This window comes from Pelagibacterium limicola (assembly GCF_015694405.1).
In the GTDB taxonomy this organism is placed as follows: Bacteria; Pseudomonadota; Alphaproteobacteria; order Rhizobiales; family Devosiaceae; genus Pelagibacterium; species Pelagibacterium limicola.
The window spans coordinates 343,146-451,277 of record NZ_JADQDB010000002.1; the positions used below are offsets into that span (position 1 = coordinate 343,146).

At 61.3% G+C, this 108,132-nt stretch carries 139 protein-coding genes and 1 tRNA gene (2 of these 140 running past the window's edge); 45 read left to right on the plus strand and 95 right to left on the minus strand.

Features of this window, described 5'->3' with window-relative positions:
* The 3 genes in view from I2G20_RS04610 to I2G20_RS04620 are tightly spaced (at most 13 nt apart) and all read right to left on the minus strand, a layout consistent with a single transcriptional unit that may run on beyond the window.
* Positions 1–2,156 carry the 5' portion of an RNA degradosome polyphosphate kinase gene (locus I2G20_RS04610; RefSeq protein WP_246472889.1) on the minus strand. 22 nt of this gene lie to the left of the window's left edge, so only the first 2,156 of its 2,178 coding nucleotides appear in the window; the start codon lies at positions 2,154–2,156; its stop codon lies beyond the left edge, outside the window.
* A 13-nt stretch (positions 2,157–2,169) separates the two neighbouring features.
* Positions 2,170–2,913 carry a P-loop NTPase family protein gene (locus I2G20_RS04615; protein WP_196258506.1) on the minus strand — a complete coding sequence of 248 codons (744 nt, stop codon included), beginning with the start codon at positions 2,911–2,913 and terminating at the stop codon, positions 2,170–2,172.
* The gene (locus I2G20_RS04620) at positions 2,888–4,015 is read right to left on the minus strand and encodes an AI-2E family transporter (protein WP_196258507.1); all 1,128 of its coding nucleotides are present in this window, start codon (positions 4,013–4,015) and stop codon (positions 2,888–2,890) included. The genes I2G20_RS04615 and I2G20_RS04620 overlap by 26 nt, the downstream gene beginning before the upstream one ends.
* 132 nt (positions 4,016–4,147) lie before the next feature.
* Here I2G20_RS04620 and purM point away from each other — a divergent pair, with 132 nt between their 5' ends.
* The 3 genes from purM to I2G20_RS04635 all read left to right on the plus strand — a co-directional run bounded on the left by purM (position 4,148) and on the right by I2G20_RS04635 (position 6,806).
* Positions 4,148–5,224: a phosphoribosylformylglycinamidine cyclo-ligase gene (gene purM, locus I2G20_RS04625; protein WP_196258508.1), complete on the plus strand. Its 1,077-nt coding sequence runs from the start codon at positions 4,148–4,150 to the stop codon at positions 5,222–5,224.
* Positions 5,221–5,802 (plus strand): phosphoribosylglycinamide formyltransferase, encoded by a 582-nt coding sequence (gene purN, locus I2G20_RS04630; RefSeq protein ID WP_196258509.1) that lies wholly within the window; start codon positions 5,221–5,223, stop codon positions 5,800–5,802. The genes purM and purN overlap by 4 nt, the downstream gene beginning before the upstream one ends.
* A 110-nt stretch (positions 5,803–5,912) precedes the next feature.
* Positions 5,913–6,806 (plus strand): DMT family transporter, encoded by an 894-nt coding sequence (locus tag I2G20_RS04635; protein WP_196258510.1) that lies wholly within the window; start codon positions 5,913–5,915, stop codon positions 6,804–6,806.
* Between the two features lie 285 nt (positions 6,807–7,091).
* Here the strand turns inward: I2G20_RS04635 and I2G20_RS04640 are convergent, their stop codons facing one another.
* The 8 genes from I2G20_RS04640 to I2G20_RS04675 form a co-directional block, all read right to left on the minus strand.
* Positions 7,092–7,472, minus strand: coding sequence for a VOC family protein (locus I2G20_RS04640; protein ID WP_196258511.1), 381 nt, complete (start codon positions 7,470–7,472; stop codon positions 7,092–7,094).
* Positions 7,472–8,956, minus strand: coding sequence for an Asp-tRNA(Asn)/Glu-tRNA(Gln) amidotransferase subunit GatB (gene gatB / locus I2G20_RS04645; protein WP_196258512.1), 1,485 nt, complete (start codon positions 8,954–8,956; stop codon positions 7,472–7,474). The genes I2G20_RS04640 and gatB overlap by 1 nt, the downstream gene beginning before the upstream one ends.
* A gap of 85 nt (positions 8,957–9,041) precedes the next feature.
* On the minus strand, positions 9,042–9,449 hold the full coding sequence (locus tag I2G20_RS04650) for a DUF1801 domain-containing protein (RefSeq protein ID WP_196258513.1): 408 nt from the start codon (positions 9,447–9,449) through the stop codon (positions 9,042–9,044).
* Positions 9,450–9,452: 3 nt separating this feature from the next.
* Positions 9,453–9,674 carry a hypothetical protein gene (locus tag I2G20_RS04655; RefSeq protein WP_196258514.1) on the minus strand — a complete coding sequence of 74 codons (222 nt, stop codon included), beginning with the start codon at positions 9,672–9,674 and terminating at the stop codon, positions 9,453–9,455.
* 24 nt (positions 9,675–9,698) lie between these two features.
* A complete protein-coding gene (locus I2G20_RS04660) occupies positions 9,699–10,127 on the minus strand; it encodes an SRPBCC family protein (protein WP_196258515.1) in 429 nt (142 codons plus the stop codon).
* Positions 10,124–10,444 (minus strand): ArsR/SmtB family transcription factor, encoded by a 321-nt coding sequence (locus I2G20_RS04665; RefSeq protein WP_196258807.1) that lies wholly within the window; start codon positions 10,442–10,444, stop codon positions 10,124–10,126. Before I2G20_RS04665 ends, I2G20_RS04660 begins: the two co-directional genes overlap by 4 nt.
* Before the next feature lie 207 nt (positions 10,445–10,651).
* Positions 10,652–11,167: a GNAT family N-acetyltransferase gene (locus I2G20_RS04670; protein ID WP_196258516.1), complete on the minus strand. Its 516-nt coding sequence runs from the start codon at positions 11,165–11,167 to the stop codon at positions 10,652–10,654.
* A 10-nt stretch (positions 11,168–11,177) separates the two neighbouring features.
* Positions 11,178–11,633: a chorismate mutase gene (locus I2G20_RS04675; RefSeq protein WP_246472837.1), complete on the minus strand. Its 456-nt coding sequence runs from the start codon at positions 11,631–11,633 to the stop codon at positions 11,178–11,180.
* Between I2G20_RS04675 and I2G20_RS17460 the strand changes: the two genes are divergently transcribed.
* Both I2G20_RS17460 and I2G20_RS04685 read left to right on the plus strand, forming a co-directional pair.
* Positions 11,626–12,144: a putative immunity protein gene (locus I2G20_RS17460; protein ID WP_196258517.1), complete on the plus strand. Its 519-nt coding sequence runs from the start codon at positions 11,626–11,628 to the stop codon at positions 12,142–12,144. The two genes, I2G20_RS04675 and I2G20_RS17460, sit on opposite strands and share 8 nt — an antisense overlap.
* 188 nt (positions 12,145–12,332) lie before the next feature.
* Positions 12,333–12,590 carry a YjhX family toxin gene (locus I2G20_RS04685; RefSeq protein WP_196258518.1) on the plus strand — a complete coding sequence of 86 codons (258 nt, stop codon included), beginning with the start codon at positions 12,333–12,335 and terminating at the stop codon, positions 12,588–12,590.
* Between the two features lie 144 nt (positions 12,591–12,734).
* Here the strand turns inward: I2G20_RS04685 and I2G20_RS04690 are convergent, their stop codons facing one another.
* The 6 genes from I2G20_RS04690 to I2G20_RS04715 form a co-directional block, all read right to left on the minus strand.
* Positions 12,735–13,049, minus strand: coding sequence for a hypothetical protein (locus I2G20_RS04690; protein WP_246472839.1), 315 nt, complete (start codon positions 13,047–13,049; stop codon positions 12,735–12,737).
* Positions 13,050–13,123: 74 nt separating this feature from the next.
* Positions 13,124–13,885 carry a pentapeptide repeat-containing protein gene (locus I2G20_RS04695; RefSeq protein ID WP_196258519.1) on the minus strand — a complete coding sequence of 254 codons (762 nt, stop codon included), beginning with the start codon at positions 13,883–13,885 and terminating at the stop codon, positions 13,124–13,126.
* The gene (gene gatA / locus I2G20_RS04700) at positions 13,879–15,363 is read right to left on the minus strand and encodes an Asp-tRNA(Asn)/Glu-tRNA(Gln) amidotransferase subunit GatA (RefSeq protein WP_196258520.1); all 1,485 of its coding nucleotides are present in this window, start codon (positions 15,361–15,363) and stop codon (positions 13,879–13,881) included. The genes I2G20_RS04695 and gatA overlap by 7 nt, the downstream gene beginning before the upstream one ends.
* Before the next feature lie 12 nt (positions 15,364–15,375).
* Positions 15,376–15,843 (minus strand): GNAT family N-acetyltransferase, encoded by a 468-nt coding sequence (locus tag I2G20_RS04705; RefSeq protein ID WP_196258521.1) that lies wholly within the window; start codon positions 15,841–15,843, stop codon positions 15,376–15,378.
* A gap of 3 nt (positions 15,844–15,846) precedes the next feature.
* Positions 15,847–16,134, minus strand: coding sequence for an Asp-tRNA(Asn)/Glu-tRNA(Gln) amidotransferase subunit GatC (gene gatC / locus I2G20_RS04710; protein WP_196258522.1), 288 nt, complete (start codon positions 16,132–16,134; stop codon positions 15,847–15,849).
* Between the two features lie 118 nt (positions 16,135–16,252).
* Complete coding sequence (locus I2G20_RS04715) at positions 16,253–16,789, minus strand: hypothetical protein (protein WP_196258523.1); 537 nt, start codon at positions 16,787–16,789, stop codon at positions 16,253–16,255.
* 71 nt (positions 16,790–16,860) lie between these two features.
* Between I2G20_RS04715 and ruvX the strand changes: the two genes are divergently transcribed.
* The 9 genes from ruvX (at position 16,861) to rpmG (ending at position 27,093) form a co-directional block, all read left to right on the plus strand.
* The gene (gene ruvX, locus I2G20_RS04720) at positions 16,861–17,319 is read left to right on the plus strand and encodes a Holliday junction resolvase RuvX (protein ID WP_196258524.1); all 459 of its coding nucleotides are present in this window, start codon (positions 16,861–16,863) and stop codon (positions 17,317–17,319) included.
* A gap of 78 nt (positions 17,320–17,397) precedes the next feature.
* The gene (locus I2G20_RS04725) at positions 17,398–18,384 is read left to right on the plus strand and encodes an aspartate carbamoyltransferase catalytic subunit (protein ID WP_207747538.1); all 987 of its coding nucleotides are present in this window, start codon (positions 17,398–17,400) and stop codon (positions 18,382–18,384) included.
* Positions 18,377–19,675 carry a dihydroorotase gene (gene pyrC, locus I2G20_RS04730; protein ID WP_196258525.1) on the plus strand — a complete coding sequence of 433 codons (1,299 nt, stop codon included), beginning with the start codon at positions 18,377–18,379 and terminating at the stop codon, positions 19,673–19,675. Before I2G20_RS04725 ends, pyrC begins: the two co-directional genes overlap by 8 nt.
* On the plus strand, positions 19,672–20,271 hold the full coding sequence (gene plsY / locus I2G20_RS04735) for a glycerol-3-phosphate 1-O-acyltransferase PlsY (protein WP_196258526.1): 600 nt from the start codon (positions 19,672–19,674) through the stop codon (positions 20,269–20,271). Before pyrC ends, plsY begins: the two co-directional genes overlap by 4 nt.
* A gap of 8 nt (positions 20,272–20,279) precedes the next feature.
* Entirely contained in the window at positions 20,280–21,392 is a 1,113-nt protein-coding gene (gene dprA, locus I2G20_RS04740; protein WP_196258527.1) for a DNA-processing protein DprA, read from the plus strand.
* A gap of 141 nt (positions 21,393–21,533) precedes the next feature.
* On the plus strand, positions 21,534–24,092 hold the full coding sequence (gene topA / locus I2G20_RS04745) for a type I DNA topoisomerase (protein ID WP_196258528.1): 2,559 nt from the start codon (positions 21,534–21,536) through the stop codon (positions 24,090–24,092).
* Positions 24,093–24,095: 3 nt separating this feature from the next.
* Positions 24,096–26,384 carry a ribonuclease R gene (gene rnr / locus I2G20_RS04750; protein ID WP_196258529.1) on the plus strand — a complete coding sequence of 763 codons (2,289 nt, stop codon included), beginning with the start codon at positions 24,096–24,098 and terminating at the stop codon, positions 26,382–26,384.
* 4 nt (positions 26,385–26,388) lie between these two features.
* On the plus strand, positions 26,389–26,811 hold the full coding sequence (locus I2G20_RS04755) for a DUF983 domain-containing protein (protein WP_196258530.1): 423 nt from the start codon (positions 26,389–26,391) through the stop codon (positions 26,809–26,811).
* A gap of 114 nt (positions 26,812–26,925) precedes the next feature.
* Positions 26,926–27,093, plus strand: a complete 168-nt coding sequence (rpmG, locus tag I2G20_RS04760) for a 50S ribosomal protein L33 (protein WP_116654165.1) — start codon at positions 26,926–26,928, stop codon at positions 27,091–27,093.
* A gap of 325 nt (positions 27,094–27,418) precedes the next feature.
* On the opposite strand, the gene I2G20_RS04765 is transcribed toward rpmG, so the two are convergent.
* Both I2G20_RS04765 and I2G20_RS04770 read right to left on the minus strand, forming a co-directional pair.
* Positions 27,419–28,789 carry a PleD family two-component system response regulator gene (locus tag I2G20_RS04765; RefSeq protein WP_196258531.1) on the minus strand — a complete coding sequence of 457 codons (1,371 nt, stop codon included), beginning with the start codon at positions 28,787–28,789 and terminating at the stop codon, positions 27,419–27,421.
* Between the two features lie 39 nt (positions 28,790–28,828).
* A complete protein-coding gene (locus I2G20_RS04770; protein WP_196258532.1) occupies positions 28,829–29,203 on the minus strand; it encodes a response regulator in 375 nt (124 codons plus the stop codon).
* Between the two features lie 110 nt (positions 29,204–29,313).
* Here I2G20_RS04770 and I2G20_RS04775 point away from each other — a divergent pair, with 110 nt between their 5' ends.
* From I2G20_RS04775 to I2G20_RS04800, 6 genes are read left to right on the plus strand one after another with little or no spacing between them, the layout of a single operon-like run.
* Positions 29,314–29,577 (plus strand): DUF3572 family protein, encoded by a 264-nt coding sequence (locus tag I2G20_RS04775; protein WP_196258533.1) that lies wholly within the window; start codon positions 29,314–29,316, stop codon positions 29,575–29,577.
* 2 nt (positions 29,578–29,579) lie between these two features.
* Entirely contained in the window at positions 29,580–30,893 is a 1,314-nt protein-coding gene (locus I2G20_RS04780) for a DNA polymerase IV (protein ID WP_196258534.1), read from the plus strand.
* Entirely contained in the window at positions 30,883–31,338 is a 456-nt protein-coding gene (locus I2G20_RS04785) for a RidA family protein (RefSeq protein WP_196258535.1), read from the plus strand. The genes I2G20_RS04780 and I2G20_RS04785 overlap by 11 nt, the downstream gene beginning before the upstream one ends.
* On the plus strand, positions 31,339–32,094 hold the full coding sequence (locus I2G20_RS04790; RefSeq protein ID WP_196258536.1) for a glycerophosphodiester phosphodiesterase family protein: 756 nt from the start codon (positions 31,339–31,341) through the stop codon (positions 32,092–32,094). It abuts the gene before it with no gap.
* A complete protein-coding gene (locus I2G20_RS04795) occupies positions 32,091–33,254 on the plus strand; it encodes a GNAT family N-acetyltransferase (RefSeq protein WP_196258537.1) in 1,164 nt (387 codons plus the stop codon). The genes I2G20_RS04790 and I2G20_RS04795 overlap by 4 nt, the downstream gene beginning before the upstream one ends.
* 22 nt (positions 33,255–33,276) lie before the next feature.
* Complete coding sequence (locus tag I2G20_RS04800; RefSeq protein WP_196258538.1) at positions 33,277–33,696, plus strand: HIT family protein; 420 nt, start codon at positions 33,277–33,279, stop codon at positions 33,694–33,696.
* Between the two features lie 107 nt (positions 33,697–33,803).
* Here the strand turns inward: I2G20_RS04800 and clpA are convergent, their stop codons facing one another.
* On the minus strand, positions 33,804–36,185 hold the full coding sequence (clpA, locus tag I2G20_RS04805) for an ATP-dependent Clp protease ATP-binding subunit ClpA (protein ID WP_196258539.1): 2,382 nt from the start codon (positions 36,183–36,185) through the stop codon (positions 33,804–33,806).
* A gap of 9 nt (positions 36,186–36,194) precedes the next feature.
* On the minus strand, positions 36,195–36,629 hold the full coding sequence (gene clpS, locus I2G20_RS04810) for an ATP-dependent Clp protease adapter ClpS (protein WP_246472841.1): 435 nt from the start codon (positions 36,627–36,629) through the stop codon (positions 36,195–36,197).
* A 259-nt stretch (positions 36,630–36,888) separates the two neighbouring features.
* On the opposite strand from clpS, the gene I2G20_RS04815 reads away from it, so the two are divergent.
* The 3 genes from I2G20_RS04815 (at position 36,889) to I2G20_RS04825 (ending at position 39,656) form a co-directional block, all read left to right on the plus strand.
* Positions 36,889–38,460 (plus strand): serine hydrolase, encoded by a 1,572-nt coding sequence (locus tag I2G20_RS04815; protein ID WP_343070306.1) that lies wholly within the window; start codon positions 36,889–36,891, stop codon positions 38,458–38,460.
* A gap of 45 nt (positions 38,461–38,505) precedes the next feature.
* Positions 38,506–38,787: a hypothetical protein gene (locus I2G20_RS04820; RefSeq protein ID WP_196258541.1), complete on the plus strand. Its 282-nt coding sequence runs from the start codon at positions 38,506–38,508 to the stop codon at positions 38,785–38,787.
* 89 nt (positions 38,788–38,876) lie between these two features.
* Positions 38,877–39,656, plus strand: a complete 780-nt coding sequence (locus tag I2G20_RS04825) for a 3-oxoacyl-ACP reductase FabG (RefSeq protein ID WP_196258542.1) — start codon at positions 38,877–38,879, stop codon at positions 39,654–39,656.
* A gap of 11 nt (positions 39,657–39,667) precedes the next feature.
* Here the strand turns inward: I2G20_RS04825 and I2G20_RS04830 are convergent, their stop codons facing one another.
* The 3 genes from I2G20_RS04830 to I2G20_RS04840 form a co-directional block, all read right to left on the minus strand.
* A complete protein-coding gene (locus I2G20_RS04830) occupies positions 39,668–40,561 on the minus strand; it encodes a division plane positioning ATPase MipZ (RefSeq protein ID WP_196258543.1) in 894 nt (297 codons plus the stop codon).
* Between the two features lie 159 nt (positions 40,562–40,720).
* Positions 40,721–41,122: a PRC-barrel domain-containing protein gene (locus I2G20_RS04835; protein WP_196258544.1), complete on the minus strand. Its 402-nt coding sequence runs from the start codon at positions 41,120–41,122 to the stop codon at positions 40,721–40,723.
* A 97-nt stretch (positions 41,123–41,219) separates the two neighbouring features.
* Positions 41,220–41,642, minus strand: a complete 423-nt coding sequence (locus I2G20_RS04840) for a DUF1489 family protein (protein ID WP_196258545.1) — start codon at positions 41,640–41,642, stop codon at positions 41,220–41,222.
* Between the two features lie 494 nt (positions 41,643–42,136).
* On the opposite strand from I2G20_RS04840, the gene I2G20_RS04845 reads away from it, so the two are divergent.
* Positions 42,137–42,688, plus strand: a complete 552-nt coding sequence (locus I2G20_RS04845) for a DNA-3-methyladenine glycosylase (protein WP_196258546.1) — start codon at positions 42,137–42,139, stop codon at positions 42,686–42,688.
* Positions 42,689–42,731: 43 nt separating this feature from the next.
* Here the strand turns inward: I2G20_RS04845 and I2G20_RS04850 are convergent, their stop codons facing one another.
* On the minus strand, positions 42,732–43,352 hold the full coding sequence (locus tag I2G20_RS04850) for a L,D-transpeptidase (RefSeq protein WP_196258547.1): 621 nt from the start codon (positions 43,350–43,352) through the stop codon (positions 42,732–42,734).
* Positions 43,353–43,725: 373 nt separating this feature from the next.
* Here I2G20_RS04850 and I2G20_RS04855 point away from each other — a divergent pair, with 373 nt between their 5' ends.
* Positions 43,726–44,406: an outer membrane protein gene (locus I2G20_RS04855; protein WP_196258548.1), complete on the plus strand. Its 681-nt coding sequence runs from the start codon at positions 43,726–43,728 to the stop codon at positions 44,404–44,406.
* Positions 44,407–44,782: 376 nt separating this feature from the next.
* Here the strand turns inward: I2G20_RS04855 and I2G20_RS04860 are convergent, their stop codons facing one another.
* From I2G20_RS04860 to I2G20_RS04935, 16 genes are all read right to left on the minus strand, one after another.
* Positions 44,783–45,034, minus strand: coding sequence for a hypothetical protein (locus tag I2G20_RS04860; RefSeq protein ID WP_196258549.1), 252 nt, complete (start codon positions 45,032–45,034; stop codon positions 44,783–44,785).
* Between the two features lie 93 nt (positions 45,035–45,127).
* Positions 45,128–45,466, minus strand: coding sequence for a hypothetical protein (locus I2G20_RS04865; RefSeq protein WP_196258550.1), 339 nt, complete (start codon positions 45,464–45,466; stop codon positions 45,128–45,130).
* Positions 45,467–45,501: 35 nt separating this feature from the next.
* A complete protein-coding gene (locus I2G20_RS04870; protein ID WP_196258551.1) occupies positions 45,502–45,762 on the minus strand; it encodes a hypothetical protein in 261 nt (86 codons plus the stop codon).
* Positions 45,722–46,120 (minus strand): hypothetical protein, encoded by a 399-nt coding sequence (locus I2G20_RS04875; RefSeq protein WP_196258552.1) that lies wholly within the window; start codon positions 46,118–46,120, stop codon positions 45,722–45,724. Before I2G20_RS04875 ends, I2G20_RS04870 begins: the two co-directional genes overlap by 41 nt.
* Positions 46,110–46,352 (minus strand): hypothetical protein, encoded by a 243-nt coding sequence (locus tag I2G20_RS04880; protein WP_196258553.1) that lies wholly within the window; start codon positions 46,350–46,352, stop codon positions 46,110–46,112. The genes I2G20_RS04875 and I2G20_RS04880 overlap by 11 nt, the downstream gene beginning before the upstream one ends.
* 9 nt (positions 46,353–46,361) lie before the next feature.
* Positions 46,362–47,126: an N-acetylmuramoyl-L-alanine amidase gene (locus tag I2G20_RS04885; RefSeq protein WP_196258554.1), complete on the minus strand. Its 765-nt coding sequence runs from the start codon at positions 47,124–47,126 to the stop codon at positions 46,362–46,364.
* A gap of 81 nt (positions 47,127–47,207) precedes the next feature.
* Positions 47,208–47,600: a hypothetical protein gene (locus I2G20_RS04890; protein WP_196258555.1), complete on the minus strand. Its 393-nt coding sequence runs from the start codon at positions 47,598–47,600 to the stop codon at positions 47,208–47,210.
* Entirely contained in the window at positions 47,597–50,542 is a 2,946-nt protein-coding gene (locus I2G20_RS04895; protein WP_196258556.1) for a glycine-rich domain-containing protein, read from the minus strand. Before I2G20_RS04895 ends, I2G20_RS04890 begins: the two co-directional genes overlap by 4 nt.
* Positions 50,543–50,605: 63 nt before the next feature.
* Entirely contained in the window at positions 50,606–51,085 is a 480-nt protein-coding gene (locus I2G20_RS04900) for a hypothetical protein (protein WP_196258557.1), read from the minus strand.
* Between the two features lie 3 nt (positions 51,086–51,088).
* Positions 51,089–51,553 (minus strand): hypothetical protein, encoded by a 465-nt coding sequence (locus I2G20_RS04905; protein WP_196258558.1) that lies wholly within the window; start codon positions 51,551–51,553, stop codon positions 51,089–51,091.
* Complete coding sequence (locus I2G20_RS04910; RefSeq protein ID WP_196258559.1) at positions 51,554–51,910, minus strand: hypothetical protein; 357 nt, start codon at positions 51,908–51,910, stop codon at positions 51,554–51,556.
* Complete coding sequence (locus I2G20_RS04915; protein ID WP_196258560.1) at positions 51,910–54,534, minus strand: phage tail protein; 2,625 nt, start codon at positions 54,532–54,534, stop codon at positions 51,910–51,912. The genes I2G20_RS04910 and I2G20_RS04915 overlap by 1 nt, the downstream gene beginning before the upstream one ends.
* Before the next feature lie 12 nt (positions 54,535–54,546).
* Positions 54,547–54,996 (minus strand): GNAT family N-acetyltransferase, encoded by a 450-nt coding sequence (locus I2G20_RS04920; protein ID WP_196258561.1) that lies wholly within the window; start codon positions 54,994–54,996, stop codon positions 54,547–54,549.
* Positions 54,983–55,669, minus strand: a complete 687-nt coding sequence (locus I2G20_RS04925; protein WP_196258562.1) for a hypothetical protein — start codon at positions 55,667–55,669, stop codon at positions 54,983–54,985. The genes I2G20_RS04920 and I2G20_RS04925 overlap by 14 nt, the downstream gene beginning before the upstream one ends.
* A 5-nt stretch (positions 55,670–55,674) precedes the next feature.
* Positions 55,675–56,283, minus strand: coding sequence for a hypothetical protein (locus I2G20_RS04930; RefSeq protein WP_196258563.1), 609 nt, complete (start codon positions 56,281–56,283; stop codon positions 55,675–55,677).
* Positions 56,284–58,287 (minus strand): phage tail tape measure protein, encoded by a 2,004-nt coding sequence (locus I2G20_RS04935; protein ID WP_196258564.1) that lies wholly within the window; start codon positions 58,285–58,287, stop codon positions 56,284–56,286.
* 23 nt (positions 58,288–58,310) lie between these two features.
* Here I2G20_RS04935 and I2G20_RS04940 point away from each other — a divergent pair, with 23 nt between their 5' ends.
* Entirely contained in the window at positions 58,311–58,646 is a 336-nt protein-coding gene (locus I2G20_RS04940) for a hypothetical protein (protein ID WP_196258565.1), read from the plus strand.
* Here the strand turns inward: I2G20_RS04940 and I2G20_RS04945 are convergent.
* The 19 genes from I2G20_RS04945 to I2G20_RS05035 form a co-directional block, all read right to left on the minus strand.
* Positions 58,643–58,879 carry a hypothetical protein gene (locus I2G20_RS04945; RefSeq protein ID WP_196258566.1) on the minus strand — a complete coding sequence of 79 codons (237 nt, stop codon included), beginning with the start codon at positions 58,877–58,879 and terminating at the stop codon, positions 58,643–58,645. The genes I2G20_RS04940 and I2G20_RS04945 overlap by 4 nt on opposite strands.
* 23 nt (positions 58,880–58,902) lie before the next feature.
* Positions 58,903–59,289 (minus strand): gene transfer agent family protein, encoded by a 387-nt coding sequence (locus tag I2G20_RS04950; RefSeq protein WP_196258567.1) that lies wholly within the window; start codon positions 59,287–59,289, stop codon positions 58,903–58,905.
* Complete coding sequence (locus I2G20_RS04955; RefSeq protein ID WP_196258568.1) at positions 59,289–59,738, minus strand: phage tail tube protein; 450 nt, start codon at positions 59,736–59,738, stop codon at positions 59,289–59,291. The genes I2G20_RS04950 and I2G20_RS04955 overlap by 1 nt, the downstream gene beginning before the upstream one ends.
* A gap of 51 nt (positions 59,739–59,789) precedes the next feature.
* On the minus strand, positions 59,790–60,233 hold the full coding sequence (locus tag I2G20_RS04960) for a DUF3168 domain-containing protein (protein ID WP_196258569.1): 444 nt from the start codon (positions 60,231–60,233) through the stop codon (positions 59,790–59,792).
* Positions 60,234–60,671 carry an HK97-gp10 family putative phage morphogenesis protein gene (locus tag I2G20_RS04965; protein ID WP_196258570.1) on the minus strand — a complete coding sequence of 146 codons (438 nt, stop codon included), beginning with the start codon at positions 60,669–60,671 and terminating at the stop codon, positions 60,234–60,236.
* Positions 60,671–61,042: a head-tail adaptor protein gene (locus I2G20_RS04970; RefSeq protein ID WP_196258571.1), complete on the minus strand. Its 372-nt coding sequence runs from the start codon at positions 61,040–61,042 to the stop codon at positions 60,671–60,673. Before I2G20_RS04970 ends, I2G20_RS04965 begins: the two co-directional genes overlap by 1 nt.
* Positions 61,026–61,214: a hypothetical protein gene (locus tag I2G20_RS04975; protein ID WP_196258572.1), complete on the minus strand. Its 189-nt coding sequence runs from the start codon at positions 61,212–61,214 to the stop codon at positions 61,026–61,028. Before I2G20_RS04975 ends, I2G20_RS04970 begins: the two co-directional genes overlap by 17 nt.
* Complete coding sequence (locus I2G20_RS04980; protein ID WP_196258573.1) at positions 61,214–61,816, minus strand: head-tail connector protein; 603 nt, start codon at positions 61,814–61,816, stop codon at positions 61,214–61,216. Before I2G20_RS04980 ends, I2G20_RS04975 begins: the two co-directional genes overlap by 1 nt.
* Positions 61,813–62,550 carry a glycosyltransferase family protein gene (locus I2G20_RS04985; protein WP_196258574.1) on the minus strand — a complete coding sequence of 246 codons (738 nt, stop codon included), beginning with the start codon at positions 62,548–62,550 and terminating at the stop codon, positions 61,813–61,815. Before I2G20_RS04985 ends, I2G20_RS04980 begins: the two co-directional genes overlap by 4 nt.
* Entirely contained in the window at positions 62,547–63,071 is a 525-nt protein-coding gene (locus I2G20_RS04990; protein WP_196258575.1) for an O-methyltransferase, read from the minus strand. The genes I2G20_RS04985 and I2G20_RS04990 overlap by 4 nt, the downstream gene beginning before the upstream one ends.
* 66 nt (positions 63,072–63,137) lie before the next feature.
* The gene (locus tag I2G20_RS04995) at positions 63,138–64,370 is read right to left on the minus strand and encodes a phage major capsid protein (RefSeq protein ID WP_425502623.1); all 1,233 of its coding nucleotides are present in this window, start codon (positions 64,368–64,370) and stop codon (positions 63,138–63,140) included.
* A gap of 118 nt (positions 64,371–64,488) precedes the next feature.
* The gene (locus I2G20_RS05000; protein ID WP_196258577.1) at positions 64,489–65,181 is read right to left on the minus strand and encodes an HK97 family phage prohead protease; all 693 of its coding nucleotides are present in this window, start codon (positions 65,179–65,181) and stop codon (positions 64,489–64,491) included.
* A 5-nt stretch (positions 65,182–65,186) separates the two neighbouring features.
* Positions 65,187–66,344 carry a phage portal protein gene (locus I2G20_RS05005; RefSeq protein ID WP_343070307.1) on the minus strand — a complete coding sequence of 386 codons (1,158 nt, stop codon included), beginning with the start codon at positions 66,342–66,344 and terminating at the stop codon, positions 65,187–65,189.
* A gap of 95 nt (positions 66,345–66,439) precedes the next feature.
* A complete protein-coding gene (locus tag I2G20_RS05010; protein WP_196258579.1) occupies positions 66,440–68,128 on the minus strand; it encodes a terminase large subunit in 1,689 nt (562 codons plus the stop codon).
* A 1-nt stretch (position 68,129) separates the two neighbouring features.
* A complete protein-coding gene (locus tag I2G20_RS05015; protein ID WP_196258580.1) occupies positions 68,130–68,606 on the minus strand; it encodes a sigma-70 region 4 domain-containing protein in 477 nt (158 codons plus the stop codon).
* 80 nt (positions 68,607–68,686) lie between these two features.
* Complete coding sequence (locus tag I2G20_RS05020) at positions 68,687–69,046, minus strand: HNH endonuclease (RefSeq protein ID WP_343070308.1); 360 nt, start codon at positions 69,044–69,046, stop codon at positions 68,687–68,689.
* A gap of 99 nt (positions 69,047–69,145) precedes the next feature.
* On the minus strand, positions 69,146–69,820 hold the full coding sequence (locus tag I2G20_RS05025) for a hypothetical protein (RefSeq protein WP_196258581.1): 675 nt from the start codon (positions 69,818–69,820) through the stop codon (positions 69,146–69,148).
* A 395-nt stretch (positions 69,821–70,215) separates the two neighbouring features.
* Entirely contained in the window at positions 70,216–71,952 is a 1,737-nt protein-coding gene (locus I2G20_RS05030) for a phage/plasmid primase, P4 family (RefSeq protein ID WP_196258582.1), read from the minus strand.
* Positions 71,949–73,118: a DUF7146 domain-containing protein gene (locus I2G20_RS05035; protein ID WP_196258583.1), complete on the minus strand. Its 1,170-nt coding sequence runs from the start codon at positions 73,116–73,118 to the stop codon at positions 71,949–71,951. The genes I2G20_RS05030 and I2G20_RS05035 overlap by 4 nt, the downstream gene beginning before the upstream one ends.
* Before the next feature lie 101 nt (positions 73,119–73,219).
* Here I2G20_RS05035 and I2G20_RS05040 point away from each other — a divergent pair, with 101 nt between their 5' ends.
* Both I2G20_RS05040 and I2G20_RS05045 read left to right on the plus strand, forming a co-directional pair.
* Complete coding sequence (locus I2G20_RS05040) at positions 73,220–73,423, plus strand: hypothetical protein (RefSeq protein ID WP_196258584.1); 204 nt, start codon at positions 73,220–73,222, stop codon at positions 73,421–73,423.
* A gap of 42 nt (positions 73,424–73,465) precedes the next feature.
* Complete coding sequence (locus I2G20_RS05045; RefSeq protein WP_196258585.1) at positions 73,466–73,891, plus strand: type II toxin-antitoxin system HicB family antitoxin; 426 nt, start codon at positions 73,466–73,468, stop codon at positions 73,889–73,891.
* 26 nt (positions 73,892–73,917) lie between these two features.
* Here the strand turns inward: I2G20_RS05045 and I2G20_RS05050 are convergent, their stop codons facing one another.
* From I2G20_RS05050 to I2G20_RS05080, 7 genes are all read right to left on the minus strand, one after another.
* A complete protein-coding gene (locus tag I2G20_RS05050) occupies positions 73,918–74,082 on the minus strand; it encodes a hypothetical protein (protein WP_196258586.1) in 165 nt (54 codons plus the stop codon).
* A complete protein-coding gene (locus tag I2G20_RS05055; RefSeq protein ID WP_196258587.1) occupies positions 74,079–76,718 on the minus strand; it encodes a DNA methyltransferase in 2,640 nt (879 codons plus the stop codon). The genes I2G20_RS05050 and I2G20_RS05055 overlap by 4 nt, the downstream gene beginning before the upstream one ends.
* Positions 76,715–78,622: a DNA cytosine methyltransferase gene (locus I2G20_RS05060; protein WP_196258588.1), complete on the minus strand. Its 1,908-nt coding sequence runs from the start codon at positions 78,620–78,622 to the stop codon at positions 76,715–76,717. Before I2G20_RS05060 ends, I2G20_RS05055 begins: the two co-directional genes overlap by 4 nt.
* Positions 78,619–79,125, minus strand: a complete 507-nt coding sequence (locus I2G20_RS05065) for a GcrA family cell cycle regulator (RefSeq protein ID WP_207747539.1) — start codon at positions 79,123–79,125, stop codon at positions 78,619–78,621. Before I2G20_RS05065 ends, I2G20_RS05060 begins: the two co-directional genes overlap by 4 nt.
* 115 nt (positions 79,126–79,240) lie before the next feature.
* Positions 79,241–79,645 (minus strand): winged helix-turn-helix domain-containing protein, encoded by a 405-nt coding sequence (locus tag I2G20_RS05070; protein ID WP_196258590.1) that lies wholly within the window; start codon positions 79,643–79,645, stop codon positions 79,241–79,243.
* 2 nt (positions 79,646–79,647) lie between these two features.
* Entirely contained in the window at positions 79,648–79,887 is a 240-nt protein-coding gene (locus tag I2G20_RS05075) for a hypothetical protein (protein ID WP_196258591.1), read from the minus strand.
* A 126-nt stretch (positions 79,888–80,013) separates the two neighbouring features.
* On the minus strand, positions 80,014–80,253 hold the full coding sequence (locus I2G20_RS05080) for a helix-turn-helix domain-containing protein (RefSeq protein ID WP_196258592.1): 240 nt from the start codon (positions 80,251–80,253) through the stop codon (positions 80,014–80,016).
* 94 nt (positions 80,254–80,347) lie between these two features.
* Here I2G20_RS05080 and I2G20_RS05085 point away from each other — a divergent pair, with 94 nt between their 5' ends.
* From I2G20_RS05085 to I2G20_RS05125, 9 genes are all read left to right on the plus strand, one after another.
* On the plus strand, positions 80,348–80,980 hold the full coding sequence (locus tag I2G20_RS05085) for a LexA family protein (RefSeq protein WP_196258593.1): 633 nt from the start codon (positions 80,348–80,350) through the stop codon (positions 80,978–80,980).
* 97 nt (positions 80,981–81,077) lie between these two features.
* Positions 81,078–81,488: a hypothetical protein gene (locus I2G20_RS05090; protein ID WP_196258594.1), complete on the plus strand. Its 411-nt coding sequence runs from the start codon at positions 81,078–81,080 to the stop codon at positions 81,486–81,488.
* A gap of 101 nt (positions 81,489–81,589) precedes the next feature.
* The gene (locus I2G20_RS05095) at positions 81,590–82,192 is read left to right on the plus strand and encodes a hypothetical protein (RefSeq protein WP_196258595.1); all 603 of its coding nucleotides are present in this window, start codon (positions 81,590–81,592) and stop codon (positions 82,190–82,192) included.
* Entirely contained in the window at positions 82,192–82,500 is a 309-nt protein-coding gene (locus tag I2G20_RS05100) for a hypothetical protein (RefSeq protein ID WP_207747540.1), read from the plus strand. Before I2G20_RS05095 ends, I2G20_RS05100 begins: the two co-directional genes overlap by 1 nt.
* Positions 82,500–82,910, plus strand: coding sequence for a Lar family restriction alleviation protein (locus I2G20_RS05105; protein WP_196258597.1), 411 nt, complete (start codon positions 82,500–82,502; stop codon positions 82,908–82,910). Before I2G20_RS05100 ends, I2G20_RS05105 begins: the two co-directional genes overlap by 1 nt.
* On the plus strand, positions 82,910–83,149 hold the full coding sequence (locus I2G20_RS05110) for a hypothetical protein (protein WP_196258598.1): 240 nt from the start codon (positions 82,910–82,912) through the stop codon (positions 83,147–83,149). The genes I2G20_RS05105 and I2G20_RS05110 overlap by 1 nt, the downstream gene beginning before the upstream one ends.
* Entirely contained in the window at positions 83,150–83,536 is a 387-nt protein-coding gene (locus I2G20_RS05115) for a DUF7831 domain-containing protein (protein WP_196258599.1), read from the plus strand.
* Positions 83,537–83,538: 2 nt separating this feature from the next.
* Complete coding sequence (locus I2G20_RS05120; RefSeq protein ID WP_196258600.1) at positions 83,539–84,672, plus strand: DUF7666 domain-containing protein; 1,134 nt, start codon at positions 83,539–83,541, stop codon at positions 84,670–84,672.
* Between the two features lie 4 nt (positions 84,673–84,676).
* Positions 84,677–84,910, plus strand: coding sequence for a hypothetical protein (locus I2G20_RS05125; RefSeq protein WP_196258601.1), 234 nt, complete (start codon positions 84,677–84,679; stop codon positions 84,908–84,910).
* Here the strand turns inward: I2G20_RS05125 and I2G20_RS05130 are convergent.
* The 3 genes from I2G20_RS05130 to I2G20_RS05140 form a co-directional block, all read right to left on the minus strand.
* Positions 84,870–86,231 (minus strand): DUF6538 domain-containing protein, encoded by a 1,362-nt coding sequence (locus tag I2G20_RS05130; RefSeq protein ID WP_196258602.1) that lies wholly within the window; start codon positions 86,229–86,231, stop codon positions 84,870–84,872. The genes I2G20_RS05125 and I2G20_RS05130 overlap by 41 nt on opposite strands.
* 150 nt (positions 86,232–86,381) lie before the next feature.
* Positions 86,382–86,468: transfer RNA gene (locus I2G20_RS05135), tRNA-Leu, on the minus strand.
* 115 nt (positions 86,469–86,583) lie between these two features.
* Positions 86,584–86,817: a FliM/FliN family flagellar motor switch protein gene (locus I2G20_RS05140; RefSeq protein ID WP_196258603.1), complete on the minus strand. Its 234-nt coding sequence runs from the start codon at positions 86,815–86,817 to the stop codon at positions 86,584–86,586.
* Between the two features lie 76 nt (positions 86,818–86,893).
* Here I2G20_RS05140 and lipB point away from each other — a divergent pair, with 76 nt between their 5' ends.
* The 6 genes from lipB to folK all read left to right on the plus strand — a co-directional run bounded on the left by lipB (position 86,894) and on the right by folK (position 91,341).
* Positions 86,894–87,628 carry a lipoyl(octanoyl) transferase LipB gene (gene lipB / locus I2G20_RS05145; RefSeq protein WP_196258604.1) on the plus strand — a complete coding sequence of 245 codons (735 nt, stop codon included), beginning with the start codon at positions 86,894–86,896 and terminating at the stop codon, positions 87,626–87,628.
* 58 nt (positions 87,629–87,686) lie between these two features.
* Entirely contained in the window at positions 87,687–88,208 is a 522-nt protein-coding gene (locus I2G20_RS05150) for a DUF4282 domain-containing protein (RefSeq protein WP_196258605.1), read from the plus strand.
* A 103-nt stretch (positions 88,209–88,311) separates the two neighbouring features.
* Positions 88,312–89,658 (plus strand): 30S ribosomal protein S12 methylthiotransferase RimO, encoded by a 1,347-nt coding sequence (rimO, locus tag I2G20_RS05155; protein WP_196258606.1) that lies wholly within the window; start codon positions 88,312–88,314, stop codon positions 89,656–89,658.
* Positions 89,659–89,681: 23 nt separating this feature from the next.
* Complete coding sequence (gene folP, locus I2G20_RS05160) at positions 89,682–90,506, plus strand: dihydropteroate synthase (RefSeq protein WP_196258607.1); 825 nt, start codon at positions 89,682–89,684, stop codon at positions 90,504–90,506.
* Between the two features lie 2 nt (positions 90,507–90,508).
* A complete protein-coding gene (gene folB / locus I2G20_RS05165) occupies positions 90,509–90,895 on the plus strand; it encodes a dihydroneopterin aldolase (RefSeq protein WP_196258608.1) in 387 nt (128 codons plus the stop codon).
* Complete coding sequence (gene folK / locus I2G20_RS05170) at positions 90,895–91,341, plus strand: 2-amino-4-hydroxy-6-hydroxymethyldihydropteridine diphosphokinase (protein ID WP_196258609.1); 447 nt, start codon at positions 90,895–90,897, stop codon at positions 91,339–91,341. Before folB ends, folK begins: the two co-directional genes overlap by 1 nt.
* Here folK and I2G20_RS05175 read toward each other — a convergent pair.
* From I2G20_RS05175 to I2G20_RS05200, 6 genes are all read right to left on the minus strand, one after another.
* Positions 91,313–92,089: an ATP12 family chaperone protein gene (locus I2G20_RS05175; protein WP_196258610.1), complete on the minus strand. Its 777-nt coding sequence runs from the start codon at positions 92,087–92,089 to the stop codon at positions 91,313–91,315. The two genes, folK and I2G20_RS05175, sit on opposite strands and share 29 nt — an antisense overlap.
* A complete protein-coding gene (locus tag I2G20_RS05180; protein WP_196258611.1) occupies positions 92,089–92,757 on the minus strand; it encodes an HAD-IA family hydrolase in 669 nt (222 codons plus the stop codon). The genes I2G20_RS05175 and I2G20_RS05180 overlap by 1 nt, the downstream gene beginning before the upstream one ends.
* Entirely contained in the window at positions 92,757–93,755 is a 999-nt protein-coding gene (locus I2G20_RS05185) for an RluA family pseudouridine synthase (RefSeq protein WP_196258612.1), read from the minus strand. The genes I2G20_RS05180 and I2G20_RS05185 overlap by 1 nt, the downstream gene beginning before the upstream one ends.
* The gene (crcB, locus tag I2G20_RS05190; RefSeq protein WP_196258613.1) at positions 93,756–94,127 is read right to left on the minus strand and encodes a fluoride efflux transporter CrcB; all 372 of its coding nucleotides are present in this window, start codon (positions 94,125–94,127) and stop codon (positions 93,756–93,758) included. It abuts the gene before it with no gap.
* Positions 94,128–94,188: 61 nt separating this feature from the next.
* Positions 94,189–95,517, minus strand: a complete 1,329-nt coding sequence (locus I2G20_RS05195; protein ID WP_196258614.1) for a replication-associated recombination protein A — start codon at positions 95,515–95,517, stop codon at positions 94,189–94,191.
* Between the two features lie 8 nt (positions 95,518–95,525).
* Positions 95,526–96,920 carry a Do family serine endopeptidase gene (locus I2G20_RS05200; protein WP_196258615.1) on the minus strand — a complete coding sequence of 465 codons (1,395 nt, stop codon included), beginning with the start codon at positions 96,918–96,920 and terminating at the stop codon, positions 95,526–95,528.
* 203 nt (positions 96,921–97,123) lie between these two features.
* Between I2G20_RS05200 and I2G20_RS05205 the strand changes: the two genes are divergently transcribed.
* Positions 97,124–98,275, plus strand: a complete 1,152-nt coding sequence (locus I2G20_RS05205) for a type III PLP-dependent enzyme domain-containing protein (protein ID WP_196258616.1) — start codon at positions 97,124–97,126, stop codon at positions 98,273–98,275.
* A gap of 60 nt (positions 98,276–98,335) precedes the next feature.
* Positions 98,336–98,698: a sunset domain-containing protein gene (locus tag I2G20_RS05210; RefSeq protein ID WP_246472848.1), complete on the plus strand. Its 363-nt coding sequence runs from the start codon at positions 98,336–98,338 to the stop codon at positions 98,696–98,698.
* Positions 98,699–98,756: 58 nt separating this feature from the next.
* Here I2G20_RS05210 and rplQ read toward each other — a convergent pair whose 3' ends face one another.
* The 19 genes from rplQ to rplP all read right to left on the minus strand — a co-directional run.
* Entirely contained in the window at positions 98,757–99,191 is a 435-nt protein-coding gene (gene rplQ / locus I2G20_RS05215; protein ID WP_196258617.1) for a 50S ribosomal protein L17, read from the minus strand.
* 34 nt (positions 99,192–99,225) lie between these two features.
* Positions 99,226–100,254 carry a DNA-directed RNA polymerase subunit alpha gene (locus I2G20_RS05220; RefSeq protein ID WP_207747541.1) on the minus strand — a complete coding sequence of 343 codons (1,029 nt, stop codon included), beginning with the start codon at positions 100,252–100,254 and terminating at the stop codon, positions 99,226–99,228.
* A gap of 83 nt (positions 100,255–100,337) precedes the next feature.
* The gene (gene rpsK, locus I2G20_RS05225) at positions 100,338–100,730 is read right to left on the minus strand and encodes a 30S ribosomal protein S11 (RefSeq protein ID WP_014130813.1); all 393 of its coding nucleotides are present in this window, start codon (positions 100,728–100,730) and stop codon (positions 100,338–100,340) included.
* An 89-nt stretch (positions 100,731–100,819) separates the two neighbouring features.
* Complete coding sequence (rpsM, locus tag I2G20_RS05230) at positions 100,820–101,188, minus strand: 30S ribosomal protein S13 (RefSeq protein ID WP_196258618.1); 369 nt, start codon at positions 101,186–101,188, stop codon at positions 100,820–100,822.
* 182 nt (positions 101,189–101,370) lie between these two features.
* Positions 101,371–101,937, minus strand: coding sequence for an adenylate kinase (locus tag I2G20_RS05235; protein WP_196258619.1), 567 nt, complete (start codon positions 101,935–101,937; stop codon positions 101,371–101,373).
* Positions 101,934–103,268: a preprotein translocase subunit SecY gene (gene secY, locus I2G20_RS05240; RefSeq protein ID WP_196258620.1), complete on the minus strand. Its 1,335-nt coding sequence runs from the start codon at positions 103,266–103,268 to the stop codon at positions 101,934–101,936. The genes I2G20_RS05235 and secY overlap by 4 nt, the downstream gene beginning before the upstream one ends.
* Before the next feature lie 146 nt (positions 103,269–103,414).
* On the minus strand, positions 103,415–103,894 hold the full coding sequence (gene rplO, locus I2G20_RS05245; RefSeq protein ID WP_196258621.1) for a 50S ribosomal protein L15: 480 nt from the start codon (positions 103,892–103,894) through the stop codon (positions 103,415–103,417).
* A gap of 16 nt (positions 103,895–103,910) precedes the next feature.
* The gene (gene rpmD, locus I2G20_RS05250) at positions 103,911–104,102 is read right to left on the minus strand and encodes a 50S ribosomal protein L30 (RefSeq protein ID WP_196258622.1); all 192 of its coding nucleotides are present in this window, start codon (positions 104,100–104,102) and stop codon (positions 103,911–103,913) included.
* Positions 104,103–104,125: 23 nt separating this feature from the next.
* Positions 104,126–104,659 (minus strand): 30S ribosomal protein S5, encoded by a 534-nt coding sequence (gene rpsE, locus I2G20_RS05255; RefSeq protein WP_196258623.1) that lies wholly within the window; start codon positions 104,657–104,659, stop codon positions 104,126–104,128.
* Positions 104,660–104,680: 21 nt separating this feature from the next.
* Positions 104,681–105,034 (minus strand): 50S ribosomal protein L18, encoded by a 354-nt coding sequence (gene rplR, locus I2G20_RS05260; protein WP_196258624.1) that lies wholly within the window; start codon positions 105,032–105,034, stop codon positions 104,681–104,683.
* A 12-nt stretch (positions 105,035–105,046) separates the two neighbouring features.
* Positions 105,047–105,580 carry a 50S ribosomal protein L6 gene (rplF, locus tag I2G20_RS05265; protein ID WP_196258625.1) on the minus strand — a complete coding sequence of 178 codons (534 nt, stop codon included), beginning with the start codon at positions 105,578–105,580 and terminating at the stop codon, positions 105,047–105,049.
* A 45-nt stretch (positions 105,581–105,625) separates the two neighbouring features.
* Positions 105,626–106,024 (minus strand): 30S ribosomal protein S8, encoded by a 399-nt coding sequence (rpsH, locus tag I2G20_RS05270; protein ID WP_196258626.1) that lies wholly within the window; start codon positions 106,022–106,024, stop codon positions 105,626–105,628.
* Between the two features lie 12 nt (positions 106,025–106,036).
* Complete coding sequence (gene rpsN / locus I2G20_RS05275) at positions 106,037–106,342, minus strand: 30S ribosomal protein S14 (protein WP_196258627.1); 306 nt, start codon at positions 106,340–106,342, stop codon at positions 106,037–106,039.
* A gap of 35 nt (positions 106,343–106,377) precedes the next feature.
* Positions 106,378–106,932, minus strand: a complete 555-nt coding sequence (gene rplE / locus I2G20_RS05280) for a 50S ribosomal protein L5 (protein ID WP_196258628.1) — start codon at positions 106,930–106,932, stop codon at positions 106,378–106,380.
* Positions 106,925–107,239 (minus strand): 50S ribosomal protein L24, encoded by a 315-nt coding sequence (rplX, locus tag I2G20_RS05285; protein WP_196258629.1) that lies wholly within the window; start codon positions 107,237–107,239, stop codon positions 106,925–106,927. The genes rplE and rplX overlap by 8 nt, the downstream gene beginning before the upstream one ends.
* Positions 107,239–107,607 (minus strand): 50S ribosomal protein L14, encoded by a 369-nt coding sequence (gene rplN / locus I2G20_RS05290; protein WP_114644921.1) that lies wholly within the window; start codon positions 107,605–107,607, stop codon positions 107,239–107,241. Before rplN ends, rplX begins: the two co-directional genes overlap by 1 nt.
* 41 nt (positions 107,608–107,648) lie before the next feature.
* Positions 107,649–107,882, minus strand: a complete 234-nt coding sequence (gene rpsQ / locus I2G20_RS05295; RefSeq protein ID WP_196258630.1) for a 30S ribosomal protein S17 — start codon at positions 107,880–107,882, stop codon at positions 107,649–107,651.
* A gap of 10 nt (positions 107,883–107,892) precedes the next feature.
* Complete coding sequence (rpmC, locus tag I2G20_RS05300) at positions 107,893–108,093, minus strand: 50S ribosomal protein L29 (protein ID WP_196258631.1); 201 nt, start codon at positions 108,091–108,093, stop codon at positions 107,893–107,895.
* 12 nt (positions 108,094–108,105) lie between these two features.
* Positions 108,106–108,132 carry the final stretch of a 50S ribosomal protein L16 gene (gene rplP, locus I2G20_RS05305; RefSeq protein WP_196258632.1) on the minus strand. The gene runs 387 nt beyond the window's last position, so only the last 27 of its 414 coding nucleotides appear in the window; the start codon falls outside the window, past its right edge; the stop codon is at positions 108,106–108,108.

The following is a 108,132-nucleotide window of genomic DNA, read 5'->3' on the forward strand; positions in this document are numbered from 1 at the left end:
TCATCCTCCTGCCCATGCAGGGCGCTGCCGCGCCCCGAGAGGGAAGGATTGGTCATGAAGTAGTCGTGCGCGTTGAAAGGTTCATCGCCATCGGCGGGCACGATCCGCTGGGCGGTGCCGTCCGGCAGCACCTCCCAACTCTGCTGGTTGTCTCGCAGATTGGCGACCATAATTCTATCCAGAATCTGCTTGTGCACAGTCTTGTTCTTGATCGGCACCAGCGTCTCGACGCGCCAGTCGAGGTTGCGCGGCATCAGGTCGGCCGAAGAGATATAGACCGCTGCATCCCGCGATGGCAGCTCGCGCCCGTTCCCGAAACAGTAGATCCGTGAGTGCTCAAGGAAGCGTCCGACGATCGATTTGACGCGGATATTGTCCGAGAAGCCGGGTATTCCGGGCCGCAAACAGCAGATGCCGCGCACGACGAGGTCGATCTTCACCCCCGCTTGGCTCGCATCATAAAGCGCGTCGATGATTTCCGGATCGACCAGCGAGTTGCATTTGAGCCAGATCGAAGCCGGCTCGCCGCGGCGTGCGAGTTCCGCTTCCATCGCGATATGATCCATCAGCCGCTGCCGCAGCGTGATGGGCGAAATCGCAATGGCTTCGAGCTCGCTCGGCCGCGCATAGCCGGTGATAAAATTGAATATCCGCGCCACGTCGCGCGTGATCACCGGATCGGCAGTGAAATAGGATAGGTCGGTATAGATCTTGGCCGTGATCGGGTGGTAATTGCCCGTCCCCACATGGCAATAGGACACCAGCTTGCCCTTCTCGCGCCGGACCACCTGGCTGAGCTTGGCGTGGGTCTTGAGTTCGATGAAGCCGAACACTACCTGCACGCCCGCTCGTTCGAGGTCGCGCGCCCAGCGGATATTGGCCTCTTCATCGAACCGTGCCTTCAATTCGACCAGCGCGGTCACTGACTTGCCCGCCTCGGCCGCCGCGATAAGCGCCTTGACGACGGGGGAGTCCTTGGAGGTGCGGTAAAGCGTCTGCTTGATGGCCACGACCTCGGGATCGCGCGCCGCCTGGGCAATGAACTGCGCCACGACGTCGAAGCTCTCATAGGGATGATGAACGACGATGTCCTTCTCGCGGATCGCCGCGAAACAATCCCCGTGATGGTCGCGGATGCGTTCGGGAAAGCGCGCATGATAGCGCGGGAACTTGAGTTCGGGCCTGTCCAGCTCGCAAATCTTGCCAGCGTCGGCAAGCCCCAGGAACCCGTCAACTTCGAACGTATCCTCGGCCGCGATGCCGAGCTCGTCGGCAATCAGCCGCTTGAGGCTGCGCGGCGTCGAGCGTTCGATTTCGAGCCGGATCACCTGTCCCCGCCGCCGTTGGCGCAGGGCCGATTCGAATTCGACCACGAGATCGGCCGCTTCGTCGTCGATTTCGATTTCGCTGTCGCGCACGATGCGGAAGGCGCCGGACCCTATGATGGTGAACCCGGGAAACATCTTGTGAAAGAACAGCTTGATCATCGTTTCGATGGTGACCATCTCGACCTGCCGGTCCGAGATCGCCTTGGTCGGCAGCTTGACGAAGCGGTCGAGATTGGCCGGCACGCGTACAAGTGCCGTCATTTGCGTGTTATCCGCCGCCCGCTCGAGATGAAAGGCAAGCGAGAATCCTAGATTGGGAATGAAGGGGAACGGATGCGCAGGATCGATGGCAATAGGGGTCAACACCGGGAAGATATCCTCGCGGAATATCTTTTGCAGAAACTCTATCTGCTCGGGCGTCAAATCCTGCGCTTCGTGAATGACGATATTCTGTTCGAACAGCTCCTCGCGGATCGTCTGCCATTGGTCCTGCTGTTCGAGGTGCAGGTGCTGGGCAAGCGTCGTGATCTCCTCGATCTGCTCGGTCGGCGTCATCCCGTCGGCGCTTTCGCGCGGCAGTCCGGCCCGCAACTGGCCCTTGAGGCCCGCCACCCGCACCATGAAGAACTCGTCGAGATTGTTCGCCGAAATCGAAACGAAGCGCAGCCGTTCGAGCAGCGGATGGTGGGGATTGGCGGCTTCTTCGAGCACGCGCATGTTGAATTGCAGCCAACTGACCTCGCGGTTGACGAACCTCGCCGGACTCTCGCGCAATGTCTCGATATCGGGGGCGATGTCTGCGGCAGCCTCATCCTCGTAGTGCACCATTTCGTCCATAGCTCTATTCGCCTTCATCGGTGTGTCGGCCGGCACGCAATGCAAGCGCCTCGGCAGCAATGGCCCGCGTGATGGCCCTCCCGCGCGACAGCGCCAGCCTGTCGGCGATGGATACGAGGGCAACGACCTCTTCAGATGAGCGTTCCATGCGCGCCACCAGGTAGGAAATCACTTTCGGGTCCACCGACAACTGCCGGTCGGCAAACAGTTTTACGAACATCTGCGACAACAAGATGTCATCGGGGGCCGCGATGGGAAAGTGCGCCGCCAGTCGTGCCCGCGATTTGACGTCGTTGGTCGCGTAGGGCCAGGTCGCCACGGGCGTACGCGCCGTCATCAGGACCGGCCGTTCGTCGCGCATTGACTGGTTAAGCAGATGAAACAGCCCCTGCTCGTCATAGCCAGCTCTGTCGACGTCCTCGATCAGCACCGGCCTCCTCCCACCCTCAGCCGCTAGGCCATCCAGCTCATCCGGCAATGCGGCAATCGCCCCGGCTCGGCCAGCCCAGATTCGCGCGACATGCGATTTGCCCGATTTGGCAGACCCTTCGATCAAGGTCATGGGCGACGTCCAGGCCGGGAAGGCCATCACGTGTTCGAAGGCAAGCCTGTTGCCTTCGCAGACCATGAAGTCGTCTGCGCTCTGGGCCTCGATATGGCCCAGGTCGAGCACGAGCTGACCCTCGGCTGCCACCATCTCGGCAGGATCGTCCTCGCTCGTCTCAACTCTTTTCGCCGGTGCCTGCATCGTCTTCCTTAGGGGGCGCGGCGAGCGCCGAAGTTACGATTACCGGATCGGACCGGTAGAGCGGGCTAAGCCGATACTTCGCTACAGCCCAGCGCATCAACACCCCGCTGATCGCCGCCAGGGGCACCGCCATGAGCACCCCGACGAGGCCGAACAGCACGGCAAATGCGAAGATGGCAAACATCATCCACACCGGGTGCAGGCGGATCGAGGACCCCACGAGCTTGGGATAAAGGAAATAACTCTCGAACAGCTGACCGAACATGTAGATCGCGGCGATCAACGATATCATCAGCGGATCCGGCCAGAACTGGACCAGCCCAACGCCGATGGAAAGAAGGAACCCGAGGAATGACCCGAGATAGGGAATAAAGCTGAAAAGCCCGGTGATGATCCCGATGGCCAGCCCGAAATGCAGACCCGCCAGCGATAGCGCTACGCCGTAATAGACCGCGAGGATAAGCAGAACCGCACCCTGCCCGCGCAGAAACCCCCCAAGCGCGACGTCCATTTCGTCGAGCACGCTCCGGATTTCGCCCTTGTATTTGGGCGGCAGAAGCCCATTGACGCCCGCAACCATGCGCTGCCAGTCGATGAGCATGTAAACGGCGACGACCGGCGTCACGATCACCACGCTCAAGGTGCCGATCAGGTTGACACCTGACTGCATCACCTGCCCTGTCAAGTTGGTGACCACCCCGATTACATCGGAGAACATCTGGTCGAGCCCGCGCTGGAGCTCTTCCATGCGCTGCGGCCCCAGCCACTGTTCGAGCCGCGGAATCTGGGTCTCCACGAAACCCTGCAATTGCTCGAAATAGCCCGGCAGGTTTCGCGCCAGACCAATTCCCTGCTGCACGAGCACGGGCACGACGAGCAATATGGCGACGATGACGAGGAGCAGGAACATTGCCATCACGGCCAGCGTGGCCAGTCCCCGGTGGATATTCCGCTCGGCTAGCCACGTGACGGGTGGATTGAGGAGGTACGCAAGTCCTATCCCGAGGACGAAGGGGAGCAGGATGCCGCGAAAGATCCAAAGAAACAGGCCGATGACCAGCAGCAGCGAGACCCACGCGATAATCTGATACTTGAGCGACATGAATGTCCCTGCCTTGCGCGAAGCGCCGTGAGCCGCTATCAGCCAATCGAATTATAGCCCATCGGCGGGGCAATCAATGTCAATCTGCTGCCCGTTCAGCGCTTGTGGGCAGCCAAGTGGATAAACCGGTCAATGTCCTCTGGGTCGAAACTGCCATCGAACGGCCTCTCCTACAAGCAGGCGGGGGTCGATATCGACGCCGGCAACGCCTTGGTGGAGGCCATTAAGCCCGCCGTCAAGTCTACCCGCCGTTCCGGTGCCGATGGCGAAATCGGCGGTTTCGGAGGTCTGTTCGATCTCAAGGCCGCCGGCTTTACCGATCCGATACTGGTCGCCGCCAATGACGGTGTCGGCACGAAGCTGCGAATTGCCATAGACGCTGGAGTGCATAACACCGTCGGCATCGATCTGGTTGCCATGTGTGTCAACGATATTGTCGTGCAGGGTGCGGAGCCGCTGTTCTTCCTCGATTATTTCGCGACCGGCGCGCTCGATGTGGCCCAGGGCACTGCAATCGTCGAAGGTATTGCCGAAGGCTGCCGTCAAGCCGGGTGCGCGCTGCTCGGGGGCGAGACGGCCGAAATGCCCGGCATGTATCATGGCGACGATTACGACCTCGCCGGTTTTGCAGTGGGCGCGGCCGAACGCAGCGCCCTCCTGCCCCGCCCCGATATCGCAGCGGGCGACACTCTCGTTGCCATCGCGTCCTCGGGCATCCATTCCAATGGTTACTCGCTGGTGCGCAAGATCGTTTCGATGTCGGGCCTCGATTGGTCCGCACCCGCACCTTTCGCCCCCGAAACCAGCCTCGGCGAAGCCCTGCTGGTGCCGACCAAAATTTACGTCAAACCAATCCTGGCCGCGCTCAAATCCGGCATCGGCATCAAGGCCCTTGCTCACATCACCGGTGGTGGCTTTCAGGAAAACATCCCGCGCGTTCTGCCAAAACACCTTGCCGCCAGCGTCGATCTCGACGCGATCACCCCGCCCAGGGTTTTCGGGTGGTTGGCTAAACAGAGCGGTATTGCAGAGCGCGAAATGCTTCGCACCTTCAATTGCGGCGTCGGAATGCTCGTCGCGGTCGCCAGCGAAGATGCCCAACGCCTTATTGCCCTTCTCGAAGAACACGGTGAAACCGGCACCATTGTCGGGACGCTGACCGAACGCACTGGCGAGGCCGTCACGTTCTCGGGCACCCTCACCCTATGAACGCTAAGAAGCGTGTCGCCATCCTCATCTCGGGCCGCGGCTCGAACATGACGGCGCTGATTGAGGCCGCCAAGGCTCCCGACTACCCGGCAGAGATCGTTGGCGTGTTTTCCAACCGAGCGGCCGCCCCTGGCCTCGAAACCGCCCGCGCCGAAGGCATTGAAACCGCAACGCTTGCGCAATCCAGTTTTCCCTCCCGCCTCGATTTCGAGAACAGGCTGACAGAAATCCTGGAAGGCTGGCGCGCCGATATCGTGTGCCTTGCCGGGTTCATGCGCATCCTTACCCCCGAATTCACCGCGCATTGGCAGGGGCGGCTTCTCAACATCCACCCCTCGCTTCTCCCCGATTTCCCCGGCCTCGATACTCATGCCCGCGCGCTCGCGGGGAACGTTGCCGAGCACGGCTGCACCGTCCACTTCGTTACCCCCGGCCTTGATGAAGGCCCCGCCATACTGCAGGCCCGCGTCCCCGTGCTCCCCGGTGACACGCCCGAAACACTCGCGGCTCGTGTACTGGTCGAGGAACACAAGCTCTACCCCGAAGCTCTCCGGATGGTTGCCCTGGGTGAAGCGTAAAAACCGGGTCGCATACATCACGCAAATTGATGACCCTCATCGCCATTAATGTTTCGACTTTGTTCTCCCTGCCGCGTAGCCTCGCGCTCTGATTGGATAAGGCTGATATCATGGCGACCCGCGATTGGTTCTGGATTGTTCTGTTGGGAGCAATCTGGGGAAGCTCCTTCGTTTTCAACGCGGTTTTGATCCGCGAACTCGGCCCGCTCTGGGTGTCGGGGCTACGCGTTGGCATCGCGGCGCTCGGTTGCTGGGCGGTGATGGCGGTCTTGCGCAAGCCCGTCCCACGCGATCCAAAGCTCTGGTTGCAACTGGGCCTGCTTGGCGTACTTTCCTATGCGATTCCCTTCTCGCTCTTTCCGCTTGCCCAGGCCCACGTGGCCAGCGGCGTCGCAGCCATCGTCAACGCCCTGACGCCCATCATGACGGTCATCGTCTCCCATTTCTGGGCCGGCGGGGAACGCGCCACGCGCACCAAAAGCCTCGGCGTGCTTGCCGGCTTCCTGGGGGTTGCCATACTTTCGTCTCCTGCTCTGGCGGCAGGTGGGAACTCCCAGTTGTGGGCGATCGGTGCGTGTCTTCTGGCGACGCTTTGCTATGCGACCTCACTCAACATCACCCGCAGTTTCAGGCACATCGAGCCAACGGCCTTCGCAGCCATTGCACTGACAGGCGCGGCCATGGCTTCGATACCTGTGGCATTTCTCGCCGAAGGCGCGCCGATTATCACCCGGCTGGAAACGCTGGGCGCAGCGCTTGGCCTCGGGTTGATCGCGACGACGCTCACCTTCCAGATCATGTACCGCATCCTGCCTCGGGTCGGCGCCACCAACTTCTCGGCCACCACCTTCGTCGCGCCGGTGTCCACCATCATACTTGGCTTGATGTTCCTTGGAGAAACCGTTCAGCCCATCCACATCCTCGGCATGGCTGCAATCTTCGCCGGGCTCCTGCTCATTGACGGTCGCTTGCCCCGCTGGCTGGGACACCGCAAGCCGGCGTAACACCTACCCCCTTCACAGACCTGTAGTTCTAAGGGTTTAGGTCCGGTCGGGAATCCGGCTTCGCGGGATCTGGCAGGATCTCGGGATCGGGCCTTTGAGGCTGGGGATCGGCTGGAATGGGAACGGGCGAATCGGGGATCGGGGGCATCGGATCCCGTCCAGGTTCCGGAATCGGCGAAATCGGATCGGGGTTCGGAATGTCGGGTTGTGGCGTAGTCGGCTGCGGATCGGTCATCTGGCTTCTCCTTTGGGAAGCCAACGGTTCGGAACGCTGCGTGTTCCCGGTCAGGACGGCGTCGAGATATCCACCACCACCCCGTTGGGGTCGCGCAGCACCATCTGGGTCTGCCCGTAATCCATTGCCGTGGGCGGGCTGACGATGTCGACGCCCATTTCCCGCGCCTTCTCGTAGGCCGCGTGCACGTCTTCCACCACGAGCATCAGGTATCCGCCGGCGAACAGGCCCCGTGCCGCGCCGGGCACGTACTGGCTCACCTCATCGATGATGCCGAGTTCATAGGCCCGGTCGCCACCCGGCGTCAGAACGATATACCAGTCGCTGGTGTAGATGCGCTCGAGCCCGCACAACGTCGCATAGAACTGGGCCGTCTCCTCAATGTCCTTTGCGAGGATATTGAAGATGATCCGGTTCGTTTGCTGTGCCATCAGTCCAGTCCGAGTTTCGCCTTGAGGATTTCGTTGACCGCCTGTGGGTTGGCCTTGCCGCCGGTCTGTTTCATGACCTGACCGACGAACCAGCCCAACAAGCCGGGCTTGGTCTTAACGGCTTCGACCTGACCGGGGTTCCCCGCGATGATCTCGTCCACGATCTTTTCGATCGCCCCGGTGTCGGAGACCTGCTTCATCCCGCGCGCCTCGACGATTTCCGCCGGATCCCCGCCCTCGGACCAGACGATCTCAAAGAGATCCTTGGCGATCTTGCCGGAAATCTCGCCCGAGCCGATCAGGTCGATAATAGCCCCCAGCTGATCCGCCGACATCGGGCTGTCGTCGATGTCGAGGCCCTCCTTGTTCAGGCGCCCGAATAGCTCGTTGATGACCCAGTTGGCAGCAAGCTTGCCGTCGCGGCCCTTGGCAACCGCCTCGTAGAAATCGGCAAACCGACGGCTCGAAACCAGTACGCTCGCGTCGTAATGCGAAATCCCGTAGCTCTCGATGAAGCGCGCGCTCTTTTCGTCCGGCAACTCAGGCAGGTTCTTGGCCAGCGCCTCGACGAACGCATCGTCGAATTCGAGCGGCAGGAGATCGGGATCGGGGAAGTATCGGTAGTCGTGCGCCTCTTCCTTGCTTCGCATGGCGCGGGTCGTCCCGGTCTTGGGGTCGAACAGCCGCGTTTCCTGGTCGATGGTGCCGCCATCTTCCAGAATGTCGATCTGCCGACGTGCCTCGTATTCGATGGCCTGGCCCGCGAAGCGAACCGAATTGACGTTCTTGATCTCGCAGCGCGTACCGAATTCACCGCCGGGTCGCCGCACCGAAACGTTGATGTCGGCGCGCATCGAGCCCTGCTCCATGTTCCCGTCACACGTGCCGAGATAGCGGAGGATTGTCCGCAGCTTGGAAAGATAGGCCCTGGCCTCGTCCGATGACCGCAGGTCCGGCTTGGACACGATCTCCATCAACGCTACGCCCGAGCGGTTGAGGTCGACAAAGCTCATGTTCGGGTGCTGATCGTGGATCGACTTGCCCGCATCCTGCTCGAGATGCAGCCGCTCGATGCCGATTTCCACTTCTCCATCCTCGCCCAGATCGAGCAGAACCTTGCCCTCGCCCACGATCGGGTCCTTGAACTGGGAAATCTGGTAGCCTTGCGGGAGATCGGGATAGAAATAATTCTTGCGATCGAACACCGAACGCTTGTTGATCTTAGCCTTGAGCCCCAGCCCCGTCCGCACCGCCTGGCGCACGCATTCTTCGTTGATGACCGGCAGCATCCCGGGCATCGCCGCATCGACGAAACTCACATTGGCGTTGGGCGGGTTGCCGAACTCCGTGGACGAACCGGAAAACAGCTTGGATTCGGACGTCACCTGCGCATGGACTTCCATCCCGATGACCATTTCCCAATCTCCGGTCGCGCCGGAAATGAAATATTTCGGGTTCGGAGTGCGCGTATCGACAATGCTCATGAATAGCTCGGAAATGGCTGGGGATTTCGACGTTTCGATAGCCCAAATGGGCGAGCGAGGCTAGCCCAAATACGTCCCGGTCGAGCTACATCTTCTCGCCTGGCAAGGCACTCGCCTGCCTTACCCAATCGGCAAATTGCGCCTCGTCGAACGCGTCCTCAAACAGGTGAAGATACCGCACATCCTTCTGCTTGGAGGCAACCGGCGGCACCGGGTCGAGCGACGCCCCACGGTGGAAGGCAATCTTTATGTATTTGTCGAAGCAATGAAGGCTGAGGAAATAGTGGTCCCTTTCCATGCCATACAGAGGCGAGTTCCACTTCACCGCCTTCAACACCCCCGGCACGACTTCGGAAATGATGTCGTCGATCCTGCGGCCCACTGCGCTTTTCCAGCCCGGCATGGCCGCGATATAGGCATCGATGGGCTCCTGCCCGTAACCCTTGGGAATCTGAGGGTTTCCGCCTGACAATAACACCGGCTTGTCTGGCATGATCTAGGCCCCGGACGTCCGGCCGAGCCAACGCGCCACATAGGGGCGTATGAACAGATAAAGGCCCGTTGCCATCAGCAAGAAAAGGGGCGGCAGCGGCAGGTAAAAGAGCATGCTGGTCTGGTCCTGCCCCGATATCGCGGCATAGGTCGCAAAGCCGACGGTAATCAGAAACACAAAAGACACCCAGCGATGCGTCTGGCGGAAAATCACGTTCCAATTCATTGGAATTACTCCCTTGCTTGAAACTCAATCGAGCTTGGCCACGGCCTTCTCGAGATTTTCGAGATGCTGCTCCCAGCCGTATTTGGCACCGCCCAAAGCCTGCTTCTGATCCGACCGGAAGCCTTGTTGCTCCATGCGGATCAGCGTACCCCGATCCGTCTCGCTGAGCGTGAAGGTCACCACGCTTCTGAGATCAAACGCTGCCTCCTCGTGAGAATGGTCCCATCGATAGGAGAGCCTCGAATGCGGTTCGATGGCGAGAAATTCGCAATCCACCCCACCCCAATCCCCTTGGAGTCGGAATTTTTCGCCCGGTCCGAGGGCAAAATCGGTCTTCATCAGCCATTCCGAGATCAGGTGCGGCTGGGTCAGCGCCCGCCAGATCTTTTCCGGCGGATACGGCATCTCGCGTTCGACGACGACGGTGCGGATTTCGGGTGCAGTATCGGTCATTGGTCCATCCTTTTTAGCAAATCTTCGAGGTCGTCGAACCGGCCTGACCAGAATTCGGTCATCTGGTGCGTCCAGTCGACAAGGGGAGCGAGCGCGCGGTACCGCGCGCTGTAATGGGTTTGCCGTCCTTCCGGGCGATCGAAAACGAGCCCAGCTTCCTTGAGCACACGCAGGTGCTTGGACACGGCCGGCTGCGAAATTCCCGCCCTTGCGGTAATCGCCCCTACGGTCTGCGATCCCTCCAGGCACAACCGTTCAAAAATGCCCCGCCGGGTCGGGTCGGCAAGTGCGGCAAACAGGGCGTCGGCGGATTGCATCGTCACGATTGATAACTCTCTGGCTATGATTTTGACTCATAACCAGCGAGCTATAGGTTTGTCAACCCCTCGTCGTTTTTCTCAGACGAAAGGATTCTCGAACGAACCATGTGTCTTGAGCAAAGCCGTACCGACCCGGCACAAGGCCGGGAAAGCAAACTTAGCAAACTGGGGAAATCGCCAGAGGATGAGAAAGGCGCTGCCCGCCTACCGAGCCTCGACCACGAGCCGTTTTTCCATGCGCACCTTTTCGATACGCTGACCGAGCATCCGGGAGAACTTCACCCCGCGCCATACGACCGTATATCCTTCGCGGATGTAGAACCGGATCGCCCCGCCGTTCTCCGCGTGGGTTTCGAGCACGCTCACATCGTATCCAGCCCGGAAAATGTCCTGCTCGATTCGGCCCAGCAACAACTGGCCCACGCCCTTGCGCTGGAACTGCGGTGCGACCCAGAGATCCGAGATATAGGCGCTCATCGGTTCGCACACCGACCATCCCATGAGCGTCCCGTTCTTTTCCGCCACAGTGATCGCCGGCGAGGCATTTATGCAGAAAAGCTGGAAACTGAGCAGAAGTGCTTCGCGCTCGCTCTCGAGCGTCGCATCGGCCTCAGGCCGTAAAATCTGCCGCATGCTCGAATCCCAGGCCGCAAAAGCCAGCCGCCCAAGCTTGTCGGCTTCGGCGATGGAGGCTCTGCGCAGCGTCAGGTTTTCGAGCATGGCACGGGTCCTAGCCCTTGCGGGTCCTGGCGATGATGATGCCCTTTTCGTAATTTATATTCCAGCCAATAAGTGTGCGCCAGATCAACTCGGCCTGGTCCTCGTCGAGATTGAGCCCCGCAGCACGGTCCCGCACCCTGGCAATGACCGCCTCGATTCGCACGGGATCGTTCGCCTCATGCGGGTCCGTCTTGATCTCCGCCATCCGCGTCACATAGCTATGCCGCTCTGCGAAAAGCTCGATCAGCGCCTTGTCGATCCGGTCGATTTCGGCACGAACATCGTCCTTGGTCTCACAGGCGGCGGGGGGATTGATGGCAGTCATGGGCATCCTCAATTCACGGTCGAACAAGGTGTGCCCCGCCTTCCCCTCTTTTTCAACCCGGCACAGGACCAGGATTGAACCATTACCCGTCTTGGCATAGGTAACCCTGGGCCAATCTAGAAGGTCACCACGAATGGTCATTCTCCCTTCAAAGCGCGATCCGCGATTCATTACCATTCGTCGGGGCGGTACACTGACGGACGAGCATCACAGATTGCTTGCCCTTTGGGCTGCACAATGCGCCGAGCACGTCCTCCATCTGTTTGAAAGAGCGAAGCCCGGCGACTCCCGGCCCCGTCACGCTATCGAGGTCGGGCGCGCATGGACGCGCGGCGAGGTCACAATGAAGGAGGCCCACAAGACGGCCTTTGTCGCCAACGCTGCGGGGCGCGACCTGACAGGGGCCCCGAAGTTCGCAGCGCTCGCCGCCGGACAGGCCGTCGCGGTCGCTCACGTCGCCGCACACGAACTTGGCGCAGCCGCCTACGCGATCCGGGCCGCCCGCGCAGCCGTGCCCGAAGCCGAAGGCGATGCCGCCGCAGGCAGCGAATGCCTTTGGCAACGCGAACAGCTACACCCGGAAATCCGTGAACTTGTGCTGGACGACCAGATACGGCGCAACGATATCTGTTGGGGCGTCTTTGCCGTCTGACGGGGCTTGCCCTCGCGCGTTCCAGCGGCGTATTACTGGATGATGTTTACTCTGTCTGAGCTCTGCTGAGGCCTCATCCCGAGGGGATGAGGCTGATAGATCGAACCTTCCGGCTGCCCTGCGGTTGCGGGCAGCATGGATTTGTTTGACCGGCGGCGAGCCGCCATCAGCAGACAGACATTTCATCAATGGACATCTCAAGAGAAGAACAGCGGGTGCTGCATGCACTCGCGCAGGGTGGATATATCCATCCGATCAAGGACGAACGCGGCAAAATCCTCGATATCGAATGCTATAATCGCGATGGCTGGCTCTTGACCCAGTGCGACATGGCGCTGTTCAAAAAGCTTCGCCGCCGCAAAACAATCGCCTCGCAGAACGGCGGCCCGTACCGCATCACGCGGCGCGGGGTCGAACTGGTCCGCAGCCAGGTCGATAACCGCTAAACCGCCGACAATATAAATCCCCGCCTCTCAAAACAGACCGAAACTGAACGGTCGGTCTGTTGGAAGAGGCGGGGATAATTGCCGGATATCAAAATTTTAGCTGTACGAATTGAACGAAATTCGTTCAATTCGTCTGATTATATTTCACTGGCGCGTCGTTTCGGACAGCGCCAGCGCCATATGTTCCCATTCCAGCGAGACTGAAGGTGCTGTCCGGCGCTTGCCCGCGCGGCGGTACCAGTAGTCGGCATTGCCCATGTCGGCCTCGATCCAGTGCAGCAGTGCATGCACCCAATCGAACGCTTGCACGCCCTCCATCTGCTGCACGATCCGGTGGGCCTCCTCCCACTCGGGCCCCATGCGGAACTCGCCCTTCCTGATCCACCATAGCGCCTGCAAGGGCATGCTCATGTCCTTGGGCGGTGCAGACCAGTCGAGCGTGGTGAAGATATCGGACATATGAAAAGTCACCGGAAAAGCTGAGATGAAGTCCAGTTAGCGCCAATGCAGCGGCGAAGCAATACTGCGAAGGGTCAGGGGAAAACCTTGATCCCGATTGCGCGGACGATGTCGGAAAGCTGATCGGAGGATACCTTGATGCCCTCGAAGCTGGTGAGCCGCGTCACGTCGATTCCGAATAGAATAGCCTCGCGCAGATCGGCGTTGTCGAGGATCACACCGTCAAGGTTGGCCTCGCTCAGATCGGACCCGCGCAAATCCGCGCTTGAGAGCACGGCCTGGGTAAAATCGGTCTGGCGGAGGCTGCATTCGGTCAGTATGCAATCGGCGAGTCCGGCCTTCTCGAAATTGGCCAAATCGAGCATGCTACCGATAAAGGTTGCCCGCGAAACGCCGGCCTTGCCGCCAATGGGCTTGCCGAACCGGGCATTGCCGAAATCAGCACCTGCGGCCTTGCAATTCCTAATCGTCACATCGAAAAGTTCGGCGAACTCAAAGCTGCAGGTGGCGAGATTGCAGTTCTCGAAACTGGCGCCATTGAGATCGGCCCTTGAAAAGCTGCAGCCTGTCCGTGTTTCGCTGTCAAAGAACGCGCAGCGCAGGAAAACGGCATCGGTAAGATTGGTGCCGGCAAATCGGCAGCGCGAGAACGTGCAATCCTCGAATCGCGCGCCCGCCAGTTCAGCATCGCCCATCAGAGCATCGGCAAGGACGCAAAGACGCGCAACAAGCCCGCCTTCGGCGAGGTCCGACCAGTCGATTGCAGAAAGGTCGGCATGTTCAACGGGCTTGCCCGCAACCAGCAGAGCTTCGAACTGCCCCTGCCCGATCACCACCACTTGGCCGGCGCAAGATCGAGATTTGCGCTCTTTTCGATCACCCGACCCGCGGCGAACAGCGTTTCCTCGTCGAACGGCTTTCCGATAAGCTGCAACCCGAGCGGCAGCCCCGCGGAATCCTTGCCCGCCGGCACCGCGATGCCCGGCAGCCCGGCCATGTTGACGGTGACCGTGAAGATATCGTTGAGGTACATCTTGACCGGATCGGCATTCATCTCCTGGTCGGCAATCCCGAAGGCCGCCGATGGCGTCGCGGGCGTCAGGATCGCATCGACCCCGGCATTGAAGGCATCCTCGAAATCCTTCTTGATCAGCGTCCTGACCTTCTGTGCCCGCACATAATAGGCGTCGTAATAGCCCGCAGAGAGCACATAGGTCCCGATCATTACCCGGCGCTTGACCTCGCGGCCGAACCCGGCGGCGCGGGTCAGCTCGTAAAGGTCCGTAATGTCCTTGCCGGTCACGCGCAGCCCGTATTTGACCCCGTCATAGCGCGCGAGGTTCGAGGACGCCTCGGCGGGGGCGACGATATAGTAAGCCGGCAGAGCATATTTGGTGTGCGGCAGGGAAATATCCTTGACCGTCGCCCCCTCTGCCTTGAGCCATTCGAGGCCCTCCTGCCAGAGCTTTTCGATCTCCTCCGGCATCCCGTCCATCCGGTATTCCTTGGGAACGCCGATGGTCAGCCCCTTGACACCCCGCTCCACCGCCGCCGCGAAATCGGGCACGGCGATATCGGCAGAAGTGGAATCCTTGGCGTCGAACCCGGACATCGATTGCAGGAGAATCGCACTGTCCTCGACCGTACGTGCAATCGGTCCCGCCTGATCCAGCGAAGATGCGAACGCCACGATCCCCCAGCGCGAGCAACGCCCATAGGTCGGCTTGATCCCGACCGTGCCGGTGAAGGCCGCAGGCTGGCGGATCGAGCCGCCGGTATCGGTCGCAGTCGCCCCGGCGCACAGCCACGCGGCCACCGCAGCGGCCGAGCCACCCGACGAACCGCCTGGCACCAGATCCTTGTTCCCACTCTCGGCACGCCAAGGGTTCATAACCGGACCGTAATACGAGGACTCGTTGGATGAGCCCATTGCGAACTCGTCCATGTTGAGCTTGCCCAGCATCACCGCGCCATCTCGCCAGAGATTGCTGGTGACCGTCGATTCGTACTCGGGCTTGAACCCGTCGAGAATATGGCTGGCCGCCTGCGTGTGGATGCCCTTTGTCGCAAAGAGATCCTTGATCCCCAGCGGCACGCCTTCCAGCGCTCCGCTCTCGCCCTTGGCGAGCTTCGCATCCGACGCCTTGGCCATCTCGCGCGCCTGCTCCGCGGTGACGGCAATATAGGCATTGAGTTTCTCATTGGCCGCCTCGATAGAGGCAAGATAGGCGTTCGTCGCCTCGAGCGCGGTGAAATCCTTCTTGGCGAGCCCGTCGCGAAGGGACTTGAGGCTCAAACGAGTAAGATCGGTCACTGGATAACGTCCTTAAACCAACGCCTTCTCGAAGAAGGCTGAGTATTCGCTGTCGGGATAATCGAGGAAAGGGCCGCACTTGGTGAAACCGCGGCGCTGATAAAGCCGCCAGGCGGGTTCGAACCCTTCGGCGTCGCCAGTTTCAAGCTTCAAAGTCTTGATGCCTTTGTCGCGCGCCAGTGCCTCGATGGCATCGAGAATGAGTACCCCCACGCGCCGGCCCCTGACTTCGGGCAGGGTGTACATGCGCTTGACCTCTCCCAACTCTCCATCGATGACTTTGAGCGCACCCATGCCGACAGCCCTGCCCGCCTCGTCCCGGGCGACGAAAACGGTTGTATCGGCTCCTGCCATCTGCTCGACCGTCATCTTGAACTGAAACTCTTCGGGTGAAAGCGGCAGCAGGTGCGCATTGAGCGCAGCGACCAGCGCGCGCACATCATCCTGCAACGGCGTCTCGACGGCGACGGTAACGGCCAATTTTTACTCCACCACCTTGGGAACCATGAAGAAATTGTCTTCCGAAATCGGCGCATTGGCGACGATCTTCTCGGCGTACCCGCCATCCGTCACCTTGTCCTCGCGACGGCGAAGCTGCATCGGGGTCACCGACGTCATCGGCTCGACGCCCGAAACGTCGACCTCGCCAAGCTGCTCGACAAAGCCAAGGATGGCGTTGAGCTCGCCTTCATAGGCGGCAACTTCTTCCTCGGTGATCCTGATACGGGCCAAGCGCCCGATGCGTCTCACGGTATCGGCATCGACCGACATCAAACGTCTCCTGCTAGCGATGCGAACTGGATTATCGGGCCTTTTAGCAATGGCAGCCAGCCAAAGGCAATCGCCAAATCCCGCCATTGGCGGCCTTTATGGCATTCATAGAATTGCCTCATGCCTCCACGGCCAATCCCCGTTCAAGGACGATCAGACTGGCATCGGCAAGCTGCGGCACCAGGGCTTCGAACGCCGCTTCGATCTCGCCGTCGGTCACAGCCAGAGCAACCAGCTTGGGCCGCGCGGCGTCCAGAAGGGACATGCCTTGTTCGATGCATGCCGCGCCCGGCCCGTTCAGGACAACCACGGCATTGTCTGCCCAGCGGCCCCATTTCGCCTCCACACTCCCCTCTGCGATCACCAGCACGCCCTCATCTCGCGAATCGGCGAAAAGGCCGAGTGCGCCCAACCTGAAAAGGTCCAGGCGTTCGTCACCATCCTCGTCGTCAATCAGCCGCAACCGCCTATGGGGGCGCCACGCTGTGGGATCAAAGACGGGAAGATCGCTGCTTGTAGCCGACACAACCGCCTGCGCGCCCGCCGTCAGTTCCACAGGATCGATTCCTTCGGGCGCCCCTTCCGGATCGACAACCACGATCCGGCCCGCGATATGGATGCGGAATGTCGTGGCGGCGAACCATGTGATCTTCATCTCGTTCATACCTTGCCAGTACAGCCGAAACTGCTGATAAGCCGACAAAGGCATCACCGCAAGGAACCCCGATGACCGAAAGTGAACACCCGCTCGGCGGCCTCGCCGAAAAAGGCAAGCTTATGGGCCTCGACCTCGGCACCAAGACCATTGGTGTCGCGATCTCGGACGCCCTGCGGATGACCGCTTCGCCGGTCGAGACCATCAAGCGCATAAAGTTCACTCAGGACGCTGAAAGGCTTGCCAAGCTCATTGCCGACAACAACGTTACCGGCATCGTCGTCGGCCTGCCGCTCAATATGGACGGCACGGAAGGACCCCGCGCCCAATCGGTCCGCGCCTTTGTACGCAATCTCAGGCAGAAGATCGATGTCCCAATGGTCTTCTGGGACGAGCGGTTCTCCACGATGGCGGTCACCCGCACCATGATCGAAGCCGACCTCTCCCGCGCCCGGCGGGCCGAAGTGGTCGACAAGCTGGCGGCGAGCTACATCCTTCAGGGCGCGCTGGACCGGCTACGGCGAGGATAATCGCGGAAATCTCGCACCTCACCCTTGCCGCACCCGCCTCCATGGGATAGGGACCGGCAGTCGCAAGCGGGACATCAAATGGCAGGACGACAGCCAGAACCTTCCGACACCCGGACCGGCACCCCCGGTTCCTTCCTTCCTTTCCGTCATCGGCATCTTCTCGGCATTGCCCAGCTCGACCCGGTCGAGATCGTCGATCTGCTCGACCGCGCCGAGGCGATGATCCCGATTTCGCGCCAGCGCAAGGCTCTGCCCACGCTCTTGGGCAAGACCCAGATCAACCTCTTTTTCGAGAACTCCACCCGCACGCAGGCAAGTTTCGAGATTGCGGGCAAGCGGCTTGGCGCGACCGTCATGAACATGGCGGTCAGGACTTCATCGCTCGCCAAGGGTGAAACCCTGATCGATACCGCAGCAACGCTCAACGCCATGCAGCCCGACGCCATCGTCGTGCGTCACGGCTCGTCGGGCGCCGTGGAACTTCTGAGCCAGAAGGTCGAATGCGCGGTTATCAATGCGGGTGACGGCGCCCATGAGCACCCCACCCAAGCCCTGCTCGATGCGCTCACCATCCGCCGCCATTTCGGCAGGCTCAACGGGCTGACGGTAGCCATCTGCGGTGACATCGCCAATTCGCGCGTTGCGCGCTCAAATCTCATCCTGCTCGGCGCCATGCAGGCCCGTACGCGCGTCATCGCACCAAAATCGCTTCTGCCGCGCGGCGTGGAGCAGATGGCAAGCGAAGTCTTCACCGACATGCGCGAGGGTCTCGAGGGCGTCGACGTCGTCATGATGCTGCGCCTCCAGAACGAACGCGCCAGCGGCAAGCTGATCCCCTCTGTACGAGAATTCTACCGCTTCTACGGACTCGACGCCGAAAAGCTTTCCCATGCCAACAAGGACGCGTTGGTCATGCATCCGGGCCCGATGAATCGCGGCGTCGAAATCGACCCCGCCATCGCAGACGGCCCGCAATCGGTCATCACCGAACAGGTGGAAATGGGTGTCGCAGTCCGCATGGCCGTCCTCGATGCGCTGCTGGGCGGGGAGACGCGCGATGAATAAGCCGATCCTTATCCAGAACGCCCGCGTCGTCGATCCGGCATCCAACGCAGACTTCAGCGGCGCGATCCTGATCGAAAAGGGCGTAATAGCCGACATCGCCAAAGGCAACGCGCCGGGCGCGCCGGAGCAGTCCGAAATCATCGACGCCAAGGGACTGGTTGCGGCGCCGGGGCTGATCGACATGCGCGTGTTCACGGGCGAGCCGGGCCACGAATACCGCGAGACGATCAAAAGCGCTGGCGAGGCGGCGGCAGCGGGAGGCGTCACCACTATCCTCGTCATGCCGGACACCCAGCCTGTCATCGACGATGGCGCGCTTGTTGAGTTCATCGCCCGCAACGCCGAGGCCAATACCCCAATTACGGTCCTGCCCTCCGCCGCCATCACCAAAGGCACCGAAGGCAGAGAGCTGACCGAATTCGGCCTTCTGCTCGAGGCGGGTGCGGCGTGCTTTGCCGAAGGGCGCAAGTCGATCCAAAGCGCCGCCGTCATGCGCGCCGCCATGACCTATGCGTCCAATTTCGACGCCCTGATCGTCCATCAGCCGTCCGAGGCAAGCCTCGTTTCCGACGGCGTAATGAATGCTGGTCCGTTCGCGACGTTCCGGGGCCTCAAGGGAATCCCGCTGGAGGCCGAAACCATCCCGCTCGACCGCGACCTGCAGCTGGCCCTCCTCACAGGCGCTCGCTACCACGCCGCGCAAATCTCCACCGCACGCGCTGCCGAACTGGCGGCATTCTACAAGGCGCGCAGCGCCAACATCTCGGTCGGCGCATCGATAAACAACTTGTGCCTCAACGAAAACGACATCGGCTCGTACCGCACCTACTTCAAGCTCTCCCCACCCCTGCGTCACGAGGACGACAGGCAGGCAATGGTCGAAGCGCTCAGGAATGGTGTCATTGATGTCATCCATTCCGATCACGACCCGCAGGACACCGAAGGCAAGCGGCAACCCTTCGCCGACGCTGCAACGGGAGCCATCGGGCTCGAAACGCTCCTTGCCGCTGCCTTGCGGCTCGTCCATTCCAGCGATGCAAACCTTATGACCGTTTTGCGCGCCATGACGGCGCGACCTGCGGAAATCCTCGGGCTCGAAAGCGGCAGGATCGCCAAGGGTGCGCCCGCCGATATCTGCCTTTTCGATATGGACTATCCCTGGGTCGTGGAGGAAGCTACGATCCGCTCCCGCTCGCGCAACACCACATTCGAGAACGCGCGCATGACCGGCAAGGTTACGACGACGATCGCCAAGGGCAAGGTCGCGTTCAGGGAGGGCCACGCGCGATGATCGAATATGCACTTGCGCTTATATTGGGTTACGGGCTCGGCTCTATACCCTTCGGGCTGGTCGCGACACGCTTCGCCGGGCTGGGCGACGTGCGGGCTATCGGCTCGGGAAATATCGGCGCAACCAATGTATTGCGGACCGGCCGCAAGGACCTGGCGGCCCTGACGCTTGTCGGTGACGCTGGAAAGGGCGTAGCGGCCGTGCTGATCGCGGCATGGTTGTGGTTCCCCGAAGCAGCGATGGTGGCTGGCGTCGCCGCGTTTTTCGGCCACGTCTTTCCCGTCTGGCTCCGCTTCAAGGGCGGCAAGGGCGTTGCCACCTATATCGGCATCCTGATCGCGCTCAGCTGGCCCGTGGGACTGGGCTTCTGCGCCATTTGGCTGCTGGTGGCCGTAACCTCTCGCTATTCCTCGCTCTCGGCCCTGACCGCCGCTGCAGCGGCGCCCGTGCTCGCCTTTTTGTTTGCTGGCTGGCCGCTGGCTATCACGAGTCTTTTGCTGACGATGGTGCTCTATTACACCCATCGGCAGAATATTGCGCGACTTCGGGACCGCACTGAGACAAAGATCGGCGCCAAGAAGGCCGAGCTGGGATAGGTTCGGCGATGACGCGTGAAAGGCTCACACCTACCCAGCGCGTCGATTGGCTCCGCCTGATCCGGACCGACAACGTCGGCCCGCAAACCTTCCTCCAGCTCATCAGCCGTTTCGGCTCGGCAGGAACTGCGCTCGAAGCCTTGCCCGGCCTTATAAGGCGAAATGGGACTTCCCCATCCGCCATTCCTGCGGCAGCCGAAGCCGAGGACGAAATCGCACGAGCCGAGCGGATCGGTGCCAGGTTTGTTGCTCTCGGCGAGCCCGACTATCCGCCGCACCTTGAGCATATACACGCCCCTCCCCCGCTGATCGCCGTAAAAGGTAGCCACATCGTTTCGGCGCAAAAGACCATCGGAATTGTCGGCGCCCGAAACGCATCTGCCGCCGGACGGCGCATGGCACAACTTCTGGCAAGCGACCTTGGAAATGCCGGCTATGCCGTCGTCTCGGGCCTTGCCCGCGGGATCGACGCTGCCGCGCACGACGCGTCGCTCCGTACGGGAACGATTGCGGTCCTGGCGGGTGGGCTCGACCGGCTCTACCCGCAGGAAAACATCCCGCTCGCCGAAGCCATTGTCGATCAGGGCGGCGCGCTGGTGAGCGAGATGCCGTTCGGCTGGGAGGCCCGCGCCCGTGACTTCCCGCGCCGCAACCGGCTGGTCGCGGGCATTTCGCTCGGCGTCGTTATCGTCGAGGCAGCGAAACGGTCGGGGTCGCTGATCACCGCGCGGCTGGCGCTCGAGCAGAACCGCGAGGTCTTTGCCGTCCCCGGCTCGCCACTCGATCCGCGCGCAGAGGGCGGCAACGCATTGATCCGGCAGGGCGCCATACTCATAACCTCGGCGGAAGACATCATCAACGACCTCGCCCAGTCCAGACCGCCCCAGGCCGACCTCTTCCAAGAGGACGATCAGGACCAGCCGCTCGGTGCCGTGCCCGATCCCACGTCCGATGAACGCACGCAATTGCTCGATGCACTCAGCCCCGCACCGGTTTCGATAGACACACTGGTGGAGGTGACAGGACTTCCAGCCGGAACGGTTCAGATCCTGCTTCTCGAACTCGATCTCGCAGGCCGGATCGAACGCTCGGGCGGGCAATTGGTGGCACTGCGCATCTGATCGCCATACATACCGAGAAATGACCCGCAATTGACACGGGGCCACGCTTTCACCATGTTGCGCTCGCCTTGGGGTCGCGATCCTGACCCGGTATTTCCCGAAATCAGGGCAAATCACTTTAGTTGCGGAGCCGCATAAGGCATGAAAGTCGTCATCGTCGAGAGCCCGGCCAAGGCCAAGACCATCAACAAATATCTGGGCAAGGACTTCGAGGTTCTGGCCAGCTTTGGCCATGTGCGCGATCTGCCCTCCAAGGACGGATCGGTGCGTCCCGACGAAGATTTCGCGATGAGCTGGGAGGTCGATACGGCCTCGAAAAAGCGGCTCTCCGATATCGCAAAAGCAGTAAAGGGCGCTGACGAGTTGATTCTCGCGACCGACCCTGATCGTGAGGGCGAGGCGATCTCCTGGCACATTCTCGACGTGCTCAAGGAAAAAAAGGTCATCAAGAAGGACATGCCGGTCAAGCGCGTGGTGTTCAACGCGATCACCAAGGACGCCGTGACCGAGGCAATGAAGAAGCCGCGCGATATCGATGCGCCGCTTGTCGACGCCTATCTCGCACGCCGGGCGCTCGATTATCTGGTGGGCTTCACCCTTTCCCCGATCCTCTGGCGCAAGCTGCCGGGCTCGCGTTCGGCGGGCCGCGTGCAATCGGTGGCTCTCCGGCTTGTGACTGAGCGCGAGGAGGAAATCGAGAGATTCAAGCCCCAGGAATACTGGTCGGTTCTCTCGACGATGGCGCAAGCCGGAAAAAGCTTCCAGGCCCGGCTTTATTCGGTCGATGGCGACAAGACCGACAAGCTGGACATCAAGAACGGCGAGGATGCTGCGGCGCTGAAAAAGGCTATCGAAGCCGGGACGTTTCGGGTCGTCTCGGTCGAGAAGAAACCGACCAAGCGCAACCCCTATGCGCCGTTCACCACCTCGACGCTACAGCAGGACGCTTCCTCTCGGCTCGGTCTCTCCCCCTCGCGGACAATGCAAATTGCTCAGCGCTTATATGAGGACGGACTTATAACCTATATGCGGACCGATGCCGTGCAGATGGCCCCTGAAGCCATCGAGGCGGCGCGCCGGGTTATCGGCAAGGAGTTCGGCCCCGAATACGTGCCGGAAAAGCCGCGCCTCTACCAGACCAAAGCAAAGAACGCGCAGGAAGCCCACGAGGCGATCCGCCCGACCGAGCTCGGCAAGCATCCAGACACGCTGCGCAATCTCGATCCGGACCAGGACAAGCTCTATCAGCTCATCTGGCGCCGCGCGCTGGCCAGCCAGATGCGTTCCGCCGAAATCGAACGCACCACCGCCGATATCGCCGTTGCCACATCTGGCCGCAACATCGTGCTGCGCGCAACCGGATCGGTCGTTACATTCCCGGGGTTCCTCGGCGTCTATGGCGTAGAAAAGACCGACGAGGACGACGAAGACAGCCGCGAGCTGCCCGCACTCAATGAAGGCGACACGCCCGCACTCGAAAAGGTCTATATCGAACAGCACTTCACCCAGCCCCCTGCCCGCTATACCGAAGCAAGCCTCATCAAGAAGATGGAAGAACTGGGGATCGGCCGGCCTTCGACCTATGCGGCGACGCTCGGCACCCTCAAGGACCGCGACTACATCCGGCTCGATAAGCGCGCCCTTTTTCCCGAGGATCGAGGGCGGTTGGTAACAGCCTTCCTCCAGAGCTTCTTCACCAAATACGTCGAATACGGCTTCACGGCCGGACTCGAAGAGGAACTCGACGAGATTTCGGCAGGCGAGATCGACTACAAGGAGGTGCTGCGCCGCTTCTGGAAGGATTTTTCGCATCACACCGAGGAGATAAAGGACCTCAGGGTTTCGGAGGTCCTCGACGCGCTCAACGACCTTCTCGGCAACCACATCTTCCCGCCCCGCGAAAACGGGGCCGACCCGCGCCTGTGTCCCACCTGCGGTACTGGCCAGCTTTCCTTGAAGCTCGGCAAGTTCGGCGCCTTTATCGGCTGCTCGAACTATCCTGAATGCCGCCACACGCAACAGCTTTCCGAAAGCGCCACGGGCCAGTCCAACGAATCTCAGAACGGAGATGGCGTTCTCGGCACCGATCCCGAAACCGGGCTGGACGTCTTTTTGAAGTCTGGACGCTTCGGGCCGTATGTCCAGCTCGGCGACGACAAGGAGGCCAAGCGCTCCAGCCTGCCTAAAGGCTGGTCTGCCGGTACGATGGATCTCGACAAGGCCCTCAAGCTCCTGACCCTGCCGCGGGAAGTGGGCATCCACCCGGAAACCGGCAAGCCGATCAGTGCCGGCATCGGGCGCTACGGCCCATTTGTTCTGCACGACGGCACATATGCCAATCTGCCTGACGTTGAGGAAGTGTTCACGGTCGGCCTCAACCGCGCCGTGACGCTGATCGCTGAAAAGCAGAATGGCGGCGGGCGTGGCGGTCGCGGTGCATTACAAGCCGCAATCCAGACCTTCGAGCACGCCGATGGCCCGATCACGGTACGCGCGGGCCGCTACGGACCATACGTCAACCAGGGCAAGACAAATGCTACCCTCCCCCGCGACCTGGCACCCGAATCGGTGACGCTCGAAAAAGCGCTGGAACTGATCGCGGCAAAAGGGGGTTCGGGAGGCAAGAAGAAGGCACCGGCGAAAAAAGCCAGCGGCACAAAGAAGACAGCCGCAAAAAAGAAGACCGAGGCTCAAGGATAAAAAATGGCCAAGCGCGCAGCACCATCCGGCAAGGCTCCTGCTTCCGGCAAGAGCCGCCGCAATCCTGCGTGGCAGCCGGGCGAGCTTCCTACGCGCGAGGCTATCCTTGAAGCGATAGCGCAGTTCCCCGAGATCGATTCCAAGCGTGAGATCGCGCGGCATTTCGGTATCAAGGGCGATGACCGCGTGGCGCTCAAGATGCTGCTCCGTGACATGGAGAACGAAGGCCTGCTCGCCCGCAAGCGCAAGGCGATCCGCGCGACGAGCGAATTGCCGGCCGTGACCGTCCTCGATATTCCCGCCGACGCCGATCCAGAGAACCTTCACGCCTTCCCCGCCAAATGGGACGAGGAAGAAGGCGAAAAGCCGCGGGTCGTAGTAACCATCGGCAAGGACGCCCGCGTGGTCCCCGCCCCCGGCGACCGGATTCTGGCGCGCATCCAGCGCGGCGAAGGTCTCGCACCTACCTACACCGCCCGCCCCATGAAAGTGCTCGATAAACCGCGCAAGGCCGATATCGGCATCGTCCGCATGGACAATGAGGGCGCGCGGCTGGTGCCCATAGAGCGCAAGGCGCGCGAAATGCGTATCCCGGCCGGCGACCTCGGCGGCGCAAAAGACGGCGATCTCGTCGAAGTCGAGGTGGCTGTTTCAGGCCGCCTGATGATCCCACGCGCCAAGGTTGTTTCTGTTGTCGGCAACCCGCAATCGGAAGGCGCGGTGAGCCTGATTGCACTCCATTCACTCGACATCCCCTACCGTTTCCCAGCTTCGGTGATCGCGGAAGCCGATGCGGCCGAGGAAGCGACGCTCAAGGGGCGCGAAGACTGGCGCGATATCCCGCTCATTACCATCGACCCTCACGACGCCAAGGATCACGACGACGCCGTGCACGCCGAGCCCGATACCGATCCGGGTAATCCCGGCGGGCATATCCTCCATGTCGGCATCGCGGACGTCGCCCATTATGTGCGAGCCGGTTCGGCGCTCGACCGCGAGGCCTATCTGCGTGGCAATTCGGTTTACTTCCCCGACCGCGTGGTGCCGATGCTGCCCGAGCGGATTTCCAACGATCTCTGTTCGCTGCGCGAGGGCGAAAACCGCGCCGCGATGGCGCTGCGCATCGTCATCGACGCCGAAGGCAACAAGAAGCGGCATTCGTTCCACCGCGTGACGATGCGCTCGGCGGCCAGGCTCTCCTACCAACAGGCTCAAGCCGCGATCGACGGCGAGCCGGACGACAAGACCGGACCACTCCTCGAACCGATCCTGAAGCCCCTATGGGCCGCATACGCTTCGCTTGCCAAGGCGCGGGACCGCCGCGGCCCGCTGGCGCTCGACCTGCCTGAGCGGCGGATCAGGCTCGATGAAACCGGGATGGTGACGGACGTGTACGTCCCCGAACGACTCGATGCGCACAAGCTCATCGAGGAAATCATGATCCTCTCCAATGTCTGCGCCGCTGAGACCCTGGAAAAGCACCGGACCGGCCTGCTCTACCGCGTCCACGATGCGCCGAGCCGGGAGAAGGTAACCTCTCTGGGTGAGTTCCTGAAATCGCTCGACCTGCCCGTCCCGCGTTCGGAAAGCCTGCGGCCCAAGGACTTCAACCAGATCCTTTTCCGCGCCGAAAAAGCCGGCAAGTCCGAGCAGGTCAACGAGATGGTGCTGCGCTCCCAGGCGCAGGCCGAATATGCGCCAGGCAACTATGGGCACTATGGCCTCAACCTCGACCGCTATGCGCATTTCACCTCGCCCATCCGGCGCTATGCCGATCTGATCGTCCACCGCTCGCTCATCAAGGTGCTCGGCCTCGGTGACGATGGGCTGACCGAGGCCGAGGAAAGCCGCCTCGCCACTGTTGGCCAGCACATCTCGGCCACCGAGCGCCGCGCAATGGCTGCCGAACGCGAAACGGCAGACCGGCTGCTCGCACAGTTTCTCGCCAACCATATCGGCGCGCGTTTCACGGGCAAGATCGCAGGTGTCGTCGGCGCCGGGCTGTTCGTTCGGCTCGATGAAACCGGAGCGGACGGGTTCGTGCCCGCCTCCTCGCTCGGTACCGATTATTTCCGCTATTTCGAGGACCAGCAGGCCTTGATCGGGGAAAGGACTGGCGAACGGTTCCGGATCGGCGACCGGGTCGAAGTGCGACTGCTTGAAGCGGCACCGATGGCTGGCGCTTTGCGGTTTGAAGTCTTATCTGAAGGGGAGCGCATAAAACCCCCGGGGCCAGGACGTACCCAGCGCGGCAAGCGCGCTCCGTTCAAGGGAAAACGTCCAAGGAGATGAACGGTTGACCTTTCTCGAGACGACAGACCGGCCCGAACGCCCGCTGTGGCCGGCGGTGCGCCGCGGGCTGGCCGGCAAATGTCCCTCATGCGGCGAAGGCCGGCTGTTCGGAAAATATCTCAAGGTCAATGAAACCTGCCCGTCCTGCGGGGAGGAACTGCATCACCATCGCGCCGACGACGCCCCGCCCTACCTGGTCATTGTTATCGTCGGGCATTTGCTCGTCGCGATCATCCTGCATGTCGAGATGGTCTACCGGGTACCGGCCAGTATCTATCTTTGGACCATGATTCCCCTCGCCATCGGGCTTTCGCTTTGGCTCCTGCCCATCGTCAAGGGCGCGGTCGTAGCGATGCAATGGGCCAAATACATGCACGGATTCGATCCCCGCGGCCCTGATGACGATATCGAGGACGAGCGCGGCTAACGGGAAAGCCGCCGCTTGACATTTGGCGCAAAATCCATAGGTTGCGCCCAACTAATTTCGGACGCCGTGCGCAGGACCTGCCGCGCGGCCTCTCTTTTTAAAAGGCTACCCGCGATGGCAAAGTCCAACACGATCAAGATCAAGCTGGTTTCGACCGCCGATACCGGCTTCTACTACGTCACCAAGAAGAACACCCGCACCGCGACCGAGAAGCTCTCGTTCCGCAAGTACGACCCGGTGGTCCGCAAGCACGTGGAATTCAAGGAAGCCAAGATCAAATAGATCGCGCTTCATCGAGAACGAAGAAAAACCCCGCCTCGGCGGGGTTTTTTATTTGGACGTAAAGAGCTCGAAAAAATAGTGGCTGGCCCAGCCCGGCTGTCGAAGAGGCCACTCTTGTACCGGTGCCGGGCCAGCCGCCCTACGGGACAGGAGTTGCGGCGGACCTGAATTCCGTAGGGACAACTGAACGGTATGCAGTCTGCATCCGTCTCAGTACCCATAGGTTACGCTCTGGTCCGCCCCACGCCAAGTATAACGTGAGCCGGGGACCGGCGTTTTACTATTCATAATAAAAAGTTAACCTTAACTGTCGTTCTGGGGCAGTTCACGCCGCTTCGGAAACAACCCGATTACGGCCTGCGCGTTTGGCCGCGTACAACGCCAGATCCGCGCGCTTGATCAAGGATTCGGGGGTGTCTGTCTCGAACTCGTTGAAGGCAAGGCCAACGCTGACAGTAATGTCGAGCGGTTTTTCGATACCCACCTTGAATCCGTATTGGGCCATTGCGAGCCGGACGCGCTCGGCAACATGGAGTGCTTGTCGCGTATCGGTATCGGGCATGAGCACGACGAATTCCTCGCCCCCGAAGCGGCAGGCCAGATCGACGCCCCGTATGTTGCGCTGCAGGCGGAGCGCAAATTCCTTGAGAACGACATCACCCACGTCGTGGCCATATGTGTCGTTGACCGATTTGAAGTAGTCGATATCGAGCAACATGACCGCCATTTCGCGATCCTGTTCCTTGGCCTTGGTCAGGCTGATCGAAAGATGGCGCTCGAAATAGCGGCGGTTATAAAGCCCGGTCAGTTCATCGATCACAGCCATCTGCATGGTGGACGAAAGGCTTTCGCGCAATTCCACCGTGTAGCGGTACCGCCTGATCTGGGTCTTGACCCGGGCTGAGAGTTCGTAGCGCTCCAGGGGGCGCATGATGAAGTCGTTGACCCCAAGGTCGAGTCCCCGCACGATCTGGGGGCGGTCTTTCTCGTCGGCGATGAGAATGATCGGGAGCGAACGGGTCTGGTCGGCAGTCCTGATCTGCGAGCAGACCCGCAAGGGATCGAAGCCGTCGAGATCCATGCTGACCAGCACGACTTCGTAATCTCCACCTGAAATCTGGAAAACGGCATCCGATGGGGTGGTCAGCACATCGACGTTGTGTTTCCCCTGAAGGTAGGACCGCAGCCGCTCGGCACGAACCGCCTCCCCTTCGATGACGAGTATGCGGCCCTGTTCCGAGTCGGTTTCCTCGACTGAACGCGCGGCGTGCTCAAGAGCAAGCTGATGGCTGGTCTTTGCGCGGGCGCGCAATTCGTCTGTCAGAACCTTGAGCCGGATGAGGCTTTTAACCCGCGCGAGAAGCTGCATGTCGTCGACGGGCTTGGTGAGAAAATCGTCGGCACCGGATTCGAGCCCCCTGACCTTGTCGGAGGGCTGATCGAGCGCCGTGATCATGACGACGGGGATATGCGACGTGCGGGCGCTGCCCTTGAGAATGCGGCAGCATTCGAAGCCGTCCATGTCGGGCATCATCACGTCGAGCAGGACGATATCGATGTCCTGGGTCCGGCAAATCTCGATGGCTTGAGGACCGGAGGCAGCGGTGACCACCTCGAAATATTCCGCCATTAGCCGCGCTTCGAGCAGCTTTACGTTGGTTGGAATATCGTCAACAATCAGCACCCGTGCTGTCACGGCGCTTCCCTCTCGGCTGATTTTCGGTGTGCGAGCCCGCTACCCGGCTTTGCCAATGTAGCTTTCAATCGTTTCCAAAAAGTGAGGCACCGAGATGGGTTTAGAGATGTATCCCTCGCAGCCGCCCTGCAATATCCGCTCCTCGTCGCCTTTCATGGCGAAAGCGGTGACGGCGATGACCGGGATCGGCGCAAGTTCGTCGTCTTCCTTGAGCCATTTGGTCACGACGAGGCCGGAGACCTCGGGGAGCTGAATGTCCATCAGAATGAGATCGGGCTTGTGCTCGCGCGCAAGATCGAGCGCTTCCATTCCATTGCGGGTCTGGATGGTCCGATAGCCGCGGGATTCGAGGAGATCGTGAAAGAGCTTCATATTGAGCTCATTATCCTCGACAATCATCACCGTCTTGGCCATGCGTCCCGTTCCGCCGACTCACGCCGACGCTTCCTGTTCTGGTTATGATCCGGTATCATCAATCTGTTACGAAACAAGAAATAAGGCGAGTCTCTCGCCCGGTCGATACCATGACGGACACCGAACTCGCGGAAATCTCCGATGCCTGCCTGACCTGGCTTGCAGGGGACGTGGCCGAACTCGAGCGATTCATGTCGCTTGCCGGCTATTCCCCGCAAACACTTCGCCAGGCCTTGGGCACAACGGGGTTGGCGCAGGGACTAATCGACCATTTCGGACGCAACGAGCCGCTTTTGCTGGCGATGTGCGCCAATACCGGGCTGGACGTCAACCGCGTCATGCGGCTTTGGAACCGCCTCAACGCCCACGCGTGACGATGACGACAACGCCCTTCATGTGCCGCGATTGCCTGGGGCGCGGCGAGGCCGTGCGTCCCCCTGCCCGCTGCCCATCCTGCGGTTCACCGCGGGTCTTTGCTCATGCCGAACTGTTCGACCTCGTAATCGCCCACGTCGATTGCGACGCGTTTTATGCGTCAGTCGAAAAACGGGATGACCCGAGCCTTATCGACAAGCCCCTCATTGTCGGTGGCGGACAACGCGGCGTGGTCTCGACCTGCTGTTACATTGCCCGGATGAGCGGCGTGCGCTCGGCCATGCCGATGTTCCAGGCCAAACGCCTTTGCCCGCAAGCGGTTATCATCAAGCCCGACATGAAGAAATATGTGGGTGTAAGTCGCGAAATCCGCATGCTTATGGACGAACTTACCCCTCTGGTGCAGCCGCTCTCGATCGATGAGGCGTTCCTTGACCTCTCGGGCACCCAGGCCGTCCACAGGGCCCCTCCGGCCGTTGCGCTGGCGCGCTTCGCAAAGCGTGTGGAAACGGAGATCGGCGTGACGGTGTCGGTCGGACTTTCGCACAACAAGTTTCTCGCCAAGATCGCCTCGGACCTCGACAAGCCCCGCGGTTTCGCCACCATCGGCAAGGCCGAAACCATCCCTTTCCTTGCCGAAAAACCGATCTCCTTCATCTACGGTGTCGGAAAGGCAATGACCGAGACTCTCAAGAAGGATGGCCTGACCACAATCGGGCAGTTGCAAAATCGTGCGCCGGAAGACCTCATGCGTCGCTATGGCGAGATGGGGGCAAGACTGGCACGTCTTTCCCGCGGTGAGGACTACCGGCGGGTTTCCACGGCGCGCGAGACAAAGTCGGTGAGCACCGAAACCACGTTCTTTTCCGATCTTTCGGGTTTCGAGGAGCTTTCGACCGCCCTGCTCTCGCTTTGCGAGCGATTGTCGGAAAGGTTGAAGAAACAAAAATTTGTCGGCGATACCGTAACGCTTAAATTAAAGACGGCGGGCTTCAGGACGCGCACGCGTGCCCAACACCTGATGATGCCGACGCAGCTGGCAACTACGCTCTATGAGGCCGGCATGAAGCTGCTCGCGCGCGAAGTGGACGGCACCGCCTTTCGCCTGCTCGGTATCGGTGTTAGTGGTCTGGAGGCGGCTGACGGAGCCGATCCGGTCGACCTCATCGAACCCCAGATCGCCCGCAGGGCCGCCGCCGAACGCGCGCTGGACAAGGTGCGCGACAAATTCGGGCGTGAGGCGCTAGTGCGCGGCAAGCTCTACAAGAAGCCCAAACCCAAAGTCAGCCAGGTGGAGACGGAAGATGACGATTGAACAAAAGCTCGCAAGCTTGGGATACGCGCTGCCCAAGCCCGTCGCGCCGTTGGCCGCCTATGTCCCGGTCACCCGCTCGGGCAATCTCCTGTTTGTCTCGGGTCAGCTCTCTATAGGTCCAGATGGGCTGGTGACGGGCCATCTAGGCAAAGATCTGGACGTTGCCGCAGGCCAGAAGGCGGCCGAACTCTGCGCGGTCAATATCCTTGGGCAGATCGCATCCGTCACCCCGCTCGAAAAGGTTGCCTCGATCCTCAAGCTCACCGTGCTCGTGGCATCTGCACCGGACTTTTCCGATCAGCATCTGGTCGGCAACGGGGCATCGGAATTGTTCATCAAAGTGTTGGGCGACGCGGCTAAACACGCGCGCGCTGCCTTCGGCGTCGCGGCCCTACCCCTTGGTGCCGCCGTCGAGATCGACGCCATTGTGGAGATAAAGGACTAAATGATGACTACCCCCTTCGACCGCCCCATTGCCCACCGCGGACTGCACGACCGATCAAGGGGAATCATCGAAAACTCGGCCTCGGCCTTCGAAGCCGCTATCGCGCGTGGTTTTGCCATCGAGTGCGACCTGCAATTGTCCGGCGACGGCGCAATCTTGGTGTTCCACGACCACGATCTTCAGCGTCTGACAGGACGGGACGGTAACATTCACGAACTTGCCGGAAACGAAATCTGCGCTATGCCGCTGCTCGACAGCGCATCCGGCGACACGCCGCAACTTTTTGCACAATTTCTCGAGCAAATTGCCGGCCGGGTCCCATTGGTGGTCGAGATCAAGCAGCAGCCCACGGCCGCGGGGAACGCTGAAATCGCGGAAAAGTCGGTCGAAATCGCTCGCGATTACAGAGGACCGCTGGTTTTCAAGTCGTTCGACCCGACAGTGCTCAAAGCGGTGCGGAAAGCGGGTTATTCCGGCCAACTCGGTATCATCACCTATGGCTACAGGACGCCTGAATGGGACGGGCACATTCCCGCCCACCGCAGATTCATGCTCCGGCACCTCTTGCACTGGCCCCTGTCGCGCTTCACATTCATATCCTGCGAGCGCACCGCGCTTGATCTCCCCGCCGTCCGGTTCTTCCGCACTTTCGGAATGAACGTCATGAGCTGGACAGTGAGAGAAAAGGCGCATGTACCCGGCGTACGCGCGCAGGCCGACCAGATCGTATTTGAAGGATTCGATCCCGAAGCGTGACTTCCGCTGCCGAACTGACGATTTCGGTTCACCCCGACGCCGTATCGATTTCCGCCGCCGACTGGAACCGGCTGGCGTCGAATGGCGCCGGAGTCGCCAACCCGTTTCTCGATCACGCCTTTTTCCTTGCGCTGGAACAATCGGGCTGTGCCACCGGACGAACTGGATGGCAGCCCCAGCACATCGTTATCAGGCGCGGCGATTGCCCTGTCGGCTTGATGCCGATGTTCCTGAAATCACATTCGATGGGCGAATATGTCTTCGACCACGCCTGGGCTGACGCCTTCGAGCGCGCGGGCGGGCGGTATTACCCCAAGCTGCAAAGCTCTGTGCCCTTCACACCCGCGACGGCGCCCAAGCTGCTGGCGGCCGATGGCAGCATTGAAACGCGCATGGCCCTGCTTGGCGCCGCGGAAGCGCTCGCCGACAGGCTGGGCGCATCCTCGGTCCACGCCACATTCGTTCCCGGCGAGGAGGAAACACTGGCCCGGGAGGCGGGATGGCTGGTGCGGCACGACACGCAGTTTCACTGGACCAACGAGGAATTCGGGACGTTTGAGGATTTTCTCGGCACGCTGCAATCGCGCAAGCGCAAGGCCATCCGCCGCGAGCGGCGCGATGCGCTGATCGAGGGCATCGAGGTCGAGTGGGTGACAGGAAGCGACCTGACCGAGACGCACTGGGACGCGTTCTTCGACTTCTACATGGATACCGGCTCGCGCAAATGGGGCCGCCCCTATCTCAACCGCGAATTCTTCTCGCGCATATCCGAAACGATGGCCGACCGCATTCTGCTGGTGATGGCCAAGGACGGGACGGACTATATCGCGGGGGCGTTGAATTTTATCGGCAACGACACGCTCTATGGCCGGAACTGGGGCGCGATCCGCGACGTTCCGTTCCTGCATTTCGAACTCTGCTACTACCAGGCCATCGACTTCGCGATTGCAAGAGGCCTGAAGCGCGTCGAGGCCGGGGCGCAGGGCGAACATAAGCTGGCGCGGGGCTATGCGCCGGCCAAGACACGTTCGATCCACCATATCGCGCACCCTGGACTGCGGCGGGCGGTTGCCGATTATCTCGAGGAAGAGCGACGTGCAGTGGCACGGCACAGCGAAGCCCTTGAAACCTATACCCCATTCCGCAAGAGTGGCGACTGACCATCAATCGCGGGAGATCCAGATGACCGCCTACGATCCGGACAATATCTTCGTAAAGATCATCAAGGGCGAAATCCCCTGTCACAAGGTCTATGAGGACGATACCACCCTCGCCTTCATGGATATCATGCCCCAGTCGAGGGGTCACACGCTGGTGATTCCGAAAACCGGATCGCGCAACCTGCTCGACGCCCAACCGGAAGTCCTCGCGGACTTGATTGGAAAAACGCAAAAGGTGGCAGCGGCGGTGATGAGAGCGACTGGCGCCGACGGCTTCCGCATCATGCAGTTCAACGAGGCACAAGCCGGGCAGACGGTGTTCCACCTCCATTTCCACATCGTCCCCATGTATGAGGGTATCCCCCTCAGACCGCATACCGGCGAAACGGCGGATCACGAGGCGCTTGGCGCGCTCGCGGAAAAGATTCGCTCGGCGTTTTAGGAGCGTCTTGCACAGAGTAAAGCAGATTTGGCTCGATATCCGGGCGCGAACAGCGCCCCAATTAGCGAGCGAGAACAAAAAGGCCGGTGTCTCCACCGGCCTATTTCTTAGGTCTTGGACTCGGCGTCCTTTGCCTTGGATTTGCTCGTCGGCTTTTTCCCGCCCTTCGGACCGGTGATGGCCTTGGGCCGTGCAGGTCGCGGGGGGATGGAGACGAGTTCGAGGCGGGCTTCGCTGCCCTCGCCAACCACCGTTACCTTGACCGAACCGCCCTTCTGCAGCAGCCCGAACAGAACCTCTTCGGCGAGCGGCTTCTTGACATATTCCTGGATCACGCGGCCGAGCGGCCGCGCGCCCATCTTTTCGTCGTAACCACGTTCGGCAAGCCAAGTGGCGGCCTCGGGTGTCAGCTCGATGGTGATACCGCGCTCGGCAAGCTGGCCTTCGAGCTGGAGGATAAACTTCTCGACCACACGATGCACCGTTTCCGGCGGCAGCGGCGCGAACGAAATGATGGCGTCCAGCCGGTTACGGAACTCGGGGCTGAAGGTGCGGTTGATGGCATCCTCGTCATCGCCTTCCTGCCGTACGCGGCCAAACCCGATGGGCGATTTCGCAAGTTCGCTGGCCCCGACATTCGACGTCATGATCAGGATGACATTGCGGAAGTCGACCTGCTTGCCCGAGTGGTCAGTGAGCTTACCGTGATCCATAACCTGCAACAGGATATTGTAGAGGTCCGGATGGGCCTTCTCGATTTCATCGAGCAGGAGCACGCAGTGGGGGTGCTGATCCACGCCGTCGGTCATCAGACCGCCCTGGTCGAACCCGACATAGCCTGGAGGCGCGCCGATCAGCCGCGAAACGGTGTGACGCTCCATATATTCGGACATGTCGAAACGCAGCAATTCCACCCCGAGCGTGTCGGCCAATTGCTTGGCGACTTCGGTCTTGCCGACGCCTGTGGGGCCCGTAAAGAGGTAAGAACCGATAGGCTTTTCGGGCTCGCGCAGACCTGCACGGGCCAGTTTGATCGCTGCGGAGAGCGATTCGATTGCCTTATCCTGCCCGAAAACGACGCGCTTGAGATTGGTCTCAAGGTTCGCCAGCAGTTCAGTATCGGATTTCGATACCGATTTCGGCGGGATGCGTGCGATGGTCGCGACCGTCGCCTCGATGTCGGGTACATCGATCAACTTCTTGCGCTTGTCCTCAGTCACCAGCATCTGCCGGGCGCCGGTTTCATCGACCACGTCGATGGCCTTGTCGGGCAGCTTGCGGTCGTTGATGTAGCGCGCCGATAGCTCGACCGCCGCCTTGAGGGCGTCATCGGTGTATTTGAGCTTGTGATAATCCTCGAAATACGGCCGCAACCCCTTCATGATCTCGATGGCGTCGGGGATTGTCGGCTCGTTGACGTCGATCTTCTGGAAACGGCGGACAAGTGCCCGGTCCTTCTCGAAGAACTGCCTATACTCCTTGTATGTCGTCGAACCGATGCACCGGATCGCGCCTGAGGCCAGCGCGGGCTTCAAGAGGTTTGAGGCGTCGAGCGCGCCGCCTGAAGTCGCTCCTGCACCGATTACGGTGTGAATCTCGTCGATGAAGAGGATAACGTTCTCCTTCTTCTCGAGCTCCTTCATGATCGCCTTGAGCCGCTCCTCGAAATCGCCCCGGTAGCGCGTACCCGCGAGCAGCGCACCCATATCGAGCGCGTAGATCACCGAGTCCTTGAGGACCTCGGGCACATCGTTCTCAACGATTCGGCGTGCAAGTCCCTCGGCGATTGCCGTCTTGCCGACACCGGGATCGCCCACATAAAGCGGATTGTTCTTGGAGCGCCGGCAGAGCACCTGGATGGTGCGTTCCAGTTCAGCCGCGCGCCCAATCAAGGGATCGATCTTACCTTTGCGGGCCTTGTCGTTGAGATTGATGCAGAAGTCGGCAAGCGCAGAGCTCTGCTGACTGGCGGCGCCGGCGCGCGCACCTTCTTCCGTGAATCCCGCACCGCCCTCCTCAGCGCCGCGCACAGCGCGATCCGCGTTTCGACCAGACTTCGCAATGCCATGGGAGATGAAATTGACCGCGTCGAGCCTGCTCATGTCCTGCTGTTCGAGGAAGTAGGCAGCATGGCTTTCGCGCTCGGCGAAAATGGCCACGAGGACATTTGCGCCGGTGACCTCCTCACGGCCTGACGACTGAACGTGGATTACGGCGCGCTGGATCACGCGCTGGAATGCCGCAGTCGGGCGCGCATCCTGCCCGTTGGAAACGACGAGGCTGTCGAGTTCCTCGTCGATAAACTCTTCGAGATCGGCGCGCAGGGACTCGATATCAACATCGCAGCCCTTGAGTACCGCGATGGTGTCGCGGTCATCGGTCAGGGCCAGCAAGAGGTGTTCGAGCGTAGCGAACTCATGGGCACGCTCGCGCGCCAGGTTCATCGCCTGATGAAGTGCCTTTTCAAGTCCGCGGGAGAATGAGGGCATTTGATGATCCTACTGCTTTTCCATCACGCATTGAAGCGGGTGCTGATTTCTGCGCGCGGCATCCATCACTTGGGTAACCTTGCTTTCGGCCACCTCATAGGGATAGATTCCACACTCCCCCACACCTTGATTATGCACGTGCCACATTATCGTTGTGGCCTCTTCGCGGGACTTGTTGAAGACCTGCTCGACAATCAGAATCACGAACTCCATGGGCGTGTAGTCGTCGTTGAGCAACAACACGCGATAAAGGCTCGGCTTTCTGGTTTTGGGACGCGTCTTCGTAGCAACGCCGACATTACCCTCGCCGTCGTTCTCGTGGTCTCGTTCGCCACCGGGTCCCGCCCGGAGCGCAGCAATAGCCCTCCGATCACGGGGATTGGCAATGAGGGGCACAGGAGAGAACTCAGGCAAGTCGGGTCGTCCCATATACAGATACGGCATAGACGGCCCCATTATGTAGGCAAAACTTCGGCCATGTTAAGGGGCGATCTCGCCATCCGCCAAAAGTGAACGGTGGCGCAGGAAAGTCGCATCAAATTTTACGCACTTTACGGATTTGTAACCGCGTCCGCCTAATCTCCTCGCCACAATGACGTTGACAGGTTCCTCTTGCCGCGGGGGTAGGCAAACGAGGCATCTGACGAACCAGGTGTACGGCGCGCGTGTTCTGCGCCGATTGAGTAAAGAGTTGGAGTACCGGGTGCCGACCCTTCTGCGTAATGATTCTGCGCGTTCTGTTGTTGCGCGCGCCATCCTCGTTCTTCTCGTTGCACTCGCGGCTTTTGGGCTTGTCCTGCAGCCCGCCGCTGCCCAAAACGTGCCACGCGCCTATGCCGGTATCGTTGTCGATGCGAAAACCGGGCAGGTTCTATACCAGGATAAGGCGAACGACCTGCGCTACCCGGCGTCCCTGACAAAGGTGATGACGCTTTACATCCTGTTTCAGGAACTCGAAGCGGGGCGGATGACGCTCAACACCAAGCTCTCGGTCTCCGCGCATGCGGCGGCCGCCGTTCCGACCAAGCTCTATGTGCAGCGCGGCTCGACCATAACGGTCGAAAACGCTATCAAAGCACTGGTGACGCTGTCGGCCAACGACGTCGCCCGTGTGGTCGCGGAAAATATCGGTGGCACCGAAAGCCGGTTCGCCGAACGCATGACCCAAACAGCCCGCGCGCTAGGTATGAGCAAGACGACCTACAAGAATGCCTCCGGCCTGCCCGATCGCGGACAGGTGACGACGGCTGCCGACCAGGCAGTTCTCGCCCGCGCCGTATTCCAGCACTTCCCCCATTACTACCAGTACTTCCAGACCCGCAGCTTTACCTATGGCGGCAGGACATATGGCAATCACAATGCCCTGCTCGGCCAGAATGGCGTCGATGGCATCAAGACAGGTTACATCAATGCGTCGGGCTACAACCTGATGACCGCAGCGCGGGCGAACAACCGCCATATCGTGGTCGTTGCGCTCGGCTTCAACACCGGCGCCGCGCGGAACGCCAAGGTCGCCGAACTTGTCCGCACCTATATGCCGAATGCCCGGCAAGGCGATTACTGGCGCGAAGCAATGATCGCCCGGCCGGCCCTGGGCACCGGTAGCAGCGTGCAGGTTGCCGCAGCGCCGGGACAGGTTCGTCCTCTCAACGGGCTGCCGCCCATACGCCCCGCAACGCTCGTGGCCAGCACCGTGCAGGTGGCCGCAATTCCGGAACCCACCGGCCCGGCCCAACCGCAGGTGGTCCCCTTCCAGGTTATTTCTGCCGCCGATATTCCCGCCCGGCCAGGCGAAACTGCACTCGATCAGGCCACCTACGTCGCGACCGGCGTCATGCCCGAGTCCGTTCAATACCCAACGGATGATCCCATCGGCGCCTGGATTGCCGAGACGATGCGCCTGAGCGCCTCGCCTGCCGACGTCGGCACGCTTCAGCCCGGACAGGTGCTCGTACCGCCGGCCCCGATCGCCCGCCCCGAAGGGCTCGCACTCGACATGACAACAACTCAAAGTAGCAATGCCGTTCCGGCAGGCGGTTGGGTGGTCCAGGTGGGCGCCGCCCAGACCCCCGAAGGTGCCGACGCGCTGCTTGCCGAAGCCACCGGTGCCGTCTCCAACTTCCGGGATCTTCGCGGCTATGTCGAAACCGTGGAACGCAACGGGCAAACGCTCTATCGCGCCCGATTTGCTGGCTTTGCCGACCGTGGACAGGCACGCGCAGCATGTGACGCCTTGAGCGAAGCCTCGGTGAACTGCCTGACCGTACAAGGATAGGACCTAGACGTTTTCCCATTGGCGCAAGTGTAACGGAGTAGCCCAATGAGCGATATCAACGCCCTCAACCAGCTCGCGAATTTCCGCGCAGGATCTCCGCTCGCCTCTGAGGATCCGGTTATTCGCGACCAGGCCCTGCGGCAGCTCGTGCGCAGTCTCGAGCCGAGCAAACCTATCCGCCGCCGCGTATCCGACCTGCTCTCCGTCGTCATGGCGCTTTCCGCGCGCACACGCCGCATGGTGCTCCCGCGCGTTACTGTGGACGTCGACGTGTTCACACCGGGCGGCAGCCGCGCGGTACACCTGTTCTTCCCCGACGATCAATAAGGGAACGCGCCGCCGCCGGCTGCGTTTGCCACATCTACGCTCCACCTCCTAAATTCACAAACGGCCTATCGCGCATAGGAGACCCAAACGTGTACTTCGACGGCAAGATCGCAATCGTTACAGGCGCCGGCTCCGGTATCGGCAAAGGCACAGCCCTTCATCTCGCCAAACTGGGTGCTACCGTCGTCGCGGTCGGACGCTCGCTCGAACCACTCGAAGAACTGGTGGCCACGATCTCCGAGGGTGGCACGCGCGCGTTGGCCATCGCGGCGGACGTATCGGACGAGGCAGACATGCAGGCCGCGTTCGATCAGGTGCAGGAGCAGTTCGGACGCCTGGACATCCTTTTCGCCAATGCTGGCATCAACGGAACATGGACGCCAATTGAGGACATGAGTCCTGCGGACTGGGACGAGGTGATGGCCGTCAATCTTCGCGGCACGTTCCTTTCGGTCCACCGCGCAATTCCGCTAATGCGCAAGGCGGGGGGCGGCGCGATTGTGATCAATTCCTCGATAAACGGAACGCGGACCTTTACCCTACCGGGCACTTCGGCCTATTGCGCCACAAAGGCCGGGCAGGTTGCCTTCACAAAGTCCGCAGCCCTGGAGCTCGCGCGCTACCGCATCCGCGTCAACGCGATATGTCCGGGCCGTATCGAGAGCAATATTCACGACAACCCGAAGCCGGGTACCGAAAAGATCGCAATCCGGATCGAATATCCCGATGGCGACATCCCGCTCACAGGCGGTGTTTCGGGAAAGCCGGAAGATGTCGCGGAGGTGGTCGCTTTCCTTGCTTCCGATGCATCACGGCATGTGACCGGGAGCGTCATCTTCGTCGACGGCGCTCAGTCCCTGATGATCTGAGACCTCATCTTTCAGGCGGCCGTTTCTTCCAGCTTGGACATGCGCGCGCCCTCGCCCCGCTGTCCCGCAACCCTGCGTGACGCCAATGGCAGATTGAGCGCATCGGCAAGCGCACGGTATTCCTGCCGCGCCGTGACATGGCTCATCGACGGCGCACCGCCGAGCATCTCTTCGTCCAGGGGATCGAAGACCGTCATCCCGAAGGGAAACAGAGACCGGAAGATAACGCGCTCGGCAATACCATCGGCAATACGGCAGCCGACGCGAGCGGATATGTTTTCCAATCCGGTCAGCACCAGGCGGGCATTGCGCGATCCGAGCATGGAAATCCTGTTGCGCACCAGAACCCAATCGATCGACCGCCCGTCGATATTGAGCCTTTCGCTGCGTGCCCGTTGCACGAGACGGGTATAATGGCTCAACTCCCGGATATCGCCCGTTTCGGGATCGATCCGCCCTATGACGTCCAGGTCTATCAAGCTGTCGTTAAGCGGCGTCACCAGGGTATCGGCCAGCGAGTGCGCCAAGCGCGTTAGATGCGTATCGAAGCCTGGCGTGTCGATAATGACGAAGTCGGCATATCCCTCGACCTCTGCAATGGCCGAACGGAACATCTCGAAAACCGCGCGATCATTGGCAGTGCGCGAGTCCCCGCGGGGTTGCGGCAGGTGAAAATGCGTGGGCTGCGGGATTTTGATCCCCAGCTGCCGGGCGCGTTCACGGCGATTCGTGACGTAAGCAGTCAGCGTCTGCTGACGGCTGTCAGTGTCGATCGTAGCGACGCGAAAACCTTCATAAGCGAGATAAATGGCGAGATGGAAAGCGGTGGTCGATTTGCCCGACCCGCCCTTCTCGTTGCCCAGCACAATTACATGGGCATGGGCGCGCCCTCTGTTACTCTCCAAGCTATCCCCCGAAGCAGCACGATTCTTTCCGGCAGGATGGGGGTGTGCATCAATTAGCACAAGCCCCAACCCATTGGGGGCCTATGCTAATGCTGAATTGTTTAAGATTTTAAGATCTAAGACGGCAGTCGAAGCCGACTGCCGCCTGATAATAATGCGTCATACCCAATAGGGCGGAATGCCATAATGGTTGTAGACGCTCATACCGGCTTCGCGGTTTTCCCAATCGAAGTCGTCGTCGGCGCTGAAGCGGGGTGCATCTTCGAGATCGGCCTTCGCCAGATCGGTGCGATATCCCCCGACGCTTTCGTCATAGGTCAGTTTCGACCAGGGGATCGGATAGTGATCATCGCCGATTCCGAGAAAACCGCCGAAGCTCATCACGGCATAGGCGACCTTGCCGCTGGGCTTGTCGATCATTACGCGTTCGATCTTGCCGATCTTCTCGTTCGCATGGCTGTAGACCGCCGTGCCTTCCACCTTATCGCTGCCGATGAGATTACCCGTCTCGCGCCGGTCGAGGTCGCGGGCACGCAGTCCATTATCTGTACGCGGATCCATTGTAGTCCTCCATGTGTCGCATTGAGACATGGAAAAAACGAGTGGCCGCGCCACCGGTTCCCATTTCACTGAACTATGGCAGAGCCACAAAACGGGCTCAAATCAGCCCCAATTGCGCCAACTCTTCGGCCATGTCAGCGGGCGGTTCTTCGCCACCCCTGCCAGCAAGATCCGGCGGAGCATCCTTTGCCTCAAGATAGCGCCAGCCCTGAAAGGGGCGACGGGGATAAGGCATCGTGCGGACGACCTCGGGATCGAGCAGAATATGACATTGCGGCCTGCCTTCAGCGTCGGTGCTCGACTCGAAACCGACAATACGCTGCCGGCAACGGATCGTGCCGGCAATCACCCAATAAAGCGAACCGTGTCCTGCAATTTCGTCGGCGCGTTTTGGCGTCATGCGCGTGCGATGAACGTTGAGGCCATCTGGCCGCCCCAGCCCCATCGCCTTTCGCTCGGCGCGCCATTCGAGCAATTCCTCCACCGAGGAAACCCCGACACAAAGTTTGATAATGTGCATTTCGCCCCGAATAAAATTTTGCGGAGGTTGCGAACCGCAAGCCGCAGCATCGCTTAACCGAGAACCAAGAAACAAGGGGCACGCCGCCTGGCGCACCCCTCGATCTCAAAACCAGTGCATTTCCATCTGCAAATCTGGGGGTCAAGCCCCGGCGATGATGGAAATCACGAAACCGAGCGAGACCAAACATACGAAAGTCCAGCTAACGGTCCGCCAGCGTACGGCCCATGATTGGCTGCGCATACGCTCTCCTTGTGCTGTTTCTACAACAACCAAATATTAACCAGAAGGCCGCGGGTGGGCAAGCCATACAATTGCCGCAAGGACGGAAGCCGACATTCGCGGGGATTTCGCGAAGAAAATCATATGCTCGCCCTCGGCGAAACCACGACGGGCATGTGGAAAAAAGCACCGGTTAGCCCGGCCTCGGCCCGGCATGTCTCTCTCGATACGCGTACGCTGGTCTGGCCGATACGTCTGCTATATGCAAGGTCATGGCCTTGCTCTCACCTGAATTCTTCGATGACGACGTCGCCAGGGTGGCTCGCTGCCTTATCGGCATGCGCTTGCTGGTTGATGGAATCGGCGGCGCGATCGTCGAAACAGAAGCCTATGACCGGGATGACCCCGCTTCACACAGTTTCCGCGGCCCGACAGCCAGAAACGCTGCCATGTTCGGCCCACCGGGAACGGCCTATGTCTATCGCTCCTACGGCATCCACTGGTGTTTCAATATCGTGTGCAGGCCCGGCACAGCCGTACTTATCCGCGCGCTGGAGCCGCTGGAAGGGCTCGAAACGATGGCGAGACGGCGCGGCTTGGCCACCCCGACCCGGCTCTGCGCCGGCCCCGGCTGCCTCACCCAGGCGCTGGGCATCGACATCGGCCACAACGGCCTGAGCCTCTTGGCGCCCCCGTTCGCGCTCGAGGAAGGTGCAGACCTACCCGTCGATACAGCCACCCGCATCGGCATCTCGCGCGCCGTCGATGTGCCATGGCGCTTTGGTTCCAGTAAAAGCCCGTTCCTGAGCAAGCCAATCAAATAAAAAAGGCGCCCCGAAGGGCGCCCGGACAGGCGGCCGGTGCCGGTTATGCCTGGATCACCACCACACGGGCACCGGTCGGCACACGCTCATATAGGTCGATGACGTCGTGGTTGAGCATCCGGATGCAACCGCTTGACATTGCTAGGCCAATCGATTCCGGCTGGTTCGTGCCGTGGATGCGGAACATGGTATCTGCGCCGTTGCGATAGAGATATAGCGCGCGGGCGCCCAGCGGATTGTTTGGCCCGCCCGCCATACCAGCTGCATAAGGCCGCATGATCTCTGGATCGCGCGCCAGCATGGTCGGCGTTGGTGTCCATGTCGGCCATTGAGCCTTGCGTCCGACGTAAGCGTTGCCGCGCAAGGCCAGCCCGGCACGCCCGACCCCAACGCCGTAGCGGATCGCCTTGCCGTCACCCAGAACGTAATAAAGGTACTTGCTGGGAGTATCGACCACCACAGTACCTTTGGCATAGCTCTTGTCGTATGCCACTTCCTGCCTACGCAGATGAGGTTTGATCGCAGCGACGTTCATCGCCGGCAAAGGAAACCGCTCGTCCGCTATGGCCGAATAGGCGTTTCGGAAAGTGGTACCGGAAGAAGAAGAACACGCCGCAAGAAAAAGCGGCAGCCCGATCATAAAGCCGCGACGCGATAAGCTCATCGATATTGCCCAAACCCAGAATCAACAACGACCGAAGAATTAACCATAACGGTTAAAGTTTCATGCACCATAGCAGGCTGGGGAAAATCGCCCGGAACGGCTGCCGGGTCACAGATGCGTGAAGGTCGCCGTACCAACCGTAGCCCACTGCTCTTCTGCGGCTCCTGATCACCGGATCGACGCCCCTGTTCCAGCAATTTATGCTCGTATACGCAGCCAATACCAATAGTTCCACGCGTTCTATCTACCAGTGGCAAAGAAGCCACACAGCCCAACAATCTAATTGAAGGCCCCGTGACAATGTGGCGCAAATCGGCGAAGTTGCTATTTATCATTACTTCTTTGTCAACCGCTCTTACTTGGGGAATTCGGAATGAATCGCACTCTGTTGGTTTCTGCTGCGCTCGTCGCATTTGCCTCCCCCGCTTTGGCGGCCGACCCGATGCGGCCGGTGCCCGTACCTAGCGTTCCCGTTGTCGACACTTCCTCGATCTGGGATGGCTTCTATGCTGGTTTCCACGTGGGTTATGGACGGGGAGAGGCCTACGATGCCGGCGGCGTGATTAGCTTTGCCGGTTCGGATTATGACTCGATCAGCGGCTTTTTCGGCGGCGTCCAGATCGGCGCCAACGTTCAAAGCGGCTCGATCGTGTTTGGCCTCGAGACCGATATTTCTTTATCGGGACTGTCGCAGACCATTGTTGATGGCGGCGGCAATGACGTGATTGTTGGATTGGATTACTTCGGCACCGTTCGTGCACGGGTGGGCGTCGATCTCGATGGCGTCTTGCCCTATCTCACAGCAGGTTTCGCCTACGGTCAGGGCTACCTTGATGATACCGACGCAGGTTTCGCTCGCGATACCAATTTCCATACCGGTTGGACGGTCGGTGCTGGCGTCGAATTTGCCGTTTCAGATTCGATGAGCATTAAAGGCGAATATTTGTATACTGACCTCGGTATTCGCTCTTATCCCGCCGCCGGCTTGGGAGGTCCGTGGGATGCTGGCGTTCGCTTCCATACGATCAAGCTCGGCGCGAACTTCCATTTCTAATCCCTAATCCTGCCCCCTACGCGGCGGAAATATTAGAGAGGCCTGGCAAACGCCGGGCCTCTTTTTTGCGTCGACAAGCGCGGCAGAACCAATCGGAAGTGCTATGGCGGCCAATCCCGCCCTTCAACTGCCGTGTTGGAACACAATTTGAGGCACGAAATTGAGCGAAATCTGGCGCCGTCAAACGGCGCCAAGAATTTTCTATTTATATTTCAGGTAATTAGGTGTTTCTCCCTCGGGAGAAAATGGTGCGGTCGAGAAGCAACCGCACCTTTGCGCACTCGTTGAAACTAAATGGAAAACTGCCAATTCAAGCCATTTCTGTGACGCAGTTTGTGGCTCAAAATGTGGCGCAAGGTGCGCACCGTAATCCATCTTACCGCACCGGCGTTCCGCTCGGAGACATTGTGACCCCGATCGCGCGGCGGCCGCACGCGTTGCAGACAAAACGCGAGAGGAAATAATCCCTGTTTTCCGAGACGACGAAGTCCGCGCCGAAGACTTCGATCAGCTTGGGTAGCGAGAGGCTCAGCGAATGCCCGCAGGCGCAGTGGATCGTGAGCCGATAACCGCCTTCCAGCTTGTCCTGGAGAGTCTGGATGGTCCAGCCGTATGCGGTCTTGGGCAATTCTTGCCCTCCAATCGTTCTCGCCCTGAATATGAGAACGAATTGAGAACTGCGCAAGGGCCGGAGAAATCGGCACCGAAAAGCCGGTTCTTCCTAGCCCCCGCCCCTCCACGTATTCAGCCCGAGATTGACGAGATAGGCCACCCCACCCAGTAGCGCGGCAATCACCAGCCAGCCGATCTTGGCCGAGGTCCCCTCGATGCCGCGCCGGAACCGCCGGATAAACCGGAAATCCTCGCGCGCCTCGTCCTGATGTTCGGCGCCGTCGAGGCGCAGGCCGGCATCGGCGAGCTCGTCGCGCATGGCGGCGCGAATCTGGGCCAGTTGCTCGGGTGAAAATCCGTGGGCGACGTTAGCGACCAGTTCGGTGATGATGCGGGATTGTTCGGCCCGATCGCGTTCCAGCAATGCAACGCGCCTGGTCAGCGTCATTTTACTCCGGCCCAGCGTCCCGCGTTCATCCTCCATCACTCCACCCCCATCAGTCCGGCGCGCAAGGCGTCGTAAAATCCCGCGCAGCGGCGCAGCAGCCCGTTGGCCTCATCGAGCTGGGCTCGCTCGCGCCGCAGGAGCACCGCCAGCTCCTCGCCCTCGATGAGCGCCGCGTGCGGCACCGGCCCCCGGCACAGGTCCGGCCAGGGTTCGAGCACTACGCCCGCTTGCGCGCGGCCGAGCGCGCTGGCGGCGCTATCGATCCGCTGACCGGTCGTTGCCGAGCACGCGCTCAAGAGTGTCAGCGTCGAGAGTGCAGCTGCGGCCCGTGCCGGCCAGCCATTGGGTGAGCGCATGATTGTCCTCCTCGAACTGGCGGGCGAAAGCGGCCGCGGCCCGCGCGGCCTCGGCGATGGATTGATTGAAGCTCGATGTCGCGGCCTGCCCGGCCAGCGCCTGGCGCAGCTGTTCCTTGGCCCGGGCGGCCTCGGCGGCGGCCGTCACGCGTTCGAGGCATGCCTGTTCTTGCGTCCTGACAGTCTCGGCAATGGCACGCGGCAGAACGAAGCGCTCGAACCACAGCTTGCCCCCGCCCCAGCCGAGCATCAGCCCGGCAGCGAGACCGCCTGCGGCGAGAACAAGGCTAATCCTCATCGCCGCGCCCCATATATTTGCGGGCATTGGCGTCATCCCAGATCGCACCAAACACGTAGGAGCCGATCACGGAGCCAGCGAGCAGGAAGGCCGAGATGACGATGGTTTCGTGCAGCCGGCTATCCCCGCCCCAGATCGTGAGATAAGCGATCTCGGCCGCGCAGAACGCGAGCGTAGCGAAGATCACACGGCGCCTGCGCGTCCATTCGAACTGGCCTTTTGGAAACTGCATGAGTCTCTCCTATGCGGCGAGCTTGCCGAGCGGGTCTTGCTGCACGTCGAAGCTCGGGCAGGCTTTGGCTGTCACCTCGTTATGGCCGCGCACGCGCTTGATGGGGTGCCTGGCGACAAGCTGCTGGGTGAGCCAGAGCATGGAGCTGATCTGCGCCGGCGTGCGCGTATCCTTGGCATTTTTCCCGTCCGACGAAACGCCGCCGATATAGCAGCCGCCGATCGAACCGGTGTTGTGGTCTTGGACGTGCGCGCCAACCTGACCGACCGGGCGGCCGAGCATGATGCGGCCATCAGGATAGATGATGTAGTGGTAGCCTATATCCGACCAACCGCGCGCCTTGTGCCACTGGCGGATATCCTCGACCGTGAAATCCTTGCCCTCCGGTGTCGCGGCGCAGTGCCACCACAGCGTGTGGATAGGTCGCGCCGTATCGAGCAGTTGCAGTGTTGAGACGTTCGGTGGCGGCGCGGCGCCAGCGACGACGACCGCGGCCTTTGGGGCAGGCTGGCCCATCGCGCTTTTGTCGGGCTCGGCGCGCGCTGGAGTTTTGGCGGGCGTCGTGGCCTGCCTGAGTGCCGTTCGTGACTGTGGGCCATACCTGCCGTCCGGAACGAGCCCGACGCGCGCCTGGAACGCTCTGAGCGCGGCATCTGTCTTTGCGCCGAAATCCCCGTCAGTGTTAAGCCGCGGCGAAGCGCCGGCCTTGTTGAGTAGATCCTGTAATTCGCGCACAGCAAGGCCCTTGCTGCCGCGCATGAGCACGGTTGCCATTGTCGGTCTCCATGGATTTCAGGGTTTCAGTCGCAAAAAACCCCGCTCAAAGGCGGGGCGTAAGGGTGGTCGCGGCTGGCGCTAGTCCCTCGCGAGCAGCGCGTCCGCCCGCGCCTCGCCGAACTCCGTGACAAGTTCCCAGTGCAGCACGGCAAAGAGGGGATCGTCCGAGAGGAAATACTCAACGGCGTTGTACATCAGGCGCAGCTTGGCGTGATCGGAAGCGTTGAGCCCGGCCTCGAAAGTCTCGGCCTCCTCGGGCGTCATGCGCTCGATGAACACCGATTTATAAAGGCGGTATGGCGCGTTTGGGTCGATCGGGTCTGATTCAGGCTCGGGTTCGGGGGCAGCGAACGTTTCGCCGTCATAGGTCCATCCGATCTGCACGTTGTCGCCGCAGGGCACATAGCCGGGTAGCGTCCCCATGATGACCTGGACGACTGTCCCGTTTTCGATTTTTGCCGATTTCGTCATGCTGCAATCCATTCGGTTATGATGCAGATACCGGCTGTGCCTGCGCCACCGGTGGCCGTGTTCGTTCCTGTTGACACCGCGCCGCCGCCGCCGGCGCCATTTCCCGAACCTGCTTGCCCGTCGGCTGATGCGTTGCTCGTGGATCCCTGCTTGGCACCCGGCCCGCCGCGGCCATGCAGAGTGCTCCCGCCATCAGATGCAAAGCCGACAGCCGCATTTGTCGAAAACTGGTTCGACCCGATGCCTTGCGACTGTGAGGACCCTTGCGCTGCACTGAACAGGATGGTGGCCCCGGACGCAGCCCACCCCGATTGCGTGTTGGTGACTGGTGACGCGCCGTTCACTGTCGGTAGCCCGGCCGCGCCATTGGTTAGATTCCCTGTGTTGCCGCCCGGGCATGTGACAGATCGCGTACCGTCATCGTAGGAACTGGATGATCCAGTCGCATTCGGCGCGCCACCCGAACCGATGGCGATCGTTGCCGAATTGGCCGGACGGAACGGCATGAAGGCCATGAATTCTCCGCCAGAACCGCCGCCCGAGCCAACACTGACCTGCCCGTTTCCGCTTCCGGCCCCGGTCGTTCGCCCACCCGCGCCCCCGCCGCAGATGTAGATTTCGGCGGCGATACAATTGGCGTCAAAATTGTGGGTGCCCGATGTCGTTCGGACGGTCTTTTTGACACTGACAGTCGTACCGAAATCAAGAAACCAGTTCGCGCCATCCGACACCAGCTTTATTGCGACATGCGGGATGTAGTAATCGAGCGGCGCCGCGCGGCCATTGATCGTCTGGCTCGATACAGTGCTGATTCGCAGGCGGTTGGCGCTGCCCGCATCGGCGCGGGTCAGTATGACCCACCAGCCCGCACCGACTGTTGCCGCGCTTGGCAAGGTAGCGGTGCGGTTGGCCGCCGATGTGTTGAACCGGATCGTCTTGCCGCGATCATCCTCAACGACTGTGTAATTGGCTGTCTTGGTCTCGATGGTGATCGCCCCGCCTCCGAACAGGCCGATCAACGACCCAAGGCTTGCGGACTTGGCCGCATCTCCGTCCTCGCTGTCGGTAATGATGATCTTGTCGGCCGCGACAGGAGCGGACTTGATCGCCACCCCGTTGATGGTCGAGGCCAGGGATACCGCATCGACTGCGCCCTGGTTGCCGATCAAAATGGGCTGGATCGAGATCGTGTCCGCGTCGTCGAACGCTGTTGCCCCGGCATGATCCTCGACCGCGATCTTGACATAGCCTGTCGCGTCGGTGACGCCGGAAATTCTCAGGACGGCCTGCGCCTCATCGTCGGTACGGGTAAGGATGATGTGCCCCTTGACCGGATTGGTCGAGGCCCCAAGCGTGAGGAGATAGGCGCCGACATTGTTCCCGCCGCGCGTGGTCTTGGAGACGAACAGAAACTCGGCCGCGCTCAGGTTCGTGTTGTCGGCGCGGAAAAGTCCCGCCCCAGGATCGCTGTCAGCGGTCCCGTCATCGAACTCGTAGAGGAGCCCGGGGTCTGTGCCATCCGCCCCGTCTTCACCGTCCTCGCCGTCTTCCCCCGAGGGGGCGAACGAGGCAACCATGACGGTTGTAGTGCTCGGCCGCGCGCCGACAATTGGCGAGACCGGGATTTCGTAATTGCCGTTGGCGCCGACAGTCAGATCGCCGGTGACGGCAAACTCCATATAGACCGCCGCATCGGTGGCGGACTGGAACCGCAGCGTTCCGCGGGAATTGCGATTGTCGATGTCATCGAGGGCATTGAGCCACGCCACGATCGACGCGCCGCCCATGTCCAGCGCGTTGGGGTTGAACCGCACGAGCGTGACACTGGCGAAACTCGAGTTATTCACCCGGAACTGGCCATCCGACAGTGCGCCGGTACCGGTGCCGGTATTCATCGTCAGCCGCACGCCCTGCGGATCACCTTTCACCCCCTTGATGTTGTAGGCAAGGTTGATATTGGAGGTGAAGCCGCCCGGCATGATATACTGCCCGACGCCTTCAGTCGGCGCGGTGCCCTCGCCTCCCACCCAAGAAATGAGCCGCACTACGGCTTCCGCGCCGGCGTTGCGGTCGACGATCGACAGGACCGGAGACCAGCCGCGCGCGCCTTGCGGGCCGGTGAGCGGGAAGCCTGGTGACCAATCTCCACTCGCGGCCGACGCCTTGACGAACAGCACCGTGCTTGTCCCATCGCTCGAGAGATAGGCGAACGGTTTGCCCTCGTCGTTGAGCCATTCGTCATCGTAGTCGTCGCGCCCAGCGAACGATCCGGCCGCATCGTAATTGAGGCCGTTGCCGCTCAGGGTCCACGAAAGCGCGACAGGCTCGGTGCCAATCACGCCATCGCTGGCAATGTGAGAAACGCCGAGCGAATAATAGCCCGAGGCGTCCACCACGCTCGTCAACTGGAATTCGTAGAACGCCGTGGTTGCCAGCGAGCGGAGCCGGATCGAATCGCCGGGGTTGAGCCGCGACAATAGTGGCGCGACGTTGCGGTGATTGGAGTTGGCGTCGAGGTAATCGATATAGGCATGGGTTGCGGCTGTCGGATCGGCATCGTCGAAAGCGATGTTACCAGGCCCGGGATCGGCCGCACCGGTGACGCCAATGGCGTTGAAGAACAGGCCCTGCGCATTGCGGTCATAGGCGTTGATCCGGTCACGCTGTTCGCGGACCACGCGGAACACTTCTGCCGCATCGCTCGTGGCCTGGTTGATCGGCCAGATTTCGAGTGGGACATCGGCGTCGGTGGCGCCGCCATACTCGCGCGTCAACTCGAAGGTCGAGGTGTCCGTCAGGCTCTCAAGAAAATAGACGATGCCGTCAATCGCCACGAGAAAGCCCGGAGCGGCAATCGCCGAGGAGAGCGGGCCGCCGGTGTTGATCTCGACCGTGGTGGAACCGTTCTCGACGTCAGCGGTCGCGGAGTAGATGATCGTCATGGGCGCCTCGAATGCAAAAACCCCGCGCGATGGCGGGGTTTGGGAACGGTGATTTGGAAAAGATCAGAAGTTGAACGAGCAGACCGAATAGCGGATCAGGACCTGCGGGATTTTGTACCCAGTGAACTGCCGGGACCAGTTGCCGGTAAAGACAATCCGGTTATGAAAGACCGTCGCAATGACCTGCCAGAGCGCCAGCGGAATCGATCCGCCGCCGCCGGAAAACTGCCTGACGACCACGCCGAAGCTGGCGCTTTCGTTCTTCTGCATGACCCTGTGATGGTTACCCACGGGCAAATCGAACAGCACCAGCGGAGGCGTCCCGTACGACTTGGCAAAAAAGACAGTCGCGCTATAGGAGCCATCGAATCCGGAAATCGTCCAGTTGACGTTATGGGTGCCCTGCTCAACGATCCCGAAGGCCGGGAACGAGGAGCTGTACTGGAGATCGGCATCGTTCGCCGTCAGCACGTTCTGGCCGGGCTTTGCGATCCACAGCCCCTGCTCGCTGCCGCGCTGACCCAGCAATATCCTGTTCGACATGGGTCACGGCCTCAGGACGATATAATGAAGAAAGTTGCCGGAGCCCCGATACATGCCCGCCGCCGGCAGGACGAAGCGGTTGTTGAAGACGCGCATATAGGTCGGCCCTGTCTTGTAATCGAGCAGCGCGTTGACTGTTTCCGCATCGTCCCAATCGATCACATGGAACTGCAACGGCCCGCCGGATTTGGAATACCTGTTGCTTGGCGTCCCTTGAGTTGCCCGCTCCATGCCGATAACCACGGGCGGCTCCGGGAGGGTGACGCCGAAATTGACGGTTGTCGTGTTGTTGCCGGTCGGAAGCGCGACCGAACCGGCCGTGACTATTCGCGAACTGGCCAGCCATTCGCTGTCGAAGGACAAAAACCTGCCCTGCAGGTTGGCATTGAGGACGTTGGTGCCTGGGACGCTCACCCGCAATCCCTGTTCGCCCGATGGGAGTTCGCCGAGAACAAGTCTGTTGGCCATTCAGGGGTGCCTCGGCACGTTGAAGACGATCAGATCGAAAAGCGCAGGCGATGACACGTTGGGGTTGTACGTCACGGTGATCTGCGACCTGTTGTTCCAGAGGTAATAAGGCTCCGCCGGCCCCGAGAGCCATGCAAAGGCAAAATATCCTGGGTCCGGCCATGAAAAGACGGTGTTGTTGTTCGGGGACGCCCGTACCGTGACAGAGCGCCTTTCGGCATAGATCACCTGCAGCATGGGTATTTCAGGAGATAGCAGCAGCCCGTTGACGCCCGCCGTCAAAACGTTCTGACCCGGCTTGGACACCCAGAGCCCGAACTCCCCGCCTCGCTCGCCCAACAGAACCCGGTTGGCCATCAGCTATTATCCGTAATCAGAATGCGGTTGTTCGGCCCTTGGATCGATATCCCCGGTCCAGATGGCGCCGGCGCCACTCTCAGTGTGCCGGTGATCGAAGCGTTCTGGGCAAAGAGATCGCCGACATCGATCACCGAGGCATCAAGGCTGTTCGCGGCGATGTTCCCGGCCGTCAGGTTCTTGATGAAAGCGTTCTTGATATAGGCGGCGTCTCCTTCGAGATAGAACGGAGAGTCGACCAGCGACCCATCCGCCCGCATGAGATAGAAGGCGTCGACCAGCATGGCGACGATCGCTTGCGTCTGCCCGCCGCTGCCAACCGACGCACGGAGCAGCATGGCCGCCTGCGACAACAGCCCGTCCTTGATCGCCCTGACCTTGAACAGGATATCGGCGATCGACTCTTCGGGGTTCACTTCGGCTGTTATGGCCATATATCCGCCGGCAAGGCTTTCATTGACAATTGCCACGAGCTCGATCTCGAGCTGAGCGAGCGCCCTGTCCACCTCCGCAAGGGCCTTCCGGCTTTCCACGATTGCCGCCGCACTGGCAGCGTTGTGGGCTTCTGTAATGTCGATCTGTTGCGCGACCGTATTGTCGAGCGAGAGGGCAGCAAGCGCGATGCTTTCCTTGAGCGCCCGCAGTTCCGCGAGCTGCGTCTGGATCGCCCCGATGCTGTCGCCGGTCAGGAGCCCGTGGGCGTTGCGGAGCTCGCGGCCGAGTTGCTGGACCTGGATGTCGGTCACATCGACTTCCTGCACCGCAGGCGTCGTGACCGGCAACCATTCAGACCACTCACTCGGACTCCCGCTGGAGCGCCGGAAGATGCCGCGGACCTCGTAGCTGGTCTGCGGCGCGAACTGCCCCGCCAGAATGACCTTCCACGGCTCGCCGTAAGGGACCTCGCCATCAAACATCGGATCGGAGGTTTCGGCCAGCCGGACCTGCACGCGCACCATGTCGACGTCCGGGACATCACTGGCAAACCAGACTTCGATGCTTGCGCGGCGCGCATTGTTGTCGTTGTCATAGATCGTCGCTGGAAAGACCTGCCAGCCTTGCATGGGCATAGGCCGTGGCCCGACAAGATCGATCGGCCCATCGGGAACGGGTGTAAAGTCCGCTTCCTGGTCCCAGTCATAATCTGAAGGGTCGACCTCTGTCAGGTCGACGATGACGTCGAGATTGGACTTGTAGACGATACCGTCGACGCGGAAATGCTTCGCGACATATCCGTTGCGGGCGCTGGTCCACGCAACGACATCGCCTGGCTCGAGCGCGCGGAACTCTGGCCCAAGCACAAACGTATGCCGTCGGGCGCGCAGGGCCTCGGCAAGCGCCCATTTCATGAGCCGCTGCACCTGGCCTTTGTAGGGCACCAGATCGAGCGATACCGATGCCATCAGGCGCCGATTGCCATCCTTGGCCTCGAGGTCTGGCCGCAGGCGCGGGGGCGCCTTCTTGACGTTCCATCCCTCCGCAGGGTTCGGATAGCTGGCATCCACCCCGTTGACTGTGTCCGCAAGCGAAAAGAACGGTGTAAAGCTCTGCTCTTCGGTCGAAAGGATATCGGCATCGGTGAATGCCATGACCGGCGACCCCGACGGGCCGGCATAGACCTTGTAGACCCCGCCAACCTCTGCCATGCGGGCATTGGCGGCGGTCAGCAAAGCCTCGACGGTCGTTGCCACCTGCGCACCGACCTGGATTTCACCGCCCGCGCGATATGTCCGCTCGATCCCGTCTGGCCCCTCGACGGAGGCCTGCGCCGCCTCAATGCCGGCAATCCAGTTCCCAGCAGGAAGCCGCGCAGGGCTCAGGCTCTGCAGCCCGTAAACCCATTCGCCATCGAACCGGATGCCGCGCTTGACATTGTAGAGTTGGACGATCGGGTTGAAATCGTATTCGTCACCGCCCCATGTCGCGGGATCGTCCCATCTCTGCGGGCCGTCTCCGCCAGCCGTCGTGTCCTTGGCGATGTTGTACCAGCGCACGCCATGCGTCTCGAACTTGATGTTCGGGATGCCCTGGAACAGCGGTTTGTTGCCCTGGTCGCTCCGCTCCGGTGCGCGCGCAAAGACAATGGCATAGGCTATGCCGGTGCCGATGCGATCGGAACCGTAGGGCCGGTCAGGATCGGTTCCGAACGTCGAGACCAGGAACGGGTCCGCCTCGGTCTGCGTGCCGTCGTAGAACTTGATCCAGAGATGGTCCTTGCCGCCCTTCCGGAATTGCTGCACTGGCCAGCCGAAATTGGCATGTGCCTCGTCCTTAAGCAGCGTTCCGCGCTTGCCTTCGACGAAAACCCGCGTCAGGTCGCGGATCGGCAGGTCGCCAATGGCAATGACCCGTACAGACCTTGTCCCGCCCGAACCGAATGTATTGTGATAGACCAGCGAGCCTGCCGTGCAGTTCCACCCGAAATTGATCGAGCGCGGCACGTCTTCGCCGGCCTGCAGCCTCCCCTGCACCCCAAACCGGGGCGGCTCTGGCTCCCCCTGCATGGCCTTCGCCAGGAGGTTTACGGCAATGCCCGCTGTCACCTGCAACGCGGCTGCCGTCAGACCGGCCAGAAAGGTTCCGGCGCCGAATATGGCGGAGCCGATTGCTGTGAAAACTGCCATCTTGGAAGCTGCCTAGGCCGCGAGCGGTTTCAGAAAGTGCGTTTCAACGGCGCGATAACCGCGCCTGCGATAGAGAATTTCGGCCTGCGGGAAGCTCACCAGCGCCGCCATCTGGCAGAAGGCGCAACCCAGTCCGCGCGCCCAGTCCTCATAGGCGTCGAGCATCGCTCCCGCCGCGCGGCCGCGCGCATCGGGCGCGACCCACCACACGGTTTCCATGGCATAGCGCGCCGGGCCGAATGGATGGTCCTGCGCAGATGCCAGCAGAACGCCTTGCGGCTGATCCCCCATGACGAGGGCCAGCATCGACGGATCGCCGATATGCCGGTCGGCTATGGCGAGCGCATGGGGCGCACTGAAAGCCACCGGCACCACGGGCGCCGCGGCATGCGCGTCGCGCAGCAATCTCACGATGGCGAAGCGATCCAGGGCTGTGGCTTGGCGAACGTCAGAAGATGCCAAGGAAACCTCCCCAGCCGAACAGGCCCTTTGGCCTGACCGTCTGGACCTTGGCGTTGTCCCCCACGGCGCCCCAGTAATGGTCCCAGTCCCCGCACACGGCGGCGTCGATGAAGAACGCATCCCCCGGCGCGCGAACCTGCTGGTCTTCATGGCTGCGCGTCGAGGGATTGTGGCGCAACAGCTCCTGCGTGCCGCTCGTGCAGCTGAGGATCGCCGCCCCTTCCTCGTTTTCCCTCGGGGTTCGTATCTCGACCTGATCGACAAACCCCACGAACAGCGGCTCTGCGGGGTCCACCAGTTTCCGGCTGTCGGGATCGAGCAGGCCGGTATGGATTTCCACCCTTGCCTGCTTGACGTCATAAAGCCTTATCGCCGCCTCGACCTGCGCGTCGAGCTGGCTCATGGTGATCGTGATGTTCTGCACCGATATCCCGATGACAGCCGGAATGTCGCTGATCGAAATCAGCGCCCCGGCGCCCTTGAACTCGCGCAGGTCGGGTGCGCCGGTTTCCGGGTCGATCACCAGCGCCGAGACGTCGGCGAGGTCGGACCAGAAACCCACGCTGACCGGCGCGCCGGTCACCCGGTCGCGGGCCGTGATCGTCAGAAAGTCGCGCGGCATGAGACGCCGCGCGGCGAGCGCCGCAACGGTATTGGCTGAATAGGTTTTCATCGCTTCTACCCCCGCACCTCGGTAGCGGTGAACGATATCGATCCACGCCCGGTGCGCGGGTCGGCAGGGGCCGAGAGCGAGCCGGGATCGACCGTCATCAGGCACCAGGGCTTGTTGATGACCACGGCCTGCCCTGTCGCCGTCCCGGGCCAGAGGTGCGGCTCTATGGTGAAAAGCGCCGTCGGGTCGCCAGAGGCAGCCTCGAGCACGCGATAGAGCCCTGAACCTATGCGCACCATATCGCCGATCGAGAGAGCGATGCCGGTGAGCCCGGACAGGCGCACGGTCTTGTTGTCATCCCCGATCGTGTGCAGCGTGCCCGCCGGCAAAGAGCCGGTTCCGGAATGGGCGATCGGGCGGCAGCGGCTCGGCTGCCATGCCGTGAACGCCATCTGGCTCACCATTGCGTGCTCGATCCGCGCCCGCCAGTGGTCCAGCGCATTGGCGCGCAAGGGGCGCGACACCCACGCCGCCCGCCAGATCGGCTGCCCCAGATCCTTGACCCGCGTGCGTCCGCTGGCATGGCGCGATTGCTCCTGCCTCGCCACGAGGTTGAAGGAGACGGCCCAGCCCGGGAAACCGGTCAGCAGGTCGAGCGGTTCGGTGAGCGCCATTTACTTCCACGTCCTCCCACGCCCTGAGACGATCTTCTTGACCCGGCCCTCGAACTCGACCTGATTGCGCTGCAACACCTGCTCGATCCGGGCAACCGCCGCAACGTCGGCCCCCCGCGCGTCGATCTGGGGGGCATAGGTTACGCTCACCCCGCCGCCCGGCGCAGGCGCTGGCAGGGCGGGCAAGGCCAACCCGCCACCGACGAGTCCGCCCTCGGCATAGCCCTTGAGCGAGCGGTGCAGCGCATCGAGATTACCAACCCCGGCCTTCTGCGTGGCCTCTTTCGAGAACACATACTCGCCCTTGTGGACGATGCCTGCGGGCTGGTGCTTGCTGCCCCGGCCGGTGTAACCCCCGCCCGCGAAGCCGAACAGCTTGCCGAGCAGCCCGAAATCGGTGCCGCCTGTGCCGAACAGGCTGTTGAGGCCGAGCGTGAGCAAATGGTTGCCGACCTGTTCGAGCGCATTCCCCAGGGCCTCGGCCGCCGTCTTGCTCTCCTTGAGATCGTCGATGAACGAGCGCATCGCACTTTTGGAAACATCGCGCCATTCTTCCCAGAACTGCCGCTGCTTGTTTTGCTGCTCGGCAAGCTGCGCGCCTTCGCTGGCAGCGGCCGCGAGTGCCGCCGCCATCTCGTCAATGGCAGCCGACAGCGCCGGCGTGATCGTCAGGCCTTCCTTGTTCGCCGCGTTAAGCAGCTGCTGGCGCGCCCGCGCATATTCAATCGCATACCCGTAGTCGTTGACGAGCGGATTGACCTCGCGCAGCGCCGCGGACTCTGCCTTGATCATCTCGATCCGGTCGGAAATCGACTGCATCGCAGATGTGAAGGGCGAGGACTTGGACCCGCCGCCGCCAACCGGAACGATTTCCGTATCGGCAGCGTCAGGGATCATGGCGCGACGTGCCGCCGCTTCGCGAGCCGCGATTTGCGCGGTCAATTGCATGATGCGGTCGCGCAGACCCTGGTTCAGATCTACCCGCTGCTGATCAATGCCCGTAACCCAGTCCTCCTCTGGCCCTCTCGCCAGTTCGGCTAGATCGTCTGCCAGCTGTCGCCTCAACCCGTTCAAAGACATTTGGTCCATCGACCGGGTGGCATCGACCACGCTGTTGATCGCATTAGCGACTGCAGCGATCGCCTGAGCGGCCGCAATGACCACTGGTGCAAGATCGACAAAAGCCTGCTTGAGCTGGCTATCGATGACTTTTTGCGCCACACCGAGCTTGTTGTTCATCTCCTCGGAGCGGGCGATGATCTCCCGATCGACGATCAGACCCATTTCCCGCGCGCGCCGCGTGAAGTCGTCCAGCCCGTCCGCCCCGTCCTTGAGGATGCGCACCATGTCGACGCCGGACTTCCCGAAAGCGGCCCGGGCGATGGTCGCTTTCTCCTCGGCCGTCGTTGCTTTGCGGATGGCATCTGCGACGAGCCGCAGGCGCTCCTCCTGGTTCGTCGCCAGCTGCAGCTGTTCGAGAAGGGACTTGTTCGTCTTGTCGAGAAAACTAGCAAGTTCGCCCTGGCCGTTGCGAAGCGCGCCCACGCGCACCGTGAATTGCTCGATAGCTCCGTCCAGCCCGTCCACGCCCTCTTCCAGCGCAGCAAACCCGAGCGATTGGTAAAGGTCGGTGGAGAGCCCAGCCGTCCGTGCCGTTTTCCCCAGCTTGTCGAATTCGGCAATGGCTTCACGCGCGATCCCCAGCATCTTGCCGAAGGCAAAAGTCGTGGCGCCGGCGCCGATAACGAGAGCGCCCATCGCAACGTTCGTGCGACCAAAGATCGATGCCGTCGAACTGAACCGGCTGGCAATGCCGCCAAGGGGCCCGTGCATCACCGCAATCGATGAGGCGACGTTCCGGAACGACGTGGCGAGCCGCCTGTTCCCGGCGAGCATTTGCCGCTCCATGTTACGGGTCAGGCCCATCGCCCGGTTGACGCCGTTCTGGAGTCCGGTAATCTTGGCGTCCATCTGGACAACAAGGCGCTCGATATCTGTTGCCACAAGTCACCTCGGGAGGACTGGATGTGAAACACTGGTTGGCAGGGTTGGCAATTATCGCAGTGTTGGGATCGGGCGTTGCGTCCGCTCAGAGTTTTGATGTTCAGTTTGTAAAATTCAGAACTGAAACCATCGACCGGCATCAGTTCCACAAAGCAATGGCACAAGCGACAAACCTAACCGGCCAGACACTGACGCTATATGCCGGTTGCACTATGTTCGGCAGTGACGGGGCACCTCTCGGCCAAACGAGCTTTGTCTTTTTCAATGTCCAGCCCGGCGCGACCGCCTACTACGAGACCGGAGTTCATTCATATGCGGGTGTCAAATCGGTATCGTGCCGCGAAACAATGGCCCACTAAGCCCTGAACTGAACCCTGCCCTTCGGCACCGGGCGTGACGCATCCCACCAATAGGTTTGTGTTTCAAGCCAGCGCGGACCCGCGCCGTCGCTGCTCAGCCAGTCGAACAACTCGTCCTTCTGGCTTTCCGAGAGCCTGTTGCCGCTGCCATTCGCCTGCACATAGCCATTGTACGCGGCCATGAACTGCCAGAGGCTCATTGTCTCGACCTGCTGCGGCGAGAACCCCATCACGGCACCGACGCCATAGACGCCCGCTATTCGGAATTTTCCGTCGGGGAGGTCGTCGAGGCGTCCGTCGTCGCCTCCCCCACGGCTTCCCCCGGGTCTTCGTCCGCGGGCCCGTGCAGCGCTACACCCAGAATGCCGCGGGCGAGCATGAGGTTTTCCAGTGGCGGCCGGCTTTCGACATAGTCCCGCACCAGGCGCAGTGCCTTGGCAGGCTCCGTGCCCCCGCCGATCAGCGCCAGCCGGATCGTGTGGCTGATATCCCCGAGCCGCCATTGGCCGTTGCCGAGCCTCTCGTAAACCACGAACGGCCCTGCATCAGTCGCCTCCTGCAGCTTGATGAGTTCGCCCCACCGGAGCGCGAAGACGTAATCGCCATCGGCCCAATCGAGCGTTATTTCGGCAGACCGCGTCATCAGGTGTCCGCATTCACGACGCGGACCATCTCGCCGTCCGACGACATCTCCACATTGTTGGTCACCCGGCCCTGCGGGGTCGGGTGACCCATCGTCAGCGTGGCCACCTGCATGAACCCCGTCCACACGATCGTCTTGGCCGGAAACTCGATTTCCACCTTGGCGGGCACCGAGTCGGTGCTTTCCCATGCATCGAGCCAGGTCTCGACCGATTGCGCCGCCAAAACGCCTTCGCCGCTGATCGTCATGGAAAGGCTGGTTGCGTCGCGGCCGAGCCATGGCACCTTGTCTGGATCGTCGCAGTCGGGCAGCGCGATGTCTTCGAGCCCCTTGGTGAGCGTCAGCGACTTGGAAAGAAAGCCGCACGGCGCTTCGTAGACGATAGGGTCGGCATCATTGCCGAGCAGGACGCGGAAGCGCCCGCCCTTTGTGGTTTCGGGTTGAGCCATATCGGCCTCCATAAAAAAGCCGCCCGAAGGCGGCAGGGTGAAAAAGAAGTGTCAGGTGTCCGGATGGTCCGGATCGCGCTCTTCGACCAATGCGGTGAACTGCATCACCCCGTGATTGGTGATCCCGTCTGGATCACGGAACACGCGCTGCAGCGTCATCTCCAGCGTGACAAGGGCATTGGTCGTCAGCGCCAGTTCCGCATTGTGCAGCACGTTTTTGACCGCGCGGCATATCTTCCGGCATTCGACCGAGCTGTGGGCCTGGTCCGCCCCGGCCGACCAGATGTCGAGCTGGAAGGTGATCTCCTGCCCCGGGATGCATTCGGCGTCTTCCGGTATGCCGAATGTCGGCCCCAAAGAGATGTAAGGCATCTCCGCTTCGTCGCCCTGCGGCGGCGGATCGTAGAACCGCTCGCCAATGAGGCCCGCCACCAGAGGATCCGCGAGAAGGGCAGCACGGGCGGCGAAAATCAGATCGTAATCAGGCGCGTCCATCTACCGTTCTCCAGAGGCCTGAGCGGCGATGCGTCTGGCCGCCTTGTTGGTCGCGCGTGTGATCCGCCCCCGCATCCGCTTTTTGTTGGCCCGGTAGCTCGGAAAGAAATACGGCCGCGCGCGCATCTTTTTCGTGCCGAACTCGACCCATCGGGCCCAGAATGCCTTGCTGTTGCCCGCGTAGATCGTGATCCTCAGGTTCCCTTTCCCTCGGCCGCCACGCACCTCGCCCAGCGTCATCGCGCCCTCCGGCGCATTGCCCCATGTCCACCCGATAGAATCTCGGAGATCGCCTTCGTCGACAGGCACCAGGCGCCTGGCCATGTTCACGATCTCTTGCGCCGACTTCTCCATTTCCCGGCGAAGCTCTTTGGCCACATCTTCGGTAAACCGCGAAAGCTTACGATTGAGCCGCTGGATTGCGCGAGGATCGAGCATTATGACACGCCCCCATGATTGACGATCATCTCGAGCCATGCCCGCCTGCCGTCAGGGTCGGCCGGGGGTGCCGTGATCGCGAAAACACGCTTCGGATCACGAGCGTCGACAGCGCGCCAAGCGGCTGTGATCTGCCGTGTCTGGCTCGACTGGCGCACCGTCAGCACATAGGGCTGCTGCCCCTGCAGTCGCGCCGCCATCACCGTTTCGGTCCCGCGCATCGGCGCAAGGCCGACCCAAACGGTGAATTGATCTTCCCAGTCCCCGGCCCCAGGCTGCACTTTGCCCCAACCGTCGTCAGCATCACCGCGTTTCTGGAAGGTGACCCGCGCCCGGGTCGCCCCGGCACGCCTGTTATTGCCGCTCGCCATCGGACGTCTCCGCCTCCGGCCCGGGCTTGCGCACCATCACCCCACGCCCCAGCGCCTCGGCGCGGGCCGCGCAGGCCGTAGTCACCAGCAATGTCCGTCCCGCCCTGTAGGCGATGGTGACGCCCGGCCTGGGCTTGAAGTCGAAATCCTTGTCGAACCGGAACCAGGGCATCAGAGACCCGCCCTTCTGTAGGGCGCCAGCAGCGCGGCGACGCCAAGCGGCAGTTCCGTTGTGATGTTGCCCACGTTCACCGCCTCGCGGTTCGCCTCCCAATGCCCCAACAGCATCAGGATCGCCGTCTTGATCGCCTCGGGAACCGTGCTCTTGGGCTCATCGTCGCCCGTATTGGGATATCCCGCCTTGAACGTCACAGAGACGGCCGCGATCTCGGCAAGGTCGGTTGGCGCCGCATAGTCCCGCTTGAAGCGGATATAAGCGCCCAGCATATCCGCCTTGAGCGCATAACCGCTCTGCGCCACTGTCGCCAGTTGCCCCGCGCGGTTGCGCCAGGTGATCGATGAAACCGATATCACCGGCCAGAGCGGCAGCCGCAGGCACGGCGCGAATTTGTCGAAGTCCTGCCGCCATTCCTGCTCGACCAGGCAGCGCCCGAGAATGCCGGTCCACCCGTCGAGATGCGCGACCGCCGCGCGGATCAGCCCGCCAATAAAGGCGTCTTCATCGCTGCCGTCGATGCGGAGCGCTACCTTGGCCTCTGCGATGGTAACAGGCAGGATGGCCGGCGGTGTGACGAGAACGGGTGGATAGGTCATGCGGCCTGTCCATTCAAGCGTTCTTCGAGCGCGCTCCACACCCCGATCAGATTGCGCACGCCGGGCCGCGCCAGGTCCTCCCGGGAGCCATCGAACAACGCCCGCCTGAAGGCGCCCTTCACATGCACGATGCGCGTGGTAGCCGGATCGAAACCCTCCCACGCGCTCTCCTCGCAGTTCCAGATCGCGCAGGGGAGCTTTTCGATTTCGATTGTCCCGGCCATCTCGCCCTTGAGCATGTGGCCGAACGCGGCCTGGTTGATGCCCCCATAGGTCCGCCGCCATGGCGCGTGCAGATTGTTGTCGAGCAGCATGCGCCGGTTGACCTCCGCCCACGCTGTAAAGAACGCCTTGACCGCGTCCGAGACCCGAACCGCGATAACCCCGGAATTGAAGGGAAAGCGCGATATCTTTGCCGTGTAGGCCAGATCGAACTTGGCGTCCCAGATCGCATCGAGGCTGTTGACGATGAAGGTGTCGGCATCGATCAGCAGAATGTGCTCGCCGGGCCGGGCCGCCTGGATGATCGCATTCCACTGTTCCATTTTCTGGGTATTGTCGATGTGCCCCCGATTGGCCTGGGCATGGGCGTTGAGCGCCTCGACCGGGACGTTGCTGATGGCGATGTCCCAGCCACTGCAATGCTCCCGCGCCGTCATCTCCAGCACCGCCGCAAGGCGCTGGAACATGGGTAGCTCACCGAACCACGGCGCCTCAAGTCTCGGGCGCCTCATGCCGCACCTCTGGTAATCCGGGCAATGTTGCCCCGCCCAGCCAGGATTTCGACGCCGTGTCCCATGGCCGCGAGCCGCGCCAGCGATGCCTGCTCGCCGTCGCGGCCGGCATCGTGCAGCAACACCACAGGCGCGCGCCGGATCGCGAACGCGAGCGTGTTAAAGCGGCTTAGCCCCTCCTGCCCCTCGTGTTCTACCCGGAAGCGATTGCCCGGCGGGCTGTCGACGAACGCCAGGTCGAACTTGGCCCGCGCCGAAAGCCCCTCGACGGTGACATTCGGCGCATTCTGGTAGAGGTGAACGCTCACGGCAGAATGCTCTGCAAAGCGCGAGCGGGCCTTGTCTAGCCAGCCGGCGTCATGCTCGCACGTGACGATCCGCTTCACCCCCGCCTCGATAAAGGCAAAGGTCGATCCGCCCGGCCCGAACTCGAGAACGCTGGCTGCCCCCTGCGCATGCGCGAGCAGGGTTGCATAGCAATCCTCTTTCAGACCGCCAGCGCGGCCCTGAAACATCTTCATGGAAACCTCCATCGGCTCATGAAGAAAGCGGCCCACACTGGGGCCGCTTTCCGTGATCAACCGATCCTAGGTGTCAGCGACGAATGTTATTTCGCCGGTCACAAACGCTTCGGGGCGGTAAACCGCAAGAGCAAGGCGCTCTTCAGAAAGGATCGTCACCAGGTTGCGGATGAAGTCGTCATCCACATACCCAGTCTCGATCCTGGCATCCCATCGGTCGAACAACTGCGCGCCAAGTCTGAAGGCGCCGGTGAGGAACTCGCCAGCCGCCATCGCCTGCGTTTCGACGACCGGCAGGCGCCACAGGGTCGGAGCGATGCCGTTTTGCGGATTGCCGATAATGTAACGGCCTTCCTCGTCTTTCGTGGTCTCGATCCGCGCCCAATCGATAGGATTGAGAACGTGACCGGTCGCAGGATATTCCGCCAGCGCCACCTGCAGCATCGCCAGTCGAAGGGCATCGATCGGAGAAGCAAACTCTGGCGTGAAGGACGGGTTGAACGCTGTGGCCTGTGGCAAGATGCCATGCAGGTTCTGGCCTTGACCGTTGCCATTGAGCAGCTGCTGTTCCTCGACATAGGCAAGGCCGTAGAGCAGGCGATTGTCGATGTAGGAGGCAAGCTGGCTGAAGTCGTCCAGGATCTGCTTGGAGGCCTTCATCCAGTGCGCGATGACCTTGGCCGAGGTCGTCACGAGATCGAATTTGAGGTCCGAGTCAGGCTTCGTCTCTCCTTCTGCGACCACATCGGCAGCATTGGTGAACCCGGTTTCCCGGACGTATTCCAGCGTGGACCCATCCATGCGGCCCGGCGTGATCAGATCACGAATGGTCAGACGACGGTCGGGCGGGGCGATTATGCCGGGCAGACGAGTATTCCGGACCCCCGCGCCAGCCGATCCGGCCGCATCGGTCGTGGCGGAAGTGATCGTCGCCTTGACGCGCATATCAGCGCCCCGTGCCCCCTTGGAGAACCCAGCGGCATGGAATGCCTTAAAGCCCTCGCTTTCCACGAACTGCTGACCAATGGACTTCTCGGCCTCTTCACCAGAGCCGCCGCCGCGAGCCATCTTCTGCTCGATGTCCGCGACCTGCTCGGCCAGGCCGTTCATCTTCAGGAGCGCTTCGTCGGCCTTTTCCTTGAGCGAGGTGGCAAGTTCCTCGCCCGATTTGGCCTTCCCGAGGGCCTCCTCGGCAATGGCCTTGACGGCATCGACCGCTTTCTGGTGCTCTGCCTTGATCTCGATCGCAAGTTCGGCGGCCGACTTTGTGGTCTCGGGGCCGTGATCAGGTGCCCGCATGTAACGACCCATTGCGCGTTCTGCGGGGGTCATGGCGCCAAGAAGCGCCGCGCTGCCCAAAAGGGCGGCTCGTTTCAGTCCCGACATGGGAACCTCCATTAATGTGGATTTCTGGGGCCTAGCCCCTCAATGCCCGAAGAAGTTCGAGCGTCTCGTCCGCACTGGCAGGCTCCCCCTGCCCTTTCAGGTGGACGCGCGCGGCACGCTCCGCCTGCGAATTCGAGAAGCCCAATCCCTTGAGCCATGTCTCGAATTCCCGCTCGGTCAGCCGGTCCCCGGCCTTGAGCTTGTCGGTCAGCGCCTGGGCCGCCTTGACGGCCTTGACGCTGCTGATCGTCGCGCTTTCATTCGCGCCGATCGAAACGATGGAGACCTCCTTGAGGTCTAGTTTTTCGAGCGTCCACACACCGGTGTCCGTATCAACTGAATAGGACTTGATCCGATATCCGATTGACAGCCCGTCAATGTCGCCCTCTTTGAGAAGTTCGTAGGCCTCTCGGGCGCGCTGAACACCCATGTTCAACTTCCCCTTGACGAACAGTCCCTTGGTGTCTTCGAGCGCTTCCAGCCACTTGCCGACCGGCTCGTCGCGGTTGTGCTGCCAGAACATCTTGGGCATCGTGCCGGCCGCCTTGTGCTCGGCAAGAGAGTCCGAAAACGCGCCGGGCGCGATCACGTCGCCATAGCTGTCCGGTTCGCCGCCGAAGGTTGACGCATAACCCTCGAACTCGCCGGTTGCGGCAAGTCGCTTGATGTCGAGGATAGGTGATGTCTTGGCGAGATCGACGCCAGCATCTTTGGTCTTGAGCATGGGTGCTAGTCCTGTCCCTGCGCGATCGCCCGCCTGATCGCTTCATCGTCGATTTCGGAAATCGGAACGTTCTGCATCTGCATTCGGGGTGTATCTCCACCCTCGACGGGTGGAAGGTTTTCAAGGGCCCGCACTTCATTGATCGTGAGCCACCCGCTTTGAAGCCCGGATTGATAAAACCGCGAGCGCGCCTGGCTGTCGCCACGCAAAAGGCCTTCAAGGCTGAATTCGACGATAATGCCAGCAGCACGGTCTTCCGGTGTCAGCAATTGCTTCATGATGGCCTGCTCGAAGCGCTTGATCCGGCGGCGCAGCGTGAACTTCACAAAGCCAATGGTTTGCTGCTCGATGCCAGTTCCCCAGCTTGTGGACTTCTCCGTGTGCCCCACCATGAACGGCGGAACACCGAACAACCGGCAGATTTCCTCTACCGAGAACCCACGAGACGCCAGCATCTGGACGTCTTCTGGCTTCATCGAGAGGGGAGTGACCGTCTGTCCACCTTCCGCAACGAACGGGCGGCCGGAATTCATCGCGCCGACAAACTTCTTTTCGAGGGCGGCATGAACCTCCTCGCGGCGCTCCCTGCTCAAAAACTCCTGGAAGGCGATCACGAAAGAAGGACGCATGCCGTTGCGGAACGTCACGGCTGCGGATTGATCGATTGCGCGCGCCATGCCGAAGGTCTGGCCGCCGAACTCCATCGTCGACAGCCCACCCTCCGGCGCGCCGCCAAAACCTCGAACATGCAGAACGTCCTGCGCGCCAACATCAAAACTCTGTCCATGTTCGGACCAGCGATACCGGAGCGCACCGTTTGAGGTGCGCGAAACCCTCATGATATCGGGGCGGACGGGCGTCAGCCCGACCAGCCTGCCGCCGAGCTTATCCTTGCGTGCATAGGCGCTGCCCCAAAGTTCGAGGCTCGCGCTTTCGAACTCGAAAAAGTCGACAGCCGTCTGGTCTGCGTTCGGGCTATCATGGAGAATCCGATAGAGCGGATGCGAGGTGTCCACCTCCCTGCCTCCATCGGAACGGCGGCGATAGACCAGCAATGGCAGGGTACCGATCGTCCCCGCAAGAAGATTGACGCAGGCCCATGCCGTCGACAGCGATAGAACCAACTTCGGGTTCAGCGCTTGGCCGGCATCGTTCTCGATCACGCCCCATCCCTCTGTGTTTGTCAGAGAAAGCGGGCGTCGAGTGTCCACTAGTTGCGACTTAGCCATGAGAGGCTGAAGCATGCGCTGAATAATGTTCATGCCGCCCCCAGAAGGCTATCGAGGTAGTCTTCCAGGCCGGAACCTGTTGCCTGCGGATTGCGGATCATCACCGTCACGGCGTTGAACAGCGCCATTGCCGGATCGATCTTGGCGTCACCGGCCGTCTGCTTGGTCGCCCGGATCGCCGTGGCCGTCGGCTCGATCTTGATGTTGGAAACACACCAATCCATCATCGCCTGGCCGGCATGGCGCAGCGTGCCGTTGGCCAGCTTGCGCTCTGCCGTCTTGATCGCGTTCATCATTGCGTATCCCTGCGGCGCACCAACCAGCAATCCGGCCTCCTGTGTCACCCCGATTTCGTCGAGGGCCTCGATCATTTCGCCCAACCCGGCGGGGTCGACCGCCACCGGCCCCAAGAGACCGGCATCCTTGATCGTCTCGATCAGACCCACGATTTCCGAAATGTCCGCCAGCTCGTCATCGACGATCACCAGATCGCCGGCCTTTTCGAAGTCCCGCAATAGCGGCGCGATCTTCTTCCGCCTTTCCAGCACGCCCTCATGGCACCACGCCCGCGACCATGCCAGCCAGTCGCGCGTTTCCTTATGACGCCCGACCAGCGAGAGCCCGAACAGATCGTCCAGCCCGCCACCATCGAGTCCCGGCACGATCACCTCGCAAACATCGAGCATGTGATCGAGTGTGATCCTCGCATCGGCCCGCGATGGCCAGAATTCGACGCCCGCCCATCGGTCCCGGCGTTGCCGGTTGCCGATCTCGACGTTGAGATGCTTGGCGAGGAAGATCTGTATTCCGTCGCCTTCGCCGACCTGTTCCTTGGCGAGTTCACGGATGAGCCAGTCGACTTCCACCGAACGCCCGATATTGGGGTTGGTGATGTAGAAATTGTCCGGATCGAGATAGGCTTCCGCCTCGATCATCGCGGGCGGCCACTCGTAGAGCACGCCGAGCGCCGCATTATCCTCGATCGTCCCGTCGCGCACGCCGCGGAAGTAATCGAGCTTGTCCTTGAACACCCCGGCTGGCCGCTCATCGCTGTGGGTCGTGAGATAGATCACGAACCCTTCCGGCCGCGAGACCAGCCCGCCGACAGCTTCGCGCAGCATCGCAGCGGCGTTGGCGCGCTTGCCGAACATCCAGAGTTCTTCGACAAGAACGAAAGCAGCCTTCTTGCCGCCCACCGTTTCGGCGTCGGCGGCGATGACCTTGAGTTCCGCCCCGGTCACCCGGTGCTTGATCACCCTCAGATGATCCTGGACATGCAGAAGCGTGCTCAACTCATCGTCATAGCGCACCATCGCCGATGCAGGGCCGAAGACGTTATTGGCCACTTCGAGTGTTGGTGCCAGCACCAGAAGTTCAGCCTCGTGCCGCCAGTTGCGGATAAGCGCCGTGATCATGATGCCGGCGCTGATCGTCGACTTTCCGTTCTTCTTGCTGATCAGCAGCAGGAATTCGCGGATCAGCCGCCGCGCGGTTTTGGCATCGTAAGCGCCGAAGATCGCCGCGACGAAATCGAAAACCCACTGCTCGCCGACTTCGCCGAACGTAGGTTGTCCTGGCAGATCGACGACGCGCAGCGACTTGAACACCGCCAGCGCCGCTTCCGCTTCGTCCTCAAACAGCGGATCGCAAGGAATGAGTGACCGGCCCTGGACGATGCGGATCTCCCAGTCCGGGCAGGCCGTCGTCCAGTGCTTCATGCTAGTTCAGGAGATCGGGCGCCGGCGGCGGCGCGAACTTCCCTTGAACCGAGCCCGCCGCTTCGCGCTGCATTTCCTTCTTGCCCTTCTTGGCGTCGGCTGGCGGTTTGCTCCCGTGCTGCCCGCGCGACTTGATGTGATCGGCGAGCTTTGCCAGATCGTGCTTGTCGAAGAGCCTCACCATTTCCTTGATGGCAGCGACGTTGCCCTCTTCGACCTGCGTCAGCAGCGACCCCATCGTAAGCGCCTCGACACGGGCTCGCGCTTCCTCGCGCACCTTGAGTTCCCGAAAATAATTCTTGCGCAGAGTGGGCGGCGTGATCGACAACGCCGCCGCGATGCGTTCGATGCTCCAGTCGAACGCCTGTAACATCATGACAATCTTGCGCTTTTCCTCAGTCGGTACATGCGGCGGCCGACCCCGCTTGCCAAACCCCTCAGGAATAGGGTCGCCAAGCAGGTCAAAATCCTGTCCCATCGAAAAAAAATCTCCACGTGAGGGGGTGGCGGGTCCGGCGTGCGAGCGGTCCCAGACTTTTGACCCCCCCCCTCCGACAATCAGAAACCAGCGGCTCGCTCCTCGGCCTGGATGATCCCGTCGTGGATCGCCTTGCTCACGGTCTCGATGTTGTTGATGTCCCAGAACAGCTTCGGGTCACCACGGTGCGGTACCTTGTGATTGGCGACCGGACTGTTGGGCGCCGGATGCTTGCCAATACACAACTCGCCTGTACGCTGGCAGCGATATCCGTCGCGCACGAACACCGCGCGTCGCAACTGCGCCCATCGTTCCGACTTGTACCAGCCACGCACGGCGCTATCGACACTATAGCGCGTGTCGCGCACCTCGCGCATGGTTGCAACCATTGGCTTGATGTTGGCGACGACAGGCCGGATCGATTTGAGCTTGCTGGGCACTCTGCCCCCAGAAACGGAAAAACCCGCCTCGGAAGTCCGGGCGGGCTGTATGTCACCTATTTGTGTGTCCGGGACTATGTCAAAATCCGCGTGACGCTGTCAAGCCCTCGTGCGCACCTGGTCGCGCCTAATCTTGCGCCCGGCGATTTCGACATATTCGGCGCTTACGCGATCCTCTGCCTTTCTGTGCCGCTCGAACGGGCCATCTGGCGTGAGGATAGCGCGCTTCTCCTCCTCCCATGGCGTACGCGACACCCGAGGCCCGGTCGCCTCATGGCTGGCCATCCTGCCATTGACGATATCGACAAGCCCCGCCAGCCCGTCCCACCAGTCGGTATAGTCCTTGCGCCAGCGCACCACGTCCTTCTCGGGCCAGCCGATGAACTCCATCACCGCCGTGCGCTGCGAGCGCCTGTCGCCCGGCTTGGCGTAATGCCACGCCGGATGCCCGTTCGCCCCTGTCTTCTGCCGCCAGTATCCCGGGCCTTCCTCGCACCAGTCGGGCCGCGTGCCGGTCCTGCCATGCCGCAACACAAGTTCGCCCACACGCTCATCGAGCGCGACAATCGCGTCCCGCACGATCACGGCATCATCGTCCGAGAGCAGCGATATCGAAGGCGGGCCGATAGTACCGCCATCGATCCGCGTGCCCAGTGCTGCATAACCAGTCCGCGCGCCAGACCCGCCACCACTCATCGCCCAGCCAAGCCCTTGCTCGACCATCGCCCATGTCACCAGCCGCTCAACGTCCATTGTCTCTTTTGCCTGTTTCATTTCTAGCGACCTTTGCGACCTTTATTCGAGAGTTGGATATCAACCCTCGCAAACTGAAATAGATAAGCGGATCAATGCGATGGTGGTCGTTTCAGCGAGGGAGCGAGGGTCAAACAGGAACCGCGCTATATGGAAACGATTTTGCCGTGCCGCCTTGTGCCCGAGAGAACCACCCCGAACCCCTGCTTACGCATTATAGGCGTTTTCGACCCTCGCACCCTCGCGAAAATCGTGCCAAACACTTGTTTTTGTTGTTGAAATCGGCGCGCGAGTGTTCCATTTCCACCCTCGTTAAAACCTCGCAACCCTCGTGTCGCCCGCCGTCAGGCGGGGCGACACGAGGGTTGCGACTTCCATGTTCTGTTATTCTTGAAGGGGGTGCGGGGCGCTGGCGCTTAAAAGGAAGGCCCGGGATCGCCGGGGTCAGGAGGCGGCGCAGCGCCGTCCTGCATCGCCTCATAATCGAGATAGACATCGAGATAGGTGTAGGTCCGGCCGCGATCCTTCTTGTAGCCAAGCTCACCCAGCCGGTCCCCGAACGATCGCTGCTTGGCGGCCGTCAGCCCGTTCTTTTCCGCCCATTTGCAATAGACCGTGTAGAGCACGCCGGCAGGGACCGTCTGGTTAGGCGCGGGTTTGAGACAGCTTTCGGCAAAGACCGAAACATTGTCCCGCTCGTGCCGGTAATCCTCGGTGAACGCGGTAACCTCGGGTGGGATATAGGGTGTAAGTCCTTCAACCATATAGAGTTTGATCCCTTCTATCATCCAGTTGAGAATGCCCGACCGTTCGGCATCGAGCCTGTCGTTGAGTTCGGAGGGCGCCATGCGCTCTTCCTCGGGGATGGTGACACCCCACAGCACCAGCAGCACGCGCCGCCAGATGCCATAGTCCGACCCCGCGATCGAGGGCTTGGTGTTGCCGGTCAATGAGGCGGTAAAGATCGGCTCGAATTCGAAGATGTTCTGCATCAGGAAGCGGGCCGTCATCTTGGTGCCGCCCGAAACCGCCTTGATCAGATCCTCTTTGAGCGGCGCATTCTTGGGCAGCTCCTCGACGGTCACGAACCGCGTGTTGAACAGCCGCGCGATGTCGGGGCTGGCCTGCTGACCCTGCCTCTGCCCGTCGCCCGTGATCGTTTCGGGCGAAACCACGGTGCGATAGGTGCCGGCAATGCGCCCGAAGATCTCTATAAAGGCAGATTTCCCGTTCGCGCCGGTCCCGTAGTGGAAGGCAAGCTTTTGTTCGTCATTGCGCCCGATCAGCATCGAATAGGCCTGGAAGACCTGCAAAAAGAGCTGCATCGCCTTGTCGGGCTGCACCTTGGCCAGAAATTGTTCCTTGAAGAACGGGCAATCGGCATCCGGGTCGTAGTCGACCTCGGCGCGCTTGGTCACCATGTCGGCTCTGTCATGGGGCCTGAATTCGACACGAGCGATATAGCGCGGATCGTCCGGGTCCGATTCATCGTGCTCGACTTTCGAGAACACCAGTGTGCCGTTGCGCACATTGAACAGCATGTGATTGGCGTCGAGCAGGTTCTGGTCGATGGCCTTGAGCGATGCAGCCTGATCGAGCATCGCCCGCGTCTTGCCAGCATTGCCGGACGATATCGCGAACGTCTTGCGTTTCGAGCGTGTCTGGTAAAGCCCCGAAAGGATTTTCGTCGACCGGCTGATCACGGCCTCCTGCTCGGGGCTGCGCTCGGCCGGTATGATCTTCTGATAGGCCTTGGCCTCGTCCACGATCGACTGCTTGCGGCGGTCGAGTTTCAGATAGAACGCCTCGAGCTTGATCTTGTCGACAACCTCTTGGGCGAGAAACCGCGCCTTGAGATCGCCCTCGTCGCGCTCCCAGTGCGTCCCTCGCCAGGTCAGCCAGCCCATGCCCGAGACATAGGCGAGATCGTCACCGAACCACTCGATCAGCCGCCGTGCATTGTCGCGATCGTTCTGGTCATATTCGGCGCAGCGCTTGACCCTCGTCCAGTCGACATCGATCTTGTCGACCTCGCCGCCCTCGTCCCAGTCGGGCGCGGGAGCATCGTCATCGCCATAAAGCGCGTAACCCTCGTCGCGCACATCCTCGGCCTGCCCCATCTGCTCGGCGATCTTGTTCTTCTTTTTCGTCACTGGATCGCCTCGGCATCGGCCATTTGCATGGCAAGGTCGTTGAAATCGAGATCGGGGCCGGGCGCGGGCACGATTTTGCCGCGCCGCCCGGGCTTGAGCCGCATGGCCCGCCGGAGCCCGCGCACCAGCTTGTCATGGAGATGACTGCCCTCGCTTTCGGCATCGGCGAGGTAGACAAGCTCGTCGCACCACTCGGGTGGCAAAAACCCGTCGCTATCCTCCATGTCGGGCTGGTCGTGCACCTGCTTGCCCGCGCCATCGCGCAGCGCCTTGCCGTGCATGTTGCCTAGGTTGATGAGCGCCCAATAGGCGGTGTCCGGTTCGAACGCGTGGCAGAACACCGACATCGTCGTTTCAATGCCTTCACCCCCGACAATGCGCCTGGCGCCCTTGGGCGTATAAAGCCGGATCGCGCAGCCGCGCTGCGTGCCCAGCACCTTCTTGGTGGCGCGCGGCCTGCCGGAATCGTCATCGGGCAGCACAAGCCGTCCCTTGGGTTGGGTGAAATCGAACCAGGTCCGGTGCACACCGGCAAAGCTGCCATCTGGAAACTGGATGCCTGCAGCCATTGCATCGGCATGGGTAATCGTCACCCATTCCCTGCCCCGCTTTTCGGTCCATGCCAGATCGGGCGCAAAGCGCAGCGCGGCCAGCGCCCCCGGCGCGTTGGCAAGGATCGCAGCACAATCGATCCCGCGCATTGCGAAATAGTCGAAAACCGGATGCCGGTGCCGCCATTCGGTGGCTTTGCTGCGGTCCCAGATCGCCCGCCCCGCCCTGATGGCCCGCTCGCGATACTCCGCCGCCTCTTTCTCCCGCCTGGCCTTCTCGGCCTCGGCATCGGCCTTGAGCCGTTCCGCGCGTTCGGGGTCGACCGGCTCATCAGCCGATCGGCCGGTGACGATCTCGCAGGCCCGCCTGAAATCGACATTCTGGGTCTTCATCACCAGGTCGATCACCCCGGCGCCGGATATCCCGCAACGGCGGCAGTTGAAGGTGTTCTTGCCGGTATGAATGGCAAACCGGTCCTTGCCGCCACAGACCGGGCATGGCCCGGCGCGGTCGATACCGGGCCCGAGCGGCCAGCGGGCGCGGATCGCCCAGGCCTCGCAGCTCGTGCGCAGCGCATCGAGCTTGAGCGCTTCGAGATGTGGCGGGAGCGTCATACCGACACCCCAATAAACATACACATTTTTGTGTCGATTTTCCTTGTTACCGACACAAAAATGTGTATACTCAAATTCATCGGAACGGGGGAACGAAAGGAATGCGCAGAAACGATCTGATCCGAGCCCTCCGCGCCTACGCCAGAAAGCGCAACATCGAGTTCTGGGTGGATGAAAAGAAGGGCAAGGGATCGCACTACCGGGTGAAAGTCGGAACCGAGTTGACCACAATCCAGTCCGACCTCAACCCACCGAGAATTCAGCGAATTCTCAAGCAACTCAAGATCGACCCCGCCGATATCTAGGCGGGGTCTTTCGCCCGCCACAGGATTGATTGGATGATTGAAATGTATGGACCCTACCCACTCTCCTTTACCGCTGAGGACGGCGATATCGTCGTGCGCAGCCGGGATTTTCCAGAGCTTCTGACCGCCGGCGGCACCGAAGCCGAAGCGCTCGAGCTGGCCGAGGACGCCCTGGTCGTGGTCGTGCTCGGCCGACGCGGCGACGGGAGCCCTTTGCCCAAGCCGTCGCGTCCCGAAGCGGGCGAACAGCTCGTCTACCTGCCCGCCGCCGTTGCCGCCAAGTTGGCCGTCCTCGACGCCTTCGAGGCGGCCGGCATCAGCAAGGCCGAGCTCGGTCGGCGCCTGGGCGTGGCTGTCAACGAGGTACAGCGCATCCTCGATGTCGACCATAAGACCAAGCTCAATCGCCTGGAGGCCGCCGCCCGCGCACTTGGTGTGCGATTGATCGTAAGCGCCGAAGCGGCCTGACTGGGCTGTCGCGGAGGGTATGCAAATCATGGCGCGCCCTCCGCGATTGCGGCAGCGATCGCCGACCGCGCCTCAACAGGAACCGCATAGCCGCGCCCCCAGACCGTGCTGAAATCGATGCCCTTGGGCCGGAGTTTCGTCCGGACCTTGGACATCCAGACATCGCCAAAGAGAAACGGCTGCAGTCTCAAGCCACGGCCTCCCCGCTCTCTTCCCTGACCGGCTCGGCAAAGTCGAAAAGCCCCGGCATGGCCATGTCCCGCGCCGCCGCCTCGACATAGGTGCAGCCGTCAAGGAAATAGGCCGGGTTGAGTTCGACCCCCACGCCCTTGCGCTTGGCCCTGATCGCCCGGTACGGCACCGTCATCAGCCCCGCGAACGGATCAAACACCGTCTCCCCGGGCTCCGAATATTGCGCGATGGCCCTATCGACCAGGTCGAACTGCAGCGGGCAGAGATGCATTTCTCGGCCCTTGGCCGATTGCAGCGTGTTCATGGTCAACATGCGGGTGATGTCGGTCCACACCCCAGGATCGGGTGAGTGCGTGGGCAGCAGCATGAAGGTCGAGGGCAGCGCCCCGCGCTCTTCCAGCGCCTCGGCGATTTTGACGTGGTGTTCGAAATCATAGACCACCGAGAGGCTGTATTCCCGCCACACCTTGAAGATCACATTGGCGTCGAGGCCTAAAATTTCTTCCGGTGCCAGCAGCCGGTCCCCGCTCGATCGCCGGTATCCATGCGCATCGAGCTGCCAGCGCGCCCGCGAATAGCCCGGCCCGCTCCATTTCCCATCGCCAAGATGCTCGCGCTTGGTCTTTTTGACCTTTTTATCGGCATAGCCATCGGAACGATCACTCGGCGGCTTCCTGAAATGGAGGAGATATTCGGGCATCCCGTTGCCCATCCGGCTCCCGTCCTTGCACTGCTCGGACCAGCCCAGCCGGTATGTCTGGTTGTTTTCCCGCACAACATCGGTGGTCACCGGCACGCGCGAGAGAAAGGCAAAGCCGTGACGCTGGAACCGGGCAATGCAGTCATCGGAAAACGGGTAAACCGTCTGGAAGCCCAGCCCGTTGATCCCGCCCGGCACAATCCTGTCCTTGACATGGATCGCCGCCACCCGGCCCGGCGCCAGCACCCGCAACAGTTCGGGGATCAGGAAATCCATCTGGCTCCAGAAATGCTCATTGTCGTCGGTGTGCCCGAAATCAGCGTAGTTCGGCGAATATTCATACTGGGTCGAGAACGGGATCGATGTGACGATCAGGTCGACGCTGTCGGCGTCCATGCGGCTCGTTTCCTCGACACAATCATTGTTGACCAGCCGGAAATTCTCACCCCTGACCTCGATCCTCTCGACGCCCATGGCGCGCTTGAGACTCTCCGCCATCGCGCCCTCATTGAGCCCGTATTTGCGGATGATGTCCGTCATGATGGCCATCTGTTCCTCGTGCCTTCTCCACTTGGCGACAAGCACATCGCGCACCGGGCGCTCGGCCTCGGTGTAGATGAGGTCGAGCCGCACCGTGCTGGTTTGCAGGAAGCGCTGGATGCGGTGCACCGCCTGGATGAAATCGTTGAACTTGAACCCGATGCCTAAAAAGATCGCCCAGGCGCAATAGCGCTGGAAATTGCAGCCCGACCCCGCGATCACCGGCTTTGCCGCCAGCTCTTGGATCTTGCCATCGGAGAAATCGATGATCGTCTGCTCGCGGATATCGAGATCCTGTGAACCGTAAACGCTGGCAACGCCGGGAATGGCCTTCTCGATCGCCTCGCGCTCGGCTTCAAGATCATGCCAGATCAGCCGGTGGGCGTCAGGGTCCTCATTGCGCAATGCCATGAGCTTGTCGATCCGCCCGGCAAGGCTGTCGCGCTTTTCCCGCGCCGCGTCGACCAGCGATGCCGCCGCATTGCGCAGCAACCGCCCCTGCCCCGATTTTTCTTCCCCCGCCGTCGAGTGATCGGCAGGGATTTCATGCCAGTTGATGACCATGTCGGGCAGTTCATAGCCCTCATCGGAAAACCCGAGGTCCGAGGGCTTCTGGACGAACAGCCCCCAGCTCGCCACCCACAGCCAGAATTCGCGCTCCTTGTGCGGATGGATGGTGAGCTGGTCGGCCTTTTCCGAATTGCGCTTGAAGAACCGCGTCTTGGCCTGCCCGATATCCATCACCTCGAGGAATGCCGAATAGGCCAGCAATTCGATATATTGATTGGGTGAGGGCGTTGCCGTGGCGACGAATTTGAACGCGATCCCGTCAAAGAGCCGCATGAACTCGCGGAACGTCTTGCTCCCGCCGAACCCGCGCAGGCACGATGCCTCGTCGAGGGTCGCGGCATCGAATTCGCGCGGATCGATCTTGCCGTCGCGCACGCTCTCGTAATTTGTGATGTAGAGCCCATCCGGCCCCGCCGCCTCGCTCGTGCGGATGAAGCTGATGGCGATGATCCGGCGCGGATCCTCGGCAATCCATGCCGCCAGCGCTGCCCGCTGCGCGTCAGTGATGCGCGGGTGAACACCCGTATTGAGCAGTTCGGCATCGCGCTTGAATTCCTGCCGCACCCCGAGCGGGGCGACGATCAGCCCGCGCCCGCCTGCCCGCATGGCGACGAGCCGCATGATCTCGAGCTGGATCACCGTCTTGCCCAGCCCGAATGCTGCAAACACCGCCCGCCTGCCGCCCCGGCACGCCCATTTGACGATGGCCCGGTGATGGCCGAGAAGGATCGGGTTGATCTCTTCGTCGGCCACATCGAACCCCGCCTTGGGCGCCATGGCGATCTTGGCTTCGAGGAACTGGCGATAGGTGAGCGGGAGATTCATGCGACCGCCTCGCCGCGCTGATCGGCATTGACCGCCAGGTCGGCGCAATTCGCCGCGACGATCGCTTCGGCCAGCGGCGGGCAAACCGAATTGCCGCAGCACGAGCCCTGCACCGTCATTGAGAGCTTTGAGCCGTCGGGACGGCGGTCGATGATGTAGGAATCGGGAAAGCCCTGCGCCCGGAACCGCTCGCGCGGGGTCAGCATCCGCATGCCGATATCGGCAATAGCATATGTCTCGCCGTCGATATCGAGCGTCACCAGTCCCATCCGAGGCTTGGTCGACAGGGTGTGCATCGGATCATCAAGTTCCGACCACTGACCCCCGGTGCCGTAATATTTTGTCAGGAACCCCGAGATCAGCGCGGCATGATTGCCCTGCGCCGAGAGCGTCCGGATCGGCTCGTCGGCTGGCGCAGCGCGCCTTTCGCTGCCCCGCATGTTTTGCAGGTGCGCCGCGATTACGCTCTGCTGCGACCCTTTCGCAGTCACAGTCGAGATTGGTTCATTTGCCGATCGTGCTGGCTGACCTGGGTGAGACCCTGCCGTATGCTGGGCAAGGAACGCGGCGACGACGCCAAATTTCGGCGCACCGGCCATTACGGTATCGACCGGTTCATCCGCCCCGCTGCCCACACCGTTTTGGGTGAAGCGCGAAAGGTGAACGGCGGCTAACACCCCTTCATTTCCGCCCGGAACCACAGTAGCTGCTGGAACTTCGACCGAGCGTGTTCTTGGCGCTTGGCCTTCGCGCTCCTGATATCGGGGCACCAGATATGGCGCGATGACGGCATGACTACCGGCCGTCGTTTGTGTGCGCAGAGGATCCTCGACGCTGTTGATCCCGTTCCGGGCCGCAGCACTTGCCATGTCCGTCCGCACGACAGCGGGAACGATGATCGCGTTCTGATCTTTCGGGCTTGCCGTGATGGTGTGCATCGGCTCATCGGCCGCGCGATTGGACCCACCATGCTGCGCGGCCGTGACAACAGGCATCACCAGCCCCCAGGCATCGCGCGCCGCCGCCACTGTATGGGCAGGCTCGTCTATGCTCTGGCCCCGGAAATGCTCCCCACCATGATTGGCAACGACGATGAAGGGCTTTTTCGCCTCCAGCACATAGCGCACCACGCCCCGCGCGATCCGGGTCATCGTGGCATCGGCTAGCGGCCGCACCGCACGCAGGCCGTACTTGGCCATGATTTCTTCGGACGTCTCGAAGATCGAGGGGCATGGCAGCGACCAGTCGATGATCTCGGCGGCCGTCCTGTATGGCAGCAACTTGCCCTGCGCGATCAGCTTGGCGTCCTCGGGCTTTTTCGGGTCGCCATGTGTGCGCTTGGGCCACACGATCGGCTTGCCGTCGCGCCGGGCGATCATGAAGAACCGCTTGCGGATGGTCGGCGCGCCATAATCGCAGGCGCGCAGCTCGCGCCATTGCACCTTGTACCCGGCCTTTTTCAGCCGCCGCGTCCACTCCTCGAAGGTGTGCCCGCGCAATTCGATGATGGGCTTGCCATCATCATAAAGCGGTCCCCATGTGCGGAATTCTTCGACATTCTCGAGGATGATGACGTCGGGCTTGGCTTCCTCGGCCCAGCGCACCACGACCCATGCAAGGTCGCGGATATTGCGGTCCATCGGCTTGCCGCCCTTGGCCTTGGAAAAATGCTTGCAGTCCGGCGAGGCCCAGAACAGCCCGACCGGCCTGCCCTTGGTCACCTCGAGCGGCGCGACATCCCAGATATTGCTGTCCAGATGAACCGTGTTGGGATGGTTGACCTCGTGCATGGCCAGCGCGTCGGCGCTGTGATTGATCGCATAATCGGGCGAGCGGCCCAGCGCCATTTCAATGCCTGTCGAAGCACCCCCGCCACCGGCAAAACTGTCGATGATCAGCTTCATGCCGCCACCCGCCTTTCCGGCGCCGGAAGCGATATCTCGAGATGGGTCGCGCAATAGGTGTGATGGCCATCCCGGGCGGCGTTGCAGAACAGCGTCTCGCCCGCCGGCCCGTCCACCGGCCAGCAACACCCGGTGCGCTCGAGCAGCGGGACAGGCGCGGTGCCGTGGAGTGGTGCCCATGCCGCCGAGCGCAGCAGCCTGATGCCCTCGGCATCGGTGCAGGCCTGCTTGATGCCGCGCGGTGTTTTCTGGGCCACGGGCTTTGCCGCGACCGATGCCGCTTGCGGCCTGGCCGGGCGCTTTCGCGCGATTTCCGAGCGCTTGCGCTTGGGCGTGCTCTGGGCGGCGGCGCGCTTTGGCAGCTTGAGCCGGTGCACCTTTCCGATCACGGCCATGCGCGTAACCCCGCCCAGATGCGCGGCGATCTCGGCGGCCGAAAGGCCTTCGGCCCACATATGCGCAAGCGTCTTGACGCGCCCTTCCGTCCAGAATGCGGCACTCATCAGGCCAGCCCTCCGATGATGATGAGAATGAAAGCGATCGCGCCGGCCGTGGCGCAGCCTGCCGCTATCGCAAGGATGGTTTGAGCCCATCTGTCCGCGAGCGCGCCCCTCCGCATCAGGCCATCTCCCGCCTGCCGAGAGAGTCGAGCGCCGCACGGCCCGCATGGGTCAGCGACCATCCCCGGCCCCAACTGGTGAGAAAGGTGATGCCCAAGGGATTGAGCTTGCGCCGGAGCTTTGACACCCACACATCGACGATCTTGGGATCGGGCGCATCCTCGCGGTCGAGATAGATCGCCATCATGGCCTGTTCCCGCGACACCTGCTTGCGCGCGATCATCATGCGCAACAGGGCCGTTTCGTTTCGCGTCAGTTCCGGCAAGCCATCCGGCAGCGGTTCTTCCCCCTCGAGCTGGCCGCGCAACTGCCGCACCGTCTCTTCGAGTTCGTCGACCCGGGCGCGCAGGCGCTGATTGTCCTGCTGGTAGAATTCAACCGTGAACCTGTCCGCCGATTGCATGGTTAAAACTCCCCCAGCACCTTGACGCCGGGATTGACCCGGTTGTTGTGGCCATCGTCCCGCATCACTTCGGTGTCGAACGCATCGAGCGCGGCCCGCAGGCGCGGCACATCGGCGATGGACAGATTGAGCTTGCCCTGGAACCCCAGTTCCATTTCGAACCGGTGCGCCCCATTGGGATCGAGCCGCGCAAGCGCGGGCATCGGGTCGGGGCTGATATGGATCGGCAGCGAGCGCGGCACCTCACAGCCCTCCACAAAGAAACTGGCCGGGCCGACGGATCGGGGGAAACCCGCGGACCCGGCCAGAGTGTGCGCGCTGGAGGTGTGCGCGCAGGGAGGAGAGGGTGAAAGCTCTGACTGTGAGGCTCATTCTGCCGCCGCCAAATTTTGGCGCTCCCAGCCAAGGCGGCAATCGTGCATGTCCTGCGGCGTCACTTCGCCATTGGTGGCATCGAAGATCGCCTGCACCACCGTTGCCGGGGGACGGCGTTCGCCAGTCTCGAATCGCTGCAGGTCGCGCGCCGGGTTGCTACCGGAAAGGCCGATCATCGAGGCCATATCCGCAAGCGTCAGTTGCCGTTCTTTGCGCCAGTCAATTAGTTTCATATTCTAGATATAGCCGCAACGGCTACTTAACTGTCAAGCGCAAAATAGCCGCTAAGGCTATGACAGGCGTAGCCACGCAGGCTATAACCGGGAAATGCGTAACCGGATCAAAGAATTAATGCGGCTGCAAAAACTGTCGCGGGACGATGTCGCCGAAGCCATCGGCGCGCATCCCGTGACCGTGAGCAAGCTCATTAGCGGGAAGACGCCGCTCAATACGAACTGGCTCGAAAAGCTCTCTGCGCTGTTCCGCGTACCACCCGAACAGATCATAGCTGCGCCACCGACCGTACGCGCGGTCCAGGTCAAATATAGTGTCCAGGCTGGTCATTGGGCCGAGACGGTCGAATGGGCACATGACGACTGGTACGATGTCGCCATCCCCGACGATCCCGACCTGCGCCTCTACGAATTGTTCGGCGCCGAGACGCGCGGCCCGTCGATGGACAAGCGCTATCCCGAGGGGACCGTCGTCATCTGCACAAGCATGGTCGAGACGCGAGAGGACATCCAGCCAGGCAAGCGCTACATCATCGAGCGCGAGCGCGCCGACGGCATGCGCGAGGCTACCGTCAAGCTGCTTTGGCGCGACGATGCCGGAAAGTTCTGGCTGCTGCCCGAATCGAACGATCCCCGCTTTCAACAGCCGATTGCCCTTGATGATATCGAGGACACGACCGTCCGGATCGTGGGCCGAATTCGCTATTCCGTTCAAAGGGAAGAGTGACAGGTTAATTCAAATCGTAGCCGTTACGGCTATTTTTTGTTGACAGTGATGTAGCCGTTGCGGCTATTATGCCCCATCTTAACCGATGGAGGCAGTGATGCTGCAATCTTCCCTCGCCGGTCCCGCCCGGCCCCAGCCGTCCCCTGACAAATCGATCATCGACCAGCTGGCCGAGGACATGGTCGACCTCACCGCCGCAGAAGGATGCGCCACGCGCGACCGGCTGCTTGAGCGCGGCTGGGGCGATATCGAACTGGCCTCTTATGAAACCGAGGCCCGCCAGCGCGCCCGCGCGCTGATGAACCGGGCCGAGACGAGCCCTGCGGCCTCCCGCGCCCATCGCATCGCTTCTGCCGCCCGCGAGATCGGGCACCTAATGCCGACCATGCAGCAGGTCGTGATGCACCTCCAGAACCGGCGCTTCTCCAAACCCGAACTCGACGACATCCTGGCTGACGCCATCGCCAAGGCAGGCGACAATTTCGCCCACGCTGGCGGCGCGTCGTGACGATCCTCTTCGCCCTCATCGCCGAATACGCCCAGCCGGTCCTCATCGGCTGCGGCACCATCGGCTTTGCCGCTCACCTTGCTATCAACGGGTTCTGACCAATGGCGCACTTCTCGTCACACCTCATGACGACGGCCGCGCCGGTGCCCTTCGATCTGGCTGCACCGCGGCCCGAAATGCTCGATCGCACCGCGCTGGCCTATCAGCTCGCGCGCATCACCTGCCTCAATGGCAATGTGAAATTCCGCTATTCCGTGGCACAGCGCAGCCTGATCGTCGCTGAGGCGATCCCGCAACTCGTTTGGCGGGTCTACGGCCTCTTGCGCTTTGCACCGGCCATTATCTTTGGCGATCCGCCCCAGCCGGTGCGCGACCATCTGCTCGTTACTGGCCGCTCCGGATTGCGGGAACGGGAAATTCTCGCCTGTGTCTGGTCGCATTTCGGGCTGGCATCACCTGACGCCGCAGCGGCCCGCGCTGTTGACTTTGCCTGCATGCAGGTCGAGGCGACCGAACATCGCGACGTCATGTTCAACAATGCGACAGCCCTGCCGCTCTCGGCAAAGCCACTGGCCCGCGCAATCAAGCCGATGCCCGATGAAAGCAAGGTCGAGGAGGCGTTTATCGCCGCACTCGATTCCTGCCTCTACTGGCATCGTGAGGCGGTTGGACCGGGTCAGCGCAAAGACGAGGCGACCGCGTGATGCCGGACGGCCAGATTTCCCCATGGATGCCTGAACAGGATCGTATCCGGATCGCCGTCCTCGGCAAGCTGGCCGAGGAATGCAACGAGCTGGCAGCGCGCGCGGCCCGCTGCATCATCCATGGCCTGCACGAAGTCGATCCTGACAGCGGGCGGTACAACATCGACGAACTTGAGCGCGAAATGGCGGACGTCTTCGCCTGCCTCTCCGTCGCCCGCATGCGGCTCCGCGCCGAGCCGGACATCAACCGCATTGAAACCAAGATGCAGGGCTTCGCCCGCTGGCATCGCATGATCGAGGACAGGTGATGGAAACGCCCCTCAAGCCCTGCCCCTTCTGCAGCTCCAATGCCGTGTTCTCGCCTGTCCAGAGCGAACCCGGCAAATATGACTGGGAACGCGGCCGTGTCGAGTGCGTCATGTGCGATGCCCGCACAGGCGGAACACTCGCCCGCGCTGTAGCCGAAGCTGCATGGAACCGTCGTCCCGCCGCTTTGGCGCTACCCCTCGCCGAGATCGAGGCCTTCGTCGCCGAAACCCGCGACCTGGTCGAAAAGGTCACTTTCGACGAAAGCGGCCGGCTTGTCGCTGGCCAGTGGGTCGGCGGCAATGGTGGCCTGCTTGGCCGCGAAACCCTCACCGCCGCCGATACGCTCCGCCGCCGCCTCGACATCATCGCGACATTGATCGCCAGCCATCACCAACAGGAGGGCCAGTGATGCCCAAACTGATCCACCCCGAAACCATCAGCTTTCGTGCCAGCGTCACAGAGGCGGAAATTCGCGAGCGGATGGCCCATGAAGTGCTCGAGCAAATCGGCGGCATCGGCCGGGACGGCAAGCGCCTGCCCGGCATCACCGTCAAGGTCAATCGCGGCAATGGCCGGGCCGGCGGCTACACGATCGATATCTCCGGCCCCGCGCCCGCCCGCATCTTTCTACCAAGGGAGGGCGAATAGATGCCCGTCAAATACATCAAATGGTACACGCGCGAGCTGCTGCGCGCCGAGCCAAAGGCATTCTTTGTTTTCGGCGATAATTGTCGGCGGATCGGACATGGCGGGCAGGCTGCAGCCTGTCGAGACGAACCTAACGCCATCGGCGTCGCCACGCTTTATGCGCCGGGGTTTTTTTACGATCCCAACGATCCTGTCGCCCTCGCCCATGTGACCAATGACCTTGCGCGGGTCGGGCGAGAGCTTGCCGGCGGCATCACCGTCTATGCACCCATCGACGGTCTGGGTACAGGCCTCGCCCGTCTCCCCGAACACGCCCCAAATCTTCACCGCCTGATCCTCGCCTTCTTCCGCGCGGCACCCGGCGAACCCTGCCCATGGAAGGATTGATCATGGCCAAAACCGCAAAGCCGAAAGCCCAGCCTGTCACCGAAGCTCCGGCGAAGATCCTCGCCATCAAGGGGTTCGACGAAAATCTCGCCTGTCGCGGGTTCATCTATGAAATCGGCCAGACCTATACCCATGAGGGCAAAGTCATCGCCTGCCAGAGCGGGTTTCACGCCATCGAGGGCCATCCGCTCGATGTGTTCAATTTCTATGCTCCGGCCAATAACCGCTTCTGCCTCGTCGAGTGCTCCGGCGATATCGCCCGCGAGGACGAGAGCACGGACAGCAAGATCGCCTGCGCCGAAATCACCATCAAGGCGGAAATCCGCCTGCCCGAGCTGATCGAGCGCGCCGTCAAATACGTCATCGACCGCGTCACATGGGTTAATGGCGACCGCGCCGAGGGCGAAGGCGAAGGCGCGCGGTCCAGTAAAGACCGAGGCGCTGCCACCGCATCGGGAACGCGGGGCGCTGCCACCGCATCGGGTGACGGGGGCGCTGCCACCGCATCAGGATGGCAGGGCGCTGCCACCGCATCAGGATGGCAGGGCGCTGCCACCGCATCAGGATGGCAGGGCGCTGCCACCGCATCAGGATTGCAGGGCGCTGCCACCGCATCGGGTGACTATGGCGCTGCCACCGCATCGGGTCGCTGGGGCGCTGCCACCGCATCGGGTCGCTGGGGCGCTGCCACCGCATCAGGATGGCAGGGCGCTGCCACCGCATCAGGATGGCAGGGCGCTGCCACCGCATCGGGTCGCTGGGGCGCTGCCACCGCATCGGGTGACGGGGGCGCTGCCACCGCATCAGGTGACTATGGCGCTGCCACCGCATCAGGTGACTATGGCGCTGCCACCGCATCGGGAACGCGGGGCGCTGCCACCGCATCGGGTGACGGGGGCGCTGCCACCGCATCAGGTGACTATGGCGCTGCCACTGCACTGCATGCCACGGCCAGCGCCCATGCGTCCGGCTATGAGGGCAAGGCGCGCGGCGTCGAGGGCGCTGCGCTCCATCTCGATGAACGCGACACCAACGGCAAGATTGTCGCTGTCTGGGCCGGGATCGTCGGCCAGAACGGCGTCAAGCCAATGACCTGGTATCGCCTCGTTGACGGCAAGCCTGTCGAAGTCGACTGACGCCATGATCAACCGCCCACGCCAGAAAAAGCCTGTCACGGCCGAGCGCGTCGATAACGCCCTCGACATTCTGGCGTGGGTGATTTCCAAGGCAGGATCGGACGCGAACCTGCTCGCGCCTATCTGGAAGCGCCTCGAGGCCGAACGTGAACGGCTCGTCGAGGAAGAGGCGATCCTCAACGCAGCGCGCGATCGTCTCAAACGATCGAAGGATCGAATGGCAACTCAATCCGCTTGAGTTCACCCAGTCGCCATTTGAGCGACCCGCCCGATCCGTAGCGCGGCCGGTCGATGGCATGACCCATCAATATCCGGCGCAACTCGTCATCGATCCCGCCCTCTTTCATCCGGTCCTCGAAAGCGTGCCGGAAGGAATAGATTTTATGCTGGCTGGTCGGAAAGAGCTTGTTGTCTTTGAAATAGTTGTTGAGCGTTCCTGACAATTCACCTTCACGATTGCGGTAGCGCGGAAAGCCCTTCCGGTGCCGCTTGAACACCGCCAGCGCCACACCAATCAGGGGCACCTGACGTTCCGAGGATACCGTCTTGATCTCGCGCGGGTCGTCGGGGTCCATGCGCGGCTCGATGGCGATATGTGGCACAGGATGCTCGATTCGGATCGCGCTCTCGGAAAGGTTGGCGATCTCGCTCGGCCGCGCACCGGTTTCGATGATGGCCAGCACGATCCCGCGCGCCTCGTCGTTGAGGCTGGCAAGGTTGCCCGGCCGCATGATCGTACCGGTGATCCATTCTGTCGGAAATGGCGGGCGCGTGCGCTTTTTCTTGACCGAAAATGACAGCCCGTTGAACGGGTTTTTGCGCTCCTCATCCCCGATATGCTTGAAATAGCTCTCAAACAGCACCCGCATATTGCCGATATCGCGATTACCCGAGGATGCCGAGTGCGTCGGCCGGCCTTCCTTGGGCACGATCCGCTCGAGCCAGTGGCGATAGATCTTCATCGCGTCGTCGCGCGTGATCTCATGCATCGCCTTGTCGCCGCACAGAGCGACGAAATTGTTGACCGCCCGCTGCTTGACCTTTTTCCACTGCGCCTTCTGGTTTGCCGATTTGCCCACATGCTCGTGAGAGACGATCTCGTCAACATAGATTTCGAAGGCCTGCGAGACAGTCACGGGCGGTGTTTCAACCGCGCCGAGCAGGGCCTTGGCCGTCGCAATCGGCGTTCTGTCGGGCACGATAGATTCCATGCGCGAGAGAATGTCGTCGAGCAAGGATGATTGAGCGATCTGGTGTGAGGTACGGTAAGTGTAGCCCAGTGCTTCGACCCGCCGCATGGCCGCCTGGTAGCGCGCGCGGGCGGGGTCTTGCGGCTGATCGAGCAGGATCGATGCCCAAAGCGCATCGTCCGCCGCTTCCATCTGGTCGCGCTTGGCACGCGCCAGGGCGAGGTCATCGGTCTTGAGCGAGACGCGAACCATGGGCGCACGCTCGTCAAATTCGTCGACCGAGGACGGCACGCGGCGCTTGTAATGATAATTGCCCTTCCGCAGAAAAAGATAGCGGTCAGGGTCCTTGCGTGCAGCCTTCCGCGCCAAGCGCACCCCCCCCCAAAAAACGGGTGCAATGGCGCACCCTGTGGCGCATTTTGTGGCACAAACTCGCACAAAAGATCAAGCGCTCTCGGCGCTACATAAGGTAAATGCCAATGTTTTCAAGGGGATGGCTTGTGCAAAACAAGCCCAAGATGGTGCGGTCGAGAAGACTCGAACTTCCACGGGAGTTACCCCACAGCGACCTCAACGCTGCGCGTCTACCAATTCCGCCACGACCGCACTGTCTGGGGAATGCCTCGCCGCTGGGGCGAAGCGAGGCTGCATGTAGCAAATGGTTCCCTGTCCCTCAAGTGCCTAAATGACATCACCGACATAAAGTTTGGAACAAGGGAAATCAGACGGCCTTGATGACCTTTTCCGTCACCACCACATTAAGCTGGCCGTCGTCCACGGAAATCTCGCCCTTTGCGATGAGCGTGTTGTTGGCGTAGATACGCATGGGATCGTTCTCGAAGCTGTCGAGTTCGATCACCGCGCCGCGCCCGAGGCGCAAGAGGTGGTGAATGGGCAAGATCGTCGCCCCGAGTTCGACGGAAATATCGACTTCGATGATTTCAAGCGTATTCATAGCCGGCCTGTTACGAACTTGCGACGCGCGCGAGATTCGCATCCCATGGCTGCGCACGAGAGAGCATTGAACCTCCATGGTTAGCGAAGCGTTAATTTCGTCCCCTCTTCCCACGTGTACAAGTGCTGGAAAGCTCAGGCGCCTGGACGGCAGACCCGCGAACTGGATGATTGCTGAAAGCTATGTGCCATACCCCGACGCACTCGAGGTCATGCGCAGCCGTGCTGCAGCGATCGCCGCGGGAGAAGCGGAGGAAACCGTCTGGCTGCTCGAGCACCCTCCGCTCTATACGGCCGGGACATCGGCAAAGCCGTCGGACCTTCTGGCGCCGGACCGGTTTCCCGTGTTCGATGCGGGGCGCGGCGGGCAATACACCTATCATGGCCCCGGCCAGCGAGTTGCTTATGTCATGCTGGACCTGCGCGCCCGCGGACGCGATATTCGCTGCCTGGTCGAGGGTCTCGAAAACTGGATTATCGATGCGCTGGCCGCGTTCAACGTCAACGGCAAAAAACGCGAAGGACGCGTCGGCGTCTGGGTGAAACGGCCCGAACGCGGGCCGTTCGCCGAGGACAAGATCGCCGCCATCGGCGTGCGGGTGTCCAAATGGGTGAGCTTCCACGGCATTTCAATCAATGTCAGCCCGGATCTCAGCCATTATTCGGGTATCGTGCCGTGCGGTATTGCCGACCAGGGTGTCACCAGCCTGGAGGACCTGGGGCACATCGTCCAGATGGCGGAGGTCGACTCGGTGATGAAATCAGCGTTTGAGCGGCATTTCGGCACGGTCAGGGTTGCCCCGGCGCTCTAACCGAACCAGATTAAGGCTTCAGCGATTCATAATTCATCCGGTGCGAGGACGAAGCGACATGCGGTTTGAGGACATAAAGAAACTGGCTACTGGCACTGTGCTGTTCGACCTCAAAAGGATCATCGCACCGCGGCTGGTGACCATCGCCTATCTCCTGGGCCTCGCGGCGATATTGCTTTGGGCGGTCAACCACTTCTTCTATTCCTTCCGCTTCGGCTTCGGGAATGGCCTTTGGGGCCTGCTCGAGATTGCCGTCTTCGGGTTGCTCGCGCTGATTATCCTGCGCGTCGCCTGCGAAGCCGTGATTGTCTACTTCAAGGCTCATAGGGAAGAGACAGCCGAAGTGGTCCCCGTCCGTCCCGGCGCGACGCTGATCGACGACGTCCGCGATGCCATCGAGGATCTCGCCGAGCAGGAGCCCGACATCGAGGAGGTCGAGGTCGTGGTCGCTCCTCCCCCGCCGCCATCGGCTCGGCCGGCATCACCTCCTCCCCCGCCGCCCCCTGCGGCACCCGCCGCTGGGCCCGCGCCAGCCGCTCCAGCGCGGAAGCGAGGGCGTCCGGCAAAGCCGATCGTATAGCGGCCCCATCCCCCCGTTCAAGGCAGGGTTGCACTGGCAAAGATTGACCTTTGCCAGCTTTACGCTATGACACGCGCTTTGATGAAAGGTTGGACAGACGCCTATGAGCGCGCCGACGCAAAACGCCCCGAAAATAGGTCTCGTGAGCCTTGGATGCCCCAAGGCTCTCGTCGATTCCGAACGCATCCTCACGACCCTGCGCGCGCAAGGCTATAGCTTTTCGCCCTCTTATGAAGGCGCGGATGTGGTGATCGTCAACACGTGCGGCTTTCTCGACAGCGCCAAGGCCGAAAGTCTCGATGCGATTGGCGAGGCTATTCAGGAAAACGGCAAGGTAATCGTCACGGGTTGCCTGGGCGGCGAGGAAGAACTGATCCGCAAGACCCACCCGGGGGTTCTGGCCGTTTCCGGTGCGCATCAGTACGAGGCCGTGGTGAACGCGGTGCATGAGCACCTGCCGCCGGTCCCCAATGCGTTCGTCGATCTTGTGCCCGAGCAGGGCCTGCGACTGACCCCGCGCCACTACGCATATTTGAAGATCTCAGAGGGTTGTAACAACCGCTGTACTTTCTGCATCATCCCCTCGATCCGCGGCGATCTCGTCTCGCGCCCTATCGCGTCCGTGCTTTACGAGGCCGAGCGGCTGGTCAAGGCGGGGGTCAAGGAGATCATGGTGATCTCGCAGGACACTTCGGCCTATGGCGTGGACCTGAAATATGCGGCCTCCCCCTATCGCGGGCGGCAGGTCGAGGCGCGCTTCCAGACGCTGGCCGAGGAGCTCGGACAATTGGGCGCCTGGGTGCGGATGCACTATGTCTATCCCTATCCGCACGTTGATAACGTCATTCCGCTGATGGCGGATGGCGTGATCCTGCCCTATCTCGATATCCCCTTCCAGCACGCCAGCCCGCTGGTCCTCAAGACCATGCGTCGCCCGGCCAATCAGGAAAAGACTGCCGACCGCATCCGCAAATGGCGCGAAACCTGCCCCGACCTCGCGATCCGCTCGACCTTCATCGTCGGCTTCCCCGGCGAAACGGAGGAGGATTTCCAGATGCTGCTCGATTGGGTCGAGGAGACAAAAATAGACCGCGCCGGCGCCTTCCCCTACGAGCCCGTGACCGGCGCCAAGGCCAACGACCTCGGCCTTGATGAAATCCCCAACGAGGTCAAGACCGAGCGCTATGGCCGCCTTATGGAAGCTCTCCAGAAGGTCTCCGCCGAACGGCTCGCCACTAGAGTCGGACGCACCATCGACGTTCTGGTCGACGACGTTGAACCTCAGGACAAACGCGCCATCGCCCGCAGCCAATGGGATGCTCCCGAGATCGACGGCAATGTTATCGTCGAGGACGCGGACGGGGTCAAACCGGGCGACATGATTTCCGTCGTCGTGACCGGTAGCGACGAGTACGATCTTTACGCCACCCCCGCCGAGAGGGTCCAGTGATACACCTCGCCTACGAGGTGCCAATGCGCGGAGGCCCGCTGCGGCTAGGCCCCGACCCCATAATGATGGGTATCCTGAACGTTACGCCGGACAGCTTTTCGGACGGTGGCGACTTTTCCGTTCTCGACGCTGCCCTCGCCCAAGCGCGGCAACTGGTGGACGACGGAGCGCATATCGTCGACGTGGGCGGTGAAAGCACCCGGCCCGGCTCGGACGATGTCGGTGTGCAGGAAGAACTCGACCGCGTGATGCCCGTGCTTGACGCGCTGGCCGAAGCGGCACTTCCCGCTGCCATTTCCATTGATACCTACAAGGCGCTGGTCGCCGATCAGGCCGTTCAGGCGGGTGCGGCCATCGTCAACGATGTCTGGGGGCTCCAGCGCGATCCCGAGATTGCTGCCGTCGCCGCACATCACGGCGTCCCGGTGATCGCCATGCATTGGGACACCGAGCGCGACACGGATAAGGACCTGATCGGAGAGATGAAGCGCTGGCTGTCACGCTCCATCGAGATCGCGCTGGATGCCGGCATCGCACGGGAGAAGATCATTCTCGATCCCGGTTTCGGCTTCGCCAAGACGTGGGCGGAGAACTATGTCCTCCTCAATAGACTCGAGGAATTGCACGCACTTGGCTTCCCGCTGCTCATCGGCACGTCGCGCAAATCGATGATTGGCAAACTGCTCGACGCGCCACCCAAGGAGCGCGAGTCGGGAACCGTTGCGACGAGCGTTCTTGCTTACCTCAAAGGCGGGCATATTTTTCGTGTACACAATGTTCGCGCAAATCTACACGGCTTGCGTGTTGCCCACGCTACGCTCTATGGTGCGACCAGCGGGAGGGACTGAGATTGAGCGATTTCGACGATAGAGACCGCATCCTTTTGGCTGGACTGGCTTTTTACGGCTATCACGGTGTGATGCTTGAAGAGAACAAGCTCGGCCAGCGCTTCCGTATCGATCTTGAGCTGGGACTTGACATGAGCGACGCCGCAAAAACGGATGACGTTGCTTCGACCGTGCACTACGGAAATGTATACAATGTGGTAAAAGAGGCCTTCGAGGAAAGACGCTTCAAGTTGATCGAAGCCCTCGGCCATCACATCATTGTTCGGCTGTTCGGCGCGTTCGACAAGGTGGACTGGATCCGCATCCGCGTGCGCAAACCTGAGGCACCACTTCCCATCGTCGCCGGAGAAGTGGCCATCGAACTGCTCAGGACTCGGGATCAGATCTGATGGCTCGCGCCATCCTTGCGCTCGGCGCCAATATCGGTGACGCGGCGGGGCAGATCGAGGCTGCAATCGCGCGCATCGCGGATCATCCGAAGATAGCGCTCCTCAAGCGCTCGACAATTATCGTCACCCCGGCCTGGGGCGTTACCGATCAGGACGACTTTCATAACGGCGCGGTGCTGATCGAGACCGACCTGCTCCCTCTCGAACTGCTCGATTTCTGCCTTGAGACCGAAAATGCGCTGGGGCGTGTGCGGACGAAGAAATGGGGACCGCGCGTCATCGATGTCGATCTGATCACCTATGACCGGCTGGAAATGGCAAGCGACCGGCTGATTTTGCCCCATCCTTATGCGCGTGAGCGCGATTTCGTGCTCGCTCCACTACGCGAGATTGCTCCGGACATTGCAGAGTGGCTGGTCAGCCGGCCAGCCACCGCATCACATTGACCGCAGCATCGAATTCGATCTTGCGCTTTTCGCGGCGCTTGGCGGCCTCGAAGTCCTCGCCCCAATGGGCAATCTGGTAGTCCTCGTCCACATGCGCAGCCCGCCAGGCCGTCTCGGGATCGATGAGCCCTTCCAGCATGGCGATCGTGAGCAGGCCCGAACCCATAATGCCCGTCATCGAGACCAGCGCCGCTGCCGACATGAAATCGACCGAAGCGAGAGAAATCTTGAGCTTTTCCTGCGTTTCCACCGGTTGCTCCTGGTGCAGGATCCCGACCGTCGGCCGGAAGCTGACCGAAAAATGGCGGGCGATCTTGACGAGAACGCTGTCCCACACGTCTTCCTGCAACGCGGCCAATTCGCGTGGGGAGTCGGCGCGATAAAGGAGCAAGTCGTTTGCGGCATATTTGACGACCTCGTCGATCAGCGCTTCCCGAGCCTCCTCGCCGCCCTCGATAGCCGAATTGACCAGCCTGACGTGGGGCATCAGATCGGGATCGACATGCGTCCCCTGCCCGTCCCATTCGGTACGCATCGTCTCGGCCAACTCCCGTGACGCAACGGTCACCGCCTTCTTGGTCGGCGTCTTGATCTGCCGCCCGTCGAGCGTCACCGTATAGCCGCTACCGACCTGGGCGACGGCAACGATCTTATAGAACCGCTTGGGCAATTCGCGCTGCATGTGCTTTTGCGCGCGGCCATAGCCATCGTCGCGATGATTGAGGGCATCTTCGAGAAATTCGCGCATCAGCCGAGCACCTCTTCTATGGCCGCATCGAGATCGGCGTAATCGTCGATGATGATGTGCGCACCTGCCTCTTCGAGCAGCGCGCGACCGTGATAGCCCCAGGTAACCCCGATCGTCTTAGCCCCGGCAGCGACGCCGAGTTCCATGTCGAAGGTTGTATCTCCGATCATCACGGCACGGGACGGATCGATTGCGGTCTCGGCACAGGCGCGAAGCATCATGCCGGGATGGGGCTTGGAGGGATTGTGATCCGGGGTCTGCACGGTCACGAAATGGTCTGTGAGGCCATGAAGGTCAAGGATGCGCGAAACGCCGTGCAGCGCTTTCCCCGTAGCAATCCCGAGCAAGGATGTTTCCATACCGCGCAACCGGATCAGGGCATCCACCGCGCCGGCGTAGAGCGGCTCGTGCCGGTCGCCCTTGGCTAGCATCGCGCGGTAATGGCGCCGGTAGGTTTCGGCCAGCGCAAGCGCCGTCGGCTCGTCGCAACCGGCCAGCCGCCGCATGGCGATATCGAGCGTCAGCCCTATGACTGTGTTGGATTGCTCGCGTGTCGGCGCGGCCAAGCCGTGCTCGAGGAAGGTGGTCGCCATATGCTCGGCGATGATCGCGCCGGAATCGATCAGCGTGCCGTCCATATCGAAGACAATGAGGCGGGGCTGGGCCATCAGGCATCGTCCTCCGGATCGGCGTCCTGTGCGTCGTAGCGATTGGCGTCGAACCCGAGCGTATCGAAGGTCTGTTTCATATGGGGCGGCAGGGGCGCTGTGATGTCGAGCCGTTTGCCGCTGCGCAGCGGGATGGCAAGGCGTCGGGCGTGAAGATGCAGCCCCTTGCCCAGTTCCTCGGGACGCTCCCAGTTCCAGTTTTCGAGATTGAAATAGCGCGGGTCGTCGAGGATCGGCGTCCCGAGTTCCATCATGTGGACGCGCAATTGGTGCGTGCGGCCCGTAACCGGCTTCAGGCTCACCCATGCGAACTGAAGCGCTGCGCTGTCAGTGACCGAATAATAGCTCACTGAATGCTGCGCGCCTTCGGTACCGTTTTCCACCACCACCATCTGCTCGCCATCCTGCGTGGCCTGACGTGCCAGAAAGCAGGAGATGCGCCCCTGGCGCGGGGCGGGAACTCCCACCGTCACGGCCCAGTAGATCTTGCGTGCCGAGCGAGAGCGGAACACGGTCCCGAAATGGCTCGCCGCGGCGCGTGTCTTGGCGACCAGCAGGCATCCGGACGTGTCGCGGTCGAGCCTGTGGACGAGACGCGGCGGCTCGCCCTTCTTGTTGGGCAGCGATTTGAGCATACCGTCGACATGGCGCTTGGTGCCCGACCCGCCCTGCACTGCAAGCCCGTGCGGCTTGTTAAAGACATAGATGTCGTCATCTTCGTAGATAACGAGGGCGCGCAAAAAATTCGCGTCTTTCTCGTTGACGCGCGGCTGGCCTGTCGGCGCCGGCGCTTCGCCCAGCGGAGGCACGCGCACCAGCTGCCCGGCCGCGAGGCGAGCATTGGATTGCACGCGCCCACTGTCGACGCGGACCTGGCCCGAACGCAAGAGCTTCTGCAGCCGTCCAAAAGTCAGGTGGGGGAAATGCACCGAGAACCAGCGGTCGAGCCGCATGCCATCCTCGTCACGCGCCACCTCGCGCAATTGTACGCCACTCATCTAGATCACTCCTCGGGCAAGCCAGAGAGCGAGAGCAAGGCTCCCTACCGACCCGACGACCGAAAGAAGGATATATCCGGTTGCGGCAAACCACTCACCGCGTTGGGCCAGTGTGATGACGTCCAGGGAAAAGGACGAGAAAGTCGTAAAGCCGCCCAGAACACCAACCGCAAGAAGCAGGCGCGCCTCGTTGCTCCACGCAACCAGCGTCCGGCTCAAAACGGCAATCAGCACGCCCATGAGGAACGATCCTACGATATTGACGATAAGGGTCGCGAACGGAAAGCCGGCAATCGGTACGAGGCGCCCCACGCCATACCGCGCCATGGCACCGACCGCTCCGCCGAGCCCCACGAGAAGAAAAGAATACATTGCAGCCCCTTGGAGACATATCGGCGGTCCATAGCACCTTTGCGCCACGGGCTCCAGCCAGTCAGTCCTCGCTGTGTTTGGCTGCCCGAAGTTTTGAAAAGTAGTCGAGCCGCTTGCGGATTTCGCGTTCGAAGCCGCGCTCGACGGGCTGGTAGAAATCCTGCCGTCCGATCTTTTCGGGGAAATATTCCTGCCCCGAAAATCCCTCTGGCGTGTCGTGATCGTAGATATAGCCCTCGCCGTATCCCTGCCCCTTCATGAGCTTTGTCGGAGCATTGAGGATGGTCATCGGCGGCATGGGGGAGCCGGTCTGCTTGGCGACCGACATTGCGCCCTTGAATGCCGTATAGAGCGCATTGGATTTGGGCGCCGTCGCGAGATAGACGACAGCCTGCGCCAGCGCCAGTTCGCCCTCGGGGGAACCGAGCATATGGTAGGCGTCGCGTGCGGCGACAGTGAGGGGCAAAGCCTGGGGATCGGCCATGCCGATATCTTCGACCGCCATGCGGATCAGTCGCCGGGCAAGGAACATCGGGTCCTCGCCACCGTCGAGCATCCGCGCAAAGTAGTAGAGGGCCGCATCGGGATCTGACCCGCGCACGGTCTTGTGCAAAGCGGAGATGAGGTTGTAGTGCCCTTCCTGGCTCTTGTCGTAGATCGGCGCGCGGCGCTGAACGAGCTTGGTCAACCCCTCCCGGTCGAGCATATCCTCGGGGCCGGTGGCGGCATCGATTTCTTCGATGAGCCCGAGCAGGGCGCGGCCATCCCCGTCGGCCAGCGAGGTCAAAGTTTCGCGGGCATCCACATCGAGCGGCAGGGCGCGTCCGATTTCGGCCTCGGCACGCTTCGCAAGCGCTTCCAGATCCTCGCGCGAAAGGCTCTGGAATGTCAGGACCTGCGCGCGCGAGAGCAGCGCCGCGTTGAGTTCGAAGCTGGGGTTTTCCGTCGTCGCGCCAACGAGCACAACCGTCCCGTCCTCCATGACAGGCAGGAAGCTATCCTGCTGGGCGCGGTTGAAGCGGTGGATTTCATCTACGAACAGCAATGTGCGCTGCCCGGCGCGACGCGCGACGCGGGCCGTCTCGAACACCTTCTTGAGATCGGCCACGCCGGAAAAGATCGCTGAAATCTGCTCGAACCGGTAGCCCGCGGCGTCCGCCAGCAACCGGGCAACCGTCGTCTTTCCCGTCCCCGGAGGACCCCACAAAATGAGCGACCCCAGCCTGCCCGACGCGATCATCCGCCTGAGCGTTCCTTCAGGCCCGATGATATGGCCCTGGCCGATGACGTCCTCGAGTGACTTGGGTCGAAGCCGGTCGGCAAGCGGACGGTCTTCCCCTGCCTCGTCGGGACGGGTCGCCGGTATATCGTCGGGAAAAAGATCGGTCATGCCAGCCTTTATCCGCTCACGAACGAGCGGATTATCCTCCCGCCCCGCTGCAAGGTGATCTGCCAGCCGCGAGGCCTCTGGCTGGCAAGGGATTCGAAGGTTTCAATATCACGTATTTCGGTGCCGTTGAGATTGAGGATGATGTCCCCTTCGCGCAAGCCGAGCCGCTGCGCCGGGCTGGCCGGCGCCACCTCGATGATGGCGACTCCTGTTGCCGAAAAGCCGAGGCCGAAGGATTGCGCCAGCGCAGGCGTCAGCTCTGACACCGTAACACCGGCAAACCGCGTATCGCCGGAGATGACGGCCTGCCGAGCGCCGTTGGAGGGGGCCGTCTCAAGCAGTAAATCTATGATGAAAGATTGCCCTCCGCGCCGGACGTCGAGCGCAACCGTACTGTCCACGGGCAACAAGCCTATTCTGTAGTAGAGTGCCTCAGGATCTTGAACCGCCAACCCGTCGATGCCCACGATAACGTCGCCCGAACGCAGGCCCGCGCGCGCTGCAGGACCATCCTGTGCGATATCGGTGATGAGCGCACCCCGCGGCAGATCGAGGCCGAGCCCCGCGGCAAGATCGCTGTCAAGCGACTGGAACGTTGCGCCGAACCACGGGCGGACGATTTCTCCGCCCGAAGCGGCCGCGGTTGCGATGACGCGTGCCATGTTGGAGGGAATGGCAAAACCGATACCTTGCGAACCTCCGGAACGCGTGAAGAGAGCGGTATTGATGCCCACGAGCCTGCCGTCCATATCGACCAGCGCCCCGCCCGAATTGCCGGGATTGATCGCTGCATCCGTCTGGATAAAGAACTGATAGTCGGTGATGCCGACGCCGGTCCGCGCCAGCGCCGAGACGATGCCGCTGGTGACCGTCTGGCCCACGCCGAAAGGATTACCGATCGCCAGCACGAGATCGCCCACTTCGAGCCGATCCGAATCCGCGAACTGCGCGACAGGGAAAGTCCGGTCGGGATTGCGGATGGCCAGTGCGGCAAGGTCGGTCGCACCATCGGCCAAGACGAGATCGACCGGATATTCCCGGCCGTCCATCGTGGCAATGCGGATATCGATCGCCCCTTCGACAACGTGGTTGTTTGTGAGGATCAGTCCGTCCTCGCCCACGATCACACCCGAACCGAGCGACTGGGATTCCTGGGGCCGGGTATCGAAGAACGGCGAGCGTCCGAAGAACTGATCAAAAAAGGGATCGCCAAACATGCTCTGGCGTTGCTGGGTGATGCGTGTCGCATACACATTGACGACCGCAGGAGCGACCTCGCGCACGACAGGAGCGTAAGAGAGCCGGATTTCTTCGGCATCAAGAGGAACGCGGCGTTCAGTTTGAGCCAGAGCGGGTGAGATGGAAAGCAGGGCAACAACGACCAGCGAAAGAGCACGAAGCATCAATTATCTCCGATATTTCCATTGCCCCCAAAGGTGGTATCTGGGAACGCGCAAGGCAAGTTACGAGTTCGTAACGCATCCACGAAAGAGCCTGGGCAAAGAATCGTCACACACCGCGTTTATAGCCCCAATTTGCCATTGCGAAGGTTGGCGTTGCGCCCTATACGTCCGCGCTTTCAACCTGCTTTATGAGGGTCCCGTGAATGGACATTTCGCCCGCTCGCACTTATGCGGACACCGCTGAACTGATCGCAACCGAAGAACCGGATTTCCCGAGCTTTCTGTTCTCTGAACGCCTGCTCGTCAACGCGATCAAGACGTTTCAATCCGGTTTCGATGGCCTGCTCACATACGCGGTGAAGGCGAACCCCTCCCCCCATATTCTCTCCATCATGCACCGCGAAGGCCTCAAGGCCTTCGACGTTGCCTCCAACGCCGAAATGGCGCTGATCGAGAAATATGCCCCCGGCGCGGGAATGCACTACAACAACCCGATCAAATCGCGGCGTGAGATCAAGCGCGCCTACGAAGAATTCGGGGTGCGCTCCTTCACCATCGATCACGTCGCCCAGCTCGATCAGTTGGCCGCCGTCGTCCCGCCGTCGGAAGACGTTGAGGTCACGGTCCGCTTCAAGGCCGGCAAGGCGCTGAAATCCTACGACTTCGGCACCAAGTTCGGCGTGATGGAAGACGGTGCCATCTCCATGTGCACGTTGACCAAGGCCATGGGCTATACGACCTCGCTTTGCTTCCACGTGGGAAGCCAGTGCGAAGACGCATACGCCTATGAGCGCCACATCGCCGCAACCGGCCGCATCGCACAGGCTTCGGGGATAGAGCTCAAGCGCCTCAATGTCGGTGGCGGATTTCCGGCCCCCTACATTTCGAGCTCCGCCCCGCCGCTCGAGGTCTATTTCGACACCATCCATACAGCGGTCACCGACACCTTCGGTTCGAACAAGCCGCAATTGATCGCCGAGCCGGGTCGCGGCCTTTCGACAGGCTGCACTTCGCTGCTCCTGCGCGTAAAGCACGTGCGTGGCGAACAATCGGTCTATCTCAACGATGGCGTCTATGGTTCGCTGATGGAAGCGATGATCCTCGAGTTCATGCCGCCTCTCCGCGTCTGGCGCGGCGACAAGATCGTGGGCGGCGAAACCTGGGACTTCAAGATCTTCGGGCCGACCTGCGACAGCTATGACGTAATGCCCCAGACCTTCCTCCTGCCCGCAGCGATAGCCGAGGACGACTATATCGAATTCGGCCTGATGGGCGCCTATACCCAAGCCTCGTTGACCGACTTCAATGGCTTCAACCGCCGCGAGCTCTATTGGGTAAACGATATTCTGGTATGACGATCGCATAAATTATGACGCAAATGATTGCATTCGCTTAACCGCTCGGCCCACCTTCGCTTGAACGACATCGGTCCTGCTCCCAGTATCCCGCACCACCATGGGGGGGGCGGGATGCGAAATTCCGGTCTTTCATTGCTGTTTCAGATCGTCGCGGCGGCGGGTATTGGCTTTGTCGGGGTGACGTTTGCAACCCAACCGCAAACCGCCATGGCGGTGGCACAAAGCGTAACAAGCACGGTCGCGCAGATTTCCGAGTGCAACATCAAGGGCAATATCAGCGTCAATACCGGCGAGCGCATTTATCATGTGCCCGGACAGCGATATTACAAGCAAACACGGATTGATCAGCTCAAAGGCGAACGCTGGTTCTGTTCCGAATCCGAGGCTCTAGCTGCCGGTTGGCGGCGTTCACGGCAATAGTAGAAAAGAAAAAAGCCCGGGACGAACCCGGGCTTTTAAATACTCCAGCAGGACCAGATTACGCTGCGGCGTTCTCTTCCTCGTCATCGCGAGTGAAGTCAGCAGTCGGGCCAGAATCCTGACCCTTGGCTTCGACGTCGCGGTCGACGAATTCGATGATGCCGACCGGCGCATTGTCACCGTGACGGAAACCGGCCTTGAGGATGCGCGTATAGCCGCCATTGCGGTCCTTGTAGCGCGGGCCGAGGATGTCGAACAGCTTCCGGACCATCGATTCATCGCCGATCTGGGCAATAGCCTGGCGGCGAGCATGCAGATCGCCGCGCTTGCCGAGCGTGATCAGCTTTTCGACGATCGGACGCAGATCCTTCGCCTTCGGCAGAGTGGTGACAATCTGCTCGTGCTTGATAAGGGCCGCGGACATGTTCTTGAACATCGCCTTGCGATGCGAAGAGGTCCGGTTCAGTTTGCGGCCGGCTTTACCGTGTCGCATGGTACTCTCCTAATTTCCTGTTCGCAGCGGAAGATCAGTAGTGATCTTCGTAACGCTTGGCGAGGTCTTCGATGTTTTCGGGCGGCCAATTGGCGACGTCCATGCCGAGATGGAGTCCCATCTGAGCCAGCACTTCCTTGATCTCGTTGAGCGACTTGCGCCCGAAGTTCGGGGTGCGGAGCATTTCCGCTTCCGTCTTCTGGATGAGATCGCCGATGTAAACGATGTTGTCGTTCTTGAGGCAGTTCGCAGAACGAACCGACAGTTCGAGTTCGTCCACCTTCTTGAGCAGCGCCGGGTTGAAGGCGAGCTCGGGAGCCGAATCCTCGGCCTTTTCCTTGGTGGGCTCTTCGAAATTGACGAACACCGAAAGCTGATCCTGGACGATACGGGCTGCAAAAGCGAGCGCATCTTCCGGCGTGATCGAACCGTTTGTCTCGATCTGCATGCTGAGCTTGTCGAAGTCGAGATTCTGGCCCTCACGGGTCTTGTCGACCTTGTAGCTCACACGCTTGACCGGCGAAAACAGCGCATCGACGGCGATATAGCCGATCGGAGCATCTTCCGGCTTGTTGCGGTCGGCCGGGACATAGCCCTTGCCGGTGTTCACGGTGAACTCGATATTGACCTCGGCGCCGTCATCGAGGTGACAGATGACGAGGTCAGGATTGAGAACCTCGATATCGCCGGTGGTGCGGATATCGCCTGCCGTCACGGCGCCAGGGCCCTGCTTGGCGAGCGTCAGGCGCTTGGGGCCTTCGTCGCCCATCTTGATGGCGATTTCCTTGACGTTGAGCACGAGATCGGTCACGTCCTCACGCACGCCGGGAATTGAAGAGAATTCGTGCAGCACGCCATCGATCTGAATGGCGGTAATTGCCGCACCCTGCAGCGAGCTCAGCAGCACACGGCGCAACGTATTGCCCAGGGTCAGGCCATAGCCGCGCTCAAGCGGCTCGGCGACCACTGAGGCCACGCGCGCAGGATCACTGCCCGGAACGACGTCGAGCTTTGTCGGCTTAATCAGCTCCTGCCAGTTTTTCTGGATCATCACGTCCAACATCCTTTCAAAAATGCGGCCCTGCCCCGGCCGCCTGCCGCAAACGGTAAGCGGACTTCGGTTGGCCTTACCGAAGCCCGGTCACATTAGACGCGACGACGCTTGCGCGGCCGGCATCCGTTGTGGGGGATGGATGTAACGTCCCGGATACTCGTAACGGTGAAACCAGCGGCCTGGAGCGCGCGGAGAGCCGATTCACGGCCCGAACCCGGACCACGAACCTCGACCTCAAGGGTCTTCATGCCGTGTTCCTGCGCCTTCTTGGCCGCATCTTCAGCAGCCATCTGCGCTGCATAAGGGGTCGACTTGCGCGAACCCTTGAAGCCCATCGTACCGGCGGATGACCAGGAGATCGTGTTGCCCTGAACGTCGGTGATAGTGACCATCGTGTTGTTGAAAGAGGCGTTTACGTGTGCAACGCCAGCACTGATATTCTTGCGCTCGCGGCGGCGAACGCGGGTCGTTTCAGCTTTAGCCATTTACTTCCTCTAGCCGATCTCAACGCTGCCCTAACAAGGATTGTACGGGCAGCTCCACCGAAAGCCCCAGTCGCCCGGGACCATTGAATTTATTTCTTCTTGCCCGCGATGGGCTTTGCCGGACCCTTGCGGGTACGGGCATTGGTATGGGTGCGCTGACCGCGGACCGGAAGGCCACGACGGTGACGCAGACCGCGATAGTTACCAAGGTCCATAAGACGCTTGATGTTCATTGCAACCGTACGCCGCAAATCACCCTCGACCTGATAATCACGATCGATGGTTTCACGGATCTGGATGACTTCCGCGTCGGTCAACTCATTCACGCGCCGCTCGGCCGGAATGGAAACCTTCTCGCAGATTTCAGCGGCCATTTTCGGGCCGATCCCGTGAATGTACTGCAGTGCGATTAGCACGCGCTTATTCGTCGGGATGTTGACGCCAGCAATACGAGCCACGCCTGATCTCCTAAAATTTGTTCGAGGGCTCAGCCCTCGTCTTCTTTCAACAACAAGGGACCGGTATCCGACCCCCTTCACCTTGGAAGGAACCGAATCCAGCCCTCGAGATTTCTGAGACTGGCGCGGTTCTAAGGACTTCACGGGCCAAAGTCAACTGGCCCAATCGTCCGAATTCGCAACTATTGCAAAGCCTGCTGGATAGCAGCCGTTACCTCTTCGACTGGCTTCATGCCGTCGACCGTCCTGAGCAGCCCTCGTTCGGCATAATAATTGACGAGTGGGGCAGTCTGCTCCGCATAGACAGCCAGGCGTTTGCGCAGAACTTCTTCGTTGTCGTCGGCCCGTGCGCCGCCGCTTTCCCTGGCCCGATTGATGATCCGCTCAACCAAGACATCCGCGTCCGCCGTGATCTCGATGACCCCGTTGAGATGCAGACCCTTGCGGTCGAGCATATGCGTGAGCGTATCAGCCTGAGCGATGGTGCGCGGAAAGCCGTCGAGGATGAAGCCCTGGGCACAGTCGGGCTCGTCCATGCGATCCGAAATGATCCCGGAGACGATGACGTCCGAAACAAGGTCGCCGCGATCGACAATTGCCTTGGCTTCGAGCCCAAGCGGCGTCTTGGCGGCGATGGCGGCACGCAGCATATCCCCCGTCGACAGCTGCGGAATTCCGTAAGCCTCAACCAGGATCTGGGCCTGCGTCCCCTTCCCCGCCCCCGGCGGGCCCAAAAGTACAAGTCTCATCTACGGCGTCCTCCCAAGCGTGACTTCTTGACCATGCCCTCATATTGCTGGGCGATCAGATGACTCTGAATCTGGCTGACCGTATCGAGCGTCACCGTCACCATAATGAGCAGCGACGTGCCGCCCAGGAACGCCGAGATGTTGAGTTGGCTCAGGAACACTTCAGGAATGAGCGCGACAACCGTCAGATAGATCGCACCGACCACGGTAATGCGGGTCAGCACGTAGTCGATATGCTGGGCCGTCCGTTCGCCGGGACGAATGCCCGGGATAAACCCGCCCGAACGCTTGAGATTGTCGGCCGTCTCCGTGGGGTTGAAGACGATCGAGGTATAAAAGAACGCAAAGAAGATGATCATCGCAGCAAAGAACGCCAGATAAAGCGGCTGGCCGCGGCCAAGCACGGCCGAAATCACCTGCAGCCACTGCGGGGCATCGCCCTGCGCGGTAAAGGTTGCAATCGTTGCTGGAAGCAAAAGCAGCGAGGACGCAAAGATCACCGGGATAACACCCGCGGTGTTGAGCTTGAGCGGCAGGTGCGATGTATCGCCCTGATACATCTTGTTTCCAACCTGGCGTTTTGGATACTGGATCAGAAGCCGCCGCTGGGCGCGCTCGAAGAACACGATAATGCCGATCACCACAATGGCTGCGATCAGGATGCCGACCACGGCGACCGTCGGCAGGGCGCCAGTGCGACTCAGTTCCAGAGTCTGGGCAATGGTACCGGGCAACGACGCCACGATACCGGCAAAGATGATCAACGAAATGCCGTTGCCGACTCCGCGTGCCGTCATCTGCTCGCCGAGCCACATCAGGAACATCGTGCCGCCGACCAGTGTGATGACGGTCGAAATGCGGAAAAACCAGCCCGGATCCGCTACCACGCCCTCGCTGGCCTCGAGCCCCACGGCGATGCCATAGGCCTGCACGGCGCAAAATATCACAGTGAGATAGCGCGTATACTGGTTGAGCTTGCGCCGCCCGCTCTCCCCCTCTTTCTTGAGCTGCTCAAGGCGAGGAGAGGCCGAAGCCATCACCTGGATCACGATCGAGGCGGTAATATAGGGAATAAGGTTCAGCGCAAAGATCGCGAGACGCTCGACAGCGCCGCCGGCGAACATGTTGAAAAGACCGAAAATCCCGCCCTGCGCCTGCTGAAACGTCGCGGCGAACGCATCTGGGTCGATGCCAGGAATCGGGATGTAGGTGCCGAGGCGATAGACGAGGAGCGCGCCGAGCGTAAACAGGATGCGCTTTTGCAGGTCCTTGGCCTTGGAGAAGGTCGAGAAGCTCAGGTTACGGGCCAGTTGCTCGGCTGCAGACGCCATGACGGCTCCCTCTAGATGCTTTTAGAGCAAACGAACGGGCCGCAATGGGCCCGAGGTAGAAACGAAAGCTCTGATATAGTCAGAGCGCGCCCTCATGCAATCCCCCGGATGGGATCGATTGCAGGGCGCGCTCCAAAGTCGCAATCTTATTCGGCGTCGGCAGCGGCGCCGAGCACTTCAACCTTGCCGCCAGCAGCTTCAACGGCCGCAACAGCGCCGGCCGAAGCATGGGCCACCTTGAAGGTTGCCTTCTTGGCCTTGAACTCGCCGCCATTGATCAGGCGTACGCCATCCTTGGCGCGGCGAATGACACCGGCTTTGACCAACGCTTCCGCATCGATAACGCCCTTGGCGTCGAGCTTACCGCTGTCGATATAGACCTGGATGCGATCGAGACGAACAGCATTCCACTTCTTGGCGAAGGGATTGTTGAAGCCACGCTTGGGCATCCGCATATGGAGCGGCATCTGCCCGCCTTCGAAGCCGTTGATAGCGACGCCGGAACGGGATTTCTGACCCTTGACGCCGCGGCCACCGGTCTTGCCGAGACCCGAACCGATACCGCGACCAACGCGGACCTTGGCCTTGAGCGCGCCAGGCTTGTCGGCGATCTGATTGAGTTTCATTCTACTTCAATCCCTCTTACTTCTCGTCCACGACGCGAACGAGGTGAGCGACCTTGTTGATCATGCCGCGTACGGCAGGTGTATCTTCGAGCTCGCGGCGGCGATGCAGCTTGTTGAGCCCCAGGCCCACAAGCGTTGCACGCTGATCGGCTTCGCGGCGGATCGGAGAACCGATCTGCTCAACGGTAACGGTCGACTTCTTGGCCATAATCGTTCTCCTCGCTCCCGCTATCAGGCTTCGACGGCGGTTTCGCCGCGACGGGACTGAAGCTCGGACACCTTGAGGCCACGGCGGGCGGCGACCGAACGGGGGCTATCAACGTTCTTGAGCGCGTCAAAAGTGGCGCGAACCATGTTGTAGGGGTTCGCCGAACCCTGCGACTTGGCCACGATATCGTTGATGCCGAGGGTCTCGAACACCGCACGCATCGGACCACCCGCAATGATGCCGGTACCGGCGGGCGCTGCACGCAGCAGCACCTTGCCCGCGCCATGGCGCCCATGCACGTCATGGTGCAGCGTACGCGCTTCACGCAGCGGAACGCGGATCATCTGGCGCTTGGCCTGCTCGGTCGCCTTACGGATGGCTTCCGGCACTTCACGCGCCTTGCCGTGACCGAAGCCAACGCGGCCCTTCTGGTCACCCACGACGACGAGCGCGGCAAAACCGAAGCGACGGCCACCCTTCACCACCTTGGCAACGCGGTTGATGTGAACCAGGCGATCGACAAATTCGCTTTCGCGCTCTTGAATGTCTCTGCTCATAACTCTTCTTCCTCGCCGTGATTAGAACTGCAGGCCGCCCTCACGGGCAGCGTCTGCAAGGGCCTTTACACGGCCATGGAAAATGTAGGCACCGCGGTCGAAAACGACCTCGGTAACCCCTGCCTTCTTGGCGCGCTCGGCAACAGCCTTGCCCACTTCGGCGGCAGCAGCGGCATTGCCGCCATTCTTGATCTTCAGGCCCTTGTCGAGCGAAGAAGCGGACGCAAGCGTCACACCCTGCGCATCATCGATGACCTGTGCGTAGATGTTCTTGTCCGAACGGAAGACCGACAGACGCGGACGGCCGTTGGCACGGGCCTTGAGAGCCCGACGAACACGCGCCTTGCGGCGTTCAATACCAGAAAGCTTAGCCATATCGACCAATCCTTACTTCTTCTTGCCTTCCTTGCGGAAGATATACTCGTCGGCGTAGCGCACGCCCTTGCCCTTGTAGGGCTCCGGCGGACGAAATTCGCGGATATTGGCGGCGACCTGGCCAACCTGCTGCTTGTCGATCCCCGTTACGACGATTTCCGTCTGTGTGGGGGCAGCAAGCGAGATGCCATCGGGCGCCTTGAAGATCACTTCGTGCGAAAAACCGAGCGAGAGCTTAAGGTCCGAACCCTGCATCTGGGCACGATAACCAACACCGGTGATCGCCAGCTTCTTTTCGAAACCGGTTGAAACGCCGGTGACGATGTTCTGGACGAGCGACCGGGACAGCCCCCAGGCCGAACGGGCCTCGCGAGTGTCGTTGACCGGCGTGATGACGACGCCCTCTTCGGTCTGCTCGGGTTTGACAGCATCGACCAGCACGACCGAGAGTTCACCCTTGGAACCCTTGGCGGTGACCTTCTGGCCATCGACCGTGACCGTCACGCCGCTGACCGGTGCTACCGGCTTCTTGCCAATACGCGACATTTTTCTTTGCCTTCTCTCAAGTTGGTGGGGTCTCCTCATCGCGTCCTAGAAGACGCGGCAGAGGACCTCACCGCCAACATTTTCAGCACGCGCCTGATGATCGGCCATCACACCCTTGGGGGTGGAAAGGATCGATACACCGAGGCCGTTGCCGACTACGGGAATATTCCTGACGGATGCGTAAACCCGACGACCAGGCTTGGACACCCTCTGCAACTCGCGAATAGCAGGCTGGTTATCCGAATACTTGAGTTCGATGTCGAACTCGGAAAGCCCGTTTTCGGCGGCTACCTGATTGTAACCACGAATATAGCCTTCAGCCTTGAGCACATCCAGAACGTGAGCGCGCAGCGAGGATGCCGGAGTACGGACAACGTCGCGGCGGCGCATCTGCGCGTTACGGATGCGGGTCAGCATATCGCCAAGAGGATCGGTGAGCGTCATATCAGTTCTTCCTTACCAGCTCGACTTGACCAAGCCCGGGATCTTGCCCATCGCGCCAAGTTCACGCAGCGCAATGCGGCTGAGCTTGAGCTTGCGATAGTACCCGCGCGGGCGGCCCGACACTTCGCAGCGGTTGCGCACGCGAACTGGCGACGCATTGCGCGGCAGCTCAGCGAGCTTGAGTTGCGCGGCGAAGCGTTCCTCGAACGAGAGGCTCTCGTCCTTGGCCTTCGCCTTGAGCGCAGCACGCTTGTTCGCATACTGCTTGGCAAGCTTTGCGCGGCGCTTGTTCTTTTCGATGGAGCTAACCTTAGCCATCCAGTTCTCTCTTTCGTCTCTCTTCCCTGCCCGGCCTACTGGCGGAACGGAAAATTGAAAGCCTTGAGAAGCGCGCGCGCTTCGTCGTCGGTCTTTGCGGTCGTGCAGACGATCACGTCCATGCCCCAGACCTGATCGATCTGGTCATAGTTGATCTCGGGGAACACGATGTGTTCCTTGATGCCCATGGCGAAGTTGCCGCGGCCATCGAAGCTCTTGGGATTGAGCCCACGGAAGTCGCGCACACGCGGCAGGGCCACGTTCACGAGACGATCGACGAACTCGTACATCTGTGCCTTGCGCAGCGTCACCTTGACACCGAGCGCCATGCCTTCACGAACCTTGAAGCCCGCAATCGACTTGCGCGCATTTGTGATGACGGCCTTCTGACCTGCGATCTTCTCGAGATCGGCAAGAGCGGCCTTCACCTTCTTGGAGTCGGCAACGGCTTCGCCGACGCCCATGTTGATGACCACTTTCTCAAGCTTGGGCACTTCCATGGGGTTGGCGTAGTTGAAGGTCTCGATGAGACCTGCGCGCACCACATCGTCATAATGAGTGCGAAGGCGCGGAATATATGTCTCAGCCATCGATCACTTCTCCGGAACGCTTTGCGACGCGCTTCTTCACGCCGTCTTCGATCTTGAAGCCAACACGGGTCGGCTTGTTTTCCTTGGCGTCGAGCAGCGCGATATTGCTCAGGTGGATCGGGGCTTCCTTGGTGTAGATGCCCGCATCCCGGCTCGCAGACTGCTTGGTATGACGGCGGACGAGATTGATGCCCTGAACGATGGCGCGCGTCTCGGACGGGAAGACCTGGGATACCGTACCGGTCTTGCCCTTGTCCTTGCCAGTCAGAACGATGACCTTGTCACCCTTTTTGATCTTGGCAGCCATTACAGCACCTCCGGCGCGAGCGAAATGATTTTCATGTGATTTTTCGCACGCAGCTCACGCGGAACCGGACCGAAGATACGGGTACCGATCGGTTCCTTGTTGTTGTTGATGATGACCGCTGCATTGCGGTCGAAACGGATCACGGTGCCATCGGGACGGCGGATATCCGAAGCGGTACGCACCACGACGGCCTTCATCACCTGGCCCTTCTTGACGCGGCCGCGCGGGATGGCATCCTTGACCGACACCACGATGATGTCGCCAACGGACGCATACTTGCGATGCGAGCCGCCGAGCACCTTGATGCACATAACACGACGGGCGCCCGAATTGTCGGCCACGTCGAGATTTGTCTGCATCTGAATCATGACTGATTGCCTTCTTTAATCTCAGTGCGTTCCGCGCCCAATCAGGCCGACGTAACGAGTGTCCAACGCTTATTCTTCGAGATCGGCGCTGTTTCCTCGATCTGCACGACATCACCGACTTTGGCCGAGTTGGCCTCGTCGTGGGCGTGGTACTTCTTGGAACGGCGCACCGTCTTCTTCATGATCGGGTGGGTAAAGCGGCACTCTACGCTCACCACGATCGTCTTGTCGTTCTTGTCGGAGACCACGGTCCCCTGCAGAATACGCTTGGGCATCTTGGTCTCCTTACTTCGCTGCCGCGGTCTTTTCGGCGAGCACGGTCTTGACGCGGGCGATATCGCGGCGAACCTTGCGCACCTGCGCGGTATTATCCAGCTGCTGGGGGGCGCGCTGGAAACGCAGATTGAACTGCTCTTTCTTGAGGTTGACGAGATCAGTCTTGAGTTCGTCTACCGTCTTTGCCCTAACGTCGCTCGGCTTGGCCATCGCTATACGTCCTTAATCTGCAATGCGGCTGACAAACCG

Coding starts and splice junctions, on each gene's coding strand:
- I2G20_RS04615 (WP_196258506.1), bottom strand. CDS start 2,913: ATGCAGGCACCGGCGAAAAGAGTTGAGACGAGCGAGGACGATCCTGCC.
- I2G20_RS04620 (WP_196258507.1), bottom strand. CDS start 4,015: ATGTCGCTCAAGTATCAGATTATCGCGTGGGTCTCGCTGCTGCTGGTC.
- purM (WP_196258508.1), top strand. CDS start 4,148: ATGTCCTCTGGGTCGAAACTGCCATCGAACGGCCTCTCCTACAAGCAG.
- purN (WP_196258509.1), top strand. CDS start 5,221: ATGAACGCTAAGAAGCGTGTCGCCATCCTCATCTCGGGCCGCGGCTCG.
- I2G20_RS04635 (WP_196258510.1), top strand. CDS start 5,913: ATGGCGACCCGCGATTGGTTCTGGATTGTTCTGTTGGGAGCAATCTGG.
- I2G20_RS04640 (WP_196258511.1), bottom strand. CDS start 7,472: ATGGCACAGCAAACGAACCGGATCATCTTCAATATCCTCGCAAAGGAC.
- gatB (WP_196258512.1), bottom strand. CDS start 8,956: ATGAGCATTGTCGATACGCGCACTCCGAACCCGAAATATTTCATTTCC.
- I2G20_RS04650 (WP_196258513.1), bottom strand. CDS start 9,449: ATGCCAGACAAGCCGGTGTTATTGTCAGGCGGAAACCCTCAGATTCCC.
- I2G20_RS04655 (WP_196258514.1), bottom strand. CDS start 9,674: ATGAATTGGAACGTGATTTTCCGCCAGACGCATCGCTGGGTGTCTTTT.
- I2G20_RS04660 (WP_196258515.1), bottom strand. CDS start 10,127: ATGACCGATACTGCACCCGAAATCCGCACCGTCGTCGTCGAACGCGAG.
- I2G20_RS04665 (WP_196258807.1), bottom strand. CDS start 10,444: ATGCAATCCGCCGACGCCCTGTTTGCCGCACTTGCCGACCCGACCCGG.
- I2G20_RS04670 (WP_196258516.1), bottom strand. CDS start 11,167: ATGCTCGAAAACCTGACGCTGCGCAGAGCCTCCATCGCCGAAGCCGAC.
- I2G20_RS17460 (WP_196258517.1), top strand. CDS start 11,626: ATGGTCATTCTCCCTTCAAAGCGCGATCCGCGATTCATTACCATTCGT.
- I2G20_RS04675 (WP_246472837.1), bottom strand. CDS start 11,633: ATGACCATTCGTGGTGACCTTCTAGATTGGCCCAGGGTTACCTATGCC.
- I2G20_RS04685 (WP_196258518.1), top strand. CDS start 12,333: ATGGACATCTCAAGAGAAGAACAGCGGGTGCTGCATGCACTCGCGCAG.
- I2G20_RS04690 (WP_246472839.1), bottom strand. CDS start 13,049: ATGTCCGATATCTTCACCACGCTCGACTGGTCTGCACCGCCCAAGGAC.
- gatC (WP_196258522.1), bottom strand. CDS start 16,134: ATGTCGGTCGATGCCGATACCGTGAGACGCATCGGGCGCTTGGCCCGT.
- I2G20_RS04715 (WP_196258523.1), bottom strand. CDS start 16,789: ATGAAGATCACATGGTTCGCCGCCACGACATTCCGCATCCATATCGCG.
- ruvX (WP_196258524.1), top strand. CDS start 16,861: ATGACCGAAAGTGAACACCCGCTCGGCGGCCTCGCCGAAAAAGGCAAG.
- I2G20_RS04725 (WP_207747538.1), top strand. CDS start 17,398: ATGGCAGGACGACAGCCAGAACCTTCCGACACCCGGACCGGCACCCCC.
- pyrC (WP_196258525.1), top strand. CDS start 18,377: ATGAATAAGCCGATCCTTATCCAGAACGCCCGCGTCGTCGATCCGGCA.
- plsY (WP_196258526.1), top strand. CDS start 19,672: ATGATCGAATATGCACTTGCGCTTATATTGGGTTACGGGCTCGGCTCT.
- dprA (WP_196258527.1), top strand. CDS start 20,280: ATGACGCGTGAAAGGCTCACACCTACCCAGCGCGTCGATTGGCTCCGC.
- topA (WP_196258528.1), top strand. CDS start 21,534: ATGAAAGTCGTCATCGTCGAGAGCCCGGCCAAGGCCAAGACCATCAAC.
- rnr (WP_196258529.1), top strand. CDS start 24,096: ATGGCCAAGCGCGCAGCACCATCCGGCAAGGCTCCTGCTTCCGGCAAG.
- rpmG (WP_116654165.1), top strand. CDS start 26,926: ATGGCAAAGTCCAACACGATCAAGATCAAGCTGGTTTCGACCGCCGAT.
- I2G20_RS04770 (WP_196258532.1), bottom strand. CDS start 29,203: ATGGCCAAGACGGTGATGATTGTCGAGGATAATGAGCTCAATATGAAG.
- I2G20_RS04775 (WP_196258533.1), top strand. CDS start 29,314: ATGACGGACACCGAACTCGCGGAAATCTCCGATGCCTGCCTGACCTGG.
- I2G20_RS04780 (WP_196258534.1), top strand. CDS start 29,580: ATGACGACAACGCCCTTCATGTGCCGCGATTGCCTGGGGCGCGGCGAG.
- I2G20_RS04785 (WP_196258535.1), top strand. CDS start 30,883: ATGACGATTGAACAAAAGCTCGCAAGCTTGGGATACGCGCTGCCCAAG.
- I2G20_RS04790 (WP_196258536.1), top strand. CDS start 31,339: ATGATGACTACCCCCTTCGACCGCCCCATTGCCCACCGCGGACTGCAC.
- I2G20_RS04800 (WP_196258538.1), top strand. CDS start 33,277: ATGACCGCCTACGATCCGGACAATATCTTCGTAAAGATCATCAAGGGC.
- clpA (WP_196258539.1), bottom strand. CDS start 36,185: ATGCCCTCATTCTCCCGCGGACTTGAAAAGGCACTTCATCAGGCGATG.
- clpS (WP_246472841.1), bottom strand. CDS start 36,629: ATGCCGTATCTGTATATGGGACGACCCGACTTGCCTGAGTTCTCTCCT.
- I2G20_RS04820 (WP_196258541.1), top strand. CDS start 38,506: ATGAGCGATATCAACGCCCTCAACCAGCTCGCGAATTTCCGCGCAGGA.
- I2G20_RS04835 (WP_196258544.1), bottom strand. CDS start 41,122: ATGGATCCGCGTACAGATAATGGACTGCGTGCCCGCGACCTCGACCGG.
- I2G20_RS04840 (WP_196258545.1), bottom strand. CDS start 41,642: ATGCACATTATCAAACTTTGTGTCGGGGTTTCCTCGGTGGAGGAATTG.
- I2G20_RS04845 (WP_196258546.1), top strand. CDS start 42,137: ATGGCCTTGCTCTCACCTGAATTCTTCGATGACGACGTCGCCAGGGTG.
- I2G20_RS04850 (WP_196258547.1), bottom strand. CDS start 43,352: ATGAGCTTATCGCGTCGCGGCTTTATGATCGGGCTGCCGCTTTTTCTT.
- I2G20_RS04855 (WP_196258548.1), top strand. CDS start 43,726: ATGAATCGCACTCTGTTGGTTTCTGCTGCGCTCGTCGCATTTGCCTCC.
- I2G20_RS04865 (WP_196258550.1), bottom strand. CDS start 45,466: ATGACGCTGACCAGGCGCGTTGCATTGCTGGAACGCGATCGGGCCGAA.
- I2G20_RS04875 (WP_196258552.1), bottom strand. CDS start 46,120: ATGAGGATTAGCCTTGTTCTCGCCGCAGGCGGTCTCGCTGCCGGGCTG.
- I2G20_RS04880 (WP_196258553.1), bottom strand. CDS start 46,352: ATGCAGTTTCCAAAAGGCCAGTTCGAATGGACGCGCAGGCGCCGTGTG.
- I2G20_RS04885 (WP_196258554.1), bottom strand. CDS start 47,126: ATGGCAACCGTGCTCATGCGCGGCAGCAAGGGCCTTGCTGTGCGCGAA.
- I2G20_RS04890 (WP_196258555.1), bottom strand. CDS start 47,600: ATGACGAAATCGGCAAAAATCGAAAACGGGACAGTCGTCCAGGTCATC.
- I2G20_RS04895 (WP_196258556.1), bottom strand. CDS start 50,542: ATGACGATCATCTACTCCGCGACCGCTGACGTCGAGAACGGTTCCACC.
- I2G20_RS04900 (WP_196258557.1), bottom strand. CDS start 51,085: ATGTCGAACAGGATATTGCTGGGTCAGCGCGGCAGCGAGCAGGGGCTG.
- I2G20_RS04905 (WP_196258558.1), bottom strand. CDS start 51,553: ATGGCCAACAGACTTGTTCTCGGCGAACTCCCATCGGGCGAACAGGGA.
- I2G20_RS04910 (WP_196258559.1), bottom strand. CDS start 51,910: ATGGCCAACCGGGTTCTGTTGGGCGAGCGAGGCGGGGAGTTCGGGCTC.
- I2G20_RS04915 (WP_196258560.1), bottom strand. CDS start 54,534: ATGGCAGTTTTCACAGCAATCGGCTCCGCCATATTCGGCGCCGGAACC.
- I2G20_RS04925 (WP_196258562.1), bottom strand. CDS start 55,669: ATGAAAACCTATTCAGCCAATACCGTTGCGGCGCTCGCCGCGCGGCGT.
- I2G20_RS04930 (WP_196258563.1), bottom strand. CDS start 56,283: ATGGCGCTCACCGAACCGCTCGACCTGCTGACCGGTTTCCCGGGCTGG.
- I2G20_RS04950 (WP_196258567.1), bottom strand. CDS start 59,289: ATGACGCGGTCTGCCGAAATAACGCTCGATTGGGCCGATGGCGATTAC.
- I2G20_RS04955 (WP_196258568.1), bottom strand. CDS start 59,738: ATGGCTCAACCCGAAACCACAAAGGGCGGGCGCTTCCGCGTCCTGCTC.
- I2G20_RS04960 (WP_196258569.1), bottom strand. CDS start 60,233: ATGGACGCGCCTGATTACGATCTGATTTTCGCCGCCCGTGCTGCCCTT.
- I2G20_RS04965 (WP_196258570.1), bottom strand. CDS start 60,671: ATGCTCGATCCTCGCGCAATCCAGCGGCTCAATCGTAAGCTTTCGCGG.
- I2G20_RS04970 (WP_196258571.1), bottom strand. CDS start 61,042: ATGGCGAGCGGCAATAACAGGCGTGCCGGGGCGACCCGGGCGCGGGTC.
- I2G20_RS04975 (WP_196258572.1), bottom strand. CDS start 61,214: ATGCCCTGGTTCCGGTTCGACAAGGATTTCGACTTCAAGCCCAGGCCG.
- I2G20_RS04980 (WP_196258573.1), bottom strand. CDS start 61,816: ATGACCTATCCACCCGTTCTCGTCACACCGCCGGCCATCCTGCCTGTT.
- I2G20_RS04985 (WP_196258574.1), bottom strand. CDS start 62,550: ATGAGGCGCCCGAGACTTGAGGCGCCGTGGTTCGGTGAGCTACCCATG.
- I2G20_RS04990 (WP_196258575.1), bottom strand. CDS start 63,071: ATGAAGATGTTTCAGGGCCGCGCTGGCGGTCTGAAAGAGGATTGCTAT.
- I2G20_RS04995 (WP_425502623.1), bottom strand. CDS start 64,370: ATGCGGGCACCTGATCACGGCCCCGAGACCACAAAGTCGGCCGCCGAA.
- I2G20_RS05000 (WP_196258577.1), bottom strand. CDS start 65,181: ATGCTCAAGACCAAAGATGCTGGCGTCGATCTCGCCAAGACATCACCT.
- I2G20_RS05010 (WP_196258579.1), bottom strand. CDS start 68,128: ATGAAGCACTGGACGACGGCCTGCCCGGACTGGGAGATCCGCATCGTC.
- I2G20_RS05015 (WP_196258580.1), bottom strand. CDS start 68,606: ATGGGACAGGATTTTGACCTGCTTGGCGACCCTATTCCTGAGGGGTTT.
- I2G20_RS05025 (WP_196258581.1), bottom strand. CDS start 69,820: ATGAAACAGGCAAAAGAGACAATGGACGTTGAGCGGCTGGTGACATGG.
- I2G20_RS05035 (WP_196258583.1), bottom strand. CDS start 73,118: ATGACGCTCCCGCCACATCTCGAAGCGCTCAAGCTCGATGCGCTGCGC.
- I2G20_RS05040 (WP_196258584.1), top strand. CDS start 73,220: ATGCGCAGAAACGATCTGATCCGAGCCCTCCGCGCCTACGCCAGAAAG.
- I2G20_RS05045 (WP_196258585.1), top strand. CDS start 73,466: ATGTATGGACCCTACCCACTCTCCTTTACCGCTGAGGACGGCGATATC.
- I2G20_RS05055 (WP_196258587.1), bottom strand. CDS start 76,718: ATGAATCTCCCGCTCACCTATCGCCAGTTCCTCGAAGCCAAGATCGCC.
- I2G20_RS05060 (WP_196258588.1), bottom strand. CDS start 78,622: ATGAAGCTGATCATCGACAGTTTTGCCGGTGGCGGGGGTGCTTCGACA.
- I2G20_RS05065 (WP_207747539.1), bottom strand. CDS start 79,125: ATGAGTGCCGCATTCTGGACGGAAGGGCGCGTCAAGACGCTTGCGCAT.
- I2G20_RS05070 (WP_196258590.1), bottom strand. CDS start 79,645: ATGCAATCGGCGGACAGGTTCACGGTTGAATTCTACCAGCAGGACAAT.
- I2G20_RS05080 (WP_196258592.1), bottom strand. CDS start 80,253: ATGAAACTAATTGACTGGCGCAAAGAACGGCAACTGACGCTTGCGGAT.
- I2G20_RS05085 (WP_196258593.1), top strand. CDS start 80,348: ATGCGTAACCGGATCAAAGAATTAATGCGGCTGCAAAAACTGTCGCGG.
- I2G20_RS05090 (WP_196258594.1), top strand. CDS start 81,078: ATGCTGCAATCTTCCCTCGCCGGTCCCGCCCGGCCCCAGCCGTCCCCT.
- I2G20_RS05095 (WP_196258595.1), top strand. CDS start 81,590: ATGGCGCACTTCTCGTCACACCTCATGACGACGGCCGCGCCGGTGCCC.
- I2G20_RS05100 (WP_207747540.1), top strand. CDS start 82,192: ATGCCGGACGGCCAGATTTCCCCATGGATGCCTGAACAGGATCGTATC.
- I2G20_RS05105 (WP_196258597.1), top strand. CDS start 82,500: ATGGAAACGCCCCTCAAGCCCTGCCCCTTCTGCAGCTCCAATGCCGTG.
- I2G20_RS05110 (WP_196258598.1), top strand. CDS start 82,910: ATGCCCAAACTGATCCACCCCGAAACCATCAGCTTTCGTGCCAGCGTC.
- I2G20_RS05115 (WP_196258599.1), top strand. CDS start 83,150: ATGCCCGTCAAATACATCAAATGGTACACGCGCGAGCTGCTGCGCGCC.
- I2G20_RS05120 (WP_196258600.1), top strand. CDS start 83,539: ATGGCCAAAACCGCAAAGCCGAAAGCCCAGCCTGTCACCGAAGCTCCG.
- I2G20_RS05125 (WP_196258601.1), top strand. CDS start 84,677: ATGATCAACCGCCCACGCCAGAAAAAGCCTGTCACGGCCGAGCGCGTC.
- I2G20_RS05140 (WP_196258603.1), bottom strand. CDS start 86,817: ATGAATACGCTTGAAATCATCGAAGTCGATATTTCCGTCGAACTCGGG.
- lipB (WP_196258604.1), top strand. CDS start 86,894: ATGGTTAGCGAAGCGTTAATTTCGTCCCCTCTTCCCACGTGTACAAGT.
- I2G20_RS05150 (WP_196258605.1), top strand. CDS start 87,687: ATGCGGTTTGAGGACATAAAGAAACTGGCTACTGGCACTGTGCTGTTC.
- rimO (WP_196258606.1), top strand. CDS start 88,312: ATGAGCGCGCCGACGCAAAACGCCCCGAAAATAGGTCTCGTGAGCCTT.
- folP (WP_196258607.1), top strand. CDS start 89,682: ATGCGCGGAGGCCCGCTGCGGCTAGGCCCCGACCCCATAATGATGGGT.
- folK (WP_196258609.1), top strand. CDS start 90,895: ATGGCTCGCGCCATCCTTGCGCTCGGCGCCAATATCGGTGACGCGGCG.
- I2G20_RS05175 (WP_196258610.1), bottom strand. CDS start 92,089: ATGCGCGAATTTCTCGAAGATGCCCTCAATCATCGCGACGATGGCTAT.
- I2G20_RS05180 (WP_196258611.1), bottom strand. CDS start 92,757: ATGGCCCAGCCCCGCCTCATTGTCTTCGATATGGACGGCACGCTGATC.
- I2G20_RS05185 (WP_196258612.1), bottom strand. CDS start 93,755: ATGAGTGGCGTACAATTGCGCGAGGTGGCGCGTGACGAGGATGGCATG.
- crcB (WP_196258613.1), bottom strand. CDS start 94,127: ATGTATTCTTTTCTTCTCGTGGGGCTCGGCGGAGCGGTCGGTGCCATG.
- I2G20_RS05195 (WP_196258614.1), bottom strand. CDS start 95,517: ATGACCGATCTTTTTCCCGACGATATACCGGCGACCCGTCCCGACGAG.
- I2G20_RS05200 (WP_196258615.1), bottom strand. CDS start 96,920: ATGCTTCGTGCTCTTTCGCTGGTCGTTGTTGCCCTGCTTTCCATCTCA.
- I2G20_RS05205 (WP_196258616.1), top strand. CDS start 97,124: ATGGACATTTCGCCCGCTCGCACTTATGCGGACACCGCTGAACTGATC.
- rplQ (WP_196258617.1), bottom strand. CDS start 99,191: ATGCGACACGGTAAAGCCGGCCGCAAACTGAACCGGACCTCTTCGCAT.
- I2G20_RS05220 (WP_207747541.1), bottom strand. CDS start 100,254: ATGTTGGACGTGATGATCCAGAAAAACTGGCAGGAGCTGATTAAGCCG.
- rpsK (WP_014130813.1), bottom strand. CDS start 100,730: ATGGCTAAAGCTGAAACGACCCGCGTTCGCCGCCGCGAGCGCAAGAAT.
- I2G20_RS05235 (WP_196258619.1), bottom strand. CDS start 101,937: ATGAGACTTGTACTTTTGGGCCCGCCGGGGGCGGGGAAGGGGACGCAG.
- secY (WP_196258620.1), bottom strand. CDS start 103,268: ATGGCGTCTGCAGCCGAGCAACTGGCCCGTAACCTGAGCTTCTCGACC.
- rplO (WP_196258621.1), bottom strand. CDS start 103,894: ATGAAACTCAATCAGATCGCCGACAAGCCTGGCGCGCTCAAGGCCAAG.
- rpmD (WP_196258622.1), bottom strand. CDS start 104,102: ATGGCCAAGAAGTCGACCGTTACCGTTGAGCAGATCGGTTCTCCGATC.
- rpsE (WP_196258623.1), bottom strand. CDS start 104,659: ATGAGCAGAGACATTCAAGAGCGCGAAAGCGAATTTGTCGATCGCCTG.
- rplR (WP_196258624.1), bottom strand. CDS start 105,034: ATGGCTAAGCTTTCTGGTATTGAACGCCGCAAGGCGCGTGTTCGTCGG.
- rplF (WP_196258625.1), bottom strand. CDS start 105,580: ATGTCGCGTATTGGCAAGAAGCCGGTAGCACCGGTCAGCGGCGTGACG.
- rpsH (WP_196258626.1), bottom strand. CDS start 106,024: ATGACGCTCACCGATCCTCTTGGCGATATGCTGACCCGCATCCGTAAC.
- rpsN (WP_196258627.1), bottom strand. CDS start 106,342: ATGGCTAAGGTTAGCTCCATCGAAAAGAACAAGCGCCGCGCAAAGCTT.
- rplE (WP_196258628.1), bottom strand. CDS start 106,932: ATGGCTGAGACATATATTCCGCGCCTTCGCACTCATTATGACGATGTG.
- rplX (WP_196258629.1), bottom strand. CDS start 107,239: ATGGCTGCCAAGATCAAAAAGGGTGACAAGGTCATCGTTCTGACTGGC.
- rplN (WP_114644921.1), bottom strand. CDS start 107,607: ATGATTCAGATGCAGACAAATCTCGACGTGGCCGACAATTCGGGCGCC.
- rpsQ (WP_196258630.1), bottom strand. CDS start 107,882: ATGCCCAAGCGTATTCTGCAGGGGACCGTGGTCTCCGACAAGAACGAC.
- rpmC (WP_196258631.1), bottom strand. CDS start 108,093: ATGGCCAAGCCGAGCGACGTTAGGGCAAAGACGGTAGACGAACTCAAG.